Source organism: Microbacterium mcarthurae (assembly GCF_046064585.1).
GTDB lineage: Bacteria > Actinomycetota > Actinomycetes > Actinomycetales > Microbacteriaceae > Microbacterium > Microbacterium mcarthurae.
This window is the reverse complement of the sequence record NZ_JAROCE010000001.1, coordinates 57,672-171,178: the sequence shown is the minus strand read 5'-3', so window position 1 is coordinate 171,178 and position 113,507 is coordinate 57,672. Positions and strand designations below refer to the sequence as shown.

110 protein-coding genes and 2 tRNA genes (2 of these 112 cut by a window edge) are annotated in these 113,507 nt (G+C 70.1%); 74 read left to right on the top strand and 38 right to left on the bottom strand.

Annotated features, from left to right (window positions below):
- From P5G46_RS00805 to P5G46_RS00605, 41 genes are all read left to right on the top strand, one after another.
- On the top strand, positions 1–309 hold the 3' portion of the coding sequence (locus tag P5G46_RS00805; protein ID WP_408904748.1) for a shikimate dehydrogenase family protein. It extends 528 nt beyond the left edge of the window; only the last 309 of its 837 coding nucleotides appear in the window; its start codon lies beyond the left edge, outside the window; it ends in the stop codon at positions 307–309.
- Positions 310–313: 4 nt separating this feature from the next.
- The gene (gene aroC, locus P5G46_RS00800; protein WP_408904747.1) at positions 314–1,540 is read left to right on the top strand and encodes a chorismate synthase; all 1,227 of its coding nucleotides are present in this window, start codon (positions 314–316) and stop codon (positions 1,538–1,540) included.
- Positions 1,527–2,063 carry a shikimate kinase gene (locus tag P5G46_RS00795; protein ID WP_408904746.1) on the top strand — a complete coding sequence of 179 codons (537 nt, stop codon included), beginning with the start codon at positions 1,527–1,529 and terminating at the stop codon, positions 2,061–2,063. The genes aroC and P5G46_RS00795 overlap by 14 nt, the downstream gene beginning before the upstream one ends.
- A complete protein-coding gene (gene aroB, locus P5G46_RS00790) occupies positions 2,060–3,136 on the top strand; it encodes a 3-dehydroquinate synthase (RefSeq protein WP_375095639.1) in 1,077 nt (358 codons plus the stop codon). Before P5G46_RS00795 ends, aroB begins: the two co-directional genes overlap by 4 nt.
- Positions 3,133–3,591: a type II 3-dehydroquinate dehydratase gene (locus P5G46_RS00785; protein ID WP_408904745.1), complete on the top strand. Its 459-nt coding sequence runs from the start codon at positions 3,133–3,135 to the stop codon at positions 3,589–3,591. The genes aroB and P5G46_RS00785 overlap by 4 nt, the downstream gene beginning before the upstream one ends.
- 81 nt (positions 3,592–3,672) lie before the next feature.
- Positions 3,673–4,233 (top strand): elongation factor P, encoded by a 561-nt coding sequence (gene efp / locus P5G46_RS00780; RefSeq protein WP_239276094.1) that lies wholly within the window; start codon positions 3,673–3,675, stop codon positions 4,231–4,233.
- A gap of 2 nt (positions 4,234–4,235) precedes the next feature.
- A complete protein-coding gene (gene nusB / locus P5G46_RS00775; RefSeq protein ID WP_239276095.1) occupies positions 4,236–4,646 on the top strand; it encodes a transcription antitermination factor NusB in 411 nt (136 codons plus the stop codon).
- Between the two features lie 163 nt (positions 4,647–4,809).
- Positions 4,810–7,758: a DEAD/DEAH box helicase gene (locus tag P5G46_RS00770; RefSeq protein ID WP_408904744.1), complete on the top strand. Its 2,949-nt coding sequence runs from the start codon at positions 4,810–4,812 to the stop codon at positions 7,756–7,758.
- 75 nt (positions 7,759–7,833) lie between these two features.
- A complete protein-coding gene (locus tag P5G46_RS00765) occupies positions 7,834–9,408 on the top strand; it encodes a Rieske 2Fe-2S domain-containing protein (RefSeq protein ID WP_408904743.1) in 1,575 nt (524 codons plus the stop codon).
- 240 nt (positions 9,409–9,648) lie between these two features.
- Positions 9,649–10,179, top strand: a complete 531-nt coding sequence (gene pyrR, locus P5G46_RS00760; protein ID WP_239276098.1) for a bifunctional pyr operon transcriptional regulator/uracil phosphoribosyltransferase PyrR — start codon at positions 9,649–9,651, stop codon at positions 10,177–10,179.
- Positions 10,176–11,144, top strand: a complete 969-nt coding sequence (locus P5G46_RS00755) for an aspartate carbamoyltransferase catalytic subunit (protein WP_408904742.1) — start codon at positions 10,176–10,178, stop codon at positions 11,142–11,144. Before pyrR ends, P5G46_RS00755 begins: the two co-directional genes overlap by 4 nt.
- The gene (locus P5G46_RS00750; RefSeq protein WP_408904741.1) at positions 11,141–12,463 is read left to right on the top strand and encodes a dihydroorotase; all 1,323 of its coding nucleotides are present in this window, start codon (positions 11,141–11,143) and stop codon (positions 12,461–12,463) included. Before P5G46_RS00755 ends, P5G46_RS00750 begins: the two co-directional genes overlap by 4 nt.
- Positions 12,460–12,960, top strand: a complete 501-nt coding sequence (locus P5G46_RS00745; protein WP_408904740.1) for a PH-like domain-containing protein — start codon at positions 12,460–12,462, stop codon at positions 12,958–12,960. Before P5G46_RS00750 ends, P5G46_RS00745 begins: the two co-directional genes overlap by 4 nt.
- Complete coding sequence (gene carA, locus P5G46_RS00740; protein ID WP_408904739.1) at positions 12,957–14,129, top strand: glutamine-hydrolyzing carbamoyl-phosphate synthase small subunit; 1,173 nt, start codon at positions 12,957–12,959, stop codon at positions 14,127–14,129. The genes P5G46_RS00745 and carA overlap by 4 nt, the downstream gene beginning before the upstream one ends.
- A complete protein-coding gene (gene carB / locus P5G46_RS00735) occupies positions 14,122–17,409 on the top strand; it encodes a carbamoyl-phosphate synthase large subunit (protein ID WP_408904738.1) in 3,288 nt (1,095 codons plus the stop codon). The genes carA and carB overlap by 8 nt, the downstream gene beginning before the upstream one ends.
- Positions 17,406–18,266 (top strand): orotidine-5'-phosphate decarboxylase, encoded by an 861-nt coding sequence (gene pyrF / locus P5G46_RS00730; protein WP_408904737.1) that lies wholly within the window; start codon positions 17,406–17,408, stop codon positions 18,264–18,266. Before carB ends, pyrF begins: the two co-directional genes overlap by 4 nt.
- A complete protein-coding gene (gmk, locus tag P5G46_RS00725) occupies positions 18,259–19,158 on the top strand; it encodes a guanylate kinase (RefSeq protein WP_408904736.1) in 900 nt (299 codons plus the stop codon). Before pyrF ends, gmk begins: the two co-directional genes overlap by 8 nt.
- A gap of 99 nt (positions 19,159–19,257) precedes the next feature.
- Positions 19,258–20,121, top strand: a complete 864-nt coding sequence (locus P5G46_RS00720) for an ABC transporter ATP-binding protein (protein WP_239276106.1) — start codon at positions 19,258–19,260, stop codon at positions 20,119–20,121.
- Positions 20,118–21,155, top strand: a complete 1,038-nt coding sequence (locus P5G46_RS00715; RefSeq protein ID WP_239276107.1) for an aliphatic sulfonate ABC transporter substrate-binding protein — start codon at positions 20,118–20,120, stop codon at positions 21,153–21,155. The genes P5G46_RS00720 and P5G46_RS00715 overlap by 4 nt, the downstream gene beginning before the upstream one ends.
- Positions 21,155–21,979 carry an ABC transporter permease gene (locus tag P5G46_RS00710; protein ID WP_408904735.1) on the top strand — a complete coding sequence of 275 codons (825 nt, stop codon included), beginning with the start codon at positions 21,155–21,157 and terminating at the stop codon, positions 21,977–21,979. Before P5G46_RS00715 ends, P5G46_RS00710 begins: the two co-directional genes overlap by 1 nt.
- Positions 21,976–23,985: an acetate--CoA ligase gene (gene acs, locus P5G46_RS00705; protein ID WP_408904734.1), complete on the top strand. Its 2,010-nt coding sequence runs from the start codon at positions 21,976–21,978 to the stop codon at positions 23,983–23,985. The genes P5G46_RS00710 and acs overlap by 4 nt, the downstream gene beginning before the upstream one ends.
- A 15-nt stretch (positions 23,986–24,000) precedes the next feature.
- On the top strand, positions 24,001–25,326 hold the full coding sequence (locus tag P5G46_RS00700) for an O-acetylhomoserine aminocarboxypropyltransferase/cysteine synthase family protein (protein WP_408904733.1): 1,326 nt from the start codon (positions 24,001–24,003) through the stop codon (positions 25,324–25,326).
- Positions 25,323–25,883 carry a CoA-binding protein gene (locus P5G46_RS00695; protein WP_408904732.1) on the top strand — a complete coding sequence of 187 codons (561 nt, stop codon included), beginning with the start codon at positions 25,323–25,325 and terminating at the stop codon, positions 25,881–25,883. The genes P5G46_RS00700 and P5G46_RS00695 overlap by 4 nt, the downstream gene beginning before the upstream one ends.
- A gap of 63 nt (positions 25,884–25,946) precedes the next feature.
- Entirely contained in the window at positions 25,947–26,201 is a 255-nt protein-coding gene (rpoZ, locus tag P5G46_RS00690; protein WP_055837405.1) for a DNA-directed RNA polymerase subunit omega, read from the top strand.
- 93 nt (positions 26,202–26,294) lie between these two features.
- On the top strand, positions 26,295–27,488 hold the full coding sequence (gene metK, locus P5G46_RS00685) for a methionine adenosyltransferase (protein WP_408904731.1): 1,194 nt from the start codon (positions 26,295–26,297) through the stop codon (positions 27,486–27,488).
- Between the two features lie 147 nt (positions 27,489–27,635).
- Positions 27,636–29,618, top strand: a complete 1,983-nt coding sequence (locus P5G46_RS00680; protein ID WP_408904730.1) for a primosomal protein N' family DNA-binding protein — start codon at positions 27,636–27,638, stop codon at positions 29,616–29,618.
- A gap of 49 nt (positions 29,619–29,667) precedes the next feature.
- A complete protein-coding gene (fmt, locus tag P5G46_RS00675; protein WP_408904729.1) occupies positions 29,668–30,585 on the top strand; it encodes a methionyl-tRNA formyltransferase in 918 nt (305 codons plus the stop codon).
- Positions 30,586–30,587: 2 nt separating this feature from the next.
- On the top strand, positions 30,588–31,955 hold the full coding sequence (locus P5G46_RS00670; protein ID WP_408904728.1) for an RsmB/NOP family class I SAM-dependent RNA methyltransferase: 1,368 nt from the start codon (positions 30,588–30,590) through the stop codon (positions 31,953–31,955).
- 99 nt (positions 31,956–32,054) lie between these two features.
- Positions 32,055–32,714 (top strand): ribulose-phosphate 3-epimerase, encoded by a 660-nt coding sequence (rpe, locus tag P5G46_RS00665; RefSeq protein ID WP_308192650.1) that lies wholly within the window; start codon positions 32,055–32,057, stop codon positions 32,712–32,714.
- A 183-nt stretch (positions 32,715–32,897) separates the two neighbouring features.
- Complete coding sequence (locus P5G46_RS00660) at positions 32,898–33,161, top strand: phosphoribosyl-ATP diphosphatase (protein ID WP_239276116.1); 264 nt, start codon at positions 32,898–32,900, stop codon at positions 33,159–33,161.
- A 46-nt stretch (positions 33,162–33,207) separates the two neighbouring features.
- Positions 33,208–34,050 carry an ATP phosphoribosyltransferase gene (gene hisG, locus P5G46_RS00655; protein ID WP_408904727.1) on the top strand — a complete coding sequence of 281 codons (843 nt, stop codon included), beginning with the start codon at positions 33,208–33,210 and terminating at the stop codon, positions 34,048–34,050.
- On the top strand, positions 34,050–34,814 hold the full coding sequence (hisF, locus tag P5G46_RS00650) for an imidazole glycerol phosphate synthase subunit HisF (RefSeq protein ID WP_408904726.1): 765 nt from the start codon (positions 34,050–34,052) through the stop codon (positions 34,812–34,814). The genes hisG and hisF overlap by 1 nt, the downstream gene beginning before the upstream one ends.
- Complete coding sequence (gene hisI, locus P5G46_RS00645; RefSeq protein ID WP_239276119.1) at positions 34,811–35,158, top strand: phosphoribosyl-AMP cyclohydrolase; 348 nt, start codon at positions 34,811–34,813, stop codon at positions 35,156–35,158. The genes hisF and hisI overlap by 4 nt, the downstream gene beginning before the upstream one ends.
- A complete protein-coding gene (locus tag P5G46_RS00640; RefSeq protein WP_408904725.1) occupies positions 35,158–35,745 on the top strand; it encodes a Trp biosynthesis-associated membrane protein in 588 nt (195 codons plus the stop codon). The genes hisI and P5G46_RS00640 overlap by 1 nt, the downstream gene beginning before the upstream one ends.
- 107 nt (positions 35,746–35,852) lie before the next feature.
- Positions 35,853–36,083 (top strand): DUF6704 family protein, encoded by a 231-nt coding sequence (locus P5G46_RS00635; RefSeq protein ID WP_239276121.1) that lies wholly within the window; start codon positions 35,853–35,855, stop codon positions 36,081–36,083.
- A 2-nt stretch (positions 36,084–36,085) separates the two neighbouring features.
- Positions 36,086–36,862 carry an indole-3-glycerol phosphate synthase TrpC gene (trpC, locus tag P5G46_RS00630; RefSeq protein ID WP_408904724.1) on the top strand — a complete coding sequence of 259 codons (777 nt, stop codon included), beginning with the start codon at positions 36,086–36,088 and terminating at the stop codon, positions 36,860–36,862.
- Positions 36,859–38,193: a tryptophan synthase subunit beta gene (gene trpB / locus P5G46_RS00625; protein WP_408904723.1), complete on the top strand. Its 1,335-nt coding sequence runs from the start codon at positions 36,859–36,861 to the stop codon at positions 38,191–38,193. The genes trpC and trpB overlap by 4 nt, the downstream gene beginning before the upstream one ends.
- Positions 38,190–38,981: a tryptophan synthase subunit alpha gene (trpA, locus tag P5G46_RS00620; protein ID WP_408904722.1), complete on the top strand. Its 792-nt coding sequence runs from the start codon at positions 38,190–38,192 to the stop codon at positions 38,979–38,981. The genes trpB and trpA overlap by 4 nt, the downstream gene beginning before the upstream one ends.
- Before the next feature lie 10 nt (positions 38,982–38,991).
- A complete protein-coding gene (gene lgt, locus P5G46_RS00615; protein WP_408904721.1) occupies positions 38,992–39,996 on the top strand; it encodes a prolipoprotein diacylglyceryl transferase in 1,005 nt (334 codons plus the stop codon).
- A gap of 52 nt (positions 39,997–40,048) precedes the next feature.
- Positions 40,049–44,626, top strand: a complete 4,578-nt coding sequence (gene gltB / locus P5G46_RS00610; RefSeq protein WP_408904720.1) for a glutamate synthase large subunit — start codon at positions 40,049–40,051, stop codon at positions 44,624–44,626.
- Positions 44,619–46,085 carry a glutamate synthase subunit beta gene (locus P5G46_RS00605; protein WP_408904719.1) on the top strand — a complete coding sequence of 489 codons (1,467 nt, stop codon included), beginning with the start codon at positions 44,619–44,621 and terminating at the stop codon, positions 46,083–46,085. Before gltB ends, P5G46_RS00605 begins: the two co-directional genes overlap by 8 nt.
- Before the next feature lie 136 nt (positions 46,086–46,221).
- Here P5G46_RS00605 and P5G46_RS00600 read toward each other — a convergent pair whose 3' ends face one another.
- Both P5G46_RS00600 and P5G46_RS00595 read right to left on the bottom strand, forming a co-directional pair.
- Complete coding sequence (locus P5G46_RS00600; protein ID WP_239276127.1) at positions 46,222–46,491, bottom strand: hypothetical protein; 270 nt, start codon at positions 46,489–46,491, stop codon at positions 46,222–46,224.
- Positions 46,492–46,576: 85 nt separating this feature from the next.
- Entirely contained in the window at positions 46,577–47,425 is an 849-nt protein-coding gene (locus P5G46_RS00595) for a hypothetical protein (protein ID WP_239276128.1), read from the bottom strand.
- 321 nt (positions 47,426–47,746) lie between these two features.
- Here P5G46_RS00595 and pyk point away from each other — a divergent pair, with 321 nt between their 5' ends.
- From pyk to P5G46_RS00580, 3 genes are all read left to right on the top strand, one after another.
- Positions 47,747–49,192, top strand: coding sequence for a pyruvate kinase (gene pyk / locus P5G46_RS00590; RefSeq protein ID WP_408904718.1), 1,446 nt, complete (start codon positions 47,747–47,749; stop codon positions 49,190–49,192).
- A 51-nt stretch (positions 49,193–49,243) separates the two neighbouring features.
- Positions 49,244–49,326: transfer RNA gene (locus tag P5G46_RS00585), tRNA-Leu, on the top strand.
- Positions 49,327–49,450: 124 nt separating this feature from the next.
- Positions 49,451–50,071, top strand: a complete 621-nt coding sequence (locus P5G46_RS00580) for an ANTAR domain-containing response regulator (RefSeq protein WP_239276130.1) — start codon at positions 49,451–49,453, stop codon at positions 50,069–50,071.
- A gap of 55 nt (positions 50,072–50,126) precedes the next feature.
- Here P5G46_RS00580 and P5G46_RS00575 read toward each other — a convergent pair whose 3' ends face one another.
- Positions 50,127–50,558, bottom strand: coding sequence for a hotdog fold thioesterase (locus P5G46_RS00575; protein WP_239276131.1), 432 nt, complete (start codon positions 50,556–50,558; stop codon positions 50,127–50,129).
- 59 nt (positions 50,559–50,617) lie between these two features.
- Between P5G46_RS00575 and polA the strand changes: the two genes are divergently transcribed.
- The 5 genes from polA (at position 50,618) to P5G46_RS00550 (ending at position 58,560) form a co-directional block, all read left to right on the top strand.
- The gene (polA, locus tag P5G46_RS00570) at positions 50,618–53,257 is read left to right on the top strand and encodes a DNA polymerase I (protein ID WP_408904717.1); all 2,640 of its coding nucleotides are present in this window, start codon (positions 50,618–50,620) and stop codon (positions 53,255–53,257) included.
- 177 nt (positions 53,258–53,434) lie between these two features.
- The gene (locus tag P5G46_RS00565) at positions 53,435–55,111 is read left to right on the top strand and encodes a DUF885 domain-containing protein (protein ID WP_239276133.1); all 1,677 of its coding nucleotides are present in this window, start codon (positions 53,435–53,437) and stop codon (positions 55,109–55,111) included.
- Positions 55,112–55,205: 94 nt separating this feature from the next.
- On the top strand, positions 55,206–56,264 hold the full coding sequence (locus P5G46_RS00560) for an LLM class flavin-dependent oxidoreductase (RefSeq protein WP_239276134.1): 1,059 nt from the start codon (positions 55,206–55,208) through the stop codon (positions 56,262–56,264).
- Positions 56,261–57,601 carry an MFS transporter gene (locus tag P5G46_RS00555; protein WP_239276135.1) on the top strand — a complete coding sequence of 447 codons (1,341 nt, stop codon included), beginning with the start codon at positions 56,261–56,263 and terminating at the stop codon, positions 57,599–57,601. Before P5G46_RS00560 ends, P5G46_RS00555 begins: the two co-directional genes overlap by 4 nt.
- A gap of 158 nt (positions 57,602–57,759) precedes the next feature.
- The gene (locus tag P5G46_RS00550; RefSeq protein WP_239276136.1) at positions 57,760–58,560 is read left to right on the top strand and encodes an SGNH/GDSL hydrolase family protein; all 801 of its coding nucleotides are present in this window, start codon (positions 57,760–57,762) and stop codon (positions 58,558–58,560) included.
- On the opposite strand, the gene P5G46_RS00545 is transcribed toward P5G46_RS00550, so the two are convergent.
- Positions 58,518–59,102 carry a dihydrofolate reductase family protein gene (locus P5G46_RS00545; RefSeq protein ID WP_239276137.1) on the bottom strand — a complete coding sequence of 195 codons (585 nt, stop codon included), beginning with the start codon at positions 59,100–59,102 and terminating at the stop codon, positions 58,518–58,520. The two genes, P5G46_RS00550 and P5G46_RS00545, sit on opposite strands and share 43 nt — an antisense overlap.
- Before the next feature lie 158 nt (positions 59,103–59,260).
- Here P5G46_RS00545 and P5G46_RS00540 point away from each other — a divergent pair, with 158 nt between their 5' ends.
- On the top strand, positions 59,261–59,662 hold the full coding sequence (locus P5G46_RS00540) for an arsenate reductase ArsC (RefSeq protein WP_375095645.1): 402 nt from the start codon (positions 59,261–59,263) through the stop codon (positions 59,660–59,662).
- A gap of 102 nt (positions 59,663–59,764) precedes the next feature.
- Here P5G46_RS00540 and P5G46_RS00535 read toward each other — a convergent pair whose 3' ends face one another.
- The 4 genes from P5G46_RS00535 to P5G46_RS00520 all read right to left on the bottom strand — a co-directional run bounded on the left by P5G46_RS00535 (position 59,765) and on the right by P5G46_RS00520 (position 62,319).
- Positions 59,765–60,046 (bottom strand): putative quinol monooxygenase, encoded by a 282-nt coding sequence (locus tag P5G46_RS00535; protein ID WP_239276139.1) that lies wholly within the window; start codon positions 60,044–60,046, stop codon positions 59,765–59,767.
- Between the two features lie 44 nt (positions 60,047–60,090).
- Positions 60,091–61,113, bottom strand: coding sequence for a BtrH N-terminal domain-containing protein (locus P5G46_RS00530; RefSeq protein ID WP_239276140.1), 1,023 nt, complete (start codon positions 61,111–61,113; stop codon positions 60,091–60,093).
- Positions 61,103–61,672 carry a PadR family transcriptional regulator gene (locus P5G46_RS00525; RefSeq protein WP_375095646.1) on the bottom strand — a complete coding sequence of 190 codons (570 nt, stop codon included), beginning with the start codon at positions 61,670–61,672 and terminating at the stop codon, positions 61,103–61,105. The genes P5G46_RS00530 and P5G46_RS00525 overlap by 11 nt, the downstream gene beginning before the upstream one ends.
- Positions 61,673–61,797: 125 nt before the next feature.
- Positions 61,798–62,319 (bottom strand): GNAT family N-acetyltransferase, encoded by a 522-nt coding sequence (locus tag P5G46_RS00520; protein ID WP_239276142.1) that lies wholly within the window; start codon positions 62,317–62,319, stop codon positions 61,798–61,800.
- Positions 62,320–62,591: 272 nt separating this feature from the next.
- On the opposite strand from P5G46_RS00520, the gene P5G46_RS00515 reads away from it, so the two are divergent.
- From P5G46_RS00515 to P5G46_RS00500, 4 genes are all read left to right on the top strand, one after another.
- Entirely contained in the window at positions 62,592–62,939 is a 348-nt protein-coding gene (locus P5G46_RS00515; RefSeq protein ID WP_408904716.1) for an NAD-dependent epimerase/dehydratase family protein, read from the top strand.
- A complete protein-coding gene (locus P5G46_RS00510) occupies positions 62,861–63,340 on the top strand; it encodes an SDR family oxidoreductase (RefSeq protein WP_408904715.1) in 480 nt (159 codons plus the stop codon). The genes P5G46_RS00515 and P5G46_RS00510 overlap by 79 nt, the downstream gene beginning before the upstream one ends.
- 95 nt (positions 63,341–63,435) lie before the next feature.
- Positions 63,436–64,353 (top strand): AEC family transporter, encoded by a 918-nt coding sequence (locus tag P5G46_RS00505; RefSeq protein WP_239276144.1) that lies wholly within the window; start codon positions 63,436–63,438, stop codon positions 64,351–64,353.
- A 78-nt stretch (positions 64,354–64,431) separates the two neighbouring features.
- Positions 64,432–64,983: an HdeD family acid-resistance protein gene (locus tag P5G46_RS00500; RefSeq protein WP_239276145.1), complete on the top strand. Its 552-nt coding sequence runs from the start codon at positions 64,432–64,434 to the stop codon at positions 64,981–64,983.
- Between the two features lie 55 nt (positions 64,984–65,038).
- Here the strand turns inward: P5G46_RS00500 and P5G46_RS00495 are convergent, their stop codons facing one another.
- Together P5G46_RS00495 and P5G46_RS00490 are read right to left on the bottom strand one after the other, a co-directional pair.
- Positions 65,039–67,012, bottom strand: coding sequence for a S9 family peptidase (locus P5G46_RS00495; protein ID WP_375095711.1), 1,974 nt, complete (start codon positions 67,010–67,012; stop codon positions 65,039–65,041).
- Positions 67,013–67,014: 2 nt separating this feature from the next.
- A complete protein-coding gene (locus P5G46_RS00490; RefSeq protein WP_239276146.1) occupies positions 67,015–67,779 on the bottom strand; it encodes an SDR family oxidoreductase in 765 nt (254 codons plus the stop codon).
- Positions 67,780–67,938: 159 nt separating this feature from the next.
- On the opposite strand from P5G46_RS00490, the gene P5G46_RS00485 reads away from it, so the two are divergent.
- Together P5G46_RS00485 and P5G46_RS00480 are read left to right on the top strand one after the other, a co-directional pair.
- Complete coding sequence (locus P5G46_RS00485) at positions 67,939–68,736, top strand: glycerophosphodiester phosphodiesterase family protein (RefSeq protein WP_239276147.1); 798 nt, start codon at positions 67,939–67,941, stop codon at positions 68,734–68,736.
- Between the two features lie 109 nt (positions 68,737–68,845).
- A complete protein-coding gene (locus P5G46_RS00480) occupies positions 68,846–69,217 on the top strand; it encodes an RNA polymerase-binding protein RbpA (protein ID WP_239276148.1) in 372 nt (123 codons plus the stop codon).
- A gap of 13 nt (positions 69,218–69,230) precedes the next feature.
- On the opposite strand, the gene lnt is transcribed toward P5G46_RS00480, so the two are convergent.
- The 9 genes from lnt to P5G46_RS00435 all read right to left on the bottom strand — a co-directional run bounded on the left by lnt (position 69,231) and on the right by P5G46_RS00435 (position 79,165).
- Positions 69,231–70,790: an apolipoprotein N-acyltransferase gene (lnt, locus tag P5G46_RS00475; protein WP_239276149.1), complete on the bottom strand. Its 1,560-nt coding sequence runs from the start codon at positions 70,788–70,790 to the stop codon at positions 69,231–69,233.
- A 61-nt stretch (positions 70,791–70,851) separates the two neighbouring features.
- Positions 70,852–73,326, bottom strand: coding sequence for a DEAD/DEAH box helicase (locus P5G46_RS00470; RefSeq protein WP_239276150.1), 2,475 nt, complete (start codon positions 73,324–73,326; stop codon positions 70,852–70,854).
- On the bottom strand, positions 73,323–74,081 hold the full coding sequence (tatC, locus tag P5G46_RS00465) for a twin-arginine translocase subunit TatC (protein ID WP_239276164.1): 759 nt from the start codon (positions 74,079–74,081) through the stop codon (positions 73,323–73,325). Before tatC ends, P5G46_RS00470 begins: the two co-directional genes overlap by 4 nt.
- A gap of 63 nt (positions 74,082–74,144) precedes the next feature.
- Positions 74,145–74,399 carry a Sec-independent protein translocase subunit TatA gene (gene tatA, locus P5G46_RS00460; RefSeq protein ID WP_239276151.1) on the bottom strand — a complete coding sequence of 85 codons (255 nt, stop codon included), beginning with the start codon at positions 74,397–74,399 and terminating at the stop codon, positions 74,145–74,147.
- Positions 74,400–74,476: 77 nt separating this feature from the next.
- Positions 74,477–75,460: a helix-turn-helix transcriptional regulator gene (locus P5G46_RS00455; RefSeq protein WP_239276152.1), complete on the bottom strand. Its 984-nt coding sequence runs from the start codon at positions 75,458–75,460 to the stop codon at positions 74,477–74,479.
- Positions 75,457–76,449: a helix-turn-helix transcriptional regulator gene (locus P5G46_RS00450; RefSeq protein ID WP_239276153.1), complete on the bottom strand. Its 993-nt coding sequence runs from the start codon at positions 76,447–76,449 to the stop codon at positions 75,457–75,459. Before P5G46_RS00450 ends, P5G46_RS00455 begins: the two co-directional genes overlap by 4 nt.
- 26 nt (positions 76,450–76,475) lie before the next feature.
- Entirely contained in the window at positions 76,476–77,432 is a 957-nt protein-coding gene (locus P5G46_RS00445; protein ID WP_239276154.1) for an FKBP-type peptidyl-prolyl cis-trans isomerase, read from the bottom strand.
- 9 nt (positions 77,433–77,441) lie between these two features.
- A complete protein-coding gene (locus P5G46_RS00440) occupies positions 77,442–78,464 on the bottom strand; it encodes a tRNA (adenine-N1)-methyltransferase (RefSeq protein WP_239276155.1) in 1,023 nt (340 codons plus the stop codon).
- Positions 78,461–79,165 carry an HAD family hydrolase gene (locus P5G46_RS00435; RefSeq protein WP_408904714.1) on the bottom strand — a complete coding sequence of 235 codons (705 nt, stop codon included), beginning with the start codon at positions 79,163–79,165 and terminating at the stop codon, positions 78,461–78,463. The genes P5G46_RS00440 and P5G46_RS00435 overlap by 4 nt, the downstream gene beginning before the upstream one ends.
- 98 nt (positions 79,166–79,263) lie before the next feature.
- Between P5G46_RS00435 and P5G46_RS00430 the strand changes: the two genes are divergently transcribed.
- The gene (locus P5G46_RS00430; RefSeq protein ID WP_239276157.1) at positions 79,264–80,130 is read left to right on the top strand and encodes a PAC2 family protein; all 867 of its coding nucleotides are present in this window, start codon (positions 79,264–79,266) and stop codon (positions 80,128–80,130) included.
- A 61-nt stretch (positions 80,131–80,191) separates the two neighbouring features.
- On the opposite strand, the gene P5G46_RS00425 is transcribed toward P5G46_RS00430, so the two are convergent.
- Positions 80,192–81,022 carry an undecaprenyl-diphosphate phosphatase gene (locus P5G46_RS00425; protein ID WP_239276158.1) on the bottom strand — a complete coding sequence of 277 codons (831 nt, stop codon included), beginning with the start codon at positions 81,020–81,022 and terminating at the stop codon, positions 80,192–80,194.
- 8 nt (positions 81,023–81,030) lie between these two features.
- Positions 81,031–82,332 (bottom strand): M20/M25/M40 family metallo-hydrolase, encoded by a 1,302-nt coding sequence (locus P5G46_RS00420; protein ID WP_408904713.1) that lies wholly within the window; start codon positions 82,330–82,332, stop codon positions 81,031–81,033.
- A 140-nt stretch (positions 82,333–82,472) separates the two neighbouring features.
- Between P5G46_RS00420 and P5G46_RS00415 the strand changes: the two genes are divergently transcribed.
- Positions 82,473–82,557 (top strand) — tRNA-Leu (locus P5G46_RS00415).
- 142 nt (positions 82,558–82,699) lie between these two features.
- Positions 82,700–83,743 carry an isopenicillin N synthase family dioxygenase gene (locus tag P5G46_RS00410; protein WP_408904712.1) on the top strand — a complete coding sequence of 348 codons (1,044 nt, stop codon included), beginning with the start codon at positions 82,700–82,702 and terminating at the stop codon, positions 83,741–83,743.
- A gap of 210 nt (positions 83,744–83,953) precedes the next feature.
- On the opposite strand, the gene P5G46_RS00405 is transcribed toward P5G46_RS00410, so the two are convergent.
- Both P5G46_RS00405 and P5G46_RS00400 read right to left on the bottom strand, forming a co-directional pair.
- On the bottom strand, positions 83,954–85,078 hold the full coding sequence (locus tag P5G46_RS00405; RefSeq protein ID WP_375095654.1) for a VIT1/CCC1 transporter family protein: 1,125 nt from the start codon (positions 85,076–85,078) through the stop codon (positions 83,954–83,956).
- 118 nt (positions 85,079–85,196) lie between these two features.
- Positions 85,197–87,119 carry a DEAD/DEAH box helicase gene (locus tag P5G46_RS00400; protein WP_239277278.1) on the bottom strand — a complete coding sequence of 641 codons (1,923 nt, stop codon included), beginning with the start codon at positions 87,117–87,119 and terminating at the stop codon, positions 85,197–85,199.
- Positions 87,120–87,343: 224 nt separating this feature from the next.
- Between P5G46_RS00400 and P5G46_RS00395 the strand changes: the two genes are divergently transcribed.
- The gene (locus tag P5G46_RS00395) at positions 87,344–88,204 is read left to right on the top strand and encodes an SGNH/GDSL hydrolase family protein (protein ID WP_239277279.1); all 861 of its coding nucleotides are present in this window, start codon (positions 87,344–87,346) and stop codon (positions 88,202–88,204) included.
- A gap of 2 nt (positions 88,205–88,206) precedes the next feature.
- Here the strand turns inward: P5G46_RS00395 and P5G46_RS00390 are convergent, their stop codons facing one another.
- Positions 88,207–89,013, bottom strand: a complete 807-nt coding sequence (locus tag P5G46_RS00390) for a TrmH family RNA methyltransferase (RefSeq protein ID WP_239277280.1) — start codon at positions 89,011–89,013, stop codon at positions 88,207–88,209.
- Between the two features lie 240 nt (positions 89,014–89,253).
- Here P5G46_RS00390 and P5G46_RS00385 point away from each other — a divergent pair, with 240 nt between their 5' ends.
- Both P5G46_RS00385 and P5G46_RS00380 read left to right on the top strand, forming a co-directional pair.
- Positions 89,254–90,102, top strand: a complete 849-nt coding sequence (locus tag P5G46_RS00385) for a Sir2 family NAD-dependent protein deacetylase (RefSeq protein WP_408904711.1) — start codon at positions 89,254–89,256, stop codon at positions 90,100–90,102.
- A gap of 79 nt (positions 90,103–90,181) precedes the next feature.
- Positions 90,182–90,769 (top strand): histidine phosphatase family protein, encoded by a 588-nt coding sequence (locus P5G46_RS00380; RefSeq protein ID WP_239277282.1) that lies wholly within the window; start codon positions 90,182–90,184, stop codon positions 90,767–90,769.
- 10 nt (positions 90,770–90,779) lie between these two features.
- On the opposite strand, the gene P5G46_RS00375 is transcribed toward P5G46_RS00380, so the two are convergent.
- From P5G46_RS00375 to pdhA, 6 genes are all read right to left on the bottom strand, one after another.
- Entirely contained in the window at positions 90,780–91,592 is an 813-nt protein-coding gene (locus tag P5G46_RS00375) for an HpcH/HpaI aldolase/citrate lyase family protein (protein ID WP_408904710.1), read from the bottom strand.
- A complete protein-coding gene (locus tag P5G46_RS00370) occupies positions 91,589–92,056 on the bottom strand; it encodes a MaoC family dehydratase (protein WP_239277284.1) in 468 nt (155 codons plus the stop codon). Before P5G46_RS00370 ends, P5G46_RS00375 begins: the two co-directional genes overlap by 4 nt.
- Entirely contained in the window at positions 92,053–93,231 is a 1,179-nt protein-coding gene (locus tag P5G46_RS00365; RefSeq protein ID WP_308192663.1) for an acyl-CoA dehydrogenase family protein, read from the bottom strand. Before P5G46_RS00365 ends, P5G46_RS00370 begins: the two co-directional genes overlap by 4 nt.
- A 77-nt stretch (positions 93,232–93,308) precedes the next feature.
- On the bottom strand, positions 93,309–94,691 hold the full coding sequence (locus P5G46_RS00360) for a dihydrolipoamide acetyltransferase family protein (protein ID WP_239277285.1): 1,383 nt from the start codon (positions 94,689–94,691) through the stop codon (positions 93,309–93,311).
- Positions 94,688–95,707: an alpha-ketoacid dehydrogenase subunit beta gene (locus P5G46_RS00355; RefSeq protein ID WP_239277286.1), complete on the bottom strand. Its 1,020-nt coding sequence runs from the start codon at positions 95,705–95,707 to the stop codon at positions 94,688–94,690. Before P5G46_RS00355 ends, P5G46_RS00360 begins: the two co-directional genes overlap by 4 nt.
- Complete coding sequence (gene pdhA, locus P5G46_RS00350) at positions 95,704–96,837, bottom strand: pyruvate dehydrogenase (acetyl-transferring) E1 component subunit alpha (RefSeq protein WP_408904709.1); 1,134 nt, start codon at positions 96,835–96,837, stop codon at positions 95,704–95,706. The genes P5G46_RS00355 and pdhA overlap by 4 nt, the downstream gene beginning before the upstream one ends.
- A gap of 175 nt (positions 96,838–97,012) precedes the next feature.
- On the opposite strand from pdhA, the gene P5G46_RS00345 reads away from it, so the two are divergent.
- A complete protein-coding gene (locus P5G46_RS00345; RefSeq protein WP_239277288.1) occupies positions 97,013–97,486 on the top strand; it encodes an Lrp/AsnC family transcriptional regulator in 474 nt (157 codons plus the stop codon).
- A gap of 51 nt (positions 97,487–97,537) precedes the next feature.
- On the opposite strand, the gene P5G46_RS00340 is transcribed toward P5G46_RS00345, so the two are convergent.
- Entirely contained in the window at positions 97,538–98,530 is a 993-nt protein-coding gene (locus P5G46_RS00340) for a DMT family transporter (RefSeq protein ID WP_239277289.1), read from the bottom strand.
- Between the two features lie 71 nt (positions 98,531–98,601).
- Between P5G46_RS00340 and P5G46_RS00335 the strand changes: the two genes are divergently transcribed.
- Entirely contained in the window at positions 98,602–99,162 is a 561-nt protein-coding gene (locus P5G46_RS00335) for a CGNR zinc finger domain-containing protein (RefSeq protein WP_239277290.1), read from the top strand.
- A gap of 162 nt (positions 99,163–99,324) precedes the next feature.
- On the opposite strand, the gene P5G46_RS00330 is transcribed toward P5G46_RS00335, so the two are convergent.
- The gene (locus P5G46_RS00330; protein ID WP_239277291.1) at positions 99,325–100,224 is read right to left on the bottom strand and encodes an alpha/beta fold hydrolase; all 900 of its coding nucleotides are present in this window, start codon (positions 100,222–100,224) and stop codon (positions 99,325–99,327) included.
- Positions 100,225–100,328: 104 nt separating this feature from the next.
- Between P5G46_RS00330 and P5G46_RS00325 the strand changes: the two genes are divergently transcribed.
- The 3 genes from P5G46_RS00325 to P5G46_RS00315 all read left to right on the top strand — a co-directional run bounded on the left by P5G46_RS00325 (position 100,329) and on the right by P5G46_RS00315 (position 103,645).
- Entirely contained in the window at positions 100,329–101,063 is a 735-nt protein-coding gene (locus P5G46_RS00325) for an exonuclease domain-containing protein (RefSeq protein ID WP_239277292.1), read from the top strand.
- 298 nt (positions 101,064–101,361) lie between these two features.
- On the top strand, positions 101,362–102,813 hold the full coding sequence (locus P5G46_RS00320) for an HNH endonuclease signature motif containing protein (protein WP_239277293.1): 1,452 nt from the start codon (positions 101,362–101,364) through the stop codon (positions 102,811–102,813).
- 289 nt (positions 102,814–103,102) lie between these two features.
- Positions 103,103–103,645: a GNAT family N-acetyltransferase gene (locus P5G46_RS00315; protein WP_408904708.1), complete on the top strand. Its 543-nt coding sequence runs from the start codon at positions 103,103–103,105 to the stop codon at positions 103,643–103,645.
- Between the two features lie 213 nt (positions 103,646–103,858).
- Here the strand turns inward: P5G46_RS00315 and P5G46_RS00310 are convergent, their stop codons facing one another.
- From P5G46_RS00310 to glgA, 3 genes are all read right to left on the bottom strand, one after another.
- A complete protein-coding gene (locus P5G46_RS00310) occupies positions 103,859–104,110 on the bottom strand; it encodes a type B 50S ribosomal protein L31 (RefSeq protein WP_239277295.1) in 252 nt (83 codons plus the stop codon).
- A gap of 134 nt (positions 104,111–104,244) precedes the next feature.
- Complete coding sequence (locus P5G46_RS00305) at positions 104,245–105,030, bottom strand: ABC transporter ATP-binding protein (RefSeq protein ID WP_408904707.1); 786 nt, start codon at positions 105,028–105,030, stop codon at positions 104,245–104,247.
- 110 nt (positions 105,031–105,140) lie between these two features.
- Complete coding sequence (glgA, locus tag P5G46_RS00300; RefSeq protein ID WP_408904706.1) at positions 105,141–106,331, bottom strand: glycogen synthase; 1,191 nt, start codon at positions 106,329–106,331, stop codon at positions 105,141–105,143.
- Between the two features lie 76 nt (positions 106,332–106,407).
- Here glgA and glgC point away from each other — a divergent pair, with 76 nt between their 5' ends.
- Complete coding sequence (glgC, locus tag P5G46_RS00295; RefSeq protein ID WP_239277298.1) at positions 106,408–107,652, top strand: glucose-1-phosphate adenylyltransferase; 1,245 nt, start codon at positions 106,408–106,410, stop codon at positions 107,650–107,652.
- Between the two features lie 65 nt (positions 107,653–107,717).
- Here the strand turns inward: glgC and P5G46_RS00290 are convergent, their stop codons facing one another.
- Entirely contained in the window at positions 107,718–108,179 is a 462-nt protein-coding gene (locus tag P5G46_RS00290) for an S-ribosylhomocysteine lyase (RefSeq protein WP_408904705.1), read from the bottom strand.
- Between the two features lie 99 nt (positions 108,180–108,278).
- Here P5G46_RS00290 and serB point away from each other — a divergent pair, with 99 nt between their 5' ends.
- A complete protein-coding gene (gene serB / locus P5G46_RS00285) occupies positions 108,279–108,920 on the top strand; it encodes a phosphoserine phosphatase SerB (RefSeq protein ID WP_408904704.1) in 642 nt (213 codons plus the stop codon).
- Positions 108,921–108,965: 45 nt separating this feature from the next.
- Positions 108,966–109,637, top strand: coding sequence for an alpha/beta fold hydrolase (locus tag P5G46_RS00280; protein WP_408904703.1), 672 nt, complete (start codon positions 108,966–108,968; stop codon positions 109,635–109,637).
- 15 nt (positions 109,638–109,652) lie between these two features.
- Here the strand turns inward: P5G46_RS00280 and fabG are convergent, their stop codons facing one another.
- Positions 109,653–110,363, bottom strand: coding sequence for a 3-oxoacyl-ACP reductase FabG (fabG, locus tag P5G46_RS00275; RefSeq protein WP_239277302.1), 711 nt, complete (start codon positions 110,361–110,363; stop codon positions 109,653–109,655).
- Positions 110,364–110,498: 135 nt separating this feature from the next.
- Here fabG and P5G46_RS00270 point away from each other — a divergent pair, with 135 nt between their 5' ends.
- The 4 genes from P5G46_RS00270 to P5G46_RS00255 are packed head-to-tail and all read left to right on the top strand — an operon-like array spanning position 110,499 to position 112,614.
- Positions 110,499–111,125, top strand: coding sequence for a DUF4190 domain-containing protein (locus P5G46_RS00270; protein ID WP_408904702.1), 627 nt, complete (start codon positions 110,499–110,501; stop codon positions 111,123–111,125).
- Between the two features lie 42 nt (positions 111,126–111,167).
- Positions 111,168–111,536, top strand: coding sequence for a DUF3099 domain-containing protein (locus P5G46_RS00265; protein WP_239276836.1), 369 nt, complete (start codon positions 111,168–111,170; stop codon positions 111,534–111,536).
- The gene (locus P5G46_RS00260) at positions 111,533–111,739 is read left to right on the top strand and encodes a hypothetical protein (RefSeq protein WP_239276835.1); all 207 of its coding nucleotides are present in this window, start codon (positions 111,533–111,535) and stop codon (positions 111,737–111,739) included. Before P5G46_RS00265 ends, P5G46_RS00260 begins: the two co-directional genes overlap by 4 nt.
- A gap of 11 nt (positions 111,740–111,750) precedes the next feature.
- Complete coding sequence (locus P5G46_RS00255) at positions 111,751–112,614, top strand: SURF1 family cytochrome oxidase biogenesis protein (protein ID WP_239276840.1); 864 nt, start codon at positions 111,751–111,753, stop codon at positions 112,612–112,614.
- 197 nt (positions 112,615–112,811) lie between these two features.
- On the opposite strand, the gene P5G46_RS00250 is transcribed toward P5G46_RS00255, so the two are convergent.
- A protein-coding gene (locus P5G46_RS00250; protein WP_239276834.1) for an ABC-F family ATP-binding cassette domain-containing protein crosses the window boundary here: on the bottom strand, positions 112,812–113,507 show its 3' portion. 903 nt of this gene lie beyond the right edge of the window; the window shows 696 of its 1,599 coding nt (coding positions 904–1,599); its start codon lies beyond the right edge, outside the window; its stop codon occupies positions 112,812–112,814.

Here is a 113,507-nt window from a genome sequence, read left to right as displayed (position 1 = left end):
GACGAACCCGATCCCGGGCCCGTCGATGTCACGATCGCCACCCTGCCCGGCGGAACCGACCTCGGTCACGCGGCGGAGCACCTGGCATCCGTCGGTGGCCCGCTCGTCGACGTCGTCTACGGCGGGTGGCCCACGCCGCTCGCCCGCGCATGGGATCGTGCGGGCCGCCCCGCCCACGACGGACTCGGGATGCTGCTGCACCAGGCACTGCTGCAAGTGCGCGTGTTCGTTGGGGGCGACCCCTCCGTACCGCTCGAGCGGGAGGACGCGGTGCTCGCCGCGATGCGCACCGCCGTCATGGGAGGATAGGACCATGCTTCGCGTGCTCACGGCCGGGGAATCCCACGGCCCCGAACTGGTCGCCCTCATGGAGGGGATGCCGGCCGGTGTCCCGATCTCGCCCGCCCAGATCCGCGCCGACCTGGCGCGCCGCAAGCTCGGCTACGGTCGCGGCTCGCGCATGAAGTTCGAGGAAGACGAGCTGACGCTCTCGACCGGCATCGTCCACGGCTTCACGATCGGCAGCCCGATCGCCCTGCGCATCGGCAACACCGAGTGGCCGAAGTGGGTCGAGGTCATGAGCCCCGAGCCCGTCGAGCTCTCGGACCGCTCCCGCGGGCGCGGTGCCGCGCTCACGCGTCCGCGTCCGGGCCACGCCGACCTCGTCGGCATGCAGAAGTACGGCTTCGACGAGGCACGACCGATCCTGGAGCGCGCCTCTGCCCGCGAGACCGCCGCTCGCGTCGCGCTCGGCGCGGTGGCCCGCGCGTTCCTCGGCGAGCTCGGCATCCGGCTCGTGAGCCACACGCTCTCGATCGGCCCCGTGCGTGTACCCGAGGATGCCGCCCTGCCGGCGCCCGACGACGTCGATGCACTCGACGCCGATCCGCTGCGCTGCTTCCACGCCGAGACCTCCGCCGCGATGGTCGCCGAGGTCGACGACGCGAAGAAGTCCGGCGACACACTCGGCGGCATCGTCGAGGTCTTGGCCTACGGCCTGCCTCCGGGGCTCGGTTCGCACGTGCAGTGGGACCGCCGGCTGGATGCCAAGCTCGCCCAGGCGCTCATGAGCATTCAGGCGATCAAGGGCGTCGAGGTCGGCGACGGCTTCCTCACCACCACCCGCCGCGGATCGCAGGCGCACGACGAGCTGTTCGCCACCGCCGACGGCATCACCCGCTCGTCCGACCGCGCGGGCGGTACCGAGGGAGGTATGTCCACCGGCACGGTCCTGCGGGTGCGCGCGGGGATGAAGCCCATCGCGACGGTCCCGCACGCACTGCGCACCGTCGACGTCGCTACGGGCGATACCGCCGCCGCACACCACCAGCGCTCCGACGTGTGCGCCGTCCCGGCCGCGGGCGTCGTCGCCGAGGCGATGGTCGCGATCACCCTCGCCGACGCGGTGCTGGAGAAGTTCGGCGGCGACAACGTCTCCGAGACCCGCCGCAACCTCGAGTCGTACCTCGCGCACCTCCCCGAGACACTGCGCACCACGGACGCCTCGGACACGGCGCTGCTCGCGCATGACCTCGGCTGAGGCCGGTCAGGGCGCCCTCGTCTTCATCGGACCGATGGGTGCCGGAAAGACGAGTGTCGGGCGCCGGGTGGCCCGCACCCTCGGCTTGCCGTTCCGCGACAGCGACAAGATCGTCGTCCGGGACCACGGTCCGATCCCGGAGCTGTTCGCCCAGCACGGCGAGGCGCACTTCCGAGACCTCGAACGTGCGGCCGTGGCCGAGGCTCTCGCCGCCGGGGGAGTGGTCGCGCTCGGCGGGGGCGCGGTGCTCGACCCGCGAACCCGCGAACGCCTCGCCGACCATCGCGTCGTGCTGTTGACGGTGGCGCCGAACGTCGTGGCATCCCGGATCCACGGCGACGGGCGCCCGCTGCTACAGGGCGAGGACCCCGTGCAGCGCTGGCTGCGCATCTACGAGGAGCGGCGTCCGCTCTACGAATCCACCGCGCACATCACCTTCGACACGTCGTCGGGCCCGCTGTCGCGCGTCGTCGACGAGATCGTGGCCTGGGCGCAGCGCGCCCCGGCCCAGGAGACCCCATGACCGACACCACCACCATCACCGTCGCCGGTGACCCCGGCTACGACATCACGATCGGCCGCGGGCTGCTCGCGACCCTCGGAGAGGTGCTGCCTCCCGCGGCGCAGAAGGTGCTCATCGTGCACCCCCCGACCCTCGCGGCCCAGGCCGAGGCGTTGCGCGCCCAGCTCGTGGGCGACCGTCAGGTCCTTCTCGCGGAGATCCCGGATGCCGAGCAGGGCAAGCGCATCGAGGTCGCGGCGTTCTGCTGGCAGGTGATGGGCCAGGCGGACTTCACGCGCACGGATGCCGTCATCGGGTTCGGCGGCGGAGCGGTCACCGACCTCGCCGGGTTCGTCGCCGCCACGTGGCTCCGGGGGGTGGCGATCGTGCAGGTCCCCACGACCGTCCTGGCGATGGTGGACGCCGCGGTAGGGGGCAAGACCGGCGTCAACACCGCCGAGGGGAAGAACCTCGTGGGGGCCTTCTGGCCGCCTCACGCCGTCGTCTGCGACCTCGATCTGCTCGACACGCTGTCGCGCAATGAGGCCACGGCAGGGTTCGCCGAGGTCGTGAAGGCCGGGTTCATCTGGCATCCGGAGATCCTCGACCTCATCGAGGCCGACCCCGGGAACATCGTGGACCCGCGCGGCGACGCGTTCCGCCGGTGCATCGAACTCGCGATCGACATGAAGGCCCGCGTGGTGGGGGAGGACCTGCGCGAGGCGGGCCTGCGCGAGGTGCTGAACTACGGGCACACGCTCGGTCACGCCATCGAACACGCCGAGCGGTACCGGTGGCGTCACGGCGCCGCGATCTCGGTCGGCATGGTCTTCGCCGCCGAACTGTCGCGCCTGGCCGGCCGGCTGTCGGATGACGTCGCCCAGCGCCACCGCACGGTGCTGGAGTCACTGGGCCTTCCGACGACCTACCGCGCCGGGGCGTTCCAGACGCTGAAGGCGACGATGCAACGCGACAAGAAGAGCCGCGGCGCCATGCTTCGCTTCATCGTGCTCGACGACCTCGCCCGGCCCACGGTGCTGCAGGCGCCTGACGAGTCGCTGCTGTTCGCGGCGTACCAGGAGGTCGGGGCGTGAGCACGCCGCGTCGTCTTCTTCTGGTCAACGGACCGAACCTGAACCTGCTCGGAACGCGCCAACCCGAAATCTACGGTCGCGACACCCTCGCCGACGTCGAGCGCCTGACCGCCGAGGCCGCGGCGCGGAACGGTCTCGAGGTCCGGGCGGTGCAGAGCAACCACGAAGGCGTGCTCATCGACGCGATCCACGCCGCCCGGCTCGATTGCGCCGGCATCGTGATCAACGCCGGCGGGTACACGCACACCTCCGTCGCGCTGCGGGACGCCCTGGCATCCGTCGATCTCCCGGTGGCCGAGGTGCATATCTCGAACATCAAGGAGCGCGAGAGCTTCCGGCAGTTCTCGTACATCGAAGACGTCGCCGTGGTGCACGTCATCGGCGAAGGGGTGACCGGCTACGCCCGCGCGGTCGACCTCCTCGTCGAGGTCATCACCGGCCGCGCGGACGGCTGAGCGCCCCATCGCGTAGACTCGACCGCTGGGCGCGCGCCGCAGCGACGCGCCACCGACTCACGAAACGGAACATCGAAGCTCATGGCATCCACCGCAGACATCAAGAACGGCGTCGTCCTCAACATCGACGGTCAGCTCTGGAGCGTGGTGGAGTTCCAGCACGTCAAGCCCGGCAAGGGCGGTGCGTTCGTGCGCACCAAGCTGAAGAACGTCATGTCCGGCAAGGTCGTCGACAAGACGTTCAACGCCGGTGCCAAGGTCGACATCGAAAACGTCGACCGCCGCGACTTCACCTACCTCTACAACGACGGCGAGGGCTTCGTCTTCATGGACGTCGCCGACTACGACCAGATCACCGTGGGCGCCGCGACCGTCGGCGACGCCGCCAACTTCCTGCTCGAGAACCAGCAGGTGCAGATCGCCCTCAACAACGGCAACCCGCTCTACATCGAGCTTCCGCCGTCCGTCGTGCTCGAGGTCACCTACACCGAGCCGGGCCTTCAGGGCGACCGCTCGTCCGCCGGCACGAAGCCCGCGACCGTCGAGACCGGCTACGAGATGCAGGTTCCGCTGTTCCTCGAGACCGGCACGAAGATCAAGGTCGACACTCGCACCGGCGAGTACCTCGGCCGCATCAGCTGACCTTGAGCGCCCGCACCAAGGCGCGCAAGCGCGCCCTCGACATCCTGTTCCAGGCCGACGTCCGCGGCGAGGAGCTGCCCGTCATGCTCGCCGCCGAGGCCAAGCGCGCGGCATCCGAGCCCGATCGCCAGGCATCGTGGCTGTACGCCCGCGACATCGTGGACGGCGTCATCGACAACCGTGAGGCGATCGACGAGCAAATCACGACCTTCGCGAAGGATTGGTCGCTGCAGCGCATGCCCGCGGTGGACCGCGCGCTGCTGCGCATCGGGGCGTGGGAGATCCTCTACAACGACGACATCCCCACGGCGGTCGCGATCGACGAGGCGGTCGAGCTCGCCAAGGAGTTCTCGACCGACGACTCCGGTTCGTTCGTGCACGGCGTCCTCGCCCGGATCGCCCGCTCGTCCTGACGATCGGCGACGTGCTCTCGCGGCGGCGCCGGGCACGCGTAAACGCGATTCGCGCGCATAAACGCGTGGGCAGCGCGTTTCTGCGCGCCGATCGCGTTTATGCATGCTCGGACACCGCTGCCGGGCGGCCGGTGGTGTCGGTGGTCGAAGGCAGGATCGACATATGACCACGTGGCGCCGCCTGCTCCCCGACGCCGAACGCCCGGGCTTCGAGGCGCTCGCGCTCGGCATCGAGCTGCGCCAGCGCGAGGCGTACGACCCGTCGCGGTGGGAGGCGCGGTCCGTCGACCCCGTCACTCCGCGCATGCTCGCGCAGCGGCAGGACGAGCTGCAGCTCGTGGCGCGTCCGCTCGTGCGCGGCGCGCGCGAGGCGTGGATCCGGGCGGATGCCACATGGGACGCGGTCCGTCGATCCCGCGGACGCTTCGATCCGGCGCACATCGCGTGGTTCGCCGAACTCCACGCCCTCGCCCAGGCGATGCGGACCACCGGACCCTTCGTGGCCGCGAGCGACACGGTCGTCCTCGACACGATCGCGTCGCCGTTGCTGTGGCCGCACCTACGCGCGGCCGCGGGGCTCGGCATCCCCCTCGTCGCGATGCACCCGCAGCAGACCGTGCGGATGGCCGACGCGGCGATCGCCCGGGTGGCGGTGGAGACCGCGAGAGGCGGGGCACTGCGTCTTGCCGCCGCCATCGAGATCGACGGACAGACGGTGGATGCCACGCACGTGCGGCCCGTGGGCACGGCGGGGATCTTCTCGTTCGAGGTCGACCGCGACCCCATCCCGCTGGTCCTCGCCGCCGCGTCGCTGCCCGAGCCCCTGCCCGCCCTGCTGACAGACGGGCCGGTGGTCGTGCCGGGGGAGGACGCGGCCGAGTTCCTCCGTGAGGCGTACCCGCGGCTCGCACGACGGGTGCCGCTCGCCGTGGCCCCGGGTGTCCCCGCTCCGCCACCGCCGCGACCGACGCTCCAGGTGACGGTCACATACCGCGACGACGAGGATGTCGACTACGCGCTCGACTGGGTGTATCCGGGCGGGATCCGGGCCGCGTACGGCAGTCCGATGGATACCGAGCGCGACGCCCGAGCCGAAGCCGAGATCGCGGGGCGCGTCGACGCGGCGTGGGCGGAGCGCGCCGACCTGCCGGTCCGACCCCGCGCGACGCTGCGCGATGCCGACGCCGCGGTGTTCGCGACACGGGTGCTACCGGCCCTCGACCCCCTCGACGACGTTCGCGTCGTGACGCGGGGAACGGTTCCGGCGTTTCGCGAGCTGCGGGGAGATCCGGCGCTGACGATCACCGCCGTGCCGTCGCCCGACCGCGACTGGTTCGACCTCGGCATCGTCGTCGTGATCGACGGACGCACGATCCCGTTCGGCACGCTGTTCACCGCGCTCTCGCGCGGGCGCACTCGCATCAAGCTCTCCGACGGGGCGTGGTTCTCGCTCGCGCACCCCGCGCTGCAACGGCTTCGGGATTTGCTCGAGGAGGCCGCTGCGCTCGACGAGTGGGAGACCGGCCCTCGCATCCCGCGCCGCCACCTCGCCCTATGGAGCGACTTCGAAGACCTCGCCGACGAATCCGCCGCCGCCGTGGAGTGGCGCGATCTGGCGCGAGCGCTGCGGGACGTGTCGTCCGTCCCTTCCCCTCCGACGCCGCCCGGCTTCCGCGCCGAGCTGCGCCCGTATCAGCGCGAGGGTCTCGCGTGGCTCGCGCTGCTCCACGCGCACCGGCTCGGTGGCATCCTCGCCGACGACATGGGTCTGGGGAAGACGGTGCAGATCCTGGCGCTCATCGCGCACGCGCGCGGTGCGGGCGATCACCGCCCGTGGCTCGTCATCGCGCCCACGTCGGTGCTCCCCACGTGGGCCGCGGAAGCCGCGCGTTTCGCGCCGAATCTGCGCGTGGTCACGGTCGAGGCGACCGCCGTGCGGCGGACCCGGACGATCGCGCAGACCGCCGTCGACGCCGACATCGTCGTCGCGCCCTACGGGGTTGTCCGCATCGACGACGCCGAGTTCGCGGCGACGGAGTGGGCGGGCGTCGTGCTCGATGAGGCGCAGTTCGTGAAGAATCCCGCGACCCGGATCCATCGCGCCGTCGCTGCGCTTCGCGCGGACTCGGTCTTCGCGGTCACGGGCACGCCGATCGAGAACGGCCTCGACGACCTGTGGGCGCTGCTGGCCCTCACCGCCCCCGGGCTGTACCCGTCGGCGCGGCGCTTCCGCGAAGAGTACGTCCGCGCGATCGAGCAGCTGCCCTCCGACGCGCCCACCGAGCTCTCGGCCGCCGCCTCGGCAGAACACCGCCGCGGCAGCCTCGCGCGATTGCGATCGCGCGTGCGCCCGTTCCTGCTGCGACGCACGAAGGACGTCGTCGCCGCCGACCTCCCGCCCAAGCAGGAGCAGACGATCGCGGTGCCGCTCAGCCCCGCTCACCGGGAGCTGTACGACCGCGTGCTGCAGCGCGAGCGTCAGAAAGTGCTCGGGCTCCTCGACGATCTCGACCGGCAGCGCTTCATCGTCTTCCGCTCGATCACGCTGCTCCGGATGCTGGCCCTGGCCCCCGGTCTCGTCGACGAACGCGACGCCCACTTCGGGTCGGCGAAGCTCGACGTCCTGCTCGAACGCCTGGTCGAGGTGGCATCCGAGGGCCATCGTGCGCTGGTGTTCAGTCAGTTCACGTCGTTCCTCGATCAGGCGGCGGATCGTCTGGATGCCGCGGGCCTGGCCTATGCCCACCTCGACGGCTCGACATCACGACGCGGCGACGTCGTGGAGGGGTTCCGCGGGGGAGACGCCCCGGTGTTCCTCATCAGCCTCAAGGCGGGCGGCTTCGGCCTGACGCTCATCGAGGCGGAGTACGTCTTCCTCCTCGATCCGTGGTGGAACCCCGCCGCCGAGACCCAGGCGATCGATCGCACGCACCGCATCGGCCAGACCCGGAGCGTGTTCGTCTACCGGCTCATCGCGGCCGGAACCATCGAGGAAAAGGTGCTCGAGCTGCAGCAGCGCAAGGCCGCGCTGTCGCGCGCGGTGCTCGACGACGGAGAGGCCTTCGCCAGGGCGCTGGATGCCGACGACATCCGCGGCATCCTCGGCGGCTGAAGCCGCGCGCCGCGCCCACCGCGGCCTCAGGCGACCCGCGCGTAGACTCGATGGGTTCTCACGGACAGGAGCGACATGAAGATCACCGGCCTCGGCCACGCGGGCATGTTCATCGAAACGACGGGCGGCAGCATCCTCTGCGACCCCGTCATCGGTCCGAGCTTCTTCGGCTCATGGTTCCCGTTCCCCGACAACCGTGCGCTCGACTGGGAGCGCTTCGGTGCGGCCGACTTCCTCTACATCTCGCACCGTCACCGCGATCACTTCGATCCGGCGATGCTCGAGCGCTACGTCTCGAAGGACATCAAGGTCCTCCTCCCCGAGTACCCCACCGACGATCTCGAGCAGGACCTCATCGCACTCGGGTACACCAACCTCGTTCGCACCGAGGCGGGGGTTCCGCTGCAGTACGGCGACCTGAAGATCATGGTCACGCCGCTCCGCGCGCCCTCGGACGGGCCGATCGGCGACTCGTCGCTGTCGGTCGACGACGGCACCGCGTCGATCCTCAACCAGAACGACTCGCACCCGCTGGACCTCGAGAAGCTGTTCAACTTCGGCAAGCCCGACGCGTACTTCACCCAGGTCTCCGGCGCGATCTGGTGGCCCATGGTCTACGACCTGCCCGAGGACGCGAAGCAGAATTTCGCCCAGCTCAAGCGCGACGCGCAGAACAAGCGGGCGATGTACTACATCGAGAAGGTGGATGCCGCGCACGTCTTCCCCATGGCGGGCCCGCCGATGTTCTTGCGAGAGGCGCTCTTCCGCTACAACGGCACGGGCCTGGAGAACGACTCGATCTTCACCGATCAGCGGGAGTTCCTCGCGCACATGAAGGAGCTGCGCCCCGATCAGAAGGGGTACCTGTTCCTCCCCGGCACCGAGGTCGACGTGCAGCACTCCGACGTCACGGTCACGCAGACGCTGTACACGGACGCCGAGATCGACCGCATCTTCGGTGACAAGTGGGACTACCTCGCCGAGCAGCGCGACAGCCGCCAGGCCGAGATCCAGGCCGAGGAGGCCTCCCGCGCCGAGATCATCCCGCCCGCCGAGATGCTCGCGGCACTGAAGGAGTGGTGGGAGCCGCTCCTGCGCCGTGCCCGCACAATCCGCAACGGCGTGGGCGGCATGGTGCGGTTCCGCATCGGCGAGCTCGACATGGTCGTGGACTTCCCGAAGGCGAAGCTGCGCGAGTACGCCGGCGAAGAGTGCATCTACTGGTACACCATCCCCGCCGACCTGGTGTCGACGAACATCCGCGACCACGAGATCGACTGGTCCAACTCGATCTTCCTCTCGATGCAGTTCGAGGTGGGCCGCTCGGGCAAGTTCAACGAGTTCCTCACGACGTTCCTGAAGTGCTTGTCGCGCGACCGCATCGAGTACGTCGAGAACTGGTATGCCGAGCAGTCCGACCAGACCGAGGATGCCGAGATCGACGGCTGGACGGTCCAGCGCCGGTGCCCCCACCTGCGCGCCGACCTGACCAAGACCGGCAAGATCGAGGACGGCATCCTCACCTGCTCGCTGCACGACTGGAAGTGGGACCTGGCTTCGGGCCGCTGTCTGACGACCACCGGGCACCCGATCCGGTCGACCCCCTCGGGCCTGGCGAAGGAGAAGGCGGCGAGCGTCGCCGCAGGCTGACGCCGGCGGCGCTGAGCTCTCTCGCCCGCGCCCCGCCACGCATAAACGCTCTCCGCGCGCAGAAACACGTGCGCACCGCGTTTATGGAGGCGAAAAGCGTTTATGCGTGGCAGCCGGATGCCATCCCGAACACCCGGCACGCGAGGAACCCACGCGACACTCCCGCGCCCACCCGCTAAGCTGATCTCGAACCACGGCAACCTTTAACCCCGTCCCGTGAGGCGGAGAAGGGAGCAGCGGATGAGTACGCGCACCGTCTTGCACGATGCCGACATCGCCCGCGCTTTGACGCGCATCTCGCACGAGATCCTGGAGTCCAACAAAGGACCGGAAGGGCTCGTCCTCCTCGGCATCCCGACCCGCGGGGTCACGCTCGCGGAGCGCATCGCTCCGCTCATCAGCGAGTTCGGGGGAGCGGCCGTCCCGGTCGGCGCCCTCGACGTGACGATGTACCGCGACGATCTGCACCGCAACCCGACGCGCGCGCCGCACGCGACCCGCATCCCCGCGGGGGGCATCGACGGCAAGGTCGTCGTGCTCGTCGACGACGTGCTGTTCTCGGGACGCAGCATCCGGGCCGCGCTCGACGCCCTGCAGGACATCGGTCGCCCCTCCGCCGTGCGACTGGCGACCCTCATCGACCGCGGTCACCGCGAGCTGCCGATCCGCCCCGACTTCGTGGGGAAGAATCTGCCCAGCGCGCGGGACGAGCGGGTGAACGTGCGCCTCGCCGAGGTCGACGGCATCGAAGAGGTGACGATCGAATCATGAGGCACCTCCTCGACACCCGCGATCTGGCGCGCACCGAGGCCCTCGAGATCCTCGACGTCGCGGAGGACATGGCCGACACCCAGCGCCGCGAGGTCAAGAAGCTCCCCACGCTGCGCGGCAAGACCGTGGTCAACCTGTTCTTCGAGGATTCCACGCGCACCCGCATCTCGTTCGAGGCGGCGGCCAAGCGTTTGAGCGCGGACGTCATCAACTTCTCCGCGAAGGGATCCAGCGTCAGCAAGGGCGAGTCGCTCCAGGACACCGCCCAGACCCTGCAGGCGATGGGAGCGGATGCCGTCGTCATCCGCCACGGAGCCTCAGGCGCTCCGCGCACCCTCGCCACCAGCGGCTGGATCACGGCCGGGGTCGTCAACGCCGGCGACGGCACGCACGCGCATCCCACGCAGGCCCTCCTGGACGCGTTCACGATCCGCAAGCGCCTGTTCGGCGACGACAGCCGCGGCCGGGGGCTCGACGGCATCCGGGTCACGATCGTCGGCGACATCCTCCACTCCCGCGTGGCGCGGTCGAACGTGTGGCTGCTGCACACGCTCGGCGCGCACGTCACGCTCGTGGCCCCGCCCACACTCATCCCGCAGGACGTCAGCGGCTGGCCCGTCGAGGTGCAGTACGACCTCGACCGCGCGATCGCCGCGGGGCCGGACGCGCTGATGATGCTGCGCATCCAGCTCGAGCGCATGAATGCCGCCTATTTCCCGACTGAACGGGAGTATTCCCGGCGCTACGGCCTTGATGCGCGGCGCCTGGACGCGCTGCCGGACGGTAGCATCGTTCTGCACCCGGGTCCGATGAATCGCGGCCTGGAGATCTCCGCCGAAGCCGCCGACTCCCCGCGCTCGACGGTTCTCGAGCAAGTGGCGAACGGCGTCTCCGTGCGCATGGCCGTGCTGTATCTGCTGCTGGCGGGCGCACGGACCGACTCCGAGAAAGAGGACCTCCGATGAGCCACGCCCCCTCCCACACCCTGCTGGTGCGCGGCGCGCGGATCGAGGGTCAGGATGCCACCGACCTCCTCGTGCGCGACGGTGTCATCGCCGAAACCGGCACGGGCCTCTCCCACGCCGGCGCGACCGTCGTGGATGCCGACGGCCTCATCGCTCTGCCGGGCCTGGTCGACCTCCACGTGCACCTGCGCGAGCCCGGGTACGAGGCATCCGAGACCGTCGCCACCGGGTCGCGCGCGGCCGCGGCGGGAGGCTTCACCACCGTCTTCGCCATGCCCAACACCTCACCCGTCGCCGACACCGCCGGCGTCGTCGAACAGGAGCTCGCGCTCGGCGAGGCCGCCGGGTATGTGCACGTGCAGCCCATCGGCGCGGTCACGGTGGGCCAGAAGGGCGAGCGTCTCGCCGAGCTCGGCGCCATGGCCGACTCCCGCGCGCGCGTGCGGGTGTTCAGCGACGACGGCTTCTGCGTCTTCGACCCGCTCATCATGCGGCGCGCGCTGGAGTACGTGAAGGCCTTCGACGGCGTCATCGCCCAGCACGCGCAGGACCCGCGCCTGACCGAGGGCGCGCAGATGAACGAGGGCGCCGTCTCCGCAGAGCTGGGCCTCACCGGATGGCCGGCGGTCGCGGAGGAGTCGATCATCGCGCGCGATGTCCTGCTCGCCGAGCACGTGGGCTCGCGCCTGCACGTCTGCCACCTGTCGACCGCCGGTTCGGTCGACATCATCCGGTGGGCCAAGAAGCGGGGCGTGAACGTCACCGCCGAGGTGACACCGCACCACCTGCTGCTGACCGACGAGCTCGTCCGCGGCTACGACGCCCGCTTCAAGGTGAACCCGCCGCTGCGGCGCGAAGAGGACGTCCGCGCGGTGCGCGAGGGCCTGGCCGACGGCACGATCGACATCGTCGCCACCGACCACGCGCCGCACCCCGCGGAGGTGAAGTCGTGCGAGTGGGCGGCCGCCGCGAACGGGATGGTGGGGCTCGAGAGCGCGCTGCGCGTCGTCCACCACGCCATGGTCGAGACCGGGCTGCTCGACTGGAGCGACGTCGCGCGCGTGATGTCGCAGAACCCGGCCCGCATCGGACGCCTCGAGGGCCATGGCACCCCGCTGGTGGCGGGTCTGCCCGCGAGCTTCACGCTGTACGACCCCCGCCCCGCCCGCACATTCGGCCTCGACGACCTCCGCGGGCGCAGCAAGAACTCGCCATACCTCGGCCGCGAACTGCCGGGTGAGGTCCGCTGGACCGTGCGCGCCGGCATCCCCACCGTCGTCGACGGCGCGGTGCTCGAGACCCCGGGGGTGCTCGCGTGACGCGCGAAGGCGCCCTGCTGGTCATGGCCGGCGTCGCCGTCGCGGTGCTGGCACTCCTCGCCTGGGCATGGGTGCGACGAACGCGGCGCGATGCGCGCTACACCGCCCCGGTGGGAGAGCTTCCCGACGGCGCCGTGGAGACGGGTGTGTTCCCGGGCCTCTACGTCGCGACCACGCGGCACGGAGAGCCCCTGGAACGCCTCGCGATCCGCGGCCTCGGGTTCCGCTCCCGCGTGGACGTCACGGTCACCTCGGCCGGGATCGCCCTCGACCTGCCGGGCCAGCCTCGCATCGCGCTCACCCGCGACCGCCTCGTGGATGCCGCTCAGGCCACGGTCGCGATCGACCGCGTGGTCGAACGTGACGGCCTGACCCGCATCAGCTGGCGCATCGACGATGACACCGTCGTCGACACCTACATCCGACCCCAGGATGCCTCGGCTCGATCCCTCGCCGACGCCATCCGTCCGCTCATCTCGACAGGAAGCGACGCATGACCGCCCTGATCTCCCCTCCGCGCATCTCGCGCGACCCCGCCGTCCTCGTGCTCGAAGACGGCACCCGTTACCCCGGCCGCGCGTACGGTGCCCGCGGCGAGACCTTCGGCGAGGTCGTCTTCGCCACCGGCATGACCGGCTACCAGGAGACCCTCACCGACCCGTCCTACGCGGGGCAGATCGTCCTGCAGACCGCCCCGCACATCGGCAACACCGGGGTCAACGCCGAAGACCCCGAGTCCCGCCGCATCTGGGTCGCCGGCTACGTCGTGCGCGACCCCTCGCGCGTCGTTTCGAACTGGCGCGCGGACCGCTCGCTCGACGACGCCCTCGTCGAGGACGGGATCGTCGGCATCTCCGGCATCGACACGCGCGCCGTGACCCGTCGCATCCGCTCCTCGGGCAGCATGCGCGGCGGCGTGTTCTCGGGCGAGGCCGCGAGCCTCGACGCCGACGAGCAGCTGCGCCGCGTCCTGGCGGCCCCGGGTATGGCCGGCCGCAACCTCTCGGCCGAGGTGTCCGTCACCGAAGTCGAAGTGACCCCCGCGACAGGGGAGCGCATCGGCAACCTCGCGGTGCTCGACCTCGGCGTCAAGCAGTCCACGATCGACAACCTCGCCGCCCGCGGGTTCGACGTGCACGTCTTCCCGCAGTCCGCGACGATCGACGAGATCCGCGCGATCGGGCCCGTCGCCGCGTTCTACTCCAACGGTCCGGGCGACCCGGCCGCGAGCGACCAGCACGTGCAGCTGCTGCGCGCGGTGCTCGACGACGGCCTGCCGTTCTTCGGCATCTGCTTCGGCAACCAGCTGCTCGGCCGCGCGCTCGGCTTCGGCACCTACAAGCTGCCGTTCGGGCACCGCGGCATCAACCAGCCGGTTCTCGACAAGACGACCGGCCGCGTCGAGATCACCTCGCAGAACCACGGCTTCGCCGTCGAGGCGCCGCTGGACGCCGTCGTCGACAGCCCGCACGGCTACGGCCGCGTCGAGGTGAGCCACATCGGTCTCAACGACAACGTCGTGGAGGGTCTGCGCGCCCTCGACATCCCGGCGTTCAGCGTGCAGTACCACCCCGAGGCCGCCGCCGGCCCGCACGACGCCAACTACCTTTTCGACCGCTTCCGCGACATGGTGCTCGCGACCCAGGAGACGAAGAAGAATGCCTAAGCGCGACGACATCCGCTCCGTCCTCGTCATCGGTTCCGGCCCGATCGTCATCGGTCAGGCCTGCGAGTTCGACTACTCCGGCACGCAGGCGTGCCGCGTCCTCCGCGAGGAGGGCGTCCGTGTGATCCTCGTCAACTCCAACCCGGCGACGATCATGACCGACCCCGACTTCGCCGACGCGACCTACATCGAGCCGATCACCCCCGAGGTGATCGAGACGATCATCGCGAAAGAGAAGCCGGATGCCATCCTCCCCACGCTCGGCGGCCAGACGGCCCTGAACGCCGCGATGGCGCTGCACGACCGCGGCATCCTGGTCAAGTACGGCGTGGAGCTCATCGGCGCGAAGGTCGACGCGATCCGCAAGGGCGAAGACCGCCAGATCTTCAAGGAGCTCGTCATCGAGTCGGGGGCCGACGTCGCCGACTCGGTGATCTGCCACTCGATGGAGGAGCTGCTCGCCGGCGCGGAGAAGCTCGGCTACCCGCTCGTGGTGCGCCCCTCGTTCACGATGGGCGGCCTCGGCTCGGGCTTCGCCTACGACGAGGCCGATCTCCGTCGCATCGGTGGTGCGGGTCTGCACGACTCGCCCACGCACGAGGTGCTGCTCGAGGAGTCGATCCTCGGGTGGAAGGAGTACGAGCTCGAGCTCATGCGCGACACCCACGACAACACGGTCGTCGTCTGTTCCATCGAGAACGTCGACCCCGTGGGCGTGCACACCGGCGACTCGATCACCGTCGCTCCCGCGCTCACCCTGACCGACCGCGAGTACCAGAAGATGCGCAACATCGGCATCGACATCATCCGGGCGGTGGGCGTGGACACCGGGGGCTGCAACATCCAGTTCGCCGTCGACCCGGCGACCGGGCGCATCATCGTCATCGAGATGAACCCGCGCGTCTCGCGTTCCTCCGCTCTGGCGTCCAAGGCCACCGGCTTCCCGATCGCCAAGATCGCGGCGAAGCTCGCCATCGGCTACCGCCTCGACGAGATCCCCAACGACATCACCAAGGTGACGCCGGCGAGCTTCGAGCCCACGCTCGACTACGTCGTGGTGAAGGTGCCGCGGTTCAACTTCGAGAAGTTCCCCGCCGCCGACACGACCCTCACGACCACCATGAAGTCGGTGGGCGAGGCGATGGCGATCGGCCGCAACTACACCACGGCCCTCCAGAAGGCGCTGCGCTCGCTCGAGAAGCGCGGTTCCAGCTTCCACTGGGGCGAGGAGTCGCGGTCGGTCGAGGAGCTCCTCGAGATCTCGAAGACCCCGACCGACGGCCGTATCGTCGTGCTGCAGCAGGCACTGCGCCTGGGCGCGACGCCCGCGCAGGCGTTCGAGGCCACCGCGATGGACCCGTGGTTCATCGATCAGATCGTTCTCATCAACGAAGTCGCCGAGATGATCCGCACGGCCGGCGAGCTGGATGCCGAGACCCTGCGCCTCGCGAAGGAGCACGGCTTCAGCGACGCGCAGATCGCGCAGATCCGCGGTCTCGACGAGGCCGAGGTGCGCGGCATCCGTCACTCGCTGGACGTGCGTCCGGTCTACAAGACGGTCGACACGTGCGCGGGGGAGTTCCCGGCGCTCACGCCGTACCACTACTCCAGCTACGACTGGGAGACCGAGGTCACGCCGTCCGACCGCACCAAGGTCGTCATCATCGGCTCGGGCCCCAACCGCATCGGTCAGGGCGTGGAGTTCGACTACTCGTGCGTGCACGCGTCGTTCGCCCTGTCGGACGCCGGCTACGAGACCATCATGGTCAACTGCAACCCCGAGACCGTTTCCACGGACTACGACACCAGCGACCGCCTGTACTTCGAGCCGCTGACGCTCGAGGACGTGCTCGAGGTCCTGCACGCCGAGAGCCAGTCGGGCACGATCCTCGGCGTGGTGTGCCAGCTCGGCGGTCAGACGCCGCTCGGGCTCGCCAAGGGCATCGAGGCCGCCGGATACACCATCCTCGGCACGAGCCCCGCCGCAATCGACCTGGCCGAGGAGCGGGAGCTGTTCTCGCGCCTGCTCGACGACGCCGGCCTCATCGCCCCGCGCAACGGCACGGCGATCGACGTCGAGGGCGCCGTCCAGGTCGCCGAGGAGATCGGCTACCCGGTACTCGTCCGCCCCAGCTTCGTGCTCGGCGGTCGCGGCATGGAGATCGTGTACTCGACCGATGCGCTGCGCGACTACTTCGTGCGCGTGGCCGACCAGGCGATCATCGGCCCCGGCCTGCCGCTGCTGGTCGACCGCTTCCTCGACGACGCGATCGAGCTCGACGTCGACGCGCTCTACGACGGCACCGATCTGTACATCGGCGGCGTCATGGAGCACCTCGAAGAGGCCGGCATCCACTCGGGCGACTCGTCCTGCACGCTGCCGCCGGTCAGCCTCGGCCGCACCGAGGTCGACCGCGTCCGCGAGGCGACACTCGCCATCGCGAAGGGAGTGGGGGTGCGCGGGCTGCTGAACGTGCAGTTCGCCATCTCCGCCGGTGTGCTCTACGTCATCGAGGCGAACCCCCGCGCGAGCCGCACCGTGCCGTTCGTGTCGAAGGCGCTCGGCATCCCGCTCGCCAAGGCCGCCAGCCGCATCATGGCCGGCAGCACCGTCGCCGAGCTCATCGCCGAGGGCCTGCTGCCCGAGAACGACGGGTCGCGGGTGCCGCTGGACGCCCCGGTCGCGGTCAAGGAGGCGGTGCTGCCGTTCAAGCGGTTCCGCACCGCCGACGGGCACACCGTCGACTCGGTGCTCGGGCCCGAGATGCGCTCCACGGGCGAGGTCATGGGCATCGACCGCGACTTCCCGACCGCGTTCGCCAAGTCCCAGGAGGCCGCGTACGGCGGCATGCCCACCTCGGGCACCGTGTTCATCTCCGTCGCCGACGCCGACAAGCGCGCAGTGATCCTGCCCGCGCACCGGCTGCAGGAGCTCGGCTTCGAACTCATGGCCACCGAGGGCACGGCCGAGATCCTCGCGCGCAACGGCATCCGGGTGGAGGTCGTGGAGAAGTACTCCGAGACGCATGGTTCCGGTCAGCCGAACGTGGTCGACCTCATCAACGCCGGCGAGATCGACATGATCGTCAACACGCCCAGCGGTGGCACGGCGCGCGCCGACGGATACGAGATCCGCGCCGCTGCCGTCGCCGCCGACAAGGCCCTGTTCACCACGATGGCCGTGCTCGGCGCCGCGGTGAGCGCTCTGGGGGCGATGAAGGACGGCTTCGAGGTGCGCAGCCTCCAGGAGTACGCCGTCGACCGCGCGAGCCGCCGATGAGCGAGACGTTCGGTCAGCGCCTCGCGACGGCGCTCGAGACCCACGGCGCCCTGTGCGTCGGCATCGACCCCCACGCCGCCCTGTTGTCGGCGTGGGGGCTGGATGCCACCGCCGACGGCGCGCGTGAGTTCGGTCTGCGCGTGGTCGAGGCCGCCGCCGGCCGCGTGGGGGTCGTGAAGCCCCAGGTGGCGTTCTACGAGCGGTTCGGATCGCGCGGCTTCGCGGCCCTCGAGGATGTCCTGGCCGCGGCCCGCGCGGCGGGACTGATCGTCATCGCCGACGCCAAGCGCGGTGACATCGGAACGACGATGGCGGGCTACGCCGCAGCGTGGCTCGAGCCCGGTTCCCCCCTCGAGGCGGATGCCGTGACACTCACGCCGTACCTCGGAGCCGATTCTCTGCGCGAGACGCTCGCCGTCGCTCTGCGCGCCCGCAAAGGTGCGTTCGTCCTCGCCGCCACCAGCAACCCGGAGGCGCGCGCGATCCAGAGCGCCGTCGTTCCGGACGCGCTGGCGGTCGGCGATGACGAGCACGTCGCCGCGCGCGTCGCGCACGATGTGAACGAAGCGAATCTGGGCCTCCCCGGCGCGCTCGGCTCGGTGGGGGTCGTCGTGGGCGCCACCGTGGACCGCGCGGCCTTCGGTCTCGACGACATCACCCTCGCGGGCATGCCGATCCTGGCCCCCGGTTTCGGGGCCCAGGGCGCCGACCCCGCCGATCTCGGGCGGCTGTTCGGCTACGTCGCGAAGGCCGTCGTGGCCAACGAGAGCCGCAGTGTGCTCGCGGTGGGTCCCGCGCGCCTGGCTGAGCGGATCGAGGAGCGCGCCGACCTGTACCGTAGATCACTGCATGTCTGACTCCCGCCGTCCCCCCGAAGTCGATCGCGCCGCTGCCTCCCGCCGCGCGGTCGCTGCGCGCCGCGAGCGCGCCGCCCTCAAGCGCGACGTCGCCACGCGCGTTATCACGCCGCAGGAGCTGCTGCGGCGCGGCCTGGCCGACCCGCTCTCGGCGGCCGGTGCCATGCGCGTGACCGAGTTCCTCACGGCGATCCCCGCGATCGGCGAGAGCAAGCGCGATCGCATCCTGGCATCCCTGGGCATCTCGCCCGTGAAACGGCTCGGCGGCCTCGGTTCGCGTCAGCGCGACGCGCTGCGCGCGTACCTCGACGCCCGGTGGCCCGAGCCCGGTCCGCGTGCGGGGCGAAGTCGCCTCGTCGTTCTCGCCGGACCCACCGCGGTCGGCAAGGGAACGGTGGCGGCGTACATCAAGGAGCATTTCCCCGAGATCCACCTCTCGGTGTCGGCGACGACCCGCGCGCCGCGCCCGGGAGAGGTCGATGGAGAGCACTACTACTTCGTCGACGACGCCGAGTTCGATCGTCTCGTCCAGACGGGGGAGCTGCTCGAGTGGGCGACGGTTCACAACACGCACCGCTACGGCACCCCGCGGGCGCCCATCGACCGTGTCCTCGCGGAGGGGGGAACGGCGCTGCTCGAGATCGACCTGCAAGGCGCCCGACAGGTGCGGGCCGCCGATGCGAGTGCCACGCTGGTGTTCCTGCTGCCCCCGAGCTGGGACGAACTGGTGCAGCGGCTGGTCGGTCGAGGAACCGAGGATGCCGAGGAGCGTGCCCGCCGACTCCGGACGGCTCGCACCGAGCTGGCGGCGCAGAACGAGTTCGATTACCGCGTCGTCAACGACGAGGTCGCGCGCGCCGCGACCGAGGTGGTGGCTCTCGCGGCCCAGTGAGCCGGCGCGCCGCCCCGTCGCGACGGCCCCGTGACGCTGCATTGCGAAAAATGACCGTGCGATTCGCGGGCGGGTGACCCGAGGCGCCACGCTGGGGCCATGCCCGGATCACCCGTCATCACGGACGCCGACACCGCTCGCGCCGCCGCGCCCGCGTCGCGCGCGGGCGTCGGCCGGGTCACTCTTTCCGGGGTGGCGCGCACGTTCCCGACGGCCCAGGGGCCGCACGCGGTGCTTCGCGGCGTCGACCTCGACATCGCCCCGGGGGAGATCGTCGCGATCGTCGGTGCGTCCGGATGCGGCAAGTCGACCCTCCTGCGCCTGCTCGGGGGACTGGATGCCGCGAGCGAGGGGACGATCGCCCTCGACGGCACCGCGGTCGCCGACACCGACGACCGCACCGCGAGCGCCTTCCAAGAACCGCGGCTCCTGCCGTGGCGGACGATCGCCGAGAACGTCGCGGTCGGCCTCCCGCGCGGCGTACGAGGCTCGGCAGCCCGCGCGCGGGTCGCGGAACTGCTCGACCTCGTCGGGCTGACGGCGGCATCCCGGCGTCGCCCGAGCGAGGTGTCGGGGGGCATGGCGCAGCGCGCCTCCCTCGCTCGTGCTCTCGCGCGCGACCCCGAAGTGCTCCTGCTCGACGAGCCCTTCGGCGCGCTGGACGCGCTCACGCGGCTGCGCATGCAGGACCTGCTGCTCGACATCCATACGGCCCGACCCACCACGATCGTGCTCGTCACGCACGACGTCGAGGAGGCGCTGTACCTCGCCGATCGCGTGCTGCTGCTGCGCGCGCTCGATACCGACCCGACGACGACATCGATCGCCCGGGTCACCGCGGTTCCCGGCATCCGTCCGCGCGATCGGGCCGACCGCACGTTCACCGATCTTCGCGCCGCCCTGCTCGACGGGCTCGGCGTCGACACCCATCACCGACCGCACCCGTCCCAGGAGAACCGATGACCCTTCCGCTGCGCCGCGCCCTTCCTTCGATCGTCCTCGTCGGGGCCCTGATGCTCGGCACGACGGGCTGCATCGCCGGTGAGAACGCCTCCGCGAACGACGACGCCGCCGCCGGCGAAAGCGGGTCGTGGTCGACCGACACGCTGAGCATCGACTTCGCCACGTACAACCCGCTGAGCCTCGTCGTGAAGGACCAGGGTCTCATCGAGAAGGCCCTGGGCGACGACGTCACGGTCGAGTGGGTGCAGTCCGCCGGCTCGAACAAGGCCAACGAGTTCCTGCGCTCGGGTTCGGTGGACGTGGCCTCCACCGCCGGCTCGGCCGCCCTGCTGGCGCGCGCGAACGGCTCGCCCATCCACGTCATCGACATTTTCTCTCAGCCGGAGTGGTCGGCCCTGGTCGTCCCCGCCGACAGCACGATCACATCGGTCGCCGATCTCAAGGGCGCGTCGATCGCGGCGACGCCGGGCACCGACCCCTACTTCTTCCTGCTGCAGGCGCTCGAGACCGCGGGCCTCAGCGTCGCGGACGTTCAGGTGCAGAACCTGCAGCACGCGGACGGCCGCGCCGCGCTAGAGTCGGGCGCCGTCGCGGCATGGGCCGGACTGGACCCGATCATGGCCGCCGCCGAGTCCGAGTCCGACGCGAAACTGCTCTACCGGAACGTCGACTTCAACTCGTACGGCTTCCTCAACGCCACCGAAGAGTTCGTCACGGATCACGCCGACGTCGCGCAGGTGGTCGTCGACGCCTACGAGGAAGCCCGCACCTGGGCCCTCGCCCACCCCGACGAGACGGCTCAGCTGCTGGCGTCGGTCGCCGGCATCGACCCGGCGGTGGCGACGACCGTGATCACCGAGCGCTCCAACCTGGACGTCAGCGGCATCCCGGGGGAGGCGCAGCTCGCCGTGCTCCGCAAGATCGCCCCCGTCCTGGTGGAGTCCGGCTCGGTGCAGGGCGGTGACGACGCCGTGCAGAAGGCGCTCGACGAGATCGTCGACGACCGCTTCGCCCGCGACGCCCTCGACGACTGATGACAGCGCCTTCCTCGCTGCGCTCCGACACCGCGGCTGCGACGACGCCGCGCGGCACGCGCGGTTCCGGGTCCCGCACGCTGTGGCGTGTCGCAGGCGGGCTCCTGCTGCCCGCGGTGCTGTTGCTGGCGTGGCAGACGGTCACGGCGACGGGTCTGGTTCCGGCGTACCGCCTGCCGCCCCCGGCCTCGGTGGTCACGGCCGCCGTCGAGCTGGCGCGCACGGGCGAGCTGTGGTCGAGCATCGCCATCTCGGTGCAGCGCGTGGTCCTGGGCTTCCTCATCGGCTCGACCGCCGGCGTCGCGGCGGCCGCGGCGGTGGGTCTGACCCGCATCGGCGACATCCTGCTGAGCCCCACGCTGGCGGCGGTGCGGGCGATTCCCTCGCTCGCTCTCGTGCCTCTGCTGTTGTTGTGGATGGGCATCGGGGAGGACTCGAAAGTCGCGCTGATAGCGATCGGGGCGTTCTTCCCCGTCTTCACGACCGTGAGCCTCGCCCTCCGTCACGTCGATCCGCGCCTGGTGGAGATGGGGCGCACGTTCAGCCTGCGCGGATGGCACCTGTTCCGCACGGTGCAGCTCCCGGCCGTGATCCCCTCCCTCATGTCGGGTCTGCGGCTGGCGATGGCCCAGTCGTGGCTGTTCCTGGTCGCCGCGGAGCTCATCGCGGCATCCATGGGTCTGGGGTATCTGCTGACCCTGTCGCAGCAGACGGGGCGGGTGGATCGCATCCTGCTGACGATCGTGCTCCTCGCCCTGCTCGGAACGCTGTCGAACGCCCTCCTGGGGCTCGTGCAGCGTCGCCTGCTCGGGAGATGGACATGAGCGAGACGACCGAGGCACGTCTGACCGAGAGCCGTTCCTACCCGGCTCCCGCGTCGTTCGCGGCGCAGGCGAACGTGACCGCCGAGGCCTACGCCCGCGCCGAGGCCGATCCGGTGGAGTTCTGGTCCGACGCCGCCCGACGACTCGAGTGGGCGCGTCCCTGGGACACCGCCCTGGAGTGGCAGCCGCCGGTGGTCGCGGACAATGGTGAGCTCGGCGTTCCGCAGGCGCGATGGTTCGACGGCGGCGAGCTCAACGTCGCGGTGAACTGCGTCGACCGCCACGTCGCCGCGGGCCGCGGCGAGAAGACGGCCGTGCACTTCGAGGGGGAGCCCGGCGACCGTGAGAGCGTCACGTACGCGGAGCTGCAACGCCGGGTCGCCCGTGCCGCCCACGCGCTCGAGGGCCTGGGAATCGGTCCGGGGGACCGCGTCGTGGTCTACCTGCCCGTCCTCCTCGAGACGCTCGTCGTCACGCTCGCGTGCGCGCGAATCGGCGCCGTGCATTCGCTCGTCTTCGGCGGGTTCTCGGCCGAGGCCGTGCGCTTCCGTCTCGAGGACACGGGGGCGAAGCTGCTCGTCACCAGCGATGGACAGTTCCGCCGGGGGAGTGCGGTCGAGGTCAAGTCGACCGCGGATGCGGCCGCCCGGGATCTGCCGCACCTCGAGCACGTCCTCGTCGTTCGTCGAACGGGTCACGACGTGCCCTGGACACACGGACGCGACGTCTGGTGGCACGACGTCGTCGACAGCGCACCCGATGTGCACCACGCGCGGGCGTTCCCCGCCGAGCACCCGCTGTTCATCATCTACACCTCGGGCACGACCGGAAAGCCCAAGGGCCTCGTCCACACGTCCGGCGGCTACCTGACGCAAGCGAGCTGGGCGCACTGGGCGCACTTCGACGCCAAGCCCGAAGACGTGCACTGGTGCACCGCGGATCTGGCCTGGGTCACCGCGCACACCTACGAGATCTACGGGCCCCTCTCCAACGGGCTCACGCAGGTGATCTACGAGGGGACACCGGATGCCCCCCGTCGTGAACGACACCTCGAGATCATCGAACGGTACGGCGTCACGGTGTACTACACCGCCCCGACGCTCATCCGCACCTTCATGACGTGGTTCGGAGACGATCTCCCCGACGGCTACGACCTCTCGAGCATCCGTCTCCTGGGCACCGTCGGCGAGGCGATCAACCCCGCCGCGTGGGTGTGGTTCCGGCGCACCTTCGGGCGCGACGAGGTCCCCGTGGTCGATACGTGGTGGCAGTCCGAGACCGGGGCCGCCATGATCGCACCGCTCCCGGGGGTCACGACCCTCAAGCCCGGATCGGCGACGATACCGCTCCCCGGCATCGACGCCGCCGTGGTCGACGAGACGGGGCGAGAGGTGGAACCCGGGCGATCCGGAACTCTCGTCGTGCGGCGCCCGTGGCCCGGCATGGCCCGCACGGTGTGGAACGACCCGCGGCGTTACCGCGACGCCTACTGGTTGACGTATGCAGGGCACGGTCCCTTCGGCGGGTACTACGTCGCCGGCGACGGAGCCACGCGCGACGCCGACGGATACATCTGGATCCTGGGACGCCTCGACGACGTCGTGAACGTCTCCGGCCACCGGCTCTCCACGATCGAGATCGAATCGGCGCTCGTCGCCCACGACGACGTCGGAGAGGCGGCCGTCGCGGGCGTGCCCGATGCGACCACCGGTCAGGCGGTGGTCGCGTTCGTCGTGGCCTCCGGCGAGCGCGACATGCACCCGGAGCCCTTGCGCCGCCAGGTGGCGCACGCGATCGGTCCCATCGCCAAACCCCGGCACGTCGTGTTCGTGCCCGATCTGCCCAAGACTCGTTCGGGCAAGATCCTCCGGCGGCTGCTCGTTCAGCTCTGGTCGGCCGAGCACGACCGTCGGGCCGGCCGCACACCCGCCCCCCTCGGCGACACCACGTCGCTGCAGAACCCGGATGCCGTCTTGCGCATCGCCGACGCGCTCACCCGCGTCTGACCCCGAAGGACACCCATGACCCAGGATCACCGTTTCGGCTTCCGAACGCGCGCACTGCACGCGGGCGGTACGCCGGACGCCGCGACCGGAGCACGCGCCGTGCCGATCTACCAGACGTCGTCCTTCGTCTTCGACGGAGCGGCGGATGCCGGGAACCTCTTCGCCCTGCAGAAGTACGGCAACATCTACTCGCGCATCGGCAACCCGACGGTCGCCGCGCTCGAGGAGCGTCTGGCCTCGCTCGAGGGCGGGATCGGTGCCGTCGCCACGGCTTCGGGGATGAGCGCGGAGTTCATCGCCTTCGCCGCCCTCGTCGGGCCCGGTGACCATGTGGTCGCCTCCGCTCACCTGTACGGCGGAACGGTCACGCAGCTGGATGTGACGCTGCGTCGCTTCGGCGTCGAGACGACGTTCGTGGCCTCCAGCGACCCGGCCGACTATGCCGCCGCCATCCGCCCCGAGACGAAGGTGCTCTACGTCGAGACCATCGGCAACCCCTCGGGGGAGATCGCCGACATCGCCGGCCTCGCCGAGGTCGCGCACGCGGCCGGCATCCCGCTCATGGTCGATTCCACGCTCGCCACCCCGTACCTCGCGCGTCCCCTCGAGCACGGGGCGGACATCGTCATCCACTCCGTCACGAAGTTCCTCGGCGGGCACGGCACCACCCTCGGCGGTGTGGTGGTCGAGAAGGGCACCTTCGACTGGGGCAACGGCAAGTTCCCGCAGATGACCGAGCCCGTGGACTCCTACGGCGGCATCCGCTGGTGGGACAACTTCGGCGAGTACGGGTTCCTCACGCGACTGCGCAGCGAGCAGTTGCGCGACATCGGACCTGCGCTGAGCCCGCAGTCGGCTTTCCTCCTGCTCCAGGGGATCGAGACGCTGCCGCAGCGCATCGATGCGCACCTGGCCAACGCGCGCATCGTCGCCGAATGGTTGGACTCGGATCCGCGGATCTCGTATGTGACGTGGGCCGGGCTGCCCGGCCACCCGCACCACGATCGCGCGCAGACCTATCTGCCGCTCGGCCCCGGATCCGTCTTCGCCTTCGGCGTGCGTCCTCCCGCCGCCGACACCGCAGCGGATGCCGCCCGGCGAGCGGGGGAGGCCGTCATCGACGCCCTGCAGCTGGCATCCCACCTCGCGAACATCGGGGACGCACGGACACTGGTCATCCACCCGGCATCGACGACCCACCGCCAGTTGACGGATGCGCAGCTCGCACAAGCCGGTGTCGCCCCGGACCTCATCCGGATCTCGGTCGGGCTGGAGGATGCGGAGGACATCCTGTGGGATCTGGACCAGGCGCTCGTCGCCGCGACAGGAGTGACCCGATGACCGACGTGACCGGCGCCGCGTGCGCCCTCCCCGCCGTTCCGGCACCCGAGACGCCTTCCGAGCGGACGTGGCAGGGGCCCGGGGCGCAGGCGCGCTTCGCGCTGCTGCGCTCGGCGCGTTCGATCGCGCTCGTCGGGGCCTCGGACAACCCCGCGCGTGCGAGCTACTTCGTCGGGACCTATCTGCTGAGCAGTTCGCCGTACGAGGTGTACTTCGTCAATCCGCGTGCTGAGACGATCCTCGGTCGCCCGGCGTACGCCTCGTTGGCGGATCTCCCGGCGGTGCCCGACATCGTGGACGTCTTCCGCCGCCACGACGACCTGCCCTCCGTCGCGGAGGAAGCCGTCGCGGTCGGCGCGTCGACGCTGTGGCTCCAGCTCGGCTCCTGGCACGAGGGCGCGGCGGCCATCGCCGAGGACGCCGGGCTGTCGGTGGTGATGGACCGGTGCGTGAAGATCGAGCACGCGCGCTTCCACGGCGGGCTGCACCTCGCCGGTTTCGACACGGGCGTGGTCAGCGCGAAGCGGCAACAGCTGAGCCGCCCCGCCGGCCTGTAGAATAGGTCAATGCGCGCTTTCGGGCGCGCCCTCAGACAATCCCGCCGAACCAGGAGGTTCCCCATGGCCGGACGTGACAAGGGCATCATCGACCCGCCCATCGACGCTCTCCTCGACAAGGTCGACTCGAAGTACCAGCTCGTCATCTACGCGTCCAAGCGCGCACGTCAGATCAACGACTACTACTCCGACCTGCACGAGGGAAACCTCTTCGACAACGTCGGCCCGCTCGTCGACTCCACGGTCGAGGACAAGCCGCTGACGATCGCTCTTCACGAGATCCACGAGGACAAGCTGCGCCTTCGCGCCGCCGAGTGATCCGTCCACAGAAGTGACAATGCCCCGGGCGGCTGTCCGCCGTCCGGGGCATACTTGTGCCCGTCCCCAGCCCGAAACCGACCGGGAGTCGTCTTGACCGACCTGCGCCTGTTCACGTCCGAGTCCGTCACCGAAGGACACCCCGACAAGATCTGCGACCAGATCTCCGACAGCATCCTCGACGCGATCCTCGCCGACGACCCCACCGGACGCGTCGCCGTCGAAACGCTCGTGACGACCGGCCTCGTCCACGTCGCCGGCGAGGTGTCCACGAGCGCCTACGTCGAGATCCCCGCCATCGTCCGCGAGGTGGTCAACCGCATCGGCTACACCTCGAGCGAAAAGGGCTTCGATGGCGACTCGTGCGGTGTGAGCGTGTCGATCGGCGCGCAGTCCTCCGACATCGCCGCGGGCGTCAACAAGGCGTTCGAGCAGCGCGAGCGCGGTTCGGTCGACCCTCGCGACCTGCAGGGTGCGGGCGACCAGGGCATCATGTTCGGCTTCGCCACCAACGAGACCCCGCAGCTCATGCCGATGGCGGCGTGGACCGCGCACCGCATCGCCGAGCGCCTCTCGGCCGTGCGCCGTGACGGCACGCTTCCGTTCCTGCGGCCGGACGGCAAGACGCAGGTCACCCTCGGCTACGACGGTCACACGCCCCGCACCGTGGATTCGGTCGTGCTGTCCACGCAGCACCACCCCGACATCTCGCAAGGCGAGCTGCGTGCGCTGGTGCAGGCGGAGGTCATCGACCCGGTCCTGCGCGACACGGGGCTCGCCCTCCCCGACGTGCAGTACTACATCAACCCCGCCGGCCCCTTCGTCATCGGCGGACCGAAGGGCGACGCGGGCCTGACCGGTCGCAAGATCATCATCGACACCTACGGCGGGGCCTCGCGGCACGGCGGCGGCGCCTTCAGCGGCAAAGACCCGTCGAAGGTCGACCGTTCGGCGGCCTACGCCATGCGCTGGGTCGCCAAGAACGCGGTCGCGGCCGGGCTCGCCGACCGCCTCGAGGTGCAGGTGGCCTACGCCATCGGCAAGGCGAACCCCGTCGGTCTCTACGTCGAATCGTTCGGCACCGCCCACGTGCCCGACGACACCATCGTCCGCGCCATTCGCGACGTGTTCGACCTGCGCCCCAAGGCGATCATCGATCAGCTCGACCTGCTTCGCCCGATCTACGCCCAGACCGCGGCGTACGGTCACTTCGGCCGCGAACTGCCCGACTTCACCTGGGAACGCACCGACCGCGTCGACGACCTGCGCGCGGCCGCCGGACTCTGACGTGCGGACGCCCACGCCGGGCGTGCACCGCGTCGCCGCGCTCCCGGCATCCGCTGCGCTGCCGGTGCGGTGGAGCCCGGATGCCGCGCGCCCGACCGCCGCACCCGCGGGGGCGGACGCGCCTCGGCGCAGGAGCGGAGACGGCGCATGAGCGCCCGGCGCGTGGCGCGCGTGCAGCTGGACTCCCCGGTGCCGCAGCTCGACCGGCTGTTCGACTACGCCATCCCGCATCCCCTCGTGTCCGAGGTCGTGCCCGGAGTGCGCGTCAAGGTGCCGCTGCGTTCCGCGGGCCGCATGATGGAGGCCTACGTCATCGAGGTCGTGGCCGACGACGGCACCGAGCGACCGCTGTCGTCCATCGAGGCGGTCGTCTCGTCGATGCCGGTGCTGCCCGAACGGCTGTTCACGCTCGCCCGGCGCGTCGCCGACCGTGCCGCCGGCTCGGTGAGCGACGTGCTGCGGCTCGCGGTGCCCAAGCGCATGGTGCGTGCCGAGAAGGCTTGGCTGGCCGCCCCACCACCCGAGGCTCCGGTCGTCGTCGAGGCCGCGCGCGTCCGGGCCGACGCCGTGCTCGCTCCCTATGCGGGACTCGTCGACACGCTCGATGACGGCGGACGTGTCGCGGTGGACGCCCCACCGCATCCCTCGGGCGATCAGCCCCGCGGAGCATGGGCGGATCTTCTCGCCGCCGCCGCCGTGCACACGCTCGCACGGGGCAGGAGCGCAGTGCTCGTGGTGCCGGATTACCGCGATCAAGCGCAACTGATGGCGGCGCTGTCCGAGCTGGGCCCCGACGAAGCGGTCGTGCGCGATGACGCCGACCAGTCGGGTCCCGCGCGTTACGCACAGTACCTGCGCACCCTCGCGCCGGTGCCGGTGATCGTCGTGGGCCGGCGCTCCGCCGTGTACGCACCGGCGCACGACACGGGCCTCGTCGCCATCTGGGACGACGGGGACTCGCTGCTGGCCGAACCGCTGGCCCCCGGCGTCCACGCGCGCGACGCGGCGCTGGTACGGCAAGAGCTCGAGGGATCGGCGCTGGTGTTCGCCGGGCACACCCGCACCACCGACGTGCAACGCCTGGTCGAGGTGGGTTACGTGCGCGAGTCCGCGACGAAGCGACGCACGAGCCCCAGGGTGGTGCTCAGCGCGACGAGGGAGGGCGAATCACGCACCGCGCGCGTGCCTTCGTCGGCGTTCGCCGCGGCGCGCGAGGCACTGGCCCACGGTCCTGTCCTCGTGCAGGTCGCCCGGCCCGGGTATGCGCCGTCTCTGGTGTGCGCGGACTGCCGTCGGCCGGCCCGCTGCGCGCACTGCGCCGGCCCGTTGCGCGCCGCCCGCCCCGGAGCGACGCCGGTGTGCGCTTGGTGCGGACGCAGCGCTCACGCGTGGACCTGCGGACACTGCGGGTCGGTCAAGCTGCGCATGGCCTCATCCGGCAGCGAACGCACCGCCGACGAACTGGGTCGTGCCTTCCCGAACACGCGCGTGATCGTCGCCGACGGCACGCATCCGGTGGCCGAAGTGGATGCCGATCCTGCCCTGGTGATCGCCACGCGCGGCGCCGAGCCCCTCGCGCGCGGCGGGTACCGCGCGGTGATCCTGCTCGATGGCGATCGCATGCTGCAGAACGAGGCCCTTCGCATCGGCGAGAGCTGCCTGCGCTGGTGGTCGAACGCGGCCGCCCTGGCCGCGCCCGGGGCGCCGGTCCATCTCGTCGGTGTCGCGGGTCCCGTCGCGCGCGCGCTCGCGACGTGGACGCAGCCCGCCTACGCCCGCGCCGAGCTCGTCGACCGGGCACCGCTGCGAATGCCGCCGGCCGTCCGGGTCGCGAGCGTCGAGGGACACGCCCGAAGCGTGGACGCACTGCTCACCGAACTGCGCGAGGCCGTACCGGATCTCGATGCACTCGCCGTTCTCGGTCCCGTCGACACCTCCGCACCCCCCGACACCCCGACGTCGCGCGCCCTGGTGCGATTCGACTACGCGCACGGACGCGCCGTAGCCGAGGCCCTGCGCGCGGGTGTGATCGCCGACGCCCTCCGCGCGCGGAAGTCGACGAAAGACAAGGGTCCGAGGCCTCGCAATACACTCAGAGTGCGGCTCGATCTCCCCGAGCCCGACCTCTGAGCGCCGCCTTCCGGTCCCACCCACCCGCATCCGAAGCGTGAGGAGAACCATGCGCCTCGTCTTCGCCGGCACCCCCGCCGTCGCCGTCCCCTCCCTGCGCGCCCTGGCGAGCGGTCCGCACGAGATCGCCGCCGTCGTCACACGGTCCGACGCACCGCTCGGCCGCAAGCGGGTGCTGACGCCGTCGCCGACCGCGCAGGCCGCCGAGGAGCTCGGCATCCCGATCATCAAGGCCGACCGTCTGGATGCCGACGCCACCGCCCGCATCACCGCGCTCGAGCCCGAACTGGGCGTCATCGTGGCGTACGGGGGGCTCGTGCGCGAGCCGCTGCTGTCGGCGCCCGCGCACGGCTGGATCAACCTGCACTTCTCGCTCCTTCCGCGATGGCGAGGTGCGGCACCGGTGCAGCGCGCGCTGATCGCCGGCGACCGCGAGACCGGAGCGAGCGTGTTCCAGCTCGTCGCTGAACTGGATGCCGGCGACGTCTACGCCGAGGAGCACTTCACGCTTCCCGAGAACGCCACCGCGGGGGAGGTCCTCGACGCCCTCGCCGATCTCGGCGCACCGCTGCTCGCCCACGTCGTGGACACGATCGCCGACGGCTCGGCGGTCGCGACGCCGCAGGGCGGCGACGCCACCCTCGCCCCGAAGCTGACCTTGGCAGACGGTGCACTCGACTTCACTCAGGATGCCGCGACCCTGCGGGCGCGCATCGCCGGGGTCACGCCCGAACCCGGTGCGCACACCACTCTCGACGGCACACGCCTGAAGGTGCTGCGCGCCTCGACGAGCGCGGCGGATCCGATCCCGCCGGGCCGGGTCGTGGCATCCGGCCGAGAGATCCTGGTCGGTACCGCCACCGCGCCGCTGCGCCTGGAGACCGTGCAGCCCGCCGGCAAGGGCGCCATGGCCGCGGGCGACTGGTTCCGTGGCCTGCGCGCGAGCGAACCGGTGCTGGGATCGTGAGCGTGCAAGGGGCGCGCGCGGTCGCCTACGACGTCCTGCGCGCGGTCACGACAGATGAGGCGTACGCCAATCTTCTGCTGCCGCACGCGATCGACCGGGCGAAGCTGGATGCCAAGGACGCCGGTCTCGCCACCGAACTGACGTACGGAACCCTGCGGCGCCGTGGCACCTACGACGCGATCATCACGGCGGCGGCCGATCGCACCGTCGACCGCATCGATCCGCCGGTGCTCGACGCGCTGCGGCTCGGGGTGCATCAGCTGCTGTCGACGCGGGTGGCCTCGCACGCCGCCGTCAACGAGTCGGTCGAGCTCGCCCGCCGCCACGGTGGCGGGCGCGGAGCCGCGGGGTTCACCAACGCCGTTCTGCGCCGCGTGTCCCGTGAGACCCCCGGGCATTGGATGGAGCGGATCACCGACGCGGCGCGCAGCGACGACGAGCGACTGGGTCTGCGCAGCGCGCACCCCGTCTGGATCGTGCGGGCACTTCGCCGCGCGCTGGCCGCCGAAGGACGCGCCGACGAGCTCGACACGCTCCTCGCGGCCGACAACGACGCACCCCGCGTGGCGATGGTCGCTCTTCCCGGACTCGCCGACATCCCCGACGACGCGAAGCACGCGCGCTACGCCCCGACGGCGTTCTTCACGCGCGGCGGCGACCCCGACGCCCTCATCCGCAGCATCGAGGGACGCATCCGTGTCCAGGACGAAGGGTCGCAGCTCGCTGCTCTGGCGCTCAGCCGCGTGCGTCCCGTCGTCGCGGGGGAGAGGTGGCTCGATCTGTGCGCCGGCCCCGGCGGCAAGACGGCGCTCCTGGCGGCCGAGGCCCTCGCCGCGGGCGCCCACCTCGACGCCAACGAGATCGCGCCCGCTCGTGCGGGGCTGGTGCGTCGGGCTGTGGCATCCGTTCCGCTCGAGGTCGAGGTCACGGAGGAGGACGGACGCGACCGCGCTGCCCGCGCGCCGGGGACGTACGACCGCATCCTGGTCGACGCGCCCTGCACGGGGATCGGGGCCCTGCGCCGTCGACCCGAGGCGCGGTGGCGCAAGACCCCGGCCGATGTTCCCGACCTCACCGCGCTGCAGCTCGAACTCGTGCGGGCGGGGCTCGGCGCGCTCGCGCCCGGCGGCGTGCTGGCGTACGTGACGTGCTCCCCGCACCTCGCGGAGACGGCGGGCGTCCTCGCCGAGGTGCGCCGCGAATTCGGCAGCACCATCGAGGAGCTCGACGCGCGCGCCGTCGTGCGCGACATCGCCGGAGCCGACATCGACCTCCCGCCGCAGTCCGACGGCTCCTTGCGCGCCCAGTTGTGGCCCCACCGCCACGGGACGGACGCCATGTCGATCGCCCTCCTGCGTCGCCTCCCCTGAAGCGCGAGTCGCCACGATTTGTCGCCGCCGAGCCCGGCGAGGCGACAAATCGTGGCGACTCGCGCAGGGCGGTTCGGACCCGACGCGGATAATGGAGCCGTGCCCCGCATCAATCCGAGCATCCTCGCCGCCGACTTCGTGAACATGCAGACGGAGCTCGCCCGCATCGCCGGCGCGGACTTCGTGCACGTCGATGTCATGGACAACCATTTCGTGCCGAATCTGACGTTCGGTCCGCAAATGGTGGGCCGCATTCAGGAGACGAGCCCCGTACCGCTGGACGTCCACCTCATGATCGACGACCCCGATCGGTGGGCCCCCGAGTACGCCGAGCTGGGTGCGGCGTCCGTCACCTTCCACCTCGAAGCCGCGGCATCCCCCGTGTCGTTGGCCCGCACACTCCGGTCGATCGGCGCGCGCGCCGGTGTCGCCGTCAAGCCCGCCACCCCCGTGGAGAACCTGTTCGAGGTGCTGAACGAGTTCGACCAGATCCTCGTCATGACGGTCGAGCCGGGGTTCGGGGGCCAGTCCTTCATGCCCGAGACGATGCCCAAGCTCCGCGCGCTCGCCGACGAGGCCCGGCGCCGGGGCTCCAGCGTGTGGCTGCAGGTCGACGGCGGGATCGGCGAATCGACCATCGCTCAGGCCGCCGAGGCGGGAGCCGACACGTTCGTCGCGGGGTCGGCGGTGTTCGGCGCCGATGATCCCGACCGCGCGATCCAGTCGCTCCGCTCCCTCGCCGCCCGGCACGCGCACTGACCCGGTCCCACGCCGCCCCGTCGCACGCATAAACGCGATCCACGCGTAGAAACACGCTGCCCTCGCGTTTATGCGCGCCGATCGCGTTTATGCGTCGCCGTGCACCGCGCAGCGTTCACGCACCGCCGCGCCCCGCGCAGCGCCCCGGCATCTCGACCGCCGCCCAGCCGATACCCTAGAAGCGTGAAGACCTTCGACGACCTGTTCGCCGAGCTGAGCGCCAAGGCCGTCGAACGCCCCGCCGGCTCCGGCACCGTCGCCCAGCTCGATGCGGGCGTGCACGCCATCGGCAAGAAGATCGTCGAGGAAGCCGCCGAGGTGTGGATGGCTGCCGAGTACGAGTCCGACGAGGCCGCCGCCGAAGAGATCTCGCAGCTGCTCTACCACCTGCAGACGCTCATGCTCGCGAAGGGCCTGACGCTCGAGGACGTCTACCGACATCTCTGAGCCGCTGTCTCCCATCCGACGCTCACGAACCACGAAAGCCCCCGTCATGTTGCGAATCGCCGTGCCGAACAAGGGGTCGCTCGCCGAAACCGCCGCCGAGATGCTCTCGGAGGCCGGATACACCGGACGACGCGACTCGAAAGACCTGTACACCGTCGACCCCGTCAACGAGGTCGAGTTCTTCTATCTCCGTCCTCGTGACATCGCGACCTACGTCGGCTCGGGCGCCCTCGATGTCGGCATCACGGGCCGCGACCTGCTCCTCGACGCCCGCATGCCGGGTGCCCGTGAGATCGAGTCGCTCGGCTTCGCCGGGTCGACCTTCCGCTTCGCCGGACGCCCCGGCCGTTTCACCGACGTCGAAGACCTCGAGGGTCTGCGCGTGGCGACGGCCTATCCGGGGCTGGTCGACGCGTTCCTCGACGAGCGCGGGATCGCCGTCGACATCGTGCCGCTGGACGGCGCCGTCGAGTCCGCGGTCCAGCTGGGCGTCGCGGATGCCGTCGCCGATGTCGTCTCGACCGGTACCACGCTGCGTCAGGCGGGCCTGGAGATCTTCGGGCCCGTGCTGCTCGAATCCGACGCGGTGCTCATCGCCGGACCGCAGGAGGTCGAGGGAACCGAGACACTCCTGCGGCGTCTGCGCGGCGTGCTCGCCGCACGCAAGTACGTGCTCATCGACTACGACCTGCCCACGGCGCTCATCGATCAGGCGATCGCCGTTGCTCCGGGCCTGGAGTCTCCGACGATCTCGCCCCTGCGCGATCCCGAGTGGGTGGCGGTACGCGTCATGAGTCCTCGCCGCGACGTGAACCGCGTCATGGATGAGCTCTACGCGATCGGCGCCCGGGCGATCCTCGTGACCGAGATCCTCGCCGCGAGGCTCTGATGACACTCGCGCGTCGCATCATCCCGTGCCTCGACGTCGCCGCCGGCCGCGTCGTGAAGGGCGTCAACTTCCTCGACCTGCGTGACATGGGCGACCCCGTGGAGCTGGCGAAGCTCTACTTCGAGCAGGGCGCCGACGAGATCACGTTCCTGGATGTGACGGCGACCGTCGACGAGCGCGCCACGACCTACGATGTCGTCCGGCGCACCGCCGAACAGGTGTTCATCCCGCTCACCGTCGGCGGCGGAGTGCGCTCGACCGACGACGTCGCGCGCCTGCTGTCGGTGGGTGCCGACAAGATCGGCGTGAACTCCGCCGCGATCGCACGGCCGGCACTCATCGACGAGATCGCGGACCGTTTCGGCGCGCAGGTCATCGTGCTGTCCCTGGATGTCAAGCGCGCGGCATCCACCCCCTCCGGCTTCGTCGTCACCACGCACGGCGGGCGCACCGAGACGACCCTCGACGCCCTCGAGTGGGCGCGCGAGGCCGTCGAGCGCGGCGCAGGGGAGCTGCTGGTGAACTCCATCGACGCCGACGGCACGAAACAGGGCTTCGATCTCGAGCTCGTGCGGCTCATGCGCCAGGTCGCGGCGGTGCCGGTCATCGCCTCGGGCGGCGCGGGAGCGCTGGAGCACTTCGCCCCGGCCGTCGCCGCCGGGGCCGACGCCGTGCTCGCGGCATCCGTGTTCCACTCCGGTCAGCTCACGGTCGGCCAGGTCAAGGACGCGATGGCCGCCGAGGGCATCGAGGTGCGCCGATGAACGTCGAGGCCGTCGAGCGAGTCACGTACGACGCCCAAGGACTCGTGACGGCGGTCGTCCAGCAGTTCGACTCGCGCGAGGTGCTCATGGTGGGGTGGATGGATGCCGAGGCCCTGCGCCGCACGCTGACCACCGGCCGGGTGACGTTCTGGTCGCGCTCGCGTCAGGAGTATTGGCGCAAGGGCGACACCTCGGGTCACATCCAGATCGTGAAGGGCGCACGCCTGGATTGCGACGGCGACACCCTGCTCATCGAGGTGGACCAGGTGGGCGCCGCGTGCCACACGGGCGACCACACGTGCTTCGACGCCACCGATCTCGAGCCCGTGGTGGGGCAGAGCTGATGCGTCGGGCGCGCTCGCTCGCCGTCGTCGGCATGCTGGGAGTCGGCGCCGTGAGCGTGATCTCCTCCACCCAGACGTGGATCGACGTCACCCTGTCCGACGGCGCGCAGCAGCCCCTCGCGGTGGCCGGGTCCGACGCCATCCCGGTGCTCACCCCATTGAGCCTGGCCGTGCTCGCGCTCGCGGCCGCCCTCTCGATCGTCGGTCCCGTCATGCGCTACATCCTCGCCGCCCTCGCCCTGGCGATCGCCGGCATCGTCGGCGTCGCGACCGCGCAGCTGCTGCTCACGATGCCGGTGTCCGCGACTGCCGCGACCGTCGCCGAGGCCACCGGCATCTCCGGCGGGGATGCCGCCGCCGATCTCGTCGCGTCGATGGTGCTGACCCCGTGGCCGGCCGTGACGCTTCTCGCGCAGATCCTCCTCGCGGCGGCTGCGGCCTTCACGCTGGTCACCGCCCGCCGGTGGCAGGGGAGCGCGGGGCGCAAGTACCGCACCGCTGCGGAGGCCCCCGCCGATGGATCGCGGCCGCACGACGCGATCGACTCGTGGGACGACCTGTCGCGCGGCGACGACCCCACCGCCTGATCGACGCTTCCGTCGACGTCGAAGCGTCGGCGCGGGTCGCGCCCGGTCGGTTCGATAGACTGGATCGACGCTGTTCCCCGCGCCCGCGCGCGACTCGAAGGAGATCCATGAGCAACCCCATCGGCGATCCCGGCCACGGACACTCGCCCGCTGCCTGGACGGCCGTGATCATCATGCTCCTCGCCGTCGCCATCGGCACGGTGTTCTTCTACCTCGAGATGCCGGTGCTGGTCTGGGCCTCGGTCGGCCTCCTCGTGGTGGGCGCGATCGTGGGCTGGATCATGACCAAGGCCGGCTACGGCGCGAACGGCGCGAAGTCCAACCCGAAGGCGCACTGACCGTGCTGGCCGACCTCACGGCCGGAGCGGTAGAAGACGCCGAGCAGCGCGCCGCGTCGCGTCCGCTCTCCGCGGTGGAGCGGGATGCCGTCGCTCAGGCCCCCGCGCGTGACGCCGTGGCGATGCTCGCCCCCGCCGACCGGGTGAAGATCATCGCCGAGGTCAAGCGTGCGAGTCCCTCGCGCGGCGATCTGGCGAGCATCCCCGATCCGGCCCGGCAGGCGCGCCTCTACGAGGAGGGCGGGGCGTCCGCGATCTCGGTGCTCACCGAGGGTCGGAAGTTCAAGGGCAGCCTGGCCGATCTCGAGGCCGTGCGCGCCGCCGTGTCGGTGCCGGTTCTCCGCAAGGACTTCATCGCGACGCCGTATCAGGTGCTCGAGGCCCGCGCGTCCGGGGCCGACCTGGTGCTTCTCATCGTCGCGGCCCTCGACCAGAAGACGCTGCGCGAGCTGTACCAGCTGACGACGGAGCTCGGCATGGCCGCTCTCGTCGAAACCCATTCCGCCGACGAGCTCGAGCGAGCCGCCGACCTCGGCGCGAAGCTCATCGGCGTCAACGCGCGCGACCTCTCCACGTTCGAACTCGATCGCGACCTCTTCGGCCGCCTCGTCGACCGGTTCCCCGCGGATGCCGTCAAGATCGCCGAGTCGGCCGTCCTCGCCCCCGCCGATGTCGCGCACTATCGCGGCGCCGGAGCCGATGTCGTTCTCGTCGGCGAAGCGCTCGTGACCGGCGACCCCGTCGCGACCCTGCGCGCCTTCCTCCAGGAGACTGCATGACCACCGCGAGCCTGCGCGACCAGAAGGGGCCGTTCTTCGGCGACTTCGGCGGCCGCTACATGCCCGAATCGCTGATCGCCGCGATCGACGAGCTCACCGAGGTGTGGGAGTCGGCCATGGCCGACCCGGCGTTCCTCGACGAGCTGAAGACGCTCCTGCACGACTACGCCGGCCGGCCCTCCGTCCTCACCGAGGTGCCGCGCTTCGCCGAGCACGCGGGCGGCGCCCGTGTCTTCCTCAAGCGGGAAGACCTCAACCACACCGGCTCGCACAAGATCAACAACGTCCTCGGACAGGCTCTGCTCACCAAACGCCTCGGCAAGACCCGCGTCATCGCCGAGACGGGTGCCGGGCAGCACGGTGTCGCCACCGCGACGGCGGCCGCTCTGTTCGGTCTCGACTGCGTGATCTACATGGGCGAGGTCGACACCGAGCGTCAGGCCCTGAACGTGGCACGCATGCGCCTGCTCGGTGCCGAGGTCGTCCCGGTGACCACGGGCTCGCGGACGCTCAAGGACGCCATCAACGAGGCGTACCGAGACTGGGTGTCGACGGTCGAGACGACGAACTACATCTTCGGCACCGCCGCGGGACCGCACCCGTTCCCCGCCATGGTCAGGGACTTCCAGAAGGTCATCGGCGAAGAGACCCGCGCGCAGTTCCTCGAGCGTCTCGGTCGCCTGCCCGACGCGGTCTTCGCGTGCGTGGGCGGCGGATCGAACGCGATCGGCATGTTCGACGCCTTCCTCGACGACGAGGGCGTCGCGCTCTACGGCGTCGAGGCCGCCGGTGACGGCGTCGACACCCCGAAGCACGCCGCCTCGATCGAGCGCGGGCGTCCCGGGGTCCTCCACGGCGCGCGCACGTACGTGCTGCAGGACGAGGACGGCCAGACGACCGAGTCGCATTCGATCTCGGCGGGTCTCGATTACCCCGGCGTCGGTCCGGAGCACGCGTGGCTGGCGGACATCGGGCGCGCCCAGTACATCCCCGCGACCGACGATGAGGCGATGCAGGCCCTGCGCCTGCTGTCGCGCACCGAGGGCATCATCCCCGCGATCGAGTCCGCTCACGCGCTGGCCGGCGCCCTGCGCATCGGCCGAGAGCTCGGCCCGGATGCCATCATCGCGGTGAACCTCTCCGGTCGCGGCGACAAGGACATGGACACCGCGGCCCGCTACTTCTCCCTCTACGACGCGGAGCACGCACCGGCGCCCGAGGGACGACCGGCCCAGACCGCGGGCGCCGAGGCCGTGGCATCCGCTCCCGGCTCGCCCGTCGAGGTCACGCCCGCCCCGGACGCCGCGAGCGGTGCGGGGGTCGAACTGTGACCTCGCGCGTCTCCGCGGCGATCGACGCGGCGCACGCCGCAGGACGCGGCGCCCTCGTCGGCTATCTGCCGGCCGGTTTCCCCGACGTGTCCACGAGCATCGAGGCGGCGGTGGCACTGGCCGAGTCCGGCGCCGACGTCATCGAACTGGGACCGCCGTACAGCGATCCCGTGATGGACGGTCTGGTCATCCAGGAGGCGACCCAGACGGCGCTGGCCAACGGTTTCCGCATGCGCGATCTCTTCACGATCATCCGCGAGGTGACCGCGCGCACCGACGTGCCGGTGCTCGTGATGACGTACTGGAACCTCGTCGAGCAGTGCGGCGTCGACCGGTACGCCGACGACCTCGCGGCGGCCGGTGGTGCGGGGCTCATCACGCCCGACATCACCCCCGACGCCGCGTCGGCGTGGATCGCCGTGAGCGAGCGCACGGGCCTCGACCGCGTGTTCCTCGCCGCCCCCACGTCCACCGACGAGCGTCTCGACATGATTGTCCGCGCGTCGACCGGGTTCGTCTACACCGTCTCGACGATGGGCATCACGGGGGAGCGGACACAGCTGGATGCCGCTGCCCGCGGCCTCGTCGCACGTTTGCGCGAGCACGGGGCCGCTCACTCGTGCGTCGGTATCGGCATCTCCAACGCGGAGCAGGTCGCCGGCGTCATCGAGTACGCCGACGGCGCGATCGTGGGAACGGCGCTGGTGAAGGCACTGCGCGACGGTGGTGTGCCGGCGCTGCGCGAGCTCGCCTCCGAACTGTCGGCGGGCACGACACGGCGCGCCTAGACTCGACTGCATGACGTTCGCCCTCTCGAGCGCTGCCGCCGGCGCGCTCGCCAGCATCCCGAGCCCTTCGATCTCGTACATCGACCTCGGACCCCTGCGCATCCACTTCTATGCCCTCTGCATCATCGCGGGCATCATCGTGGCCGTGTTCTTGACGAACGCGCGTCTGACGCGACGTGGGGCCGAGAAGTGGGTCGTCATCGACATCTGCTTGCTGGCGGTGCCGCTCGCGATCGTGTTCGCGCGGATCTACCACGTGGTCACCCACCTCGGGTTCTACTTCGGGCCCGGATCGAATCCGTGGAACCCCCTGCAGCCCGGGTCCGTCTGGGCGATCTGGGAGGGCGGCATCGCCATCTACGGCGCGCTCATCGGCGGTGCGATCGGTGCGTACCTCGGCTGCCGCTGGACCGGCATCCGCTTCTGGACCTTCGCGGACGCGCTGGCCCCGGGCCTCATCATCGCCCAGGCGATGGGACGCTTCGGCAACTGGTTCAACCAGGAGCTCTTCGGCCAGCCGACCGACCTCCCGTGGGGCCTCGAGATCGACCGGCCGAACCCGGCCATCCCCGTCGGGCTGCCATCCGACACGCTTTTCCAGCCGACTTTCCTCTACGAAGTGATCTGGAACCTCCTCGGCGCCGCGGTCATCCTGTGGGCCGGCAAGCGCTTCACGCTGCAGTGGGGGAAGCAGTTCGCGCTCTACCTCGTCTGGTACAGCGCGGGCCGGATCGTCTGGGAATCCATCCGTATCGACCCGAGCGACATCATCCTCGGGCTTCGCACGAACGTGTGGGCGGCGATCTTCGGAGTCGTGCTCGGACTCGTCATCTTCGTCGTGCAGTCTCGTCGCCACCTGGGGCTCGAGCCGTCGCCGTACATGCCCGGGCGCGAGTCGAAGGCTCCGGGGGCTGTAGAATCGACCGACCCCACTGACTTCGTCGACGTGAGCGAGCCGCCCGCGACGAACGACACCGTCGGCACCAGCGCCACAAGCAGCCTCGCCACGAAGTAACTCCCTGGGCCGACGTCGTCCCATTCGCAGCATCAACGTGAGGACGGTTGGTATGGCTTCGAGCTCCCGTTCCGGCGCCGTCGGCGGCGCCTTCCCCGCCCGGCAGGGCATGTACGACCCGGCGTTCGAGAAGGACGCGTGCGGTCTCGCCATGGTGGCCACGCTCCGCGGCGAGCCCGGGCACGACATCATCGACCTGGCGCTGACGGCGCTCCGCAACCTCGAGCACCGCGGTGCGATCGGTTCGGATGCCGGCACCGGCGACGGTGCGGGCATCCTCACGCAGATGCCCGACGCGTTCCTGCGCGAGGTCGTCGGCTTCGAGCTGCCGCCGATGGGCGAGTACGCCGCGGGCATGGTCTTCCTGCCGCTCGGGCACGAGGAGCGCGCCGCGCAGAAGGCCGGCATCGAGGAGATCGCCCGCGCCGAGAACCTCCACGTGCTGGGGTGGCGCGAGGTGCCGACCGAGCCCGAGAACCTCGGCAAGCTCGCCTTCGACGCCCGGCCCGCCTTCGAGCAGCTGTTCGTGTCGCACCCCGCTGTCGGCGACCAGCCCGCGCTGTCGGGCATCGCGCTGGACCGGCGGGTCTACCGGCTGCGCAAGCGTGCCCGTCACGAGCTCGACGCGTACTTCGTGTCGCTGTCGAGCCGCACCCTCGGCTACAAGGGCATGGTCACGACCCTCCAGCTCGAGCCGTTCTACCCCGACCTGCAGGACGAGCGTTTCGCCTCGGAGCTCGCGGTCGTGCACTCGCGGTACTCCACGAACACGTTCCCGTCGTGGCCCCTCGCCCAGCCGCTGCGCATGCTCGCGCACAACGGCGAGATCAACACCGTCAAGGGCAACCGCAACTGGATGCGTGCGCGCCAGTCGCAGCTGGAGTCCGAGCTGATCGGCGACGTGCGCCCGCTGCTGCCCATCTGCACCGAGGGCGCCAGCGACTCGGCATCCTTCGACGAGGTGCTGGAACTGCTGACCCTCACCGGTCGCAGCCTGCCGCACGCCATCATGATGATGGTCCCCGAGGCCTACGAGAAGCAGGCCGCCATCGACCCCGACCTGCGCGCATTCTACGACTACCACTCCATGCAGATGGAGCCGTGGGACGGCCCGGCGGCCCTGATCTTCACCGACGGCACGCTCGTGGGCGCCACCCTCGACCGCAACGGTCTGCGTCCCGGCCGCTGGACCGAGACCACCGACGGCCTTGTCGTCATCGGGTCCGAGACCGGCGTGCTGGACTTCGCGCCCGAGCGCATCAAGCGCCGTGGGCGTCTGCAGCCCGGCCGGATGTTCCTGGTCGACACGGCGCAGGGTCGCATCGTCGAGGACGAAGAGATCAAGAAGCAGCTCGCGACTCTCGAGCCCTGGCAGGAGTGGCTCGATGCGGGCCGCGTGCGTCTGTCGGAGCTCCCCGAGCGCGAGCACATCGTGCACCCGATCGCCTCGATCACGCGCCGTCAGCGCACTTTCGGTTACACCGAAGAAGAGGTGCGACTGCTCCTGACCCCCATGGGGCAGAACGGTGCCGAGCCGCTCGGCGCGATGGGCAGCGACGCGCCCGTGGCCGTGCTGAGCGACCGTCCGCGGCTGCTGTTCGACTACTTCACGCAGCAGTTCGCCCAGGTCACGAACCCGCCGCTGGACTCGATCCGCGAAGAGGTCGTCACGTCGCTGTCGCTGGGGCTCGGGCCCGAACGGAACCTGCTCGACTGGGGCCCGGAGCACACGCGCACCGTGACGCTCGACTTCCCCGTGATCGACAACGACGAGCTCGCGAAGATCCAGCACATCGACACCGCTCTGCCGGGGCGCTCGTCGGTGACGATCCGCGGCCTGTACCGCGTCGAGGCGGGGCACAAGGGGCTGCAGAAGCGCCTCACGCAGATGTGCACCGAGGTCGACCAGGCGATCGAGGACGGCGCGGAGTTCATCGTGCTCAGTGACCGCGACTCCAACAAGGACCTCGCACCCATCCCGTCGCTGCTCATGCTCGCCGCGGTGCACCACCACCTCATCCGCAAGGAGACCCGCATGAAGGTGGGTCTCGTGGTCGAGGCGGGCGACGTGCGCGAGGTGCACCACGTCGCGACCCTCATCGGCTACGGCGCATCGGCGGTCAACCCGTACCTGGCGATGGAGACGGTCGAGTACCTCGTCCGCGCGGGCTTCATCACGGGCGTCACCCCGCAGAAGGCCGTGAAGAACCTCATCTACGGGCTCGGCAAGGGCGTGCTGAAGATCATGTCCAAGATGGGCATCTCGACGGTCTCCTCCTACGCCGGTGCGCAGGTGTTCGAGGCGGTCGGGCTCTCGCGCGAGTTCGTGGATGCCTACTTCACCGGCACCGAGACCAAGCTCGGCGGCGTGGGTCTGGACGTCATCGCGGCCGAGAACGCCGCGCGCCACGAGTACGCCTACCCCGAGGATGCCGCCGCCCGCGCGCACGAGCGGCTGTGGACCGGCGGCGAGTATCAGTGGCGCCGCGACGGAGCACCCCACCTGTTCAACCCGGACACGGTGTTCCGCCTGCAGCATGCCACCCGCGAGCGTCGCTACGACATCTTCCGCGAGTACACCAAGCTCATCGACGACCAGGCGCACGAGCTCAAGACCCTGCGCGGCCTGTTCTCGCTGCGCACCGGCCAGCGGCCTCCCGTGCCCATCGACGAGGTCGAGCCGGTCTCGGCGATCGTCAAGCGCTTCCAGACGGGAGCGATGAGCTACGGCTCGATCTCCCAGGAGGCGCACGAGGTCCTGGCGATCGCGATGAACCGCATCGGCGGCAAGTCGAACACCGGTGAAGGTGGAGAGGACGTCGAGCGACTGCTCGACCCCGAGCGCCGGAGCGCCATCAAGCAGGTGGCATCCGGTCGGTTCGGTGTGACGAGCCTCTACCTCACCGAGGCGGACGACATCCAGATCAAGCTCGCTCAGGGCGCCAAGCCCGGCGAGGGCGGTCAGCTGCCGCCGGCGAAGGTGTACCCGTGGGTGGCGCGCACGCGCCACGCGACCGCCGGCGTCGGGCTCATCTCGCCCCCGCCGCACCACGACATCTACTCGATCGAAGACCTCAAGCAGCTCATCTTCGACCTCAAGCGCGCGAACCCGTCGGCCCGCATCCACACCAAGCTCGTGAGCCAGTCGGGCATCGGTGCGGTCGCGGCCGGCGTCGCGAAGGCCCTGAGCGACGTCATCCTCGTCTCCGGGCAGGACGGCGGAACGGGCGCCAGCCCGATGAACTCGCTCAAGCACGCGGGCACGCCGTGGGAGCTCGGGCTCGCCGAGACCCAGCAGACCCTCATGCTGAACGGCATGCGGGACCGCGTCGTGGTGCAGGTGGACGGCCAGATGAAGACCGGTCGCGACGTGATCATCGGCGCGCTCCTGGGCGCCGAGGAGTTCGGTTTCGCCACCGCGCCGCTCGTCGTCTCGGGCTGCATCATGATGCGCGTCTGCCACCTCGACACGTGCCCCGTGGGAGTCGCGACCCAGAACCCGGTGCTGCGTCAGCGGTTCACGGGCAAGGCCGAGTACGTCGTGAACTTCATGGAGTTCATCGCGCAGGAGGTCCGGGAGTACCTGGCCGCCCTCGGATACCGTTCCATCGACGAGATCGTCGGGCGCTCCGAGCTGCTCGACGTCAACGGCGCGGTGGAGCACTGGAAGGCCCGGGGCCTCAACCTCGCCCCGATCCTCGAGGGGCCGCGTTTCGCCGACGACGAGCCGCGCCGCCACGGGCGCAACCAGGACCACGAACTCGACGACCACTTCGACGTGCAGCTCATCGAACGGGCGCAGGACGTCATCGCCCACGGCGGGACCGTCGCCATCGATCTGCCCGTGCGCAACACCGCCCGTGCGGTCGGGACCATGCTCGGTCACCACGTCACGAAGGCGCACGGCGAGCACGGGCTCCCGGACGGGGCGATCGATGTGCGCCTCACGGGTTCGGCCGGACAGTCGTTGGGTGCGTTCATGCCCGCGGGCATCACGCTGCGCCTCGAAGGCGACTCGAACGACTACGTCGGCAAGGGCCTGTCGGGCGGCAAGATCGTCGTGCGCCCTCCGCGCGGATCGACCTTCGAGGCGTCCGAGAACGTGATCGCCGGAAACGTCATCGGCTACGGCGCCACCCAGGGACAGATGTTCCTGAACGGCGTCGTGGGGGAGCGGTTCCTCGTCCGCAACTCGGGCGCCACCGCGGTCGTCGAGGGCGTGGGCGACCACGCGCTGGAGTACATGACCGGTGGCCTCGCCGTCATCCTCGGGGCGACGGGCCGCAACCTCGGCGCCGGTATGTCCGGCGGACAGGCGTACGTCTACAAGCTCGACACCGACCTGGTGAACCGGGAAGCCCTGGCATCCGGCGAACTCGAACTCGGTCCCCTCGGATCGGGGGATGCCGAGATGCTGCGCGACCTGCTCGAGAAGCACGTCGCCGAGACCGACTCCACGCTGGCCCGTCGTCTGCTCGCAGACTTCGAGGTCGAGGTGGAGAACTTCGTCCGGGTACTGCCGCGCGATTACGCCGCGGTTCTGCAGACCCGCCAGGAGGCGGTCGCCGAGGGGCTCGACCCCGACGGCGACGTCGTCTGGACACGCATTCTGGAGGTGACGGGTGGCTGACCCGAAAGGCTTTCTCAAGGTCACGGAGCGTGAGCTCCCCAAGCGGCGCCCCGTGCCCGTTCGCATCATGGACTGGAAAGAGGTGTACGAGCCGGGCGACTCGGCCGTCATCCGCCGCCAGGCCGGACGCTGCATGGACTGCGGCATCCCGTTCTGTCACAAGGGCTGTCCGCTGGGCAACCTCATTCCCGAGTGGAACGACCTCACGTGGCGCGGGGAGGGTCGCGCGGCGATCGAGCGGCTGCACGCCACGAACAACTTCCCCGAGTTCACGGGTCGTCTGTGCCCCGCGCCCTGCGAGAGCTCGTGCGTGCTGGGCATCAACCAGCCCGCGGTGACGATCAAGCAGGTCGAGGTCTCGATCATCGACGAGGCGTTCTCGAACGGGTGGGTCGAGCCCGAGCCGCCCGAGCGTCTCACCGGCAAGACCGTGGCCGTCGTCGGCTCGGGACCCGCGGGCCTGGCCGCGGCGCAGCAGCTCACGCGCGCCGGCCACACCGTCGCGGTGTACGAGCGCGACGACCGGATCGGCGGACTGCTGCGCTACGGCATCCCGGACTTCAAGATGGAGAAGCGCCACCTCGAACTGCGGCTTCGGCAGATGCAGGCCGAGGGCACGCGCTTCCGCGCGGGCGTCGAGATCGGCACCGACATCTCGTGGAGCGACCTGCGCGCCCGCTACGACGCCGTCGTGGTGGCCACGGGTTCGACCGTGCCGCGTGACCTCGCGATCCCGGGCCGCGACCTCGACGGTGTCCACTTCGCCATGGAGTACCTCGTCGAGGGCAACAAGGCCGTCGCGGGCGACCAGATCCCGCAGCAGATCACCGCCGAAGGCAAGCACGTCGTCGTCATCGGTGGTGGCGACACCGGCGCGGACTGCATCGGCACCGCGCACCGTCAGGGTGCGCTGAGCGTGACGAACCTCGCGATCGGCAAGCAGCCCCCGTCGGAGCGACCGATGGACCAGCCGTGGCCGATGATGCCGAACCTGTTCGAGGTCGCGTCCGCGCACGAGGAGGGGGGCGAACGCACCTACCTCGCGTCCACCGTCGAGTTCCTCGGCAACGAGGCGGGGGAGGTGCGCGCGCTTCGCGTGGCCGAGACCGAGTACATCGACGGTCGCCGCGTACCCAGGAGCGGCACCGAGCGCGAGATTCCCGCCGACCTGGTTCTGATCGCCATGGGCTTCACCGGCCCCGAGCGGGAGAACCTGGAGCAGCAGCTGGGCGCGCAGTTCACCAACCGCGGCAACGTCGAACGCGACGCTACCTACGCCACGACCGCCCCGGGCGTGTTCGTGGCCGGTGACGCCGGGCGCGGCCAGTCGCTCATCGTGTGGGCCATCGCCGAGGGTCGCGCCGCGGCCGCCGAGGTCGACACGTTCCTCATGGGCGAAACGGTGCTGCCTGCACCGGTGCGCCCCACCGATGTCGCCATCGGGCTTCTGCCCGCCTGACGCCTGTCACGAACCTCTGGTGTCGATGCGCCGGGAGATACCGCGACGGTAGGGGCAAAGGGGGCGGTGGCGTCGTGGTTCATGGGCCGCACGCCACCGCTCACCGATCTCTGCATCTGTACGTATCTCGCTGACGTCAGCTCAACCAGATGATCCCGTCTGCGTCGGGAAGGCCGTCGAAGCTCTGGGCGGTTGTGTCGTAGACCTCGACGAGCTCCAAAATGATGGCGAGCGACGCCCACTCCTCGGGGTCGTCGTGTGTGACCGGGAATTCATTCCACCGAGGATCGCCCACGCGCTCTGGTGTCACGATTCGCACTCCGAAGCGCCCGGGCCGGATCTGAGGAACACCGTCGAACACCACGCGGAGGGTCGTCCCCTCTTGAGAAACGCTGACGACCTTCATCCCGAGGAGCCCGCCGGCGGGAAACCGATCTCGCACGAACGGTGAGAAATCCAGGGACGATGGTTCTTGGCCGTCCGGGGTAACGTCATCCTGCGACATCGCGAACCCATTGCGGGCAAACTGTTGGGCCGACACAGTACGCCGTGATGACACCCTTCGCGAAGTTGTCAGACTGGCGCGCGAGATCGTAGACGACCCGCACGTCCATTTGCCGGTCGATCGAGCAAGAAGCCATCCAGCATATGTATTTGATCGCGGGGGTTTGGTAATAGATGTTGGATCCGCTGACGGTGCGAGAGCGCGGGAACATGGTGGTCTTCTTGATCATGGACTGGGTCACACCATGTTTATCCCTGCTGTGGACCCATCCCCAGGTCGACGTGCCGTACCGAAGAACATTCTGAACGTACTTGTTGTCATTCCAGACGAGAAGGCGAGTGTACGCGCTCGTCGATGCGGGCGAGATCACGACTGATGCGGTCTCCACGGAGGCAGCCGTCTGCACGACGAAGTCTCTTGTTGAGGCATCCCCCGGGCGATCCCAGTTCAAAGAATGCTCTTCCCTCCCGGTCAGGCCCGCCTCCTCGAACGCCGGAACGATGTTCTGTCCGAGAGACTCAGCCTCCTCGATGAGTTCGTCGATCGGAACATCCTCGCCGAGCCGTTCCAACGAGCCACCCATCACAGCCACTTCTACCGGTTCAGGCAGGTAAATCTCTGAACCGTCTTCGGGAACGTAAGCCGTAAGTGGTTCACCCACGTTCGCGGGAAGAACCGACTCTTTCCCCATAGGAACGTTCTCTTCAAGGGTGACGACAGTCGTCAAGTCAGAGGGCGAATTGGATGCGCCGGCACAACCCGCCAGCAACGCACTGGCCGTGATCAGTGCGCAGAACACAAAAGTAGAACGCGAGAAAGCGTCGGGATGAAGCAAGTTATCTCCTATCATCCGGGGGCAAGACGCGGGCGTATGAGGCGCCTACCGCCTTCGGACGTTAGAGCCCGTTCAGTCGCTCCGAGGCACCACATCGCCGCAATGAGCGACGCAGACTGCTCCAGGATCGTCCGTAAGTTCACCCACCGGCGGAACTGGTAGGGCGGACACCCGGCCAGCAGGTCAAGGTCCACCCCAAGACGCAATGCACCGACCGCGGCAGGTGGCTGAGTCACCAACTCACGCGGTTCTTCGACAGGCCCTAAGCTGGTGAGGGCCGTTCGGCCACTTCCCGAATATCCTGACGGAGCTTGTAAACGGATGAGACGCGCCAAGATCGTCGCAACCCTCGGCCCCGCCACGTCGTCGTATGAGATGGTTCGCGCCATCATCGACGCCGGGGTGGACGTCGCCCGACTGAACCTGAGCCACGGAGACTACTCCGTGCACGATGCCAACTTCGCCAACGTGCGCAAGGCGGCGGAGGACGCCGGCCGCCCGGTCGCCGCGCTCGTCGACCTGCAGGGTCCGAAGATCCGCCTCGGAAAGTTCGAGAACGGACCCCACGACCTCGCCGCCGGCGACATCTTCAAGATCACCATCGAAGAGATCCTCGGAACGAAGGAGATCGTCGGCACGACGTTCAAGGGTCTCCCGCAGGATGTGAAGCCCGGCGACTTCCTCCTCATCGACGATGGGAAGGTGCGCGTCGAGGTCGTCGAGACCGATGGCACGGTCGTCACCACCCGCGTCGTCGTCGGCGGTCCCGTGTCCAACAACAAGGGCATCAACCTTCCCGGCGTGGCCGTGAACGTCCCCGCGCTCAGCGAGAAGGACGAGGCCGACCTGCGCTGGGGCCTGCGCGCCGGCGCCGACCTCATCGCCCTGTCGTTCGTGCGTGACGCGAAGGACATCGAGCGCGTCCACGAGATCATGGGCGAAGAGGGCCGGTATATCCCGGTCATCGCCAAGATCGAGAAGCCGCAGGCGGTCGACAACCTCGAAGAGATCATCGACGCGTTCGACGGCATCATGGTCGCCCGCGGCGACCTCGGCGTCGAGCTCCCGCTCGAGGCCGTGCCCATCGTGCAGAAGCGTGCGGTGGAGCTCTGCCGCCGCATGGCAAAGCCCGTGATCGTCGCGACGCAGATGCTCGAGTCGATGATCGAGAACCCGGTTCCGACCCGCGCCGAGACCAGCGACGTCGCCAACGCCGTCCTCGACGGCGCCGATGCGGTCATGCTGTCCGGAGAGACGAGCGTCGGGGCGTACCCGGTCGTGGTCGTGGAGACCATGGCGCGCATCGTTCAGTCGACCGAGGAGCACGGTCTCGAGCGCATCGCCCCCCTGACGAACAAGCCGCGCACGCAGGGCGGCGCGATCACCCTCGCCGCCGTCGAGGTGGCCGACTTCGTGGATGCCAAGTACCTCTGCGTCTTCACCGAGTCGGGCGACTCGGCGCGCCGCATGTCGCGCCTTCGCTCCACGATTCCGATGATCGCGTTCACGCCCGAGCCCGGCATCCGCCGGCGCCTCGCGCTGACGTGGGGCGTGCGCTCGACGCTCGTCGAGCACGTGTCGCACACCGACAAGATGTTCCTCCAGGTGGACGACTACCTGCTGGCCAACGACCTCGCCAAGATCGGTGACAAGGTCGTCGTCATCTCCGGTTCCCCTCCGGGAATCGCCGGATCCACCAACGACCTGCGCGTGCACCGCGTGGGCGATGCCGTGCACGGCGCGGCTCCCGGATATCAGGACAACTGACTCCGACGCGCTGATCGGCCCTGTGCGCTAGGGTCGATCAGCGCGACACCGGCCGGTGTGGCGGAATGGCAGACGCGGGGCACTCAAAATGCTCTGTCCGAAAGGGCGTGTGGGTTCGAATCCCACCACCGGCACGATAAGGGGTGGGCTCCGCTGCGGAGTCGCTCCGATAACCTCTTGGCCCTCGGTTGCGCAAGGGCGCCGCACAGATGCGCACCGTGACGGTGTTCATCGCACCCACAGTCTTAGGATGGAACCGTGACAGATCACGAAGCCGCGCCGGCGAGCGCGCCCACCGCACCCCGTCGCGTCGTCGTGGCGGAAGACGAGTCGCTGATTCGTCTCGACATCGTCGAGATCCTCCGCGATAACGGCTTCGACGTCGTCGGTGAGGCCGGTGACGGCGAGACCGCCGTCCAGCTGGCCACCGAGCTGCGCCCCGACCTGGTCATCATGGATGTCAAGATGCCGCAGCTCGACGGCATCAGCGCGGCCGAGAAGCTCAGCAAGAACCACATCGCCCCGGTCGTGCTCCTGACGGCGTTCAGCCAGAAGGAGCTCGTGGAGCGTGCGAGCGAGGCGGGCGCGCTGGCGTACGTCGTCAAGCCGTTCACGCCGAACGATCTGCTTCCCGCGATCGAGATCGCTCTGGCCCGCTACGAGCAGATCATCACGCTCGAGGCAGAGGTGGCGGACATGGTCGAGCGCTTCGAGACGCGGAAGCTCGTCGACCGCGCTAAGGGCCTGCTCAACGAGAAGATGGGGCTTTCCGAGCCCGAGGCGTTCCGCTGGATCCAGAAGGCCTCCATGGACCGTCGCCTCACCATGCAGGACGTGGCGAAGGCCATCATCGAGCAGCTCGCGCCCAAGAAGAGCTGACCCCCCGTCATTCGAAGAGGGATGCCACCGCGGTGGCATCCCTTTTTCGTTGGGCTCAGCGGGCCGGGGCGTCCTTGATCAGATTGGTGATGCGGATCGTCGAGCATCGGCGGCCCTGTTCGTCGGAGACGGCGATCTCGTGGACGGTGAGGGAGCGGCCGAGGTGGATCGGCGTGCAGACCCCCGTGACGATGCCCGAGGTCGCCGAACGAGTGTGTGTCGCGTTGATGTCGATGCCGACGGCCAGACGCCCGGCACCGGCGTACAGGTTCGCGGCCATCGAGCCCAGCGATTCTCCGAGCACGACGTAGGCGCCGCCGTGGAGCAGCCCGACGGGCTGCGTGTTGCCCTCGACCGGCATCGTGGCGACGCTGCGCTCGACCGAGAACTCGACCCACTCGATGCCCATCTTCTCGGCGAGAGCGCCCATTCCGCGCTGCTTGGCCCAGTCGAGTCCGGAGGTGGTGTCGGGGGTCGTGGAGGTCATCGTCGCCTTCGAGAAGCCGGGGCCGGGGGAGTGTCCGTGGTTCTCGTTACGCTGGACGAGTGACGGATGCCGAAAAGCCTACTCTCCTCGTCGTCGACGGCCACTCGCTGGCCTACCGGGCGTTCTACGCCCTGCCCGTCGACAACTTCTCCACGAAGGACGGCCAGCACACCAACGGCATCTACGGCTTCCTGTCGATGTTCGTGAACCTGGTGAAGGCCGAGAAGCCGACGCACCTGGCCGTCGCGTTCGACACGTCGCGACAGTCGTTCCGCACGCGCGAGTACAGCGAGTACAAGGCCAACCGCAGCGAATCCCCGATCGAGTTCAAGGGGCAGATCCCCCTGCTGCAGGACTGCCTCCGCGCCCTGAACGTGCCGGTGCTGACGAAGGAAGAGGTCGAGGCCGACGACATCCTCGCGACCCTCGCCACGGAGGCGTCGGCCGAAGGGTTCTCCGTCCTCGTCTGCTCGGGCGACCGCGACACGATTCAGCTCGTCACCGACGACATCACGCTGCTGTACCCCAATGTGCAGGGAGTTTCGCAGCTCAAGCGCTACGACACCGACGCCGTCGTCGAGAAGTACGGTCTGCCGCCGGCGCAGTACCCCGAGATCGCCGCTCTCGTCGGTGAGACGAGCGACAACCTTCCCGGCGTCCCCAAGGTCGGTGAGAAGACGGCCGTGAAGTGGCTCACCCAGTGGGGGTCGCTGGAGGCCCTCCTCGACAACGCCGACAAGATCACCGGCGTCGTGGGCAACAACCTGCGCGAGCACCTCGACGACGTCAAGCGCAACCGAGCGCTCAACCGCCTCCTGCGCGACGTCGAGCTCGAGGTCGGTCCGGCCGACCTGGCCGTGCAGCCCATCGACACGCAGGCGGTCCGCGACATCTTCGCGCGCCTCGAGTTCCGCACCCTGCTCCCGCGGGTGTTCGACGCGTTCGGGGCGGATCCCTCGGCGTCGTCCGAAGAGGCGCGCCCCACCGCGACCGCGCCCACCGCCACCGTCCTCGACGCGCCCGGTCTGGCGGCGTGGGCGGCGGATGCGGCAGGGCCGGTGGGAGTGACGCTGACCCTCGTCGGATCGCGGCCGACCCGGATCGGCCTCGCCACCGCCGACGCGGCGGCAGAAGCCGAGTGGACGGACGCGGTGCGCGATGCGCTCTCCGACTGGCTGGCATCCCGGGCGCCGAAGGTATTCGCCGCGGCGAAGCCGCAACTGAAGGCCCTGGCGCGCGAAGGCATCGTGGTCGGGGGGATCGCCGACGACGTGATCCTGGCGGGGTGGCTGGTGCGTCCGAGCTTCCCCGACAAGTCGCTCGCCGACCTCGTCGACCGTTACCTCGGCGAGAAGCTCCCCGAGGCCGATCCGACGCAACTCGTGCCCGAGACCGAGGGCGCCACCCCGGGCCAGCTCTCGTGGTACGTCCGTCGCGTCTCCGAGGCTCAGCGTGCCGACCTGCCCGACCGCGTCGCGGAGGTGCTCGACGACATCGAGCTGCCGACCCTCGAAGCCCTGGCCGACATGGAACTCGCCGGGGTCGCGGTGTCGCACGACAAGCTCGCGCAGTTCTCGGGCGAGCTCGCCGCCCGCGCCGAGGAGCTCGCGCAGCAGGCATACGCGTCGATCGGTCACGAGGTCAACCTCGGCTCGCCCAAGCAGCTGCAGGAGGTGCTGTTCGACGAGCTGCAGCTACCGAAGACCCGCAAGACCAAGAGCGGGTACACCACGGACGCCGCGGCCCTCGCCGATCTGCAGGAGAACGCGCATCATCCGTTCCTCGATCTCCTGCTCCGCCATCGCGAGGCGACCAAACTGAAGCAGATCATCGACGCTCTCGACGCGGCGATCGGATCCGACGGCCGCATCCACACGACGTACGTGCAGACCGGCAGCCAGACGGGGCGCCTGTCGAGCACCGACCCGAACCTGCAGAACATCCCGATCCGCACCGACGAGAGCCGCCGCATCCGCGCCGCCTTCGAGGTGGGCGAGGGCTACGAGACGCTGCTGACCGCGGACTACTCGCAGATCGAAATGCGCATCATGGCGCACCTCTCGGGCGACCCCGGCCTCATCGAGGCATTCAACTCCGGGGAAGACCTGCACCGCTTCGTCGGCTCGCGGGTGTTCGGCGTGGAGCCGTCCGAGGTGACGCCCGCCATGCGCACGAAGGTGAAGGCCATGTCCTACGGCCTCGTCTACGGTCTGTCGGCGTTCGGTCTGTCCAAGCAGCTGCGGATCGAACAGTCCGAAGCCAAGCAGCTCATGCTCGAGTATTTCGCCCGCTTCGGGGCGGTACGCGACTATCTGCGCGGTTCCGTCGAGCAGGCCCGACAAGACGGATACACCGAGACGATCTTCGGACGCCGGCGACCGTTCCCGGATCTCACGAGCATGAACCGCGTGCTGCGTGAGAACGCCGAGCGCGCGGCTCTCAACGCCCCCATCCAGGGCAGCGCCGCCGACATCATGAAGATCGCCCTGTTCCGCATCCGCGACGAGCTGGCATCCGCGGGTCTGCGCTCGCGTGTGCTGCTGCAGATCCATGACGAGCTCGTCGTCGAGGTGGCGGCGGGGGAGTGGGATGCCGTCGAGTCGATCGTCCGCGCGCGCATGGCGGATGCCGCCGACCTCTCGGTGCCTCTCGACGTGCAGATCGGCCGGGGCGGCGACTGGGACGAAGCAGGACACTGACAGCGGCCGACTCCCTGCCGCCGCGAGGTGCAGACGACCTCGGGCCGTGCACGCACGGTTCCGCAGCCGGGTGGTCAGGCACGCAGGCCTTCCCTGGGCTTCGGGGAACCTCTGGCCGTGCACGCGCGGTTCCGCAGCCGGGTGGTCAGGCCCTCGGGCCTTCCCTAGGCTCGACCTATGACTGATGCACAACGCACCCCCACGCCGATCGACAGGATCGCTGACGCGTGGGTGGACACTCTGGCCGAGCGTGTGCCGACGCTGGCCACCTACATCGGACGCACCGAGTACAACGACCGCTTCGGCGATTACAGCCCCGAGGGGGCGAACGAGCTCGCCGACCAGGCGCGGGCGACGAAGGCCGCCCTCGACAACGCCACTCCCGTCGACGCGATCGACGAGGTCACGCAGATGGACCTCGGGCGCGAACTCGACCTGCACCTCGAGCTGCACGCGGCCCAGACGCACCTTCGCGACGTGAACGTCATCGCGTCGCCCGCGCAAGACCTGCGGCAGGCGTTCGACCTCATGCCCACCGCGACGGTCGAGGATTGGGCGACGATCGCGGCACGCCTGAAAGCGCTGCCCGGTGCGATCGACGGCTACATCGCGACGCTGCGCGAGGGCATGTCGCGCGGTGTGGTGCCGGCGCGCCGCCAGGTCACCGAGGTCGCGACGCAGATCGCGCGCTACACCGCCGACACGGGCTTCTTCGCCGAGTTCGTCGGCGAAGCCGCACCCGAGGAGGGGCAGCTCCCCGCCTCGCTCGCCCGCGACCTCGACCAGAACGCCGGTGCCGCGCGCGTCGCGTACGACGCCCTGGCATCCTTTCTGTCGTCCGAACTCGCCCCGGTCGCCGGTGAGACCGACGGCGTCGGTCGCGAGCTGTACGCGCTGCATTCGCGCCAGTTCCTCGGCGCGACCATCGACCTCGACGAGACGTACGAGTGGGGCGTCGAGGAGCTCGCTCGCATGGTCGCCGAACAGGAGGCGATCGCCCACGAGATCCTCCCCGGCGCGAGCGTCGAGGAGGCCGTGGCGTTCCTCGAGAAGGACGAATCCCGCAAGCTGCACGGCACCGCCGCCCTACAGGAGTGGATGCAGCGCACAAGCGACCGTGCCGTCGAAGAGCTGGGACGCACCCACTTCGACATCGCCGAGCCGATCCGCCGCCTGGAGTGCATGATCGCCCCCACCAAGGAGGGCGGCATCTACTACACCGGCCCGACCGACGACTTCTCGCGCCCCGGCCGCATGTGGTGGTCGGTCCCCGAGGGCGTGGAGTCCTTCGACACCTGGCGCGAGTTGACGACCGTGTATCACGAGGGCGTTCCGGGGCACCACCTGCAGATCGCGCAAGCCGTCTACAACCGCGGAGAGTTGAACTCGTGGCGACGTCTGCTGGCGGGTACCAGCGGTCACGCCGAGGGCTGGGCGCTGTACGCCGAGCGGCTCATGGAGCAGCTGGGCTATCTCGACGACCCCGCCGACCGCCTCGGCATGCTCGACGGTCAGCGCATGCGGGCGGCGCGCGTGGTTCTCGACATCGGTGTGCACCTCGGCAAGCCGCGGCTCGACGGCGAGGGCGTCTGGGATCACGACTACGCTCTCGCCTTCATGCTGCGAAACGTCAACATGCCCGAAGAGTTCGTCCGGTTCGAGGTCAACCGTTACCTCGGGTGGCCCGGTCAGGCTCCGTCCTACAAGGTGGGTCAGCGCATCTGGGAGCAGGTGCGCGACGAGGCCCGCGAGCGCGCGGGCGCCGATTTCTCGATGAAGGCGTTCCACACGAAGGCGCTCGACATCGGCGGCGTCGGCCTGGACACGCTGCGCGCGGCGCTGGCATCCGCGTGATCCGTGTCGGGGCGTCACCGGCCGGTGGCGCCCCGATTGTCGGGAATAGCGCCGGGGGGCATAAAGTTCATTCATCCGAATGCAAGGAGACGCCATGAACGATCGCCCTCTCGAGCTCGGCCTCGACACTTTCGGAGACATCTCACGCGGCCCCGACGGGAGCCTGCAGTCCGACGCGCAGACCATCCGCAACGTCGTCGAACAAGCGGTTCTCGCCGATCAGGTGGGCCTGTCGTTCTTCGGGGTGGGGGAGCACCACCGCAAGGACTTCGCCGTCACGAGCCCCGAGATCGTGCTGGCGGCCGCCGCCGCGCGCACGACGAACATCCACCTCGGCACCGCCGTGACCGTGTTGTCGTCCGACGATCCGGTTCGCGTGTACGAACGGTTCGCCACCCTGGATGCCGTCTCGAACGGACGGGCCGAGGTGATCCTCGGCCGCGGGTCGTTCATCGAATCGTTCCCGCTGTTCGGCTACGACCTGCGGGACTACGAGCAGCTGTTCGAGGAGAAGCTCGAGCTGTTCTCCCTGCTCCTGGACGAGAAGCCCGTGACCTGGTCGGGTCAGACCCGTGCCGCGCTGCAGGACGCCGATGTTTACCCGAAGACCGAGAACGGCCTGAAGGCGTGGGTCGGGGTCGGGGGTTCTCCGGAGTCCGTGCTCCGCACCGCACGCTACGGCTACGGTCTCGTGCTGGCGATCATCGGCGGTTCCGCGGCCCGGTTCCGGCCGTTCGCCGACCTCTATCGCCGTTCCCTCGCGGAGCTCGGCAAGCCGCAGATGCCCATCTCCGTGCACTCGCCCGGTCACGTCGCCGAGACCGACCAGCAGGCGTGGGAGGAGGCGTACGAGGGCGTCGCAGAACTGAACAACACCATCGGCCGCGAACGCGGGTGGCCCGAGTACAACCGCCTGCGCTTCCAGCACGATGTCGGCCCCGAGGGCTCGATGTACATCGGTTCGCCGGAAACCGTCGCGCGGAAGATCGCCGCGACCGTCCGCGCCCTCGGCAATTCTCGCTTCCAGATGAAGATCGCCAGTGGCTCGATCTCGCACGACCGGCTGATGTCGAGCATCGAGCTGTACGGCACGCGTGTCCTCCCGCTCGTGCACGAGATGCTCGCCGAGACCGAGACGGCCGGCATCCGGTGACCACCACGACCGACGTCGCGCGCATCGCGGACCGCCTCGACGCCCTGCCCTTCACCCGGCGCCATGCGCGGGTGCTGGGCGGGTCGGGTCTGGGCTGGGCCCTGGATGCCATGGACGTCGGCCTCATCTCCTTCGTCATCGCCGCCCTCGCGGCTCAATGGCAGCTCGCTCCGACGGAAGCCTCGTGGATCGCGTCGGCGGGTTTCGCCGGCATGGCCATCGGCGCGAGCCTCGGCGGCCTGTTGGCCGATCGCTTCGGTCGTCGCCACGTGTTCGCCCTGACGCTCCTCGTCTACGGCCTCGCCACCGGCGCGAGCGCGCTCGTCGGGGGGCTGGCGGCGCTGCTCGTCCTGCGGTTCGTCGTCGGTCTCGGGCTCGGCGCCGAGCTTCCCGTCGCGTCGACCTACGTGAGCGAGTTCGCCCCCGCCCGCATGCGCGGACGCCTCATCGTGATCCTCGAGGCGTTCTGGGCCGTGGGGTGGACCGCCGCGGCCGTGATCGGTTACCTCGTCGTGCCGACCTCCGCCGACGGCTGGCGGTGGGCCTTCGCGCTGGGCGCCATTCCCGCCGTGTACGCCCTCATCGTGCGATGGGGGCTGCCCGAGTCGCCGCGCTGGCTGGCGAGCCGGGGGAGGGATGCCGAAGCCTCGGCCATCGTGCGGGATTTCGAAGCCGCGGCGGGCCGGGTGTCGCTCTCTCCCGCCCCGGCCATCGAGGAGCGCGCGGGGCAGGTGCAGCGCACCCGCGTGCGCGACCTGTGGGCACCGCGCCTGCGCGCGCGAACGGCCGCCCTCTGGGTGCTGTGGTTCTGCGTGAACTTCTCGTACTACGGCGCGTTCATCTGGATTCCGACGATCCTCGTGTCGCAGGGGTACGACCTCGTGCGGTCGTTCGGCTTCACGCTCGTCATCACCCTGGCGCAGCTACCCGGGTATGCCGTTGCGGCGTGGCTCATCGAAGCGTGGGGACGCCGTGCGACGCTCGCCGCGTTCCTCGCCGGCTCGGCCGTGGCCGCGGTGTTCTTCGGCACCGCTTCGGGCGAGGCTGCTGTGATCGCCGCGGGCATGGCACTGTCGTTCTTCAACCTCGGCGCCTGGGGGGCGCTGTACGCGGCGACCCCCGAGACCTACCCCACCCCTCTCCGCGCCACGGGATCGGGGTGGGCGGCCGGCGTCGGCCGCATCGCGTCGATCGTCGCCCCCCTGAGCGTGCCCCCTCTGCTGGGGCTGGGTGGCGCGCCGCTGCTCTTCATCGTGTTCGCGGCGTTCTTCGCTGTCGCGGTCGTGGCGGCGCTGTTCCTCCGCGAACAGCGCGGCCGCGCCCTCGCGGAGCGCTGACATCCGGCCACCGACCCGCCGCCTTGGCCAGCCCGCGCCCCCGTACCGGGGCCGGTACGGGGGCGCGAATCGTGCACTGGGGCGGGCATAGAGCGCCCCGGTGCACGATCCGCGCCCCGACACGCAGTGCGCTCGCGCGGCCCGCGTAGGCTGAGCGGATGGCATCCGTACGCTATGTCGCGCTCGGCGACTCGTTCACCGAAGGCGTCGGCGATGAGCTGCCCGACGGCACCGTTCGCGGCTGGGCCGATCTCGCAGCCCAGGGATGGGCGGATGCCGCGGGCGAGCCCATTCAGTACGCCAACCTCGCGATCCGCGGGAAGCTCATTCGGCCCATCGTCGAGGAGCAGCTGGAACCCGCCCTTGCGCTGAAGCCCACGCACCTGTCGTTCAACGGCGGCGGCAACGACATGCTGCGTCCTCGGACGGGAATCGACGGAATCGTCGACATCTTCGACCACGTGGTGCGCCGGTGCGACGAGGAGGGCGTGCAGCTCATCGTGCTCTCGGGCGCGAATCCGTCGGCGGGCCTGCCGTTCGGCCGGGTCGTCCAGGGCCGCGGCGATCGCCTGTCGTACGCCGTCGAGGAGCGTCTGCGTGCTCGGCCCGACGTGATCACGGCGTACAACTGGTTCGATCGCGAGCTGGCGGGGCCGGAGTTCTGGTCGGTCGACCGGCTACACATGAACGCCCGCGGACACCATCGTGTCGCCGCGCGCGTGCTGCAGTCGGTGGGTCACGAAGCGCCGGGGGAGTGGTGGAACCTCCCCGAGATCCCGGAGATCCAACGGTTGAAGGGCACGGCCTACTATCGCGAACACGTGGCCCCGTGGGTGCGTCGCCGTCTCACGGGCACCTCATCGGGCGACGGCCGCGCCGCCAAGTTCGGTGGCGGCTGGGTGGAGCTGACCCCGCTTCAGGACGGCGAGTTCCCCGGGGACGCGGGCCGGAGCGCGTAGACGAGCTCAGCGAATTGACCCGCACGCTTCGCATCGAGGAGCGTCAACCGCTCGGGTCCGAGGACGCGGGGCATGAGCGGCTTTCCCGAACCCAAAGTGGCCGGAGCGATCGAGAGACGGATCTCGTCGAGGAGATCCGCGTCGGCGAACTGACCGGCCAGGTCGCCGCCACCGACAATCCAGACGTCAGCGTTCTCCGCCGCCTTTCGGATCTCGTCCCACTGCTCGTCCACGCTCCCCGCCACCATTCGGATGTCGGCCCCATGGACGAGCTCGCGAGGACGAGAGGAGAAGACGAATGACGGTCGCCGGCCGTAGAGCTGTTGCCAACGTTCCGGCTCATCGTGAAGATTCTCGTTGCGAACCAGCCACTCGTACGTCGACGAGCCCATCACGAGCACACCGACGCCGTCGAGAAATGACCCGAAGGCGACCTCGGCCTCGGCGCTGCCTGGCGTGGCAAACAGCCAATCGAGGGAGTCCTCCTCTGTCGCGAGAAATCCGTCGACGGTCGTGGCGGTGTGGAAGATCACTCGAGTCATAGACGGACGATATCGACGACCTCCGACATCGATGCGCGCGACGAATGGGCCGCACTTAGCTCAACGCCTATTGAGGTAGTATCGCCGCTGTGGAGGGATGCCACCAATGTGAGCGCCTGCCACGCCGAAGGCGATGCACCCGAACGCGAAGGAGAATTATGTCTCGTCCCACCGTCCTGTTCGTCTGTGTCCACAACGCCGGCCGGTCGCAGATGGCCGCGGGGTATCTGGAACACCTCGCCGGAGACCGCATCGAGGTGCTCTCGGCCGGCTCCGAGCCGAAGGACCAGATCAACCCCGTCGCGATCGAGGTGATGGCCGAGGAGGGCATCGACATCGCGGGGAACACCCCCAAGATCCTCACCGTCGAAGCGGTCCGCGAGTCCGACGTCGTCATCACGATGGGCTGCGGCGACGCGTGCCCGATCTTCCCCGGGAAGCGCTACGAGGACTGGCAGCTCGACGACCCCGCCGGGCAGGGTGCGGACTCCGTGCGCCGCATCCGAGACGAGATCCGGGGTCGCGTGGAGGCGCTGATCGGAGAGCTCGCTCCGGTGTGACCGCCGCCGGGGAGGCCCGCCCGTCGAGCGCGGCGGCACGCCCGTCGACGAGGCCGAGCAGGGCCGCGAGCCAGGTCAGGCGCGGCAGCGAGCGTCCCGCGATCACACGTCCTTCGTGATCGAGTACTGGCGTTCGATGCCCGCCGTCACTCGACCCCACAGGCTTTGCGAAACCCGCCGTTGGTGGCGGTCGAACGCGTCGTCGTCGGCGAAGAGCTCTTCGACCCACCAGACGAGGGTGTCGTCCGTCTGCGCGACCACGAATCGAAGGCATCCGGGCTCTGCTCGCGTGAGTTCGACGTGTGCGGGCAGGTGACTGCGGACGATCTCCGCTTCTTGCGGCGTGGCACAGACGAGGCGGCCCCTCACGCGGACGGTGCTCATCTGAAGAGACTAGGCCCTACCCATGCCGCACGCGGAAACCGCCCTCAGCCGATGCGTGGGCCTCCGGAGAGCCCGCTGAGGCTCGTCATCGCAGTCGTCTCCAGCACCGCAATGTCCTCCAGCAGTCGGCTCGCTTTCGAAAGATGCGCTCGGTCATTCGTGACGCCGGACTTCTCGATGAGCTGCGCGACCATCGTCCACAGCAGAGCGGACTGGGCGAACAGGTCCCGCCCGTGGAAGACGAGCTCGGCCTCTCGCCGGTCATCGATGAGCTCGGTGCACTCCGTGAGGAAGTCGCGGTAGAGATTGCGAAACAACGCACCTCCCGTGCCCGCGCGTTCCATCATGAGGGCGATGAGGGGGAGGTCGCGACCCGGGTCCTCGATGCGGTCGAGCCACGCCGTGACGCGCTTCGCTGCGGTGCGAATTCCCTTGCTTCCGATGTTGCTGATGGGCGGTGCCAGGAAATCCTCGGCGCACGAGGTGATGGCCGAGATGATCGCGGGAAGGAGATGCGTGTGGTCCGCCAACGGGGCCGGGGCCTCCACGGTGAACGATCGATGGCGGGCCGACATGGGGCCGCGCGCTGCTCGCGCCTTGGCCAAGCTTTCCAGGCTCGTCGAAACGGCTCCACCTTGCTGGGCAGTGTCGACAAGGTATGCCCGGTCTTCGTCGTAACCGTACAAGGCGACGATGTGACCAGCGAAGTGCACGCGTGAACCGAAGTACTCCAAGTCGAAACTGTCGAGTTGGAGACCTACCGGGATGCCTTCGTCGATCCGGGAGCGCACCTGCTCCCACGCCTTCCGCGGGGAAGTGGTTTCTTGCACACGCAGGCCGAGCCCCAGCCTCCGCGCGATGTTCTCGGTGAGAGTGAAGGGCTTCACCCTGCCCCCGAGGAAAGGGAATTCCTGCTGCTTCGAGTCCCAGTAGATGAAAGACAGTCCGCTGCCGATCCCGAAGAGCATCGGTTCGGACAGTGCCACGCCGACGTGATGGAGAAGGACCCCGAGCGCCGTCGTCTCGCAGTGGGTGCCGCCGGCCGTGGGAATGTCGTCAATGAGCATTGGGGTCTTCACGGGGCACCTGGACTCGCGCGGCGAGCCACGACCTTTCTGCCTCGAGCAGGCTCAGGGAGTAGGAGAACACCTCACGCGCCGCTCGGGGGAGGGGTGACTGCCTCGCCTCTGCCTCTGTCACGGAGGAAATCCTCGCCTCGAGGAGCTGCAGCCTGTCCTGCAACGCACGGACGTAATCGTGCTCGGGCACGAGGGACGAGTTGGCCAGCCCGACGAGAAACGGGTGAGCAACCGTTTGCAGCTCCGAGAGGAAAGCGGCAGTCTCGGCCGCTGCGACCTCGTGCCCTGCTGCGGTCGCGCGGAAGACCCGCCGCGACTTCGCGCCGGCACGGGCCGCATCAGTCTCGACGAGGCCACGCCTTTCGAGCTTGGCGATGACGTAGTAGATGGAGGAGAACCCGATGTCCGTCCATTTTCGAACGCCGCGCTTCTCAATGACCCGTTCCAGGTCGTAGCCGTGCCGAGGCTGCTCGACGATCAGTCCGAGGATCGTCAACTCCGCGGGAGTCAATTGCGGAGCAGCTTGGTTCGACGATGTCACGACCACGCGGCTATTCTAGCGTCAGAATACAACGGGGCGGTAGGGGACCGCTTCACAGCCGTGGCGACGGCGACCCTCAGGAGTCACCGGTCGAGTCCGCGATGTGACGTGAGTCCGCGGCCGCAGGGGGGTCAGACGAGCAGTTTTGTGCGGCGTCGCTCGAGGAGGGTCATGCCCTGGCGCTCGTCGAGCTTGACGGCGCCGTCCTCGATCCATCCGAGACGTTCGTAGAACGTCGCGGCGCGGTCGTTGCCGTCGAGGACCCACAGGTAGGCAGATGTGAACCCGCCCTGCCGGAGGGCGGTCTCGGCGGCCGAGATCAACGCATGCCCGACGCCGGTCGAAAACTCGTCAGGGCGTGCGTAGAGCCCCCAGAGCTCACCCTGCCCGGAGGCCTCCGCGTCCCGGCCGGGTCCGAAAGAAGCCCATCCGACGATCGCGCCGTCGCGGTCGGCCACGATCGTGCGGCCCGTCGCGTGCGAGTCGTCCAGGATCCGGCGCCATCCTTCTTCGCGCTGCTCGATCGACAACCCATCGAGCACGTCGTCGGGCATGAGACCCCGGTATGCGGTCTGCCATGACGTGACGTGCACGACGGCGATGCCGTGCGCGTCGTCGACGGCGGCGGCCCGGATCTGCAGCGCGTGTCTCACACCACCTGTTGCTATCACATCGGCCGCCACCGCACTGCGACATGGGGGTGGGGATTGCTCACCGCGCGGAGCGCACGAGAGCGCAGAGCACGGTCGCTCGCTTCCAAACTGACATAATGCACATTATCGGCTTACGTTCAACCGCGCCGAGACTCGATCGCCGGAGCGGATGCCGCCCGGTCGACCGCCGATCGCAACCCTCGGCGTCGAAGGATCCACCGAGCACCACGAGCTCCGCGATGCCAGGATGAGCGCGTGGATCAGAGGACACGATGAGGATCGCGATCGCCGGCGCGACCGGAACGATCGGCCGGCACGTTCATGCCGTTGCAGCGGCGCGCGGCCACGACGTCGTGTCGATCTCACGCGCCGCCGGGCATGACCTCACGCGGGATGATCTCGTCGAAGCGCTCACGGGCGTCGACGGCGTGATCGACGTCGTCAGCATTTCTACGCTGTCGCGCGGCCGCGCGACCTCGTTCTTCGAGACCACATGCGGCGGATCCAGCGCGATGGAACGGCTGCCGGCGTACGGCACCTCGTGGCGCTGTCCATCGTCGGCATCGATGGCGTGGACTCCGGCTACTACGGAGCGAAGCTCGCGCACGAACGCCAGGTGACCTCGGGCGATCTGCCGTTCACGCTGCTGCGCGCGTCGCAGTTCCACGAGTTCGCGGAGCAGACCGTCTCGCAGGGACGGCTGGGGCCCCTGGCGATCGTGCCGAGGGCTCTCCTCCGACCCGTGGCCGCCCGCGAGGTCGCCGAGCACCTCGTCGACCTGGCCGAGGGCGCTCCGCGAGGGCGGGTCGACGACCTCGTCGGACCACGAGACGAACGGCTCATCGACATGGTCCGCGCGCTCCTCGCCCACGACGGCAGGTCGCTGCCGACATGGGAGGTTCGCCTCCCCGGAGCCATGGGCGCGGCGATGGCATCCGGCCGCCTCCGTGGGAACACGGACGCGCGTCGCGGCACGCTCTCCTACGCGGACTGGCTCCGGCAGCGCGACTCGCGCGCATGAGGGCGGGATGCCTGGGCCGCATCCCGGGCTAGGCTCGCCTCGATGGAATCGCGACGTCGCTCCCGCGACTCGCGGGCCTGCCCCGAGGTGCTCCGATGAGCGGCATCCTCACCGGGTTCGCCGTCATCGGCCTCGCCGTCATCGTCGGCTACGTCATCGCGCGCATCGACCTGCTCGGCCCGCACGCGCGTCCGGTGCTCAGTCGACTGACCTTCTTCGTCCTGTCGCCGTTCCTGCTCTTCGTGGTGCTCGCCCGGGCCGACGTGAAGACGCTGTTCTCCGCGCTGCTGCCGGTGTCGATGCTCACCGCGGCCGTGATCATCGTGGGGTACGCGCTGATCTCGTGGCTTGTGCTGCGCCGTCGCACGGCCGAAACGGTCATCGGCGCGCTGTCGGCGGGCCAGGTCAACAGCAACAACATCGGCATCCCGATCTCGCTCTACATGCTCGGCAACGCGGCGTACTCGGCACCGGTGATCCTCTTCCAGTTGCTCGTGCTCATGCCCATCGCTCTGGCGATCCTGGATGCCGCGACCTCGGGCTCGCGCTCCCCGCGACGCATCCTCACGCAGACGGCGAAGAACCCGATGCTCATCGGATCTGCGCTCGGTGTGCTCGTGGCGGTGCTCGACGTCGATCTGCCGCCCATCGTGATGGACCCGCTCGCGTTCTTCGCCGCGGCGTGCGTTCCGATCCTGCTGATGACGTACGGGATGTCGCTGTACGGACAGCGCGTGCTGACCGAGCCGGGACGCCGGATCGACGTCGTCCTGGCGGCGACGTTGAAGCTCGTCGTCATGCCCGCCGTCGCGTGGGGTATCGCCGTGGCGTTCGCGTTGCCACCCGATCAGGTGTTCGTCGTCGTGGTCTTGGCAGCGCTCCCCACCGCGCAGAACGTGTTCAACTTCGCGCAGAGGTACGGCGTCGGCGAGATCCTGGCGCGCGATGTGGTGTTCCTGTCGACGCTGGGCTGCCTTCCGGCGCTGTTCGGAATCGCCCTGCTGCTGGGCTGATGCCGCTCCCCCACAACCTTCATCAGAAGGTCTAAGGTGGGCGTCGAAGCTCCCAGCGTTCACACAGGAAGGCTCGCCATGACCACCACCACCCCGTCCAGCTCGCCCGCGGTCCGCGCTGTGCGCACGGCCCTGGCCGTCAGCGGCGTCGTTTCTCTCATCGTGGGTCTGTTGATCCTGCTGTGGCCCGGACGCACCGCCCAGGTCGCCGTCGGCATCATCGCCGTCTACGTCATCGTCGCCGGCCTGGTCAACATCGGGATCGGGATCTTCTTCCGATCCGGCTGGGCCCGCATCGGCTACATCGTGCTGGGGCTGCTCTTCATCGTGGCCGGCATCTTCTCGTTCGCCAACCTGCCCGCGGCGACGGCCTGGTTCGGCGTCTTCGTGGGCACCCTCGTCGGCATCCTGTGGATCATTGAGGGCGTGGTCTCGCTCACGACGCTCAGCCACGGTTCGGGGCGCGGCTGGACGATCTTCTTCGCGATCATCAGCATCGTCGCGGGCATCGTGCTGCTGTTCTCTCCCCTTCTCGGGGCCGTGACGCTCTTCATCCTGCTGGGTGCTTCGCTCGTCGTCCTGGGAGTGTTCCAAATCGTGCGAGCGATCCAGTTCGCAAAGACCGCCTAGCGGCGCGAACTTCACAGGGGCCCTGGATGCCACGGCATCCGGGCCCCTCTGTCGTTCATGTGACCGGAAGGTGACGCCCCCACCACTCCACCACCGCGTCGAACCGCTGAACGCGATGACGGGGGCGTCCGGCACGGGTGAGCTCGTGGTCCTCGCCGGGAAAGACCAGCATCTCCGTCGCGACGCCGTTCTCCTTCAACGCCGCGTAGTAACGCGTCGCCTGTTCGAGCGGACAGCGGAGATCGAGCTCCGAGTGCAGCACGAGCGTCGGCGTTCGCACCCGGTCGACGACGGCCATCGGGCTCTGCGCGGCAATCCGCTCGGGATCCGTGCCGACGTACTCCTGCCCGAAGAACGAGCCGATGTCGCTCGAGCCCGGAAAGGCGACCGGGTCGAGGAACCCGCGCTCGACGATCGCCGCCGCGAATCGATGATCGTGCGCGATGATCCACGCCGTCATGTAGCCGCCGTACGAACCTCCCATGACACCGACTCGGTCGGCATCCAGTCGCGCATCCGACGCCACCACGCCGTCGAAGAAATCGATGACGTCGAAGAAGTCGAGCGTTCCCATGGCGTGACGGATGACCCGACCGTGGGCGCGGCCGTAGCCCGCACTCCCCCGCGGATTGCTGTACACGACGGCGTACCCCGCATCGACGAGCACCTGGGTCTCATCGAACAGGTGCACCCCGTACGACGCGTACGGTCCGCCGTGGATCTGCAGGATGACGGGGAACGGCCCCTCCCCCTCCGGCACAGCGACCCAGCCGTGCACGGGATATCCGTCGCGGCCGGCGACGTCGCGCTCTTCGGGAACGACGATGCCCCGGTCGCGCGCACGCGCCCCGTGGGCGGTCAGTCGCCGCGGCTGGGCATCGCCGTCGACCATCACCAGTTCGCCGAAAGATGTCGGCGAGGCGATGGATGCCACCACGCGGTTCCCGGCGACGGCATGACCGGTCACCTCGACGTCTCCGCCCAGGACTTCCGTCGCCGCTCCCCCGCGGGTCACGCGCACGAGACGGACACGTCCGCGCGCGCGATCCTGCACGAGGACGTCGTCGCCGCAGACGGAGAGGTGCGAGCCGACCTCGCCGAGGTCCGTCGTCTCAGGGTCGGTGAGAGCGACCGGCCCCCGCTCCGTGACGAGCCACAGCGCCGTGCCCGGCGCGACGAAATCGACGCCGGAGGAGCCGACGTCGTATCCCCGGAGGAAGACCGCTCCGTCCGTCGCGACGGCGACCTCGTCGACCGCGAGGTTCGCGGTGCGGGCCAGGACCTCCCGCTGCCCCGGCGCGTCGACCGACACGGCGACCACGCGCGAGCGCAGATCTCGCGCGCGATCCTCGATCTCGTCCGGCACGCTGAGAAGCTCGCGGCCGTCCTCCGTCCACACCACGCCCGCCCAGCTCGCCACGCCCTCGGTGATCTGCTGCGGCACCGCGGCGACGACCTGTCGTTCGGGTGCCGCCGCATCCGGGGCGGGCTCGTAGAACGGTTCCGCGTCGACCGCGGGGGCGTCCACGACGAACAGATGGGTGGGGCGGTCGAGGTACCCCTGCCCGTTCGCGTGCCACCGGATGCCGGTGATCCGGCGCGGCGGCTCGGCCGCGGCATCCCTCCCCTCGACCGTGCCGTAGCGGCCGGGCTCGACGACACGGGCGGTGAAGGCCAGACGCGTCCCGTCCGGCGACCACGCGAGATCGGTCACGCCCCCGGGTTGGTCGGTGACCTGCACCGGCTCACCGCCCGCGGCGGATACGACGAAGAGCTGCGCCCGGCCGCGCCCGTCGGCGCGGATGAAAGCGACGGTCTCGTCGTCGGGCGACAACCGCGGGGTGTGGTCGGCGACGCCGCGGGTGATCCGCCGCGGCGCGCCGTCGGGCAGGTCCACGCGCCACAGCTGACCGACGGCCCGGTCGGCGGCGATGTCCGGACGCGAGGTGGCGTACACGGCGAACCCGCCGTCGGACGAGAGCGCGGGGCGCCCGACCGACACGAGAGACTCGATGTCGTGGGCGCGCACGCTCACTCGCCCCCGAACGAGTCCGTGTCTCCCACGAGGCGCGTGTGGTCGGCGGGCACCGGGTCGAGGGCGGCGCGGGCGACCTCGGCAGCGAACTCGGCGACGTTGTAGAGCTTGCCGGCGTCCTCGCGGCGGGCCGCGATCGCCCCGGGGTTGGCCCGCTCGAGCAGCGTCGCGGTGATCGTGCCCTCGATCATGTCGCCGGAGACGACGGTGAACCCGATCCCGCGCTCCTCGAGGGCCGGGATGCGCTCACGCAGAGCGTCCTCGCCGGCGCGCTTGGAGAGCGCGACGGGCTCGTACTCCGGCATCGTCGGCGTCGTGCGGATGAAGTGCGCCTGGTGGCTCGTGACGAACACGACCCGCGAGCCCTCCCGCAGCAGGGGCAGCGCGGTCTCGAGCACGTTGACCTGCGCGTCGCGGTTGAGCTTCAGGGCGTAATCCTCGGCCATACCCGACTCCATACCGCCCGAGGCGTTGAGCACGAGCACGTCGAGACCGCCGAACGTGCGCTCGACCTCGTCGAACATCGCCTGCACCGACGCGGGGTCGGTGAGGTCGGCGCCGACCACGAGCGCCTCGACGCCCAGCTCGCGCAGCTCAGCGGCGAGCTTCTCGGCGCGGGGGGCCTTGTTGCGGAAGTTGATGACGACGTTCGCGCCGGCCTCCGCGAAGTATCGAACCGTGTCGGCGCCGATACCGCGCGATGAGCCGGTGACGAGCGCAGTCTTGCCGCTCAGGGAGCCGGACGGGAGGGTCTGAGACACGGGAACTCCTGATGGTTCGAGATCGGATGCCGCGCGGCGACGGGGGCCGGGGCGACCTCCCCAGCCTACCGAGCCGCACCAGGGATGCCCGGAGCGGTGGAACGTCGCCGCCACCCGCTCGACCGGCGTGCGTGCTACGTTCGCCCGCGGAGGCCCCTGATGCACGCGCCGATCCCCACCCGCCACCCGTACCTCGCACCCGAGGGACCGCGCGTCCTCGCGCACCGGGGCCTCGTGACGACGGATGCCGCAGCGCTCGGGGTGGTCGAGAACTCGTTCGCGGCGGTGGCCGCCGCCCATGCCGCCGACGTCGACTACGTCGAATCCGACTGCCACCTGACCGCCGACGGGACGGTGGTGCTCTTCCACGACGACGATCTGTCGCGCGTGACGGGCGACCCTCGCGCCATCGCCGACGTCCGCCTGCCCGAACTGGAAGAGCTCATGGCCGAGCGCGGCGGTCTGGTGACGCTCGCGCAGGCGCTCGACGCGTTCCCCGAGCTGCGCTTCAACCTCGACGTGAAGGCCGAGAGGGCGGCCGAAGCAGTCGGGCGCCTCGTCGCCCCGCACGCGGCGCGCGTTCTGGTGACGAGCTTCTCCGACGACAGACGCGTGGCGGCTCTGAAGGCCGCCCACGCCGCGGGCGCCGCGCTCCGCCCCGCCACCTCGCCCGGATCGTCGACCGTCGCGCAGATCGTCGCGGCCCAGCGACTGGGGCTCCGCACGCGCCTACGGCGGCTCCTCAGCGGGCTCGACGCCCTGCAGATCCCGGAGCGGCAGGGACCACTGCCGGTGCTGTCGCAGGGACTCCTCCGCGCCGCACACGCCGCGGGTGTCGAGGTGCACGTCTGGACCGTGAACGACCCGGCCCAGATGACGCGACTACTCGGTCGGGGCGTCGACGGGCTGGTCACCGACCGCGCCGACCTCGCGCTCGCCGTCGTGAACGGACGTTGAACGCAAGATGTCCTGAGCATCGTCTGTGAATCCCGCCACGGGGCCGCCGGTTCGAATAAAGCGCACAGGTGCGGCCGTTATACATGGGGACCGACGAGAGGACCACACAATGGCAGATCGCAGTCTTCGAGGCATCCGACTCGGCGCACAGAGCCTTCAGAGCGAAGACGGGGTCGTGTTCCACGACCGGGCCCAGCACACCTACGCCTGCAGTACCTGCGGCCGCGAGACGGTGCTGACCTTCGCCGCCGACGCCGAGGTTCCCCCGGCATGGGAGTGCCGTACGTGTGGCGCCGAGGCGCTGCTGCGCATCGGCGAGGGCACCGCCACCGTCGACCACAGCGACGACAAGGCACCCCGCACGCACTGGGACATGCTTCTAGAGCGTCGCACGATCCCCGAGCTCGAGGAGCTCCTGGAGGAGCGCCTGGCCTTCCTGCGCGCACGCCGTGGCGGCGGCGACCAGAAGATCAGCGCCTGACGCGGATCACGAATCAGACGCCGGTTCCCTCGGGAGCCGGCGTCTTCTTCGTGCGCCTGCGCAGCCCGAGCAGCACTCCCGCCGCCGCGAGGCCGGCGATACTCCCCCACCCGAGGATGATCTTCACGGCTGGGCCGATCACGACGGCGGGGGTGAGTCCCGTCCGCAGCGGGACATCGGTGAGCATGTGCCCCGCGACGTCCACCGGCAGCTCGTCCAGCGTCGCACCGTCGGGAGCGATCACCTGGCTCGTTCCCACCGTCGAGAGGTTGACCACGGCCCGGCCGGTCTCGATGGCGCGCATGCGCGCGAAGGCCAGCTGCTGCAGGTTCTCGTCGGTTCCGCGGAAATCGGCGTTGTTCGTCTGGAACATGAACACCTCCGCACCCTGCGCCGCGCCGTCCCACACGACGTCGTCGTAGATGACGTCGAAGCAGATGGCCACACCGATGCCCACGCCCTCGAGGTCGAACACCGGGCTGGCGGTGCCCGGGGTGTACTCGCGCCCGATGAGCCCGATCAGGTCGGGAGCCAACGGCTCCCAGAACGCGCGATCGGGGACGTATTCGCCGAACGGCACCGGATGCCGTTTGTCGTACGTCTGCTGCGGTCCACCCTCGGCCGTCCACAGCAATGCCGAGTTGTACAGCTGTGATCCGCGCTCCGTCACCGCCGCGACGAGGAGCGGGGCGTCGACCCGGCGGGAGAGCTGGTTCAAGGTCGCTGCCGTGGCAGGGTACGCGGTCGGGTCCGAATCCACGCCACCCTCGGGCCAGAGCAGCACATCCATCTCTTCCCCGAAGAGCGGTGCGGATGCCGCGAGCTGCGCGTTGAGCACCGCATTGGGGCCGCGGGGGTCGAAGTAGCCGGCGGGCCCGTTTCCCTGAACCGCGCCGACGCGGATCGTCCCGGCTTCACCGGTCGGGAACTGCGGCAGCACGAGCAGCGCCGCCAGCAGCGCCGCCGCGGGAACCGCCGGCAGCACTCGGCGGGCGCGCGTCCGGCGCACGTACTCGATCGCCATGGCGCAGAACAGCACCACGAGGAAACTGAGGCCGGACATCCCCACCCAGGACGCGACCTCGGCGAACGGCCCGGTGACCTGCGAGACGCCGATGCGCCCCCACGGAAAACCCCCGTAGGGCCACGATCCCACGATCTGCTCGCGCAGCGTCCACAGACCCGCCACCAGCGCGGGCAGCAGCACGAGACGGCCGAGGCGTCCCGGAACGATCCGCGGCATCCATCGATATGCCAGCGCGATCGGTACCGCGAACACCGCCGTGAGGAGCGCTTCGAGCGCGGAGAGCGCGATCCACGGAATCGGCCCCAGGTAGCGCGCGGTGAACAGCAGGTTCACCGAGAAGAACGCCGCCCCGAAGAGGAACCCGACGAGCGCCGCCGACCAGACTCGGCGGCCAGCCAGGGCGATCAGGGCCATGGCCACCGCGGGGAAGGCCATCGGCCACCACGCGACGGCGGGATAAGCGGTGACCAGGAGGAGACCGGCGGCCGTCGACAGCGGGGCCGCGATCGCCAGCGGGACGATCGGTCGCGGCGGGTCGTCAAGCACACGTCCAGCCTAGGCGGGCGAAGGCGTCCGGAACTGTGTGCCGGCCGCGGGACACCCCTCGCTACGCGGAGGTGTAGGCCACGATGCCGCGACGAACCGCGTCGAGGGCGGTCCGCGCGGTCTTGGCGAGCTTCGGCTCGGCCACGAGCGAGATCTGATCGAGCAGGTCGATGGTCTGCTTGGCCCAGCGGACGAAATCACCCGCGGCCATATCGGCGAGGGTCAGCACACTGTCGAGCGGCAGACCGCGCGCCCAGCCGTGCATCGCCGGAGCCAGCCCGGAAGCGGGCGTCTCCGAACCGGGAAGGCGGTGGTCGCGCTCCAGGTCGTCGAGCTCCTGCCACAGCGTCTGAGTGGCATCCAGGGCCGCACGGAATGCGCCGCGCGGGAGACCCCGCTCCCCTGGCCCCGCCTCGTCGCGCCGCGGCTCGTACACGAGACAGCACGCGAGAGCCGCAAGGGCGGGTGCGTCGAGGTCTTTCCAGAGCCCCTGGCGCAGCGATTCGGCCACCAGGAGGTCGCGCTCACCGTAGATGCGGCGCATCGTGCGTCCTGCCGGGGTCAGTGTTGTTGCACCGTCGGCGTCGATCTCGACGTACTCCAGTGCCGCGAGCACATCGACGACGCGATCGAAGACGCGCGCCACGGTGCCGGTGCGCTGGTCGATCTGCTGGCGGGTCTTGTCCGTGGACCGCTTGAGCTTCCAGTAGCGCTCGGCCCACCGGGCATGGGCTTCCCGGTCGGGACAGGAATGGCACGGATGCCGTTGCATCCGACGGCGAAGGGACTGGATCTGCTGCTGACGTTCGTCACGGAGGCGGCGCGGTGCGGTCGCGTCTCGGCGATTGATCTTCTCGAGATCGGACAGTTCACGCCGGATCGTGGAGTATTCGCGGAAGTCGCCGCGGTCGCACGTCATCGCGTTCTCGTAGCCCGCGAGCGACTCCTCCGCCTCCTTCACCTGGCGGGCCAGGCCTACGACCGAGCGATCGGCTTGGAACTGTGCGAACGAGGACTCCAGGATCTCGCGGGCGCGCGCACGACCGAACCGGTCGATCAGGTTCACGGCCATGTTGTAGGTCGGGCGGAAGCTGGAGTTCAACGGGTAGGTGCGTCGCGACGCCAGGGCGGCCACGGATTGCGGCTCGAGTCCTTCGGTCCACTGCACGACCGCGTGGCCCTCGACGTCGATCCCCCGTCGTCCCGCGCGGCCGGTGAGCTGGGTGTACTCCCCCGAGGTGATGGCGACGCGCGCTTCGCCGTTGAACTTCTCGAGCTTCTCGAGGACGACGGTACGGGCGGGCATGTTGATGCCGAGCGCGAGCGTCTCGGTCGCGAAGACGACCTTGACGAGTTTGCGTCGGAACAGCTCTTCGACGACCTCCTTGAAGGCGGGGAGCAGACCGGCATGGTGCGCCGCGATTCCGCGCTCGAGATTCTCCCGCCACTCCCAGAAGCGCAATACGGCGAGATCCTCGTCCTTGAGCGCGAAGGTCAGCTCGTCGACGACCCGCCGGATCTCGGCGCGTTCCTCAGGTGAGGTCAGGCGCACGTCGGAGCGACGGAGCTGCTGTACGGCGGCATCGCATCCGGCCCGGCTGAAGATGAAGAAGATCGCGGGGAGCAAGTGGTTCCTGCGGAGCAGGTCGACCACTTGCGGGCGATCGATGCGCTCGATGCGGGGAGCGTGCGCCGCACGGACGGGGCGCTGGCCTCCGCGGGGCTGTCGACGCCCACCGGCATGGCGGGCCGATCGGTACTCCTGTGCACGTCGGTTGCTCTCGAACGTCGACGCGTGCCCGCCGCGGATGCGCAGCAGCTCCTGGTTCACCTGGGCCGTGGCCACCCCCGCGCGATCGTCGAACAGCGGAAGGAGGTCGCCGCGCACGAGCACGTGCTGCTCGAGCGGCACGGGGCGTGTCTCCGACACGATCACCTCGGTGTCACCCCGAACGGTGTCCAGCCAGTCGCCGAACTCCTCGGCATTGGAGACGGTCGCCGAGAGCGACACCAGCCGCACCGAGCGCGGCAGGTGGATGATGACTTCCTCCCACACCGCGCCGCGAAAACGGTCGGCGAGGTAGTGCACCTCGTCCATCACGACGAACCGGAGCCCGCGCAACGCCGACGAGTCGGCGTAGAGCATGTTCCGCAGAACCTCAGTGGTCATCACGACGATGCGGGCGGAGGCATTGATGTTCGTGTCGCCGGTCAGCAGCCCGACCTCGTCGTCGCCGTACACCTCCTGCAACTCGTGAAACTTCTGGTTCGAGAGTGCCTTGATGGGTGTCGTGTAGAACGCCTTGTCGCCCGGCTCCAGCATCGCCAGGTGGATCGCGAACTCGCCCACGATCGTTTTTCCCGCTCCGGTGGGAGCAGCCACCAGCACACTGCGACCGTCCTCGAGCGCCTGGCATCCGGCGATCTGGAAATCGTCGAGCTCGAACCGTTGCGACTCGGCGAAGTCGGCGGTCCGGGGATGTTGCGCGCGGGCCGATGCCCGAGCGAAACGGTCGGCTGCGCTCAGTCCACTCACACAGTCGATCCTGGCAGTCCCGCCTTGAGAGCACGACGGGCCTTGCGCCGATCGAACAGCATGGATAGACCCGCCGCGGCGAAGAACAGGACGATCAGGATGCCGGCGAGCATGAGCATGCTCACCACGTCAGCGGCCGGGGTGGCCAAGGCCGCGAACACGGTCGCGATGAGCACCGCCACGCGCCAGCCCTTGATGATCGCTTTGCCCGACATGACCCCCGCGACGTTGAGCGCCACGAGGAAGACGGGCAACACGAAGGCGACCCCGATCACGATCATCAACTTGAAGACGAAGTCGTAGTACTCGGTCGCGTTGTAGAAGTTGACCGCACCGTCGGGGGTGAAGGTCCACATGAGCTCGATCACGTGCGGAACCACGAGCGTTCCCACCCAGCAACCGAGGAAGAACAGCGGGACCGCGGCGGCGACGAAGCTCACCGTGTACCGGATTTCTTTTCGCGTGAGCCCGGGCATGATGAACGCCCAGATCTGCCACAGCCAGATCGGCGCGGAGAGGAAGATGCCGATCGAGAAAGCGATCCGCATGCGCAGATCGAAGGCGGACGTGACGTTTGTGAAGTTCAGCGCGGAGAAATCGTCGCCGCGCTGTGCCGTGATGTACCGGATGGGGCCGGTGATCCAGTCGATGACCGGGTCGGTGATGATGAAGGCCACCACCATGCCGAGGACGAGGCCCGCCGCGGCCAGCATGAGTCGCTTACGCAGCTCGATGAGGTGCGCGCCGATCGACATGCGCTTGTCGCGCCGCGGCCCCTCGGGCACCTCGAGCCGCGGCGGTCCTGCCGTCACCACGTGCTAGACGGAGGTGTCGCCGGACTTGCGCGGTTCGGAGACGGCGGATGACGCAATGCCCGAATCGGTCGGACGCGAGGGGTTGCTCGAGGAATCGGAGACCTCGTCGTCGCGCTTCATCTCTTTCATCTCGCTCTTGAAGACGCGAGCGGACTGGCCCACGCTCTTGGCGAGGGCGGGAAGCTTCGCCGCACCGAACAGCAGAAGGATCACAGCGAGAAGGATCAGCAGGTGCCATCCGTTCAGATTGCCGAGCATGAGTTCTCCTCGTTTCGTTCGGACTGGATTTCAGTGTAACCCGGGGATCCTGCCCTCCGGCAGGAGCGGGGCCAGGTTCACCCGGCGGGCGATGCGCCTCCCGTGTACTGCGCAAGACCCGCCGCGGCCCAGGCCGCAGCAGCCCGGCGGGCACCGGACGGCTCGAGTAGTTCCACCTCGCCCCCGCGGCGCGCGGCCAGTCGCTTGAGACTCTGCTCGTCCGCCAGACGCAGGGACGCCACCGCGGTCTCGCCGTCTCCCTCGATGGTGGCGCGCTCGAGGTAGTCGGACAGGAGCGGCGCCACCGCGCGGGGGAAGCGGAAGCGCGCGACGACCTCGTCGTCGGCGGGAGCGAACAGCTCCGGGACCGGGTCGGCGCCGTGCTCCGCGACGATGTCGGTCACCTCGGCATCGCTGACCCGTTCGAGATGGAACGTACGGACAGCCCGACGGGTGTGACACCAGCCCTGCAGGTACCACTGCCCTCCCGCGATGTGGATCTTGATCGGATCGACCGTGCGCAGTGTCGGCCCCGCGCCCGGTGCCCGGTAGGTGAACGACACCGCCTTCCGCGCTCGCAGGGCCCGGTCCACCACGTCGCGGACGCCGTCCACGGGGCCCGGGGCCACGATCACCGGTGGAGGAGTCGACGACGCACCGCGGGCGAGCTTGGCCAGCAGACCCGAGACCAGAGCGCTGTCTCCTACTCCGGGGATCGTTCGAGTGAGCTGAAGGCCGGCCAGCAGCGCGGCGGCTTCTCGCGCGGTGAGGCGCGGAGAACGTTCGAGACCCACCGTGTTGGTGATGCTGATGACTTCGTCGCGATCGAGAAGGTCCCAGTCGATGTCGAACAGCTCGTTGGGAAGCTGCCAGTAGCCGCCCTCGCCGGGAAGCCCGATGACGGTCAGCCGCTCGACCATGGCGCGCATCTGATCCAGCGTGACCTCGAAGTCGGCGGCCGCCTCGGCGAGGGAGACCTCGCCCTTGCCGATGATGTAGGGCACGAGCTGCAGGAGCAGGGCCGCGCGATCCAGCGCGGGCAAGGCACGCTCCGCACTCATGAGACACCCCCGTGCAGCTCGAGCGTCGCCCGCAACCGGCGGATGACTTCGTCGCGCAGGTCGTCGGGCGCGACGACGCGCACCTCCGGACCGTACGAGGCCAGCTCGTCGGCGAAGACGTGCCGGTCGACGTAGGGAACGACGATCCCCTGCGGAGCCTCACGGGCCCGACGCGACAGCCGAAGCGCCGCCTCGGTGCCGGGATGCACCTCCAGAAGGGCCTGCTGTTTCGAAGCGACGGCCTCGAGGCCCTCGATCGCGCGTTCGCCCGCGCCGGCCCTCAGTGCCTCGTCGAAGCGTTCGCGCGTGAGCGTCACGTCGCCCACGATCCGTGAGAGGAGGAAGGTGCGATCGGCATCCATCGCCAGGTCGAAGCCGAAGACATGCCACCGCGCCTCGTACTCCACGAGCGCGAGCGGACGGATACGGCGCTCCCGAGCGCGGGCGTCCCCCGGACGCAGATACGAGAACGTCACGACCCGGCACTGCTCGATGGCCCGCTGGAGCGCGGGGAAGGCGGCATCCCGGGCGCGGATGCGCGGCGCGTACCCGATGATCGGTTCGTCGACCGCGATCCCGAGAGCGCGGATCTTGCGCAGTCCGCTGCGCGCATCGGCGGAGAGGGATTCGCTCCCCCAGACGCTCCCCGCGATGTTCAGCAACGCCACCTCGGCCGGGCTGAACGAGATGTCCTCGGGAAGGGCGTACTCCGCGGTGGGCACCCGATACCGTGCTTCTCGCAGGTCCTCGGGATCCGCGCGGTCCCCGATGGTCTCGATCGGGACGCCGAGACCGCGCAGGTTCTCCTTGTCGCGTTCGAACATCTTCTCGAGCGCGTCCTTCGAGGCCCCTGCCTCGAACTGCTCCCGGTAGCCCGCGACCGTCGAGAGGATGGTGTCCTTCGTCAGCCCCTGCTCGGTCGCCATGAGAGCGACGACGAGATTGACCAGACGCTCCTCGGGAGCGGGTCGTGAGGAGGTGGCGGACACCCGCCCATCCTAGGCGCGGTGCGGACTCAGTCGTCGACGCCGATGACGTCGAAGACGTAGACGAGAGCGGTATCGGCCGGGGCTCGGAAGGCCTGCTGGTCGGCCGAGGTCTGATCGGCGGGGACGACCACGAGCACCTGCGAACCGACCGTCTGGCCCTCCAGCGCCGAGACGAGCTCCCCGGGGAGCTCCGACGGTGCCACCGAGATCGGGGTCTTGCCCCACGTCGTGGCGAACGTTTCGCGGTCGTTCCACGCGACGCCCAGGACGTGCAGGCGCGCAGTCGCATCGGCGGTGAGTGCGGGGCCGTCGCCCTTCTTGAGCGTCTGTACCGACACCTCGGACGGCGCCTCGCCGTCGGGGATCGTTACGCCGGGCTGTCCGCCGGGAGCCCGCACCACGGTCGGCAGACCGAAGCCGGCGGTGAACTGGTCGGCGCCGTCGGCGGCCGGCAGGTACACGCGCTCGACGTCCGCGACCACGACGGCGGAGCCGCCCTCCGGGATCCCCAGGCCCTGCGCGGCCTGCTCTCCGACGCTGTCGTACGGCATCGCCACGACGACGCGCGACCCCTCGGTCGCGCAGAGCATCGTCGACGAGAAATCGGGGAACGTGGCATCCCACCCCGACAGCGGCTGAGCGTTGGCGACGTTGCCGTCGTAGCGCGAGCCGACGATGCGTTCGCCCGTGACACCGTTGTAGACGGTCAGATCCAGCAGCACGAGCTGGTCGGCCTGCGTGATGCGCTCGCCGTCGCCTGCGACGACGGTCTGCACGGAGCGGGAGTCCGGGAGGAACGGGGACCGCACCTGGACGTCGGGCTGCGTGCCCACCTCACCGGAGACGGTGACGGCTTCCGCCGCACGCGGGTCGGCGGTGGGCGCCGCGCACGCGGAGCCGGGGGCGCCGGCGGATGCCGAGCACCCGACGAGACCGAATCCGGCCAGGGCGGTCACGGCAACGAGGGCGGGAAGTCTGCGCACCGGATCAGTTTAGGCGTTCGTCTCGGGCGTCTCTGCCGCGGTTCCCGCGTCGCCTCGCCGGCGCACGCCGTCGGCGGCCTTCTGCGCTTCGCGCACGCGCTTGCGAAGGTTCTTGTCCGTGATCTCGCGGTCACCGACGGCACCGGGAGTCCACAGTTCCACGTCCTCGTCGCCGTAGCTGGACTTCGACGCGCGCCGCTTCACCTCGGGCGGGACGGCCCCGGGGGCCAGGCGGCGCGCCGTGAGCAGGAATCCGGTGTGCGCGACCATGCGGTGGTCCGGGCGGACGGCGAGTCCTTCGACGTGCCAGCCGCGCACCATGGTCTCGGAGGCATCCGGGTCGGTGAACAGCCCGGTGCCGCGGATGTACTCGGCCACGCGGCTGAGCTGTGTCGCCGTCGCGACGTAGCAGAGCACGACCCCGCCGGGCGTCAGCGCATCGGCCACGGCGTCGATGCACTCCCACGGCGCGAGCATGTCGAGGACGACACGGTCGACGGATGCCGGCGACACAGCGTCCGGGAGACTCTCGACGAGGTCTCCCACGACGACCTCCCACGTGGCGGGCGGGGCACCGAGGAAGGTCTCGACGTTGGCCCGCGCGACGTCGGCGAACTCTTCGCGACGCTCGAACGACACGAGGCGACCCGCGGGACCGATCGCGCGCAGCAGCCACAACGACAGCGCGCCCGAGCCGACGCCGGCTTCCACGACCGTGGCGCCGGGGAAGATGTCGGCCTGCGAGAGGATCTGCGCGGCATCCTTGGGGTAGACGATCGCGGCGCCGCGGGGCATGGACATGACGAAGTCCCGCAGCAGCGGGCGCAGGGCCAGATAGTCATGACCCGAGCTGTTGGTGACGACGCTGCCGTCGGGCTGGCCGACGAGCAACTCGTGCTTGAGCACACCGTTGTGGGTGTGCAGCTCGCCGTTCTCGCGGAGCGTGATGGTGTGCATGCGCCCCTTGGGTCCGGTCAGCTGCACACGGTCGCCGATTCGGAAGGGGCCGCTGAGATGCGGGGTCTCGCTCATCGGTTCTCCTGCGGGTTCGAAAGGTCGGTGAGGGTGGGGGCGTGCTCGGCATGGAGAGCGGCGAGGTCTGCGGCTCCGCGGCCCTCCAGCGTGGGCCACAACGCGTGCGCCCCGACACCGTCGAGCGAGACCATCAGGGGAACGCCGAGGGTCACGGCCCCGCTGGCGATCGCCGAGCGCAGCCCATTGGGCGAGTCCTCGATCGCGACGGCGGACGCGATGTCGACCCCGAGCGACTCCGCGGCCTGGAGGTACGGATCGGGATGCGGCTTCGGGCGTTCGACGTCGTCCCCGGCCACGACCACGTCGAACGCCGGGAAGTCGATGAGGTCGACGATCGACAGGGCCATCCGCCGCATCGACATCGTCACGAGGGCGGTACGGACACCGGCCCGCCGCAGATCGGCGAGCATCTCGCGGGCGCCCGGTCGGAAGGGAACGCCGTGGACGGCCAGCTGACGCAGCACCTCGTCGGTCAGGTGCGCGATGATCTCGTCGACGCCCCACGGGACGCCGGCGTTCTGCAGGAGTCGTGCCGAGTCCTCGAGCGCGAGTCCGACCATCCCGAGCGCCTGCGCGTGGGTCCACGTGCCGCCGAACCGCTCCACGAGGGGGGTCTCCGCCGCCATCCAGAACGGCTCGGTGTCGACCAGGGTGCCGTCCATGTCCCAGAGGACCGCGGCGGGAGCGGAAGAAGTCATCGTTCCATCGTATCGAGCGCGTCGGGCGCCCCGAGGCGCTCCCCCGGGCGCATGCGCCTATCCTGGGTATCCAGCCCCGCAGGGGCAGAGGAGGTTGCGTGGACGCACTGGGTCGCCGGATCATCGTCGCCGCTTTCGACGGCTGGAACGACGCCGGGGAGGCGGCCTCGGCCGCCGCGTCGATGGTGCGCACGGGCTCCGATTATGAAGTCGTGCACTCGGTCGACCCCGAGCTGTATTTCGACTATCAATACACGCGGCCGCAGATCGGCTCGGATGCCGAGGGCCGCCGCAGCCTGACGTGGCCGGAAGCGACGCTGCTGCGCCCCGCCCATCGCACGGACGACCCCGAGATCTGGCTGCTCGTCGGCGTCGAACCGGCGCGCGCGTGGCAGGCCTTCGCCGCCGAGTTCATCGACGTCGCGCTTCGGGAGGACGTGACGGGATTCGTCGCGCTCGGTTCGATGATGTCGGACGTCCCGCACACCCGACCGATCTCGGTCTTCGCCGGCAGCGACAACGACGCTGTGCGGCAGTCGCTCGGCCTCGAACGCAGCCTGTACGAGGGCCCGGTCGGCATCCTCAGCGCCCTCGGCGACGCCGCCGAGCGCGCCGGCATCCCCACCGCGAGCCTGTGGGCGAGCGTTCCCCACTACGTCGCGGGACACACGCCCTCCCCCAAGGCGACCCTCGCGCTGCTGGACCGCCTCGAGGCGGTCTCCGGCATCCCCGTGCCGCGCGGCGAGCTCGCCGCGGAAGCCCTCGCGTGGGAGGCGTCGATCGACGCGGCCGCGGCCGACGACGACGAGATGCGCGAGTACATCCATCAGCTCGAGCAGACCCGCGACACGTGGGACTCGCCCGAGGCATCCGGGGATGCCATCGCCCAGGAGTTCGAACGGTACCTGCGCCGAGGCGGCGACGGACCCACCAAGCCGGGGCGCGACGAGCCGCCCCGCCGCTGAGCCGTCCGCACGAGAAGACGCCGCCACTCGGGACGGCGTCTTCTTCGTCTGACTGAGTGTCTCAGTACGGCTGCAGCACACCCACCGCGAGCAGCACGATGAGCACCGCGCCGAGGACCACGCGGTAGATCACGAAGGGCAGGAAGCTGCCGCGCTTGAGGTAGCGCATCAGGTAGGCGATGACCGTGTAGCCCACCGCGAAGGCGACCACGGTCGCGATCGCCGTCTCGCCGAGGCTGTACGGCCCACCGGGCTCCTCGAAGCTCTGGTAGAGCTCGTAGAACCCGCTCGCGAACACCGCCGGCACCGCGAGGAGGAAGGCGTACTCCGCGGCCGCCGTCCGCGAGTACCCCAGCGCCAGGCCCATCGTGGTCGTCGCCCCGGAACGGGAAACGCCGGGGATGAGCGCCAGAGCCTGTGCGGCGCCATAGGCGAATCCGTGCGGGTACGTGAGATCCGTGAGTTCGCGGGTCCGTCGTCCATAGCGGTCGGCGATGCCGAGGATGATGCCGAAGACGATCAGGACGATGGCGACGAGCCACAGGTTCCGGAAGGTGTCGCGGATGACGCTCTGGAAGAGGAAGCCGAGCACGCCGATCGGAATGGTTCCGATGATGATGAGCCATCCCATGCGGGCGTCGGGATCGTTACGCGGGACCTTTCCGCTCAGCGACTGCGCCCACCGCGTGATGATCCGCACGATCGTGCGCCAGAAGAACAGCAGAACCGCCAGTTCCGTACCGATCTGGGTGATGGCGGTGAAGGTCGCGCCCGGGTCGGTGGCCGACGGCAGGATCTCCCCGACGATGCGCAGGTGGGCGCTGGAGGAGATCGGGAGGAACTCGGTCAGGCCCTGGACGAGCCCGAGGATGATGACCTCGAAGATGTGCATGGGTTCCTTCAGTACGTCCGGATGAGGTCGGCGAGGACTCGACGACCGAACTCGAGCGCGTCGACGGGGACGCGCTCATCCACACCGTGGAACATCCCGGTGAAGTCGAGGTCGGACGGGAGTCGCAACGGCGCGAACCCGTAACCGGAGATTCCGAGGGAGGAGAGTGCCTTGTTGTCGGTACCGCCGCCCATGAGGTACGGGATCACCGGCACGCCCGGGTCGTGGCGACCGAGCTCCCCCACCATGGCATCCACCAGGTCTCCCGAGAAGGGCACCTCGAGGCCGATGTCCTGATGCACGATCTCGATCTCGATCGCGGGGCCGACGATGCGTCGGATGTCGGCGAGAGCCGCCTCTTCGGTGCCGGGAAGAACGCGCACGTCGATGAGCGCCTCCGCCCGGTCGGGGATGACGTTGTGCTTGTAGCCGGCGGTGAGCCCGGTGGGGTTGGTCGTGGTGCGCAGCGTCGAGCGCAGGAACCCGGATGCCGCTCCCGCGCGCTGCGCGAGGAGGTCGGGGTCTCCGGCGTCGTCGCCGGTCAGGTCGGCGAGGCCCGCGAGGAGTTGAGTCGTCGTGTCGGTCAGACGAATGGGCCAGTGCGTCCGGCCCAGTGCCGCCACGGCCTCGGCGAGGGCGGTCACGGCGTTGTCCGGGTGCAGCGCACTGCCGTGCCCGGCACGACCGCGCGCGACGAGCTTGATCCACAGCAGGGCCTTCTCCCCCACCTGCAACAGGTAGGCACGGCGGTCGCCGACGGAGATCGAGTACCCGCCCACCTCGCTGATCGCCTCGGTCGCTCCCGCGAACCATTCGGGACGATCCCGGACGACGAGCGCCGAGCCTTCGACGCCGCCGTTCTCCTCGTCGGCGAAGAACGTCACCACGATGTCGCGCTCGGGCTGCTCCCCCGCGCGCAGCACGTCGGCGACGGCGGTGAGGATCATGGCATCCATGTCCTTCATGTCCACCGCGCCGCGGCCCCACAGGATGCCGTCGCGGATCTCGCCCGCGAACGGGTCGACGCTCCAGTCCTCGGCGACGGCCGGCACCACGTCGAGGTGACCGTGGAGCACCAGGGCCGGCTTGTCCCGGTTGCGCCCCGGAACCCGCGCGCACACGTTGGTCCGACGGTCGACCGGCTCGTAGTAGTCGGTGTGGAGGCCCAGTGATTCGAGGTAGGCGCCGACGTACTCGGCCGCCTCGCGCTCGCCGCGCGACCGGCCGCCACCGAAGTTCGTGGTGTCGAAACGGATCAGGTCGGCGGCTACGCGGGCGACCTCGGGCGGGTCGGCGTCGTGCTCGGACATGCGCACTACGGTACCCGGAGCGGACACGGTGACCCGTCCACGGCGCTCGGCGGACGCGCCCGGGGTGCGACCTCGGTTTAGGGGCGGGACGCGGACATGGTAATGTCGTTCTTCGTTGCGAAAGCGACGAACACCCAGATGCGCGGGTGGCGGAATAGGTAGACGCGCTAGCTTGAGGTGCTAGTGCCCGTATAGGGCGTGGGGGTTCAAGTCCCCCCTCGCGCACAGAACGACGAAGGCCCCGGATTTCTCCGGGGCCTTCGTCGTTTCCCGCGCAGGCACACGACCGTGCACCTGTGACACCGGCGAAACGCCCGTGTGACATCCCCCGCCTAGCGTCGAGGCATCACGGAAGGTCGGATGCCTCATGTATCGGTTTCACGTTCCCACCATCGACATCTCCCCCTGGGTCGGGCGGGGGTCGGAGGATGCGCGCGCCGCGGTCACGGCCGCGGTCGACCACGCGTGCCGCACGGTCGGGTTCATGCAGATCGTCGGTCACGGCATCCCGGATGCCGTCCTCAGGGATCTCGAGCAGGGCCTCGACGCGTTCTTCGGACTGCCGCTGGAGGACAAGAAGAGATACGTCCGCCCCGCGGTCGAGAACCGCGGGTACACGCCTCCCAAGAGCGAATCGCTGAGCTACAGCCTGGGGATCGACCCGGTGACGCGCATGAACGACTTCTTCGAGGCGTTCAACGTCGGCACCTCGTGGCGGGAGTACCCGGGCACGGCGGCCACCGCAGCCGACTACGCCGAGAACACGTGGCCCGAGGCGGTCCCCGCCTTCCAGACCGCGGTGGAGACCTACTTCGACGAGGCCCGCCGCGTGGCACAGACTCTGACGCACGTGTTCGCCGCGGCGCTGCGTGTTCCCGAGGACTTCTTCCACGGTCTCACCGACCATTCGATCGACGTGCTGCGGATGAACAACTACGCGCTGCCGCCGGGTTCCATCGAACTCGGTGCCGAGCTGACCGGCATGGGCGAGCACACCGACTTCGGTCTGGTGACGGTCCTGTGGGCGGACCGCGTCGCGGGGCTGCAGGTGCTGGGGCTCGACGGCTCGTGGAACGACGTGATGCCGGCCGAGGGTGCGCTGCTGGTGAACATCGGAGACGTGGCCGCCCGCCTGACCAATGACAAGTGGCTGTCGACGCTGCACCGCGTCAAGCCGCCCGTGATCGACGGCACGATCGAGCGGCGCCGGTCGGCGGCCTTCTTCCATGACGGCAACGCGGACGCGGTCGTGGGGGTTCTCCCCCACTTCGCTTCGCCCGAGGCCCCGCCGCTGTACGAGCCCGTCACGGTCGCACAGCACATCGCCGCGAAGCTCGCCGGCTCCCGCGCGGGTCGCAAGAACGTCTCGGCCGTGCGCGAGGCCGCACGGGTGACGGCGAGCCGCGGCTGAGCGGCTCGGCCCGCGGGTCAGCGCCCTGCCGCGGCCGACCGCGCCGCGCGGATCAGCGCCCTGCGCGGCTCCGCGACGGGGCGTGAGCCGCTTCGCATCCTGCATAAACGCGATTCACGCGCAGAAACACGATGTCCACGCGTTTATGAGCGGAAATCGCGTTTATGCGTGACAATGGGACGATACGGTGCGCGGGGGGATGCCGGGGGCTCAGGCCGCGGACACGCCGAACAGCAGCCCGAGAACGTACGTCACGGCGGCGGCACCGAAACCGATCGCGAGCTGGCGCAGACCCCGCTTGAGCGGCGAGGCCCCGGAAAGCAAGCCGACCATCGCGCCGGTGGACAGCAGGGCGACACCGACGAGTGCGAGCGCCACGACGACCGCGACGATGCCCGACAGCCCGAAGATCCAGGGCAGCACCGGGATGACCGCGCCCGAGGCGAAGAACAGGAAGCTCGACACCGCCGCACCCCACGCGCTGCCCACGACCTCGTGCGAGGACTCTCCGGGCGCCGCCCCGGCCGGTGCCGTGGCGTGGCCGTTCTGCGCCGCCGAGACGACCTCGCGGGCCTTCGCGAACGCCTCGTCGGCGTCCATGCCGCGCGTGCGATAGACCAGCGCGAGTTCGTTGGCATCCAGATCCAGATGCGGGAGGGCGTCGTCGGCGTAGTCGCTCTCCTCGGTGGCCTGGAGGAGCTCGCGCTGCGAGCGCACCGACACGAACTCGCCGGCGCCCATCGACAACGCTCCCGCGAGCAGGCCCGCGATGCCGCTGAACAGCACGAAGCTCGGGGCGACGCCGGTGGCACCGACGCCCATCACCAGCGCGAGGTTCGACACCAGCCCGTCGTTCGCGCCGAAGACCGCCGCACGGAACGTGCCCGACAACCGCCGACGCCCCCGTGCGGCCAGACCCCGGACGACCTCGTGGTGCACCTGCTCGTCGGCCGCCATCTGCGCGGTGGCGTAGGGCTCATCGGCGTAGGGCGAGCGAGCCTCGGCGTTCTGCGCGAGGGCGAGGACGAAGATCGAGCCGAAGCGGCGCGCCATCCACGCCAGCATCGTGGTGCCGATACCGGGCCGAGGCAAGCGCTGCGGCGCATCGCCGAGCAGGTCGAGCCAGTGCTGCTCGTGGCGCCCCTCGGCCTCGGCGAGCGCGAGCAGGATCGCCCGCTCCTCTCCGGTGCGGCGGCTGGCGAGGTCGCGGTAGACGCGCGCCTCCGCACGTTCGTCGACGAGGTAACGCGCCCAGCGGCGGCGGTCGCGGGCGGTGGGTGTGGCAGCGGTCGTCACGGGTCTCCTTCGGGTCGCCCCCACGTTAGGCGGCGACATCCGCTCCCCCGGGCGCGTCGGTCGATACTGACAGCATTTCGGGGCTCCGAAGCCCGTGATCACGCGGATGCCGCGACGGCGGTGCCAGCATTTCGGAGCCTCGAAAGCGGCCCCCGGCTCAGGACCGCACGCGCTTGCGCAGCACTTCGATGCGCGCCTGCAGCTGCGCGACGGTGGCGTGCGAGACCGCGGGCCCGCCGCAGATGCGACGCAGCTCTGCGTGCACGAGACCGTGCGCTTCGCCGCTCTGTCGCGCGTACAGTCCGACGAGGCTATTGAGCAGCTGTCGTTGCTCCTTCAGGGTGCGGTGCAGGGGCGCGGGCAAGCCGCCCTCGTCGACGCTGGGGGGCTCCTGGCCGCTGGCCTTCTCCTTCGCCTCGCGCGAGGAGCGGTGGCGGGACTGGCGCGACGCCCGCGTCATGAGGACTTCGTGCACCTGCTCGGGTTCGAGCAGGCCGGGGATGCCGAGGAACTCCTCCTCCTCGACCGTTCCGGGCACCGCGAGCTGACCGAACTCCTGCCCGTCGAACAGCACGCGGTCGAAGTGCGCGAGCGATCCGAGAGCCTGGTACTCGAACTCCTGCTCGAGCGCGTCGGATGCCTTGTCCTCGCGCTCGGCGGCATCCATCATGTCTTCTTCGGCGTTCCACTGGTCTTCCGCGTCGCTGTCGCGGTCGAGCGCGTGGTCGCGCTGAGCCTCCATCTCGCCGGCGAGGGCGAGGAGCGGCGGGACGTTCGGGAGGAACACACTCGCGGTCTCACCGCGGCGGCGAGCGCGGACGAAGCGTCCGATCGCCTGAGCGAAGAACAGCGGCGTCGAGGCGCTCGTGGCATACACGCCGACGGCGAGCCGGGGCACGTCGACGCCCTCCGACACCATCCGGACGGCGACCATCCACCGGCTCGTACCCTTCGAGAACGTCTCGATCCGGCCCGAGGCCTCGGCCTCGTCGGAGAGGACGACGGTGACCTTCTCACCGCTGATGTCTTCGAGGATCGTGGCGTAGGCGCGCGCGGCGGTCTGATCGGTCGCGATGACGAGGCCCCCGGCATCCGGGACCGTCTCGCGCACCTCGGTCAGGCGTCGGTCGGCGGAGCGGAGGACCGCGGGGATCCAGTCGCCGTTCGGGTCGAGCGCGGTGCGCCAGGCCTGCGACGTGATGTCTTTGGTGTTGTCCTGCCCGAGCTGGGCCTCCATCTCTTCGCCCGCCTTGGTGCGCCAGCGCATCTGGCCGGCGTAGACGAGGAAGAACACGGGCCGTACGACGCCGTCGTCGAGCGCGCGGCGATAGCCGTACGCGTAATCGGTGCGCGAGAGGCGGATGCCTTTGTCGTTCGGGTGGTACTCCACGAACGGGATGGGGGCGGTGTCGCTGCGGAACGGCGTGCCCGACAGCAGCAGACGACGGGTGGCGCGCCCGTACGCCTCGCGCAGCGCGTCCCCCCAGCTGAGGGCGTCGCCTCCGTGGTGCACCTCGTCGAGGATCACCAGGGTCCTGGCATCCATCGTCAGCCGCTGGTGCACCTCGGCTTTGACGGCCACCTGCGCGTAGGTGACCGCGACGCCGTGGTACTGCCGCGAGGGGGTGGCGTGCCGGTTGGAGAAGTACGGATCGAGGCGGATGCCGACCCGCGCCCCCGCCTCGGCCCACTGGGTCTTGAGGTGCTCGGTGGGGGCCACCACGACGATGCGGTCCACGACACGGCGGCGCATGAGCTCCGACGCCAGGCGGAGCGCGAAGGTCGTCTTTCCGGCGCCGGGCGTGGCGGCGGCGAGGAAGTCGCGCGGGCCCTTGCCGACGCCGTCGGGGCCGTCGGAGCCGAAGTACTGGTCGAGCGCCTCGGCCTGCCATGCACGCAGGCGCTGCGCGGTTCCCCACGGCGCGCGCTGCGGGAACGAGGGCGAGAGGTGCTCGGCGGCGAAGCTTCCGAAGTGGTGATCCTCGGCGCCGTCGGCGCTGTGCGGACCCGGGGCGGGGGCGGCGGCGAGAGGGGCGGTGGTGTGCGGGAGGGCCGGGGTACGGGCTTCTTCTTCCAGCATCGAACCTCCATCCCTCGCGAGCGCGAACATCCACGATAGGCGGTTCCGCCGTCGCGCGGCTTCGCCCCGTGGATCGTTCCGTCGTCCCACCGGCCATAAACGCGATTCACGCGCGAAAACGCGAGGGGACCGTGTTTGTGCGCGCGGATCGCGTTTATGCGTGAGGACAGGACGCGGACCTTGCCCCGTCGGGGGGCGGCGTTAGCCTGGGGGCGGAGGTTTCGATGACACTCGATCCACACTCGCCCGACACCCCGTCCGAATCCGACAACCCCGGCCCCCACCCCTGGCGCCGATTCGTCGCCCTCGGCGACTCGTTCACCGAGGGCATCGGAGACCCGCTGCCCGACGGCGGCCACCGCGGGTGGGCCGACCGCGTGGCCGAGGTGCTCGCCTCGCAGGTCGACGACTTCGCGTACGCCAACCTCGCGGTCCGCGGCAAGCTCATCGGTCAGATCGTCGCCGATCAGCTCGAGCCCGCCCTCGCCCTCAAGCCCGACCTAATCACGTTCTCGGCCGGCGGCAACGACGTCATCCGACCGGGCACCGACCCCGATGCGGTGTCGCAGCAGTTCGAGGATGCCGTGGTGCGCCTGCGCAGCGGCGGCGCCACGGTCGTAGTGTTCACGGGCATCGACACCGAGTTCACGCCCGTGTTCCGCGGTATCCGGGGCAAGGTCGCCATCTACAACGAGAACATCCGCTCGATCGCCGACCGGTACGACTGCATCGTCGCGAACCAGTGGGGCTTGAAAGAGGTGCAGGACATGCGCTTCTTCGACGACGACCGCCTGCACTACAACTCCCTCGGTCATCACGAGGTCGCGCGCATGGTGCTCCGCGCGCTCAACGTGCCCAATGACCTGCAGCCCATGCAGCCCGAGGCGCTGCCCGCGACCACGTGGCGCGCCGCACGAGAGAAAGACCTCGTGTGGGCGCGGTCGTATCTGGTGCCGTGGGTGCTGCGCCGCCTCCGCCACCAGTCCTCGGGCGACCACATCCTGCCCAAGCGTCCCGAGCCGCTGCCGGTGATCACCCTCGCCCCGGGGCAGGATGCCGCGGCCTCGCGCCACACCGACGTCTGAGCTCAGCGCAGCCCGCGCCGGAGCTCCCACAGCGCGACGGCGCTCGCAGCGGCGACGTTGAGGGAGTCCACTCCCCCGGCCATCGGGATCGTCACGACCGTGTCGGCGGCCTGCAGCGCGCCGCGACTCAGGCCGTCGCCCTCGGCTCCGAGCAGGAGCGCGACCCTCTCGTGCCCCGCGGCGGCGAAGTCGTCGAGCGCGACGGCATCGTCGGCGAGCGCCAGGGCCGCCAGATGCAGGCCCGCTCCCTGCAGCAACGGCTTCGCGTCGGGCCACTCCGGCAGCCGCGTCCACGGCACCTGGAACACCGTGCCCATGCTCACCCGGACGCTCCGGCGGTAGAGCGGGTCGGCGCAGCGCGGCGTCACGAGGACGGCATCGGCACCGAGCGCGGCGGCGGAGCGGAACGCCGCCCCGACGTTGGTGTGGTCGACGATGTCCTCGAGCACGACCACGAGCCGGGCTCCCGCGACGACGTCGGCGACGGAGTCCAGGACGGGCCGGTGCATGGATGCCAGCAGCCCCCGGTGCACCGTGTACCCGGTGACCCGCTCGGCGACCTCCGCCGGAACGACGTACACCTCGGCATCCGGTCCGACGAGGGCGAGGGCGTCGTCGAGGAATTTCTCCTGCACGAGCACGGATCGCGGGCGGTGTCCTGCCCGAAGGGCCCGGTCGAGCACCTTGGACGATTCGGCGATGTAGAGGCCGCCCGCGGGCTCGGCGACGCGCCGCAGCGACACGTCGGTGAGGTCGCGGTAGTCGGCCAGGCGCGGGTCGTCGGCGGAGTCGATCGGCGTGACGGGCATCGTCCCACTCTGCCAGGCCGAGGCGCCCCACCCCCGCTCGTTCGATGTCCAGGACACGCGGACGCGGCGCGAGGGTGTCCGCGTGTTGTGGACACTGAACGGTCGGAGCAGCCGTCGCCGCACGACCACCGCTCGCCGTCGCGGCGTCCCGGGCTCCCGGGCTCCCGAGCTCCCGAGCTCCCGAGCTCCCGGACCATCGTGTCCGCGGGCGGTCCTAGACTCGATTCGATGGAGGTGGGCATGACCGACACGACGAAGGATGCCGAGATCGTGGCATCCATCGATCGGGCTGTCGAGGTGCTCGCCGGACGCCGTGTCGCCGTGCTCACCGGAGCGGGGGTGTCCACCGATTCGGGGATTCCCGACTACCGCGGCAAGGGCGCACCGACGCGCACGCCGATGACGGCGCAGCAGTTCCTCGCGAGCGCCGACGCACGCCGCCGGTACTGGGTGGGGAGCCACCTGGGGTGGAAGGTCTTCGCGGCGGCCGAACCGAACGACGGGCATCGGGCCCTCGCGGCGCTCGAGAACACGGGCGTCTCCAACGGGGTCATCACGCAGAACGTCGACGGTCTCCACGTCCGGGCGGGCAGCCACCGCGTCGTCGAGCTGCACGGGACCATGCGTCGGGTCGGATGCCTGCACTGCGGCCAGGTGTTCGACCGACGCGATCTCGCGGCGCGCGTCGAGGCCGACAATCCCTGGATCACCCTGCCCGAGAACGTCGAGCTCGGGCCCGACGGCGATGTCACCCCCGCGTCGGCCGAGGGCTTCGTCGTCCCGGTGTGCACCGTGTGCGGCGGAACGCTCAAGCCCGACGTGGTGTTCTTCGGCGAGTACATCCCGGCCGAGAAGTTCCGCGAGGCCGAGCAGCTGGTGCACACGAGCGACGCGCTGGTCGTGGCCGGGTCGTCGCTCGTGGTGAACTCGGGCATCCGTCTCGTGGAACGTGCACGGCGCCGACGCCTCCCCGTCGTCATCGTGAACAGGGGTGTGACACGCGCCGACCAGCGCGCCGCGGTCAAGATCGACGCTGGCACGAGCGACGTGCTCGCGGCCTTCGCTGAGCGCCTGCCCGGATTGCTCTGAGCGTGCACGGCGTCGCCGGCACCCCGCCGACCGCCTCGCACCCGACGCCCCTCCGCGCGGCCCGGGCTAGGCTCGAACGGTGACGATCCTCACCCTCGTACGACACGGCGAGACCGACTGGAACGCGGGCGGACGTATCCAGGGCTCGACCGACATCCCCCTCAACGACACCGGCCGCGCGCAGGCCCGCGAGGTCGCCGCGACACTCGCCGCCGACCTCGCCGGACGCGACGTCGTCGTCGTCTCGAGCGACCTGTCGCGCGCCGCCGAGACCGCGGACACGATCGCCGACGCCCTCGGCACCGCGGTCACGCGCCGCCTGCCCGGGCTGCGTGAGCGGTCGTACGGCGACGCCGAAGGGATGGATGCCGTGACGTTCGCCGAGGCCTTCGGGCCCTGGCACGCCGCTCAGGTTCCCGGGGCCGAGGAGTGGCCGGTGGTCCGCGAGCGCGCGCTCGCCGCGATCGCCGAGGTCGTCGCCGAGACACCCGAGGGTGTGGACGTCATCGCGGTGGCGCACGGGGCGCTGATCCGCGAGGTCATCATGCACGCGACCGACGGCGAGTTCCCGCGCGTCGGCGAGCGGCTGCCCAACTGCTCCGCCACCGTGTTCCGCCTCGACGGCGACGCGTGGGAGATGCTGGCCTACGCCGGCGTCGCCGGCTGAGCCGGCGGTCTCACTCCCCCGCGCGGCGCAGCAGAGCGCGGGCGTGGCGCAGGATGGGCTCGTCGATCATGCGCCCGTCGTACCGGAACACGCCCCGCTCGCCTTCCGCAGCGGCGAGCACACCCTCTGCCCACGTGCGCTGCTCCGGCGTCGGGGCATAGGCGGCACGGATCGTCGCGACCTGGCCGGGGTGGATGCACGCGGTCGCGCGGAAGCCCGAGGCCGCGGCATCCCGCGCCTCGTCCGAGAGACCCTCGAGGTCACCGATATCGACGTGGACGGCGTCGATGGCGGCCTTGCCGAACGCTCCCGCCGCCAGCAGCACCCGCGCGCGGGCGACCCGGGCGACGTCGCGGTACGCTCCATCGGCCCGTCTACTGGACGTGCCGCCCATGCTCGCCACGAGGTCCTCGGCGCCCCACATCAGGGCGGTCACCTGCGGGAGCGCGGCGATCTGCTCCGCCACCACCACGCCACGGGCCGTCTCGCACAGCGCGATCACCTCGTACCCCTCCAGGGGAGCGAGGGATGCCGCCGACTCGGCCTTCGCGACCATGATGCGCCGGACGCGGGTCCGCGACAGCGCCGCCAGATCCGCCGCGAAGTCGGCGGTCTCCGGGCCGTTGACACGGACGATGAGACGTTCGGGGTCGGGGTCGGCCGCGACGAGGGCCGCACGCGCCGCGTCCTTGGCGCCCGGGGCGACGGCATCCTCGAGGTCGAGGATCGCGGCATCGGACCGGTCGAGCGCCTTCGCGAGCCGCTCGGGACGATCGCCCGGCACGAACAGCAGTGCGGGGCCGAGGTCGAACGGCGCGGTCACGCCGCCGCGTCCTTCGACCACACCAGCACGGTCCGGGTCGCGGTGGCCACCACCTCGTCGTTCTGCGAGCGACCCGTGTGCGCGAGCACGACCACCCCCTGACCGGGGCGCGAGGCCGAGGGACGGACGGACACGACCTCGGTCTCGGCGGTGAGGGTGTCGCCGACGAACAGAGGCGCGGGGAAGCTCACGTCGGTCAGGCCGAGCTGCGCGACGAGGGTTCCCTGCGTGAGCTGCGCGACCGACAGACCCACGAGCGTCGACAGCGTCCACATCGAGTTCACGAGGGGTCTGCCGAAGGGCTGAGTCGCCGCGAAAGCGGCATCCAGATGCAGCGCCTGCGCGTTCATTGTCAGGGTCGTGAAGACGACGTTGTCGGCGTCGGTGACGGTGCGCCCGGGTCGGTGACCGTAACGCTCACCGACGACGAACTCCTCCAGGTACAGGCCGCGCTGCTCGATCATGCCGCAACGGTACTCCCCGACAGGCCGAGGGCCCGAGAGATCACCATGAGCTGCACCTCGGTGGTGCCCTCCCCGATCTCGAGGATCTTCGAGTCGCGGTAGTGCCGCGCCACGGGGTACTCGTTGATGAAGCCGTTCCCTCCGAAGATCTGCGTCGCGTCTCGCGCGTTGGCCATCGCGGCGTCGCTCGCGGTCATCTTCGCCACCGCGGCATCCACCGAGAAGGGCTTGCCGCTGTCGCACAGGCGGGCGGCGTGCACCCACGCGAGCCGCGCGGTGTGCACCCGCGCGTGCATCCGCGCGAGCACGAACTGGACGTTCTGCCGCGTCGAGAGGCGCTCACCGAACACCGTGCGACTGCGGGCGTAGTCCACCGCCGCCTCGAGGCATCCCTCGGCCGCTCCCGTGGCCAGAGCCGCGATCGCGACGCGGCCCTCGTCGAGGGTGCGCAGGAAGTTCTTGAGCCCGTGTCCGCGTTCGCCGAGGAGGTTTCCCGCCGGGACACGGACACCGTCGAAGGTCAGGGGGTGGGTGTCCGACGCGTTCCACCCGACCTTGTCGTAGGCCGGTCCGACCGTGAATCCCGGGGTGTCGCGGGGCACGATGATCGTCGAGATCTCGGGGCGGTCACCGCTGCGGTCGGTCACGGCCGTGACGGCGACGTAGCTGGTGATGGCCGTCCCCGAGTTGGTGATGAACTGCTTCGAGCCGTCGATCACCCACTCGTCGCCCTCGCGTCTGGCCGTCGTGCGGGTGGCTCCCGCGTCGCTTCCCGCTTCGGCCTCGGTCAGCCCGAACCCGGCGAGCGCGCGCCCGGCCACGAGGTCGGGGAGGTACTGCGCCTTCTGCGCGTCGCTGCCGAAGCGGAACAGCGGCATGGCGCCGAGGCCCACACCGGCCTCCAGGGTGATGGCGAGCGACTGGTCGACGCGCGCGATCGCCTCGATGGCGACGCACAGCGCCGCGTAGTCGCCGCCCTGCCCGCCGACGTCCTCAGGGAAGGGGAGGCCGAACAGGCCCAGCTCCCCCATCTGCGCGACGATGTCGAGCGGCAACTCGTGCGCGCGATCGGCCTCGTACGACCGCGGCGCGATCACCTCGTCGGTGAATTCGCGCACCATCGCGGCGAGTTCGCGCTCGTCGTCGGTGAAAGCCTGCTGGCTGTCGATGCTCACGGGGATCCTCCTGGGGATCGAAGAGAAGGGGGATGCCGCGGACGGCGGCGTTCGGAGGGGGGCGGGGTACGGGCTCGTCAGCGCAGCAGCATCGCTCGTCCCGGCTCGCGCAGCACACCCGCGACGTCGGTGAGGAACCGCGCCGCTTCGGCTCCGTCGACGAGTCGGTGATCGAACGAGAGGCTGAGGGTCATCACGTCGCGCAGGGCTATTTCGCCGCGGTGCTCCCATGGGGTGCGGCGCACGGCTCCGACGGCGAGGATCCCGGCCTCGCCCGGATTGAGGATGGGGGTACCGGCATCCACACCGAAGACACCGACGTTGGTGAGGGAGAACGTCCCGCCGGTCATGTCGGCCGGTGCCGTGCGTCCGGCGCGGGCGGTCGCGGCGAGATCGGCGATCGCGTCGGCGAGGTCGACGAGCGCGAGGGTATCGGCATCCCGGATGACGGGGACGACGAGGCCGCGGTCGGTCGCGGCGGCGATGCCGAGGGCGACGTAGTGGTGTTCGACGATCTCCCCCGCCTCTTCGTCCCACCGCGCGTTGAGCGCCGGGGTGCGGCCGAGGGCGAGACACACCGCCTTGGCGACGATCGCGAGCACACCGATGCGGTGACCGTCCAGGGCCCGATCGGTCTTGAGCGACGCGAGCAGCTCGGAGGTGGCGGTGACATCCACGGTGAGGAACGTCGTGGCGTGCGGTGCCGTGAAGGCGCTGCGCACCATGGCGGCGGCGGTGTGCTTGCGCACGCCGCGGATCGGGGTGCGGGTGACGCGCGGATCGGAAGAGACAGCCGGGGGGACCGTCGACGGAACTGAGGGAGGCACGGATGCCGCGCGCCCGGCGAACTCCTCGACGTGCGCGCGCGTCACGACCGCGCCGGGGTGTGCGGCGGCGACGAGCGCGAGATCGACGCCCAGGTCTTTCGCGAGCTTGCGCACGGGCGGGGTCGAGCGCGGGCGCTCGAGCACGGGTTCGGCGGGGGCGGGTCGGACGATGTCGTGCGGCGCGGCGGCATGCACGGAGTCCTCGGTGTCGAGAACGGCGCGACCGGCCCCGCGGGCGCGGCGACGAGGCCGCGCACTCCCAGCCGGCGCCGCGCCGTAACCGACGAGGTTCGGCACGGCCGCCGAGACCACCGGGCGATCCTCCGCGACGATCTGCCGATCGGCGTGTGCCGGTGCCGACTCCGCAGGACGGTGGGGGGCCACCTCTGGTTCCCCGTCCACGGCGAACGAGACCAGCGGCGAACCGACGGCGACGACGTCCCCCGCCGCGGCGTGCAGACCCTGCACGACCCCCGCGTAGGGCGAAGGGATCTCGACGACGGCCTTGGCGGTCTCCACCTCGGCGATCGTCTGGTTCAGCGACACCGTGTCTCCCTCGGCGACGTGCCAGAGGACGATCTCGGCTTCGGGAAGCCCCTCCCCGAGGTCGGGAAGCAGGAACTGCGCGATCATCGGACGCTCCCCTCCGTGGCGGCGAGCGGCGCCTCGCGCTCGAGCACCCGATCGACCGCGTGCAGGATGCGGTCGAGGTCGGGCACGTGATGCTTCTCGAGCTTGGACGGCGGGTACGGAATGTCGTGCCCGGTGACCCTCGTGGGCGGCGCCTCGAGGAAGGAGAAGCACTGCTCGGTGATGCTTGCCACGATCTCCGCCCCGAGCCCCGCCTGCCGAGCGGCCTCGTGGGTCACCACGACACGACCCGTCTTGCGCACGGAAGCGGCCACGGTGTTCAGGTCCAGGGGCGACAGCGACCGCAGGTCGATCACCTCGAGCGACAGTCCCTCGTCCTCGGCGGCGACCGCCGCATCGAGGGCGGTTCTCACCAGCGCGCCATAGGTCACGATCGTGGCGTCGCTGCCCTCGCGGGCCACGCGCGCCAGGTGCAGGGGCGGGGCGTCGGCGAGGTCGGCATCCACGTCGACCTCCCCCTTGGAGTGATACAGAAGCTTGGGCTCGAGGAAGATGACGGGGTCGTCGGATGCCACCGCCTGCCGCAGCATCACGTGCGCGTCCTGCGGGTTCGAGGGGGCGACGACCCGGAGCCCCGCGGTGTGCACGAAGTACGCCTCGGGCGACTCCGAGTGGTGCTCGGCGGCGCCCACACCCCCGGCCCAGGGGATCCGGATGACGAGCGGCATCCGAATCCGCCCTCCGCTGCGGTAGTGGAGCTTCGCGACCTGGCACACGATCTGGTCGAACGCCGGGTAGACGAATCCGTCGAACTGGATCTCGACGACGGGACGATAGCCGCGCACCGCAAGGCCCACGGCGGTTCCCACGATCCCCGCTTCCGCGAGCGGAGTGTCGATCACCCGCTGCGCACCGAACCGCGCCTGCAGGCCATCGGTGACGCGGAAGACACCGCCCAGCTTGCCGATGTCCTCGCCCATCAGCAGCACCCGGTCGTCATCGGCGAGCGCGCGGTCCAGACCGGCATTGATGGCGGCGCCCAGGGTGAGCGCGCTCATCGGGCGTCCTCCGCGACGAACCCGGACAGATAGTCCACGTAGGCTGCGCGTTGCGCGGCCAGCGGCGCATGCGGCTCGGCGTAGACGTGGTCGAAGATCGTCTCGGCGGCGCGCGTCGTAGCGCCGATGCAGGCCGCGCGCACCTGCCCGGCGAGCGCGTCGGCGGCGGCGGCGACCTCGGCGAGCCCGGAGTCGTCCAGCACGCCCTCGGCACACAGGTAGGCCTCGAAGCGGGAGATCGGGTCGCGTCCGGCCCAGTGCTCGACCTCCTCGGCCGTGCGATAGCGTCTCGGGTCGTCGGAGGTCGTGTGCGGCCCCATGCGATAGGTCACCGCCTCCAGGAACGCCGGTCCCTCTCCGCGGCGCGCGCGGTCCAGCGCCCACCGCATCGCGGCCACACACGCGAGCACGTCGTTGCCGTCGATGCGGAGACTCGGGATGCCGAATCCCGGCGCGCGCCCCGCGATCGGGAACTTCGCCTGCACCGTGACGGGTTCGGAGATCGCCCACTGATTGTTCGAGCAGACGAACACGACGGGCGCACGGAACGACGAGGCGAACACCATCGCCTCATTCACGTCGCCCTGGCTGGTCGCACCGTCGCCGAAGTAGGCGATCGCGACGTCGCTCGAGCCGTCGCGCTGGGCGCCCATCGCCCACCCGGTGGCGTGCAGCGACTGCGCTCCGATGATGATCTGCGGCGGAGCGGTGTTGATGGCGGTGTGGTCGAAGGCCGAGTGCTCCTCGCCGCGCCACGCCAACACGAAATCGGCGGGCTGTGCGCCGCGGGCGAGCAGAACACCGTGCTCGCGGTAGCTGGGGAAGACGAAGTCACCGGTGGCGAGCGCGTGGGCGGTCCCGATCTGCACCGCCTCCTGGCCCCGGCACGGCGCCCAGAGGGCGAGCTGCCCCTGACGCTGCAGCGCGACGCCCTCAGCGTCGACCCGGCGCGTCAGGACCATGTCGCGGTGGAGGGCTCGCAGCTCGTGCGGCGACAGATCAGCGATCCACGGATCGAGCACGGCGTCGGGCACACGGGAACCGTCGGGCTGAAGGACGCGGGCGACATCCTCCCCGTCATCCGCGCGGTCGGCGGCGTCATGGTCCGGCGTGGTCTGGGTGTACGTCATCGTCATCCCTCCAGGTGCGGCCCGTGGTCCTTGTGGGAGCGGGGCGGTCCGGGCGCCGGCAGCGTCGCCGACAGGGCCGACCGTACGCGGAGAAGGCAGGGCGCTCAAGACCTCCGCAGAAGGTTCAGCAAAGTGCCCATTGCGGCACGGGGGCATCCTGCTAATCTTTCGCACCATGACCAAGCTCGACGCGGTCGACCTCGACCTCCTCCGCGCCCTGTCTCACGACCCCCGCGCCACCGTCGTCGCGCTCGCCGAGAAACTCGGGCTCTCGCGCAACACCGTCCAGGCGCGCATGAGCCGCCTCGAGAAGGGCGGGGTCTTCCTGTCGTTCGAGCGCACCCTGTCGGCCGAGGCCCTCGGGTTCCCCATCGAGGCGTTCCTGCAGGTGACCGTGCGGCAAGCAGAACTCCCGACGATCCGCGCGGCGCTCGCCGAAGTCCCCGAGGTCCTGCAGGCGCACGGACTGAGCGGCCAGGTGGATCTGCTGGTGCGGGTCGCCTGTCGCGACACCCAGCATCTGTTCGACACCGACGCGCGCATCCTGTCGATCGACGGCGTCGAACGCACCGAGACCTCACTGGTGATGGGCGAGGTGATCGGCTACCGCGTCGGCCCGCTCATGAATCTCGCGCGCGAACAGCTGTAGGCCCGCGCCGCCGGGCCCCCGCGGGGCGTTTCCGGTCGCTCACCGCCGAGGCTACGGCGCCGGTACCACCGGCACGCTGGCCGTCTCGGTGCTCTGCTCGACCGGGTCATCGGCATCCAGTCGCACCAGCACGACCCCCGCGAGCACGAGCGCTCCGCCGACGAACTGCACGGGTGCGGGGGTCTCCCCCAGCAGCAGCCACGCGAACCCGAGCGCGAAGAGCACCTCGCTGAGCCCGACGAACGACGCCACGCGCGATCCGATGAGCGGAACGGCGATCACGCCGAGGGCGTAGCCGAGGGTCGTCGCAACGCCGCCAACCCACAGCAGCGGCAGGATGCCGGGGACCTCGACCCCCAGCATCGACACGGTGATGGCGGGGGCGGCGAACGGGAGCAGTCCGCTGACGATCAGCACCCCCATCACGAGCGTCCCCGTGACGAGGCCGCCGGCCGCCAGGGCGAGGGGCGGCAGATCGTCGCCGGCGCGTCCGGCGATGACGAAGTAGGCCGCCGCGCACACCGCCGCGCACAGGGCGAACAGCGTGCCCAGCAGATCGAACCGGGCGCCGCTGATGTCGACGACGAGCACAAGCCCGGCCATCGCGACGATCGAGCCCACCATTACGAGCTTCGACGGCGCCCGCCGCGTGCGCGCCCACACCGCGACGACCAGGAGCACCGGGGCGATGTACTGGATGAGGAGCGCCACCGCGACCGGCATTCGCTGCATGGCCGCGAAGTAGAACACCTGGCACCCGGCCACCGCGGTCAGCCCGAAAGCGACGATGAGCAGCCCGTGGCGTCGCAAGAACCCCGGCTGGCGGCGGATCGCCCGCACGAGCGCGGGAGACAGCAGCAGGGATGCCAATCCCATCCGCACCACGAGGACGGCTCCGAGCGACCAGCCCCCGTCGAGCAGCGGCTTGACGAACGGCCCGCTCGACGAGAACGCCAGCGCCGACGCAACGGCGATCGCCAGGCCGGTGACGGCGCCCGAGCCGCGGTGCGTGGGGCGAGGGAGGGCGACGGAGGATGTGGTCATGCGAGCCCGCTGTCAGGAGTGAAGTACGTTTACACTCGTGACAGTAGAGCCTTCGCCTGTCAGGAGTCAACATGGTCTTCATTCGTGACACCGAGCTCGTCCTCCGCGCCACGGTCGAGCTGGTCAACACGCTCCCCGAGACCGATGCGAGCGGCGTCGACGGGCTGACCGGCGAGGACGAACTCGAGGCCTTCACCGCACGCCACGGATACACCGGTTCGCGCACGCACGACCGCCGGGAGCTCACGGCGGTCCGCGGCATCCGGAACCGCCTGCACGACCTGTGGAGCGTCGATCGCGACGGCGCCGTGCCGCTGGTCAACGCGATGCTCGCCGACGGCCGCGCCCTGCCCCAGCTGGTACGCCACGACGACACCGATTGGCACATCCACGCGAGCGATCCCGACGAGCCGTTGGCCCGTCGCATGCTGGTCGAGGCCGCGCTCGCGTTCGTCGACGTGATCCGCGCCGACGAGTATGCGCGTGTACGGGTGTGCTCCGCCGACGACTGCGCCGGGGTCTACATCGACTTCTCGAAGAACGGGTCGAAGCGCTACTGCGACGCCGGCAACTGCGGCAACCGCATGAACGTCAACGCGTACCGGCGACGCAAGGCCGACCAGCCGGCCTGAGGCGCTTCCTCTCACGCCTCGGGAGGGCGACCCCGCTCACGCCTCGGGAAAGCGCTTCCCCTCACACCTCGGGAGGGCACTCCCCCTCACGCCTCGAGAAAGCGCTTTCCCCTCACGCCTCGGGAAAGCGCTTCCCCTCACGCCTCGAGAGGGCGACCCCGCTCACTCGGCTTCGCCGCGTCCGCTTTCGTCCTCGAGGAACGACCGGATCGCGGATGCCGCGGCGGCGGGCGTCTCGTAGTGGATCAGGTGCCCCACCGCGGCGATCTCGACCAGCGTGGCCCGCGGGAACAGGGTGGCCAGGTGTCGCTCGGCCTCGATGGGGGTGATGTCGTCCTTCTCGGCGGCGACGAGCAGCGTGGGCTGCGCGATGCGGGGCGCGAACTCACGGACATCGTGCGAGACGCTCGTCACGAACGCCTCGTGCAGCACGTCGCGGTCGGCGAAGCGCGAGAAGTAGGTGTCGTGCTGCTCGTGGACGAAGCGGCGAAGCCCGGGTTCGCGGGTCTTGACCATCGCGACGCTCATCACGCGCACGATGGCGGGATTGCGCAGCAGGGCATCGCCGATCGCTCGCGGCAGACGCGCGCCGGCGAGGTAGTAGAACACCGCGAGACGGGTCAGCAGACCGCGAGGACCCTCGAGCGCCGGGGCACCGATCGGGTTCACCAGGATCAGCCGCGGCGTCGGAAGGCCACCCGCCACGGCCGCCGAGGCCACGATCGAGCCGAACGAGTGACCGAGCACCACCGCGCCGGGAGCCACCGCATCGACGAACGCGCGCAGCCACGCGGCGAACGCGTCGAGGTCATGCCGCCGGCCCGGAAGCGGCGGCGTCTCACCGAAGCCGGGGAGGTCGGGAGACACGACCCGGATGCCGGGCAGGTGCGCGACGACCGGTTCGAGGCCGTGGTGCTCGCCGCGGAAGCCGTGGACCGCCACGATCGTGGTGGCGGCGTCCTCGTCACCGTACGTCCAGTACGCCGTGGTGCCGCCGAGGATGTCGGCCGTCCGCCTCTGGACGGGGATCTCCGCCAGTCGCGCGGCGTAGGGGTTCGGCATCCCTCGATTCTAGGAGGCGGTGCCCGGGCGCGCCCGGCGAGCATGCGCGACGCCGCGCGGTGCGCCTCGGTGTCCGTGTCGGAGCCCCGCCCTACTCTGAGCCCATGACCACGTGGCAGGCCGAGCCGCTTCCGCTCTTCCGGACGCCGGAGTGGGCCCGCGTCGTCGGGGTCTTCGACCTCGAGACCACCGGGGTCGACGTGGTGAACGATCGCATCGTGACGGCGCACGTCGGGGTACTCGACGCCTCGGGGCGGGTGATCGATGCGCGCGACTGGCTCGCTGACCCGGGTATCGAGATCCCGGCCGGCGCGGCCGCCATTCACGGCGTCTCCACCGCGCACGCCCGCGCGCACGGCGCGCCGGCCGCATCGGTGATCGACGAGGTCGTGGCGTCCCTGCGCGCGCTCTTCGACGCCGGCATCCCGGTCGTCGCGTACAACGCCCCCTTCGACTTCTCACTGCTGAAGTACGAGGCGCTGCGCCACGGCATCCCTCCCATCGATGCGCCCTCGCCGGTCATCGATCCGCTCGTCGTCGACAAGACGTACGACCGCTACCGGCGCGGCAAGCGCAGTCTCACGCACGTCGCCGCCCACTACGCGGTGCCGCTGGACACGGCGCACGAGGCATGCGCGGACGCCGTCGCCGCGGGGCGCCTCGCCCTCGCCCTCGCCGAACGCTACGCGGCGTGGCTTCCGCCGACTGTCGACGAGCTCCACACCCGGCAGATCGCGTGGGCACGCGCTCAGGCGGCGAGCCTGACCGAATACTTCGTCAAGATCGGGCGGCTGGATGCCACGGCTCCCCCGCTCGACGGGGCCTGGCCGATCCGCTGAGCGCGGGCATCGGGCATCGCGGGGCTGACACGGGGTGCGTTAGGGCGGCCGCGACCGTGGGGATCGGGCATCGCGAAGCTGACCCCGGGGTGCGTTCAGGCGGCCGCGGCTACGAGGTTCGGCATCACGGGGCTGAACCCGGGGTTCATTAGGACGGCCCTCGCCACGAGGTTCGTGCCGACACGAGTGTCGGTGGATCAGGGCGCGTGCGGCGTGGGAAATCGTGCCGGGATACGTGTCGCGCGGTGCTACCGCCGGTGCCCTCGGCGATGTCGGACCCCCTCGGTAGTGTTCGAGCATGGTGGTTCCGGCATCCGCGACTGATCGGTCTGACCCGACCGATGTCGGTTGTGCGCCGTGGCCCGACGACGATGTCGTGCAAGCCGATGCGGATGCCGCATGGGCCATCGACCTGGGCCTCGTCGACCTCGTTAATGGGGCGTTTCCGAGCACCGATCCCGGCCATGGTCCGGCGGAGGACGCCCTGGCCTGTCTGCTGGAGCGTCTGGAGGACCGCTCGCGGGAACGTCATCGCGCCACCGCCGCCGAGTACGACCTCATCTTTCAGGTGATCGCCGACGCGTCGGCCGACCCCGACCCGTGGGTCGGTCCTGATCCGACGCTCGACCGGCTCTGGAGCGACCCGCGAGGACGAACGGTCACCGCGGTCCGGCGCGACCGCATCGACATGGCCGAACGCGCCGCCGTCGCCGAGATCGCCGTGCGCCTGCGCGTGGCCGAGCAGACGGTCCGCGCACGAGCCGCCCACGCCGGGATTCTTCGCAACCGGTGCCCCCGCGTGTGGGCGGCGTTCGTCGACGGGCGACTGTCGGAGCGGCACGCGGTCGAGACCGCGCGCCTGGCGGCCTCATTGCCGGATGGCGACCCCGGAGCCTGGGCGGCGTTCGACGACGGGGCCCTCGATCGGGCTCTGCGACTCTCTCCCGCGCGGTTTGCCACGTCAGCACGCGTCCTCCGCGAGCGGGTGCACAGCGAGTCGATCCAGGAGCGGCATCGGCGTGCGCGCGACGAGCGGGGAGTGTGGCTGACTCCCGACCTCGATGGCATGGCGACGGTCACCGCATATCTCCCCGCGGATCGCGCTGCCGCCGCCCTGACGCGCCTCGACCACGCCGCTCGGCATCTTGCCGCCGTGGACGGCGAGGAGCGCACCTTGGCGCAGCTGCGTGCCGACGCGTTCGCCGATCTCCTCACGGGGACGGATCCGGCCCCGCGGAGCACCCCCGGACGATCGGGCGTCGCTGTCGGCGGCACGAATCGCCCCGGCGTCGTCATCACGATCCCCGCCCTGACGCTCCTCGGAGCCGACACCACCCCCGCCACCATCGATGGCTACGGCCCTGTCGACCTCGATACCGCGCGTCGCCTCGCCGGAGAAGCGTCCTCGTGGATTCGCCTTCTCACGCACCCGGTGACGGGCGCGCCGCTGGCACTGGACCGCACGGTGTATCGGGTCACCGCGGCGCTCCGTCGTTGGCTCGGCGTCACCTCCCCCACGTGCGCGTTCCCCGGCTGCGGGCGCCCTGCCCGCGAGTGCGACCTCGACCATCGGCGAGCGTGGAGCAAGGGCGGCACCACCGACGCCGACAACCTCGAACCCGAGTGCCGCCATCACCATCGGATGCGTCACGAAACGCGCTGGACACCCGCGAGAGACCCCGACACCGGCGACCTGACCTGGACATCGCCGCTCGGCGCACGCATCGACGCCGACCCGCCGCCCTTCTGAGCGGGTTCGGTGGCCTGAACCGGCATAGTCACGGTGTTCATTGCGGTCGAAAGCCCGGCGTTGCCCCCCCTGCCGTTCGTGACCTCCGCGGGTGCGTCGTGCGGGACCTCGCGCGGGCGCGCAGGTGCGTGGGCGCGCAGGTGCGTGGGTGCGAGGACGCGCGGGCGCGTCGTGCGGGACCTCGCGCCGGCGCGCGGGGGCGAGCGCGCGGGCGCGTCCCGCGGGACTTCGTGCGAGCGCGTGGGCGCGGGAACGCCCGCCGGGGTACCCGCTCCCGTACCCTCTGGTCATGGATCGCCCCCAAGAAGCACCCCGGCGGGACTTCCCCGCGCCTCTGCGCACCCAGCCGGACTCGGCCGCGCCCCTCGTGCGACCGGCTCGCCTCGCCGACGCCGAAGGTATCGCGCACGTGCACGCGGCATCCTGGCGGGAGACGTACGGGAGATTCTTCGACGACCCCGACAACAGCCCGTGGTTCCGCGTCGAAGGGCGGATCACGATGTGGCGGACGACTCTGAGCGAAGATCCCTCACAGACCGTCGTCGCCGAGGGAACCACCGGAATCGTCGGATTTGCGTCCACCGCCCCGACGCCAGAACCGGATGCCGCCCGCCCGGAAGAGCTCACGATGATCTACGTTCTCGAGAACGCCCACGGAACGGGCACCGGTCAGGCGTTGCTCGACGCGGTCCTCGGTGACCGCCCGGCCTCGCTCTGGGTGGCGGCCGACAACCCGCGCGCGCACGCGTTCTACCGCCGAAACGGCTTTCGCCCCGACGGCACCGAATCCTCCTTCGGGCCGATCCCGCGGACGGTCAGACTGGTGCGCTGACGCCCGGAACCGACCGCCACCGCCAGCCGAACGCCGCCCCCGAGCTCACGCCCGACAGGAACTGACGCCCGCCCGTACCGTCGCCCTGCCCAGCCGACTCCACCGCTCGATGCGCGAGGAGGACCTGGGCTCCCTCTTCTCGACGGTGGCGTTCCAGCAACGACGAGAGCCCCCGTCCCGAAGGACGAGGGCTCTCGACGAAACCGCGTGAACTCAGCGCGAGCCGAAGTTCTTGAAGCGCTGGTTGAACTTCTCGACGCGACCGGCCGAGTCCATGATGCGCTGCTTGCCCGTGTAGAAGGGGTGCGAGGCCGAAGAGATCTCGACGTCGATGACGGGGTACTCCACGCCGTCCAGCTCGATCGTCTTGTCGCTGCTCACCGTCGAGCGGGTGAGGAAGGTCTCGCCCGAGCCGAGGTCGCGGAACACGACGGCGCGGTAGTCCGGGTGGATGTCAGTCTTCATGGGAGGTCCTTTGAGAAGTGGTGCCCTGGATTCTGCCAGGACGGTCAAAGTCTGCGGCGCCGGAGGCACCAAAGGACGAGTCTACCAGGCTCTTCGCCCCGCGACGACGCCGGCCGTCCGAAGCTGAACGGAGCTCAGGACGACGCACGGGCCGCGTAGCGCCCGGCATCCTGGGTCAAGGTGATGTCGACCCCGAACGTTGCGCTCAGGTTCTCGGCCGTGAGCGCCTCGGACAGGGGCCCGGCTGCCACGACCTCGCCGTCACGCAGCAGCAGGACGTGAGTGAACCCGACCGGGATCTCCTCCACGTGGTGCGTCACCATGATCATGGCCGGAGTGGTCGGGGCCTGCGCGTAGCCCGAGAGCAGCGCGAGGAGCTCTTCGCGCGCGCCGAGATCGAGGCTCGCCGTGGGCTCGTCGAGGAGAAGCAGTTCGGGATCGGTCATGACCGCACGGGCGATCTGCACACGCTTCTGCTCGCCGTCCGACAGCGTGCCGAAGGTGCGGTCGGCGAGGTGGTCGAGGCGCCACTCGGCGAGGACCCGGAGCGCACGGCGTTCGTCGATGTCGTCGTACTGTTCGCGCCAACGGCCGGTGACCGAGAACGCGGCGGTCAGTACGACATCGAGAACCGTCTCTTCCGGCGGCACGCGGCGCGCCATCGCGGACGAGGCGAAGCCGATGCGCGGACGCAGCTCGAACACGTCGGTGCGCCCGAGACGCTCGCCGAGAATCGTCACCGATCCGGACGTCGGGTGCAGGAGCGTGTCGGCGAGCTGGAGCACCGTGGTCTTGCCGGCGCCGTTGGGGCCGAGCACCACCCAGCGTTCGTCGTCCGAGACGTTCCAGTCGAGGTGGGACACGATGTCCCGGGCGTTCCGGCGGACGACGACGTCGGAGAACTCCAGAACCTGCGGCATGCGTCCAGCCTAACGGGCAGAGTCCCCTGGCATCGGCGCGCCACCCCGGACTGTGGACCGACGCCGCGGACGACGCCCGGGCGCCGCGCCGGCGCGAGGACGGGCCCCGCCTACCTCCCGGCGATCTCCGCGTACAACGCCGCTGTGGTCTGCGCGATCGCGGCCCAGCTGAAGTCCTCGATCGCACGCCTGCGGCCGGCCGCGCCGTACTCGGATGCGCGCGCGGCATCCGACACGACCTCCGTGAGCACCCGGGCGAGGTCGTCGACGAAGCGGTCGGGATCGACCGGTGTTCCGGTGCCGTCCTGCACCTGCTCGATGGGCACCAGGCGCCCGGTGACGCCATCGACCACGACCTCCGGGATGCCGCCGGTCGCGGTGCCGACGACCGCGGCTCCGCACGCCATGGCCTCGAGGTTGACGATGCCGAGCGGCTCGTACACCGACGGGCACACGAACGTGGTGGCGGCCGTCAGAATCGCGCACAGCTCATGCCGCGGCAGCAGCTCGTCGATCCACACGACACCGTCGCGCGTGGCCTGGAGCCCGCGCACCAGGTCTTCGACTTCGGCGAGGATCTGCGGGGTATCCGGCGCCCCCGCGCAGAGCACGAGCTGCACATCGGGGGGAAGCTGCTCCGCGGCGCGCAACAGATAGGGCAGACCCTTCTGACGGGTGATGCGCCCGACGAAGACCACGGAGGGCCGCGCGGGATCGATGCCGAAGCGGGCGAGCACGTCGGGATCGTCGACCGGATGCCATGCCTCGGTGTCGATGCCGTTGTAGATCACGCGCACCTTGGCGGGGTCCAGTGACGGGTAGCTGCGCAGGATGTCCTGACGCATGCCCTCGCTCACGGCGACCACGGCGGCGGCGCCCTCGTACGCGGTCTTCTCGATGAAGCTGGACACGGCGTATCCGCCACCGAGCTGCTCGGCCTTCCACGGGCGCAACGGCTCCAGGCTGTGCGCGGTGACCACGTGGGGGATGCCGTGGAGCAGGGAGGCGAGATGCCCGGCGAAGTTCGCGTACCAGGTGTGGGAGTGGACGACGTCGGCACCGGCGACGTCGGAAACGATCTCGAGGTCGGTTCCGAGCGTCTGGATCGCGCCGTTCGCGGAGGAGAGCTCGGCCGGCACCGCATAGGAGGTCGTATCGGCCTCGTCGCGGGGTGCGCCGAAGGCACGGACCTGCACCTCGGTGCCCTCGGCGCGCAACGCCCGCACCAGCTCGGTGGCGTGGACACCGGCTCCCCCGTAGATCTCCGGCGGGTACTCCTTGGTGACGACGTCGACGCGCATGAGACGAACCGTAGCGCAGCGCAAGCCCCGCCGCGCGCCGGTTCCCGCGATCGCGCCCGCCCCCTAGGGTGGTGCCATGCCTGCAGCGCCGAAGGTCTTCGGAATCATCCTCGCCGGCGGCGAGGGAAAGCGACTCATGCCCCTGACGGCCGACCGAGCGAAACCGGCCGTCCCCTTCGGAGGCCAATACCGCCTGATCGACTTCGCGATCTCGAACCTCATCAACTCGGGATTGCGTCAGCTCGTGGTGTTGACGCAGTACAAGTCGCACAGCCTCGACCGCCACATCTCTCAGACGTGGCGCATGTCGCCCATGCTCGGTTCGTACGTGGCATCCGTCCCCGCTCAGCAGCGGCTCGGCAAGCGATGGTTCTCGGGTTCGGCCGACGCGATCCTGCAGTCGATGAACCTCATCCGCGACGAGAAGCCGGACATCGTCGTCGTCATCGGCGCCGACCACGTCTACCGCATGGACTTCGCGCAGATGCTCGACGCGCACATCGCCTCGGACGCGCGGGCCACGATCGCCGGCATCCGTCAGCCCATCTCCCTCGCGAACCAGTTCGGCGTGATCGACACCGATCCGGCCGACCCGACGATGATCCGCGAGTTCCTCGAGAAGCCGCAGAACCCCACGGGGCTCTCCGACGCCCCGCACGAGGTGCTCGCCTCCATGGGCAACTACATCTTCGACGCCGACGCGCTCGTCGAGGCGGTCACGCACGACGGTGAACTGCCCACCTCCGCGCACGACATGGGCGGCGACATCGTGCCGTACTTCGTCAATCGGGGCGAGGCGGCGGTGTACGACTTCCAGCGCAACGACGTGCCCGGTTCGACACCGCGCGACCGGTCCTACTGGCGTGATGTCGGCACGATCGAGTCGTTCTACGACGCGCACATGGACCTGATCTCGACCCTGCCGATCTTCAACCTGTACAACGACGACTGGCCGATCTTCTCCCAGACCTTTAACGCCCCGCCGGCGAAGTTCGTGCGCGACTCCGTCGGCCGTATCGGCAACGCGATCGACTCGATCGTCTCGCTCGGATCGGTCCTGTCCGGCACGCACCTCGAACGCAGCGTCGTGGGCCCCTGGGCGCTGGCCGGCGGCGGCTCGACGATCACGGACTCCGTGCTGTTCGACGGCGTCCAGGTCGGTGCGGGAGCACGCATCCACCGCGCGATCCTTGACAAGAACGTCACTCTGGCACCCGGGGCGACGATCGGCGTCGACCGCGAGCGCGACCTCGCGCGCGGGTTCACCGTCACCGAGACGGGCATCACCGTGGTGGGCAAGGACGTCCGCGTCGACGCCTGATCCCGGATGCCGGAAGGGGCGGTGACCATGTCGGTCACCGCCCCTTCCGCTTTCGCCGGCCGACGTCAGACGCCGACCCGGGCGAACGCGTCGCGGCTGATGCCCTGGGCGAGCACGGCCTTCGACCATTCGCGCGCCGTGTGAAGACTGTGGTCGCGGTAGTTGCCGCAGCTGAACGCGTCCGTTCCCGGAACGTCCTCCCACTCCACCTCTTCCGCGATAGCGCGCAGCGAATCGCTGACGGCGGCGACCACGTCACTCAGGTCGGGCTCGCCCCACATGATGAGGTGGCATCCGAACGGCGAGATGTCGATGACACCGTCGATGCTGTCGCGCAGCAGGCTTGCGAGCAGATGCTCGATCGTGTGGATGCCCGCCGTGGGGATCTCCCCCTCGTTCGGCTGCACCAGACGCACGTCGAAGTTCGAGATGACATCTCCGCGCGGCCCGGACTCGGTGCCGATGAGGCGGATGTAGGGGGCGAGGACGGCGGTGTGGTCGAGCGTGAAGCTCTCGACGTCGGCCATGGGGATCCTTTCGGCGGCGGACGGGACGATCCGAGCCTACGCGCGCGCTCACGCCTCCGCGTCGCGTGCGTCCTCCGGTGACGCGCTAGGGTCGAGGCCGTGCCGGACCCCGCTCGTTTCCTTGTCGTCCTCGACGCCGATTCCACCCTGATCCGCAATGAGGTGATCGAGCTCCTCGCGGACGAGGCCGGTCGCGGACCCGAAGTGGCCGCGGCGACGGAAGCCGCCATGCGCGGCGACATCGACTTCGCCGCGAGCCTGCGGTCGCGCGTCGCGGCCCTGGCGGGTGTTCCCGTCACCGCGTTCGCCCGAGCCGTCGCGCGCATCGAGCCGACACCGGGCGTGCGCGCGCTCATCGACGCCGTCCACGACCGCGGCGGGCGCGTCGGAGTCGTCTCGGGCGGGTTCCACGAGGTGCTCGACACCGTCGCCCCCGACCTGGGCATCGACATGTGGAGAGCCAATCGTCTCGCCGTCGCCGACGACGCGCTCACCGGCGAGGTCGATGGACCGATCGTGGATGCCGCCGCGAAGGCCGACACTCTCCTGCGTTGGGCCTCCGAGCACGGCGTGCCGCGGTCGCTGACCTTCGCGATTGGTGACGGGGCGAACGACCTGCGCATGATGGAGGTCGCCGGTCTCGGGCTCGCCTTCAACGCCAAGCCCGCCGTCCGCGCGAACGCCGACCTCGTCATGGGACGCGTCGATCTCGCCGACGTCGTCGCTCTGCTCCCCCGCTGACGAACACCCCTCCCGGATGTCGGAGGGGCTGCCTACAGTGGCCACATGGACGTGATTCTGGTTCCGGGCCTGTGGCTCGATGCATCGTCGTGGGATGCCGTGACTCCTGCTCTCACCGATGCGGGGCACCGCGTGCACCCGCTGACCCTTCCCTCCGCTCCCGAGGCGCGCATCGGCGACTGGGTCTCGGCGGTCGTCGCCGAGATCGACGCCGCGGAAGAACCCGTTGTGCTCGTGGGTCACTCCGGTGGCGGCAACGTCGTCTGGGGTGCCGCCGACGCGCGGCCCGATCGCGTCCACCGGGTCGTCTTCGTCGACACGATGCCCCCGCCGCCCGGCGCCATAATCTCGGAGTTCCCCGTCCGAGACGGAGTCGTTCCCTTCCCCGGGTGGGAGTTCTTCGACGAGCCCGACGTCGCCGACCTCGACGACGCGACGCGGCAGCGGGTCGCCGCGCGCGCCGTCGATGTACCGGGAGCGGTCCCGACCGATGCGCTCGCCCTGTCGGACGACCGACGCCACGGCATCCCCGTCACGGTGCTCTCGGGCCAGCTCGATGCGGAAGCCGTCACCGCGGCGTTGGCGGAGTGGGGTGCCTGGGCAGACGAGTTCGGCGCGATCCGCGACAGCGAGGTCGTCACGCTCGGTTCCGGCCACTGGCCGCAGTTCTCGCAGCCCGACTCTTTCGCGCGGACGCTGCAGAAGGTGGTGCGCTGAGGCCGTCGCGCTGCGTCAGTGCCCCATGCCCAGACCGCCGTCGACGGGGATGACGGCCCCCGAGATGTAGGCGGCGTCGTCCCCGGCGAGCCAGGTGACGACACCGGCGACCTCGTCGGCCGAGGCGAACCGACCGGCCGGGATGTTCTTCTTGTACTCCGCCTGGGTGTCGGCGGGCAGTTCCGCCGTCATGTCGGTCTCGATGAAGCCGGGAGCCACCACGTTCGCCGTGATGCCGCGACCCCCCAGCTCGCGGGTCAGCGAGCGGGCGAAACCCACCAGTGCGCTCTTGGACGCGGCGTAGTTGATCTGGCCCGCCGAGCCGTAGAGACCCACGACACTCGAGATGAGGATCACGCGCCCCCAGCGCGCCTTGAGCATGCCCTTGGACGCACGCTTGACGACGCGGAATGCGCCGCCGAGGTTCGTCGACACCACGCTGTCGAAATCGTCCTCGCTCATCCGCAGCAGCAGCGTGTCCTTGGTGATGCCCGCGTTGGCCACGACCACGGCGATCGGTCCGAGCTCCGCCTCGATCTGCGTGAACGCCGCGTCCACCGCCGCGGCATCCGTGACATCGGCGCGCACCGTGAGCGTCCCCGCCGGACCTTCGCCCGAGCGCGCGGTGACGGCCACGCGCCACCCCTCGGCGACGAAGCGTTCCGCGATGGCGCGGCCGATGCCGCGGTTTCCTCCGGTGACGACGACGACGCGGTCCTGAGACATGTGAGACTCCTGCGATGCGAGGGACGGAACCGGCCCAGCCTACCGATCGCCGCCGCATGACCCGGTGCGGGGACGTTTGACACGGCCCCGGCCACGCTGAAAATCTGAGGGACAGCACCGACGAAAGGGACGACCGTGAGCGACGACCAGAACCCTGCCCCCCGCAGCGAGGACGCAACGCCCGCCGCTCCGGGAGCGCCCGAGGCCCCGACGGCACCCGCCGACGCCGGAACCCCCGCCGCTGCCGCACCGCCCCACGCCACGGACCACTCCGCTCCCCCCGCGCCGCCGGCTCCCCCGGCACCCGCTCCCGGCGCACCGCCGGCGTACGGCGCCCCCTCCGCCCCGACCTACGGCGCTCCCGCCCCCACACCGCCCGCCTACGGCGCCCCCGCCCCCGCGGCCCCGAACTACGGCGCCCCAGCCTACGGCGCTCCCGCCGACTCGGCCTACGGCGCGGGTGGCTACAGCAGCGGTGGCTACGGGACGGCGGTGCGCACGAACGTGCTCGCGATCATCTCGCTCGTGGCATCCATCGCGGGGTTCCTCTGGATCGTTCCCGTCATTGGGCCGATCGCCGGTGTCATCACGGGGCACATCTCGCTCGCGCAGATCAAGCGAACGGGCGAGAAGGGTCGCGGCATGGCGCTGGCCGGCACGATCGTCGGCTGGGTCGGCATCGGCGTGATGGTGCTGTTCCTCATCGTGCTGTTCATCGGGCTGGGCATCGCGGCGAGCAACTCATCTCGATACGGCGCCTAATCGGATCCCACCCCATGGCGACGGGCGTACCCTGGGTTCACCGTGAAGACATCGCCCCGCGCCCAGTCAGCGACGTCGCTCCCGCAGGCTCCGCGGGAGGACGCCGGATCTCGTTTCGCCAAGTACATGGTGATGATGGGGATCCGCATCGCGTGCTTCATCGCGATGGCGGTGGTGACGCCCTACGGGTGGTACACCTTCGTCTTCGCCGCCGGGGCGATCTTCCTTCCCTACCTCGCGGTCATCGTCGCGAACGTCGGGCAGGATGCCGAGGTCTCGAGTGCCGTGAACCCGGAACGCATGATCGAGGCGGCGCAGCCCGCGCCCGCGGCGGCCGCCCCCGACGCCCCGACGGTGATCCGCATCGCCGAGACCCCGCGCCTCGAGCAGCCGCGCGACGACCGGTCGTGATCGACGAGACCGTCACGTGTTCCCGCGCCGGCTGTCGCGCACAGGCCGCGTGGGCCATCCGGTGGCGTAACCCGCGCATCCACGCGGTGGACCGTCGCAAGACCTGGGTGGCCTGCGACGAACACGTCGGGTACCTGCGCGATTTCCTGCGCGCTCGGGATTTCCCCGTGACCGTCACCGCTCTCGAAGGAGATCCGGCGTGAGCGCGCGCACGATGCCCGCCGCAGCGCGGTGGGCGACGTATGTCGGCGTCGCGATCCTGTTCGCCATCGCGTGCGGGTTCCTGTCGAACTGGCAGTTCGCTCGGAACGCCGAGCGATCCGAGCAGCTCCAGCTGGTCGCCGGCAACTACGACGCGCCACCGGTCGCGCTGGGCGATCTCCTCGCTCCCGACGCCGACCTCGCGCCGGGAGATGAGTGGCGCCCGGTCCGCATGACCGGCCAATACGAGTCCGAGAAGCAGCTCTTGGTGCGCAACCGCGCCCACGGCGGATCGGCGGCGTACGAGGTTCTCGTCCCGTTCCGTCTCGACGACGGCCGGATTCTGCTCGTGGACCGCGGGTGGCTGCCTCCCGGCGATCGCCAGCCAGAACCGGATGCCATTCCGGCGGCGCCGAGCGGACCGGTGGAAGTGGTGGTGCGCCTGCGCCCCGGCGAGCCGGTACCGGCATCCGGGCGCACCGCCGAGGCGGGGCAGGTGCCGACCATCAATCTCGGCCTCGTCGCGGAGCAGACCGGACCTCTCGAACAGGGCGCGTACGGCCTCCTGGTGTCCGAGAATCCCGCACCCGCGCAGGCGCCCCTGCCCATCGACCCGCCCAGCGAAGACCCCGGGCCGCACCTGTCGTACGCGATCCAGTGGATCCTTTTCGCCGTCATGGGCTTCGGCTTTCTCACCTACGTCATCGTCAGCGAGCGTCGCATCCGGCGCGAAGAGATCGAGGAGGCCCGCGAGCGCGGCGAAGACCCGCCCGCGCCCACACGGACCAAGCTCGACCCCATCACCGCCCACCGTTCCCGTAAGCGTCCCCGCGACCGGGACGGCGCCGACGAGGACGCGCTGCTGGACGCCCGCTGACGGCGGAGGCCCGAAGATCGAGCGCAGGGGCTCCCGCTTGCCGAAGTCGGCGAGCCGCGGTCAGGCGCGGAGGTCCGAAGATCGAGCGCAGGGGCTCCCGCCTGCCGAAGTCGGCAAGCCGCGGTCAGCGCGGAGGCCGTCCGCGCGACCGGGCGAACCGACGCGAGCGTGCGCGGAAACGTGTGCGCGTGCCCGGGTCAGGCCAGCGTCACCAGGTCCGCGTAGTCGCGGCCCCAGATGTCTTCGACACCGTCCGGCAGGATGAGGACGCGTTCGGGGTTGAGCGCCTCGACGGCCCCTTCATCGTGCGAGACCAGCACGACGGCGCCCTCGTAGTGCGCGAGAGCGCCGAGGATCTCCTCGCGCGACGCGGGGTCGAGGTTATTCGTCGGCTCATCGAGCAACAGCATGTTCGCCGAGGAGACCACGAGCGTCGCGAGCGACAGGCGTGTCTTCTCGCCGCCGGAGAGGACACCGGCGGGCTTGAGGACGTCGTCGCCCACGAACAGGAACGAGCCCAGGACCTTGCGGGCCTCGGTCGCGGTGATGTCGGGGGCCGCCGACATCATGTTGTCGAGCACCGACCGATTCACGTCGAGGTTCTCGTGCTCCTGGGCGTAGTAACCGATCTTCAGGCCGTGGCCGGGCTCGAGCTGGCCGGTGTCGGGCTTGTCGACGCCCGCGAGGATGCGCAGGAGGGTCGTCTTTCCCGCACCGTTGAGTCCGAGGATGACCACGCGCGATCCCCGGTCGATCGCGAGGTCCACGTCGGTGAAGATCTCAAGCGAGCCGTAGGACTTGGAAAGGCCCGATGCCATGAGCGGGGTCTTGCCGCACGGCGCCGGCTTGGGGAACCGGAGTTTGGCGACCCGCTCGTCCTGACGCACGTCATC

Bases quoted from the DNA above. Each gene is read 5' to 3' on its own strand.
- aroC (WP_408904747.1), top strand. From the start codon at position 314: ATGCTTCGCGTGCTCACGGCCGGGGAATCCCACGGCCCCGAACTGGTC.
- P5G46_RS00795 (WP_408904746.1), top strand. From the start codon at position 1,527: ATGACCTCGGCTGAGGCCGGTCAGGGCGCCCTCGTCTTCATCGGACCG.
- aroB (WP_375095639.1), top strand. From the start codon at position 2,060: ATGACCGACACCACCACCATCACCGTCGCCGGTGACCCCGGCTACGAC.
- efp (WP_239276094.1), top strand. From the start codon at position 3,673: ATGGCATCCACCGCAGACATCAAGAACGGCGTCGTCCTCAACATCGAC.
- P5G46_RS00770 (WP_408904744.1), top strand. From the start codon at position 4,810: ATGACCACGTGGCGCCGCCTGCTCCCCGACGCCGAACGCCCGGGCTTC.
- P5G46_RS00765 (WP_408904743.1), top strand. From the start codon at position 7,834: ATGAAGATCACCGGCCTCGGCCACGCGGGCATGTTCATCGAAACGACG.
- pyrR (WP_239276098.1), top strand. From the start codon at position 9,649: ATGAGTACGCGCACCGTCTTGCACGATGCCGACATCGCCCGCGCTTTG.
- P5G46_RS00755 (WP_408904742.1), top strand. From the start codon at position 10,176: ATGAGGCACCTCCTCGACACCCGCGATCTGGCGCGCACCGAGGCCCTC.
- P5G46_RS00750 (WP_408904741.1), top strand. From the start codon at position 11,141: ATGAGCCACGCCCCCTCCCACACCCTGCTGGTGCGCGGCGCGCGGATC.
- carA (WP_408904739.1), top strand. From the start codon at position 12,957: ATGACCGCCCTGATCTCCCCTCCGCGCATCTCGCGCGACCCCGCCGTC.
- carB (WP_408904738.1), top strand. From the start codon at position 14,122: ATGCCTAAGCGCGACGACATCCGCTCCGTCCTCGTCATCGGTTCCGGC.
- pyrF (WP_408904737.1), top strand. From the start codon at position 17,406: ATGAGCGAGACGTTCGGTCAGCGCCTCGCGACGGCGCTCGAGACCCAC.
- gmk (WP_408904736.1), top strand. From the start codon at position 18,259: ATGTCTGACTCCCGCCGTCCCCCCGAAGTCGATCGCGCCGCTGCCTCC.
- P5G46_RS00720 (WP_239276106.1), top strand. From the start codon at position 19,258: ATGCCCGGATCACCCGTCATCACGGACGCCGACACCGCTCGCGCCGCC.
- P5G46_RS00715 (WP_239276107.1), top strand. From the start codon at position 20,118: ATGACCCTTCCGCTGCGCCGCGCCCTTCCTTCGATCGTCCTCGTCGGG.
- P5G46_RS00710 (WP_408904735.1), top strand. From the start codon at position 21,155: ATGACAGCGCCTTCCTCGCTGCGCTCCGACACCGCGGCTGCGACGACG.
- acs (WP_408904734.1), top strand. From the start codon at position 21,976: ATGAGCGAGACGACCGAGGCACGTCTGACCGAGAGCCGTTCCTACCCG.
- P5G46_RS00700 (WP_408904733.1), top strand. From the start codon at position 24,001: ATGACCCAGGATCACCGTTTCGGCTTCCGAACGCGCGCACTGCACGCG.
- P5G46_RS00695 (WP_408904732.1), top strand. From the start codon at position 25,323: ATGACCGACGTGACCGGCGCCGCGTGCGCCCTCCCCGCCGTTCCGGCA.
- rpoZ (WP_055837405.1), top strand. From the start codon at position 25,947: ATGGCCGGACGTGACAAGGGCATCATCGACCCGCCCATCGACGCTCTC.
- P5G46_RS00680 (WP_408904730.1), top strand. From the start codon at position 27,636: ATGAGCGCCCGGCGCGTGGCGCGCGTGCAGCTGGACTCCCCGGTGCCG.
- fmt (WP_408904729.1), top strand. From the start codon at position 29,668: ATGCGCCTCGTCTTCGCCGGCACCCCCGCCGTCGCCGTCCCCTCCCTG.
- hisG (WP_408904727.1), top strand. From the start codon at position 33,208: ATGTTGCGAATCGCCGTGCCGAACAAGGGGTCGCTCGCCGAAACCGCC.
- hisF (WP_408904726.1), top strand. From the start codon at position 34,050: ATGACACTCGCGCGTCGCATCATCCCGTGCCTCGACGTCGCCGCCGGC.
- hisI (WP_239276119.1), top strand. From the start codon at position 34,811: ATGAACGTCGAGGCCGTCGAGCGAGTCACGTACGACGCCCAAGGACTC.
- P5G46_RS00640 (WP_408904725.1), top strand. From the start codon at position 35,158: ATGCGTCGGGCGCGCTCGCTCGCCGTCGTCGGCATGCTGGGAGTCGGC.
- P5G46_RS00635 (WP_239276121.1), top strand. From the start codon at position 35,853: ATGAGCAACCCCATCGGCGATCCCGGCCACGGACACTCGCCCGCTGCC.
- trpB (WP_408904723.1), top strand. From the start codon at position 36,859: ATGACCACCGCGAGCCTGCGCGACCAGAAGGGGCCGTTCTTCGGCGAC.
- lgt (WP_408904721.1), top strand. From the start codon at position 38,992: ATGACGTTCGCCCTCTCGAGCGCTGCCGCCGGCGCGCTCGCCAGCATC.
- gltB (WP_408904720.1), top strand. From the start codon at position 40,049: ATGGCTTCGAGCTCCCGTTCCGGCGCCGTCGGCGGCGCCTTCCCCGCC.
- P5G46_RS00600 (WP_239276127.1), bottom strand. From the start codon at position 46,491: ATGAAGGTCGTCAGCGTTTCTCAAGAGGGGACGACCCTCCGCGTGGTG.
- pyk (WP_408904718.1), top strand. From the start codon at position 47,747: ATGAGACGCGCCAAGATCGTCGCAACCCTCGGCCCCGCCACGTCGTCG.
- P5G46_RS00575 (WP_239276131.1), bottom strand. From the start codon at position 50,558: ATGACCTCCACGACCCCCGACACCACCTCCGGACTCGACTGGGCCAAG.
- P5G46_RS00565 (WP_239276133.1), top strand. From the start codon at position 53,435: ATGACTGATGCACAACGCACCCCCACGCCGATCGACAGGATCGCTGAC.
- P5G46_RS00560 (WP_239276134.1), top strand. From the start codon at position 55,206: ATGAACGATCGCCCTCTCGAGCTCGGCCTCGACACTTTCGGAGACATC.
- P5G46_RS00550 (WP_239276136.1), top strand. From the start codon at position 57,760: ATGGCATCCGTACGCTATGTCGCGCTCGGCGACTCGTTCACCGAAGGC.
- P5G46_RS00545 (WP_239276137.1), bottom strand. From the start codon at position 59,102: ATGACTCGAGTGATCTTCCACACCGCCACGACCGTCGACGGATTTCTC.
- P5G46_RS00540 (WP_375095645.1), top strand. From the start codon at position 59,261: ATGTCTCGTCCCACCGTCCTGTTCGTCTGTGTCCACAACGCCGGCCGG.
- P5G46_RS00535 (WP_239276139.1), bottom strand. From the start codon at position 60,046: ATGAGCACCGTCCGCGTGAGGGGCCGCCTCGTCTGTGCCACGCCGCAA.
- P5G46_RS00530 (WP_239276140.1), bottom strand. From the start codon at position 61,113: ATGCTCATTGACGACATTCCCACGGCCGGCGGCACCCACTGCGAGACG.
- P5G46_RS00515 (WP_408904716.1), top strand. From the start codon at position 62,592: ATGAGGATCGCGATCGCCGGCGCGACCGGAACGATCGGCCGGCACGTT.
- P5G46_RS00505 (WP_239276144.1), top strand. From the start codon at position 63,436: ATGAGCGGCATCCTCACCGGGTTCGCCGTCATCGGCCTCGCCGTCATC.
- P5G46_RS00500 (WP_239276145.1), top strand. From the start codon at position 64,432: ATGACCACCACCACCCCGTCCAGCTCGCCCGCGGTCCGCGCTGTGCGC.
- P5G46_RS00485 (WP_239276147.1), top strand. From the start codon at position 67,939: ATGCACGCGCCGATCCCCACCCGCCACCCGTACCTCGCACCCGAGGGA.
- P5G46_RS00480 (WP_239276148.1), top strand. From the start codon at position 68,846: ATGGCAGATCGCAGTCTTCGAGGCATCCGACTCGGCGCACAGAGCCTT.
- tatC (WP_239276164.1), bottom strand. From the start codon at position 74,081: ATGTCGATCGGCGCGCACCTCATCGAGCTGCGTAAGCGACTCATGCTG.
- tatA (WP_239276151.1), bottom strand. From the start codon at position 74,399: ATGCTCGGCAATCTGAACGGATGGCACCTGCTGATCCTTCTCGCTGTG.
- P5G46_RS00455 (WP_239276152.1), bottom strand. From the start codon at position 75,460: ATGAGTGCGGAGCGTGCCTTGCCCGCGCTGGATCGCGCGGCCCTGCTC.
- P5G46_RS00440 (WP_239276155.1), bottom strand. From the start codon at position 78,464: ATGAGCGAGACCCCGCATCTCAGCGGCCCCTTCCGAATCGGCGACCGT.
- P5G46_RS00435 (WP_408904714.1), bottom strand. From the start codon at position 79,165: ATGACTTCTTCCGCTCCCGCCGCGGTCCTCTGGGACATGGACGGCACC.
- P5G46_RS00425 (WP_239276158.1), bottom strand. From the start codon at position 81,022: ATGCACATCTTCGAGGTCATCATCCTCGGGCTCGTCCAGGGCCTGACC.
- P5G46_RS00420 (WP_408904713.1), bottom strand. From the start codon at position 82,332: ATGTCCGAGCACGACGCCGACCCGCCCGAGGTCGCCCGCGTAGCCGCC.
- P5G46_RS00410 (WP_408904712.1), top strand. From the start codon at position 82,700: ATGTATCGGTTTCACGTTCCCACCATCGACATCTCCCCCTGGGTCGGG.
- P5G46_RS00405 (WP_375095654.1), bottom strand. From the start codon at position 85,078: ATGTCGCCGCCTAACGTGGGGGCGACCCGAAGGAGACCCGTGACGACC.
- P5G46_RS00400 (WP_239277278.1), bottom strand. From the start codon at position 87,119: ATGCTGGAAGAAGAAGCCCGTACCCCGGCCCTCCCGCACACCACCGCC.
- P5G46_RS00395 (WP_239277279.1), top strand. From the start codon at position 87,344: ATGACACTCGATCCACACTCGCCCGACACCCCGTCCGAATCCGACAAC.
- P5G46_RS00390 (WP_239277280.1), bottom strand. From the start codon at position 89,013: ATGCCCGTCACGCCGATCGACTCCGCCGACGACCCGCGCCTGGCCGAC.
- P5G46_RS00385 (WP_408904711.1), top strand. From the start codon at position 89,254: ATGACCGACACGACGAAGGATGCCGAGATCGTGGCATCCATCGATCGG.
- P5G46_RS00370 (WP_239277284.1), bottom strand. From the start codon at position 92,056: ATGATCGAGCAGCGCGGCCTGTACCTGGAGGAGTTCGTCGTCGGTGAG.
- P5G46_RS00360 (WP_239277285.1), bottom strand. From the start codon at position 94,691: ATGATCGCGCAGTTCCTGCTTCCCGACCTCGGGGAGGGGCTTCCCGAA.
- P5G46_RS00355 (WP_239277286.1), bottom strand. From the start codon at position 95,707: ATGAGCGCGCTCACCCTGGGCGCCGCCATCAATGCCGGTCTGGACCGC.
- pdhA (WP_408904709.1), bottom strand. From the start codon at position 96,837: ATGACGTACACCCAGACCACGCCGGACCATGACGCCGCCGACCGCGCG.
- P5G46_RS00345 (WP_239277288.1), top strand. From the start codon at position 97,013: ATGACCAAGCTCGACGCGGTCGACCTCGACCTCCTCCGCGCCCTGTCT.
- P5G46_RS00340 (WP_239277289.1), bottom strand. From the start codon at position 98,530: ATGACCACATCCTCCGTCGCCCTCCCTCGCCCCACGCACCGCGGCTCG.
- P5G46_RS00335 (WP_239277290.1), top strand. From the start codon at position 98,602: ATGGTCTTCATTCGTGACACCGAGCTCGTCCTCCGCGCCACGGTCGAG.
- P5G46_RS00330 (WP_239277291.1), bottom strand. From the start codon at position 100,224: ATGCCGAACCCCTACGCCGCGCGACTGGCGGAGATCCCCGTCCAGAGG.
- P5G46_RS00325 (WP_239277292.1), top strand. From the start codon at position 100,329: ATGACCACGTGGCAGGCCGAGCCGCTTCCGCTCTTCCGGACGCCGGAG.
- P5G46_RS00320 (WP_239277293.1), top strand. From the start codon at position 101,362: ATGGTGGTTCCGGCATCCGCGACTGATCGGTCTGACCCGACCGATGTC.
- P5G46_RS00315 (WP_408904708.1), top strand. From the start codon at position 103,103: ATGGATCGCCCCCAAGAAGCACCCCGGCGGGACTTCCCCGCGCCTCTG.
- P5G46_RS00310 (WP_239277295.1), bottom strand. From the start codon at position 104,110: ATGAAGACTGACATCCACCCGGACTACCGCGCCGTCGTGTTCCGCGAC.
- P5G46_RS00305 (WP_408904707.1), bottom strand. From the start codon at position 105,030: ATGCCGCAGGTTCTGGAGTTCTCCGACGTCGTCGTCCGCCGGAACGCC.
- glgA (WP_408904706.1), bottom strand. From the start codon at position 106,331: ATGCGCGTCGACGTCGTCACCAAGGAGTACCCGCCGGAGATCTACGGG.
- glgC (WP_239277298.1), top strand. From the start codon at position 106,408: ATGCCTGCAGCGCCGAAGGTCTTCGGAATCATCCTCGCCGGCGGCGAG.
- P5G46_RS00290 (WP_408904705.1), bottom strand. From the start codon at position 108,179: ATGGCCGACGTCGAGAGCTTCACGCTCGACCACACCGCCGTCCTCGCC.
- P5G46_RS00280 (WP_408904703.1), top strand. From the start codon at position 108,966: ATGGACGTGATTCTGGTTCCGGGCCTGTGGCTCGATGCATCGTCGTGG.
- fabG (WP_239277302.1), bottom strand. From the start codon at position 110,363: ATGTCTCAGGACCGCGTCGTCGTCGTCACCGGAGGAAACCGCGGCATC.
- P5G46_RS00255 (WP_239276840.1), top strand. From the start codon at position 111,751: ATGCCCGCCGCAGCGCGGTGGGCGACGTATGTCGGCGTCGCGATCCTG.